The 109,619-nt window shown below is 65.0% G+C and carries 123 protein-coding genes and 1 pseudogene (2 of these 124 only partly in view); 59 read left to right on the forward strand and 65 right to left on the reverse strand.

Features of this window, described 5'->3' with window-relative positions; all coding sequences use genetic code 11:
- The 3 genes from SKP52_RS02615 to SKP52_RS25910 all read left to right on the forward strand — a co-directional run.
- Positions 1-93: the 3' end of a hypothetical protein gene (locus SKP52_RS02615; RefSeq protein ID WP_039571428.1), read on the forward strand. The gene continues 633 nt to the left of window position 1, outside the view; 93 of the gene's 726 nt are visible here — the last part of the coding sequence; its start codon lies beyond the left edge, outside the window; the stop codon is at positions 91-93.
- A 69-nt stretch (positions 94-162) separates the two neighbouring features.
- Entirely contained in the window at positions 163-576 is a 414-nt protein-coding gene (locus SKP52_RS02620; RefSeq protein WP_039571431.1) for a hypothetical protein, read from the forward strand.
- Entirely contained in the window at positions 513-953 is a 441-nt protein-coding gene (locus SKP52_RS25910) for a phage tail assembly chaperone (protein WP_148309002.1), read from the forward strand. Before SKP52_RS02620 ends, SKP52_RS25910 begins: the two co-directional genes overlap by 64 nt.
- A gap of 24 nt (positions 954-977) precedes the next feature.
- Here the strand turns inward: SKP52_RS25910 and SKP52_RS25915 are convergent, their stop codons facing one another.
- Positions 978-1,214, reverse strand: a complete 237-nt coding sequence (locus tag SKP52_RS25915; protein ID WP_148309003.1) for a hypothetical protein — start codon at positions 1,212-1,214, stop codon at positions 978-980.
- Here SKP52_RS25915 and SKP52_RS02630 point away from each other — a divergent pair, their 5' ends adjacent.
- The 12 genes from SKP52_RS02630 to SKP52_RS02685 all read left to right on the forward strand — a co-directional run bounded on the left by SKP52_RS02630 (position 1,215) and on the right by SKP52_RS02685 (position 11,166).
- The gene (locus tag SKP52_RS02630) at positions 1,215-3,437 is read left to right on the forward strand and encodes a phage tail tape measure protein (RefSeq protein ID WP_148309004.1); all 2,223 of its coding nucleotides are present in this window, start codon (positions 1,215-1,217) and stop codon (positions 3,435-3,437) included.
- Positions 3,434-4,093, forward strand: a complete 660-nt coding sequence (locus tag SKP52_RS02635) for a hypothetical protein (protein ID WP_039571438.1) — start codon at positions 3,434-3,436, stop codon at positions 4,091-4,093. The genes SKP52_RS02630 and SKP52_RS02635 overlap by 4 nt, the downstream gene beginning before the upstream one ends.
- Complete coding sequence (locus SKP52_RS02640) at positions 4,090-4,749, forward strand: hypothetical protein (protein ID WP_039571441.1); 660 nt, start codon at positions 4,090-4,092, stop codon at positions 4,747-4,749. The genes SKP52_RS02635 and SKP52_RS02640 overlap by 4 nt, the downstream gene beginning before the upstream one ends.
- Positions 4,749-5,138, forward strand: coding sequence for a DUF6950 family protein (locus SKP52_RS02645; protein ID WP_039571443.1), 390 nt, complete (start codon positions 4,749-4,751; stop codon positions 5,136-5,138). The genes SKP52_RS02640 and SKP52_RS02645 overlap by 1 nt, the downstream gene beginning before the upstream one ends.
- A complete protein-coding gene (locus tag SKP52_RS02650; RefSeq protein WP_228383799.1) occupies positions 5,138-7,228 on the forward strand; it encodes a phage tail protein in 2,091 nt (696 codons plus the stop codon). Before SKP52_RS02645 ends, SKP52_RS02650 begins: the two co-directional genes overlap by 1 nt.
- 181 nt (positions 7,229-7,409) lie before the next feature.
- Positions 7,410-8,954 (forward strand): SGNH/GDSL hydrolase family protein, encoded by a 1,545-nt coding sequence (locus SKP52_RS24460; protein ID WP_052207747.1) that lies wholly within the window; start codon positions 7,410-7,412, stop codon positions 8,952-8,954.
- A 97-nt stretch (positions 8,955-9,051) separates the two neighbouring features.
- A complete protein-coding gene (locus tag SKP52_RS02660) occupies positions 9,052-9,252 on the forward strand; it encodes a hypothetical protein (RefSeq protein WP_039571445.1) in 201 nt (66 codons plus the stop codon).
- Positions 9,249-9,446 carry a hypothetical protein gene (locus tag SKP52_RS02665; protein WP_039571448.1) on the forward strand — a complete coding sequence of 66 codons (198 nt, stop codon included), beginning with the start codon at positions 9,249-9,251 and terminating at the stop codon, positions 9,444-9,446. The genes SKP52_RS02660 and SKP52_RS02665 overlap by 4 nt, the downstream gene beginning before the upstream one ends.
- Entirely contained in the window at positions 9,443-10,234 is a 792-nt protein-coding gene (locus SKP52_RS02670) for a glycoside hydrolase family 19 protein (RefSeq protein ID WP_052207748.1), read from the forward strand. Before SKP52_RS02665 ends, SKP52_RS02670 begins: the two co-directional genes overlap by 4 nt.
- On the forward strand, positions 10,231-10,572 hold the full coding sequence (locus SKP52_RS02675) for a hypothetical protein (RefSeq protein WP_039571452.1): 342 nt from the start codon (positions 10,231-10,233) through the stop codon (positions 10,570-10,572). The genes SKP52_RS02670 and SKP52_RS02675 overlap by 4 nt, the downstream gene beginning before the upstream one ends.
- Positions 10,569-10,925: a hypothetical protein gene (locus tag SKP52_RS02680; protein ID WP_039571456.1), complete on the forward strand. Its 357-nt coding sequence runs from the start codon at positions 10,569-10,571 to the stop codon at positions 10,923-10,925. Before SKP52_RS02675 ends, SKP52_RS02680 begins: the two co-directional genes overlap by 4 nt.
- A 1-nt stretch (position 10,926) precedes the next feature.
- The gene (locus tag SKP52_RS02685; protein ID WP_039571459.1) at positions 10,927-11,166 is read left to right on the forward strand and encodes a hypothetical protein; all 240 of its coding nucleotides are present in this window, start codon (positions 10,927-10,929) and stop codon (positions 11,164-11,166) included.
- A 393-nt stretch (positions 11,167-11,559) separates the two neighbouring features.
- Here SKP52_RS02685 and SKP52_RS02695 read toward each other — a convergent pair whose 3' ends face one another.
- From SKP52_RS02695 to SKP52_RS24480, 12 genes and pseudogenes are all read right to left on the reverse strand, one after another.
- Positions 11,560-12,267: a hypothetical protein gene (locus SKP52_RS02695; RefSeq protein WP_148309006.1), complete on the reverse strand. Its 708-nt coding sequence runs from the start codon at positions 12,265-12,267 to the stop codon at positions 11,560-11,562.
- Positions 12,254-12,562, reverse strand: coding sequence for a hypothetical protein (locus SKP52_RS02700; RefSeq protein WP_148309007.1), 309 nt, complete (start codon positions 12,560-12,562; stop codon positions 12,254-12,256). Before SKP52_RS02700 ends, SKP52_RS02695 begins: the two co-directional genes overlap by 14 nt.
- 51 nt (positions 12,563-12,613) lie before the next feature.
- Entirely contained in the window at positions 12,614-13,678 is a 1,065-nt protein-coding gene (locus SKP52_RS02705; RefSeq protein ID WP_039571470.1) for an RNA-guided endonuclease InsQ/TnpB family protein, read from the reverse strand.
- Positions 13,671-14,087, reverse strand: a complete 417-nt coding sequence (locus SKP52_RS02710) for a hypothetical protein (RefSeq protein WP_148309008.1) — start codon at positions 14,085-14,087, stop codon at positions 13,671-13,673. Before SKP52_RS02710 ends, SKP52_RS02705 begins: the two co-directional genes overlap by 8 nt.
- Positions 14,084-14,272, reverse strand: coding sequence for a hypothetical protein (locus tag SKP52_RS25920; protein WP_148309009.1), 189 nt, complete (start codon positions 14,270-14,272; stop codon positions 14,084-14,086). Before SKP52_RS25920 ends, SKP52_RS02710 begins: the two co-directional genes overlap by 4 nt.
- The gene (locus SKP52_RS25925) at positions 14,262-14,450 is read right to left on the reverse strand and encodes a hypothetical protein (protein WP_148309010.1); all 189 of its coding nucleotides are present in this window, start codon (positions 14,448-14,450) and stop codon (positions 14,262-14,264) included. The genes SKP52_RS25920 and SKP52_RS25925 overlap by 11 nt, the downstream gene beginning before the upstream one ends.
- Positions 14,447-14,683 carry a hypothetical protein gene (locus SKP52_RS26860; RefSeq protein ID WP_148309011.1) on the reverse strand — a complete coding sequence of 79 codons (237 nt, stop codon included), beginning with the start codon at positions 14,681-14,683 and terminating at the stop codon, positions 14,447-14,449. The genes SKP52_RS25925 and SKP52_RS26860 overlap by 4 nt, the downstream gene beginning before the upstream one ends.
- A 183-nt stretch (positions 14,684-14,866) precedes the next feature.
- A complete protein-coding gene (locus tag SKP52_RS02715; protein ID WP_228383800.1) occupies positions 14,867-15,193 on the reverse strand; it encodes a hypothetical protein in 327 nt (108 codons plus the stop codon).
- Positions 15,194-15,299: 106 nt separating this feature from the next.
- Positions 15,300-16,103, reverse strand: a complete 804-nt coding sequence (locus tag SKP52_RS26865) for a DNA cytosine methyltransferase (RefSeq protein WP_052207749.1) — start codon at positions 16,101-16,103, stop codon at positions 15,300-15,302.
- Positions 16,100-16,573 (reverse strand): hypothetical protein, encoded by a 474-nt coding sequence (locus SKP52_RS26870; protein WP_228383801.1) that lies wholly within the window; start codon positions 16,571-16,573, stop codon positions 16,100-16,102. The genes SKP52_RS26865 and SKP52_RS26870 overlap by 4 nt, the downstream gene beginning before the upstream one ends.
- A 4-nt stretch (positions 16,574-16,577) precedes the next feature.
- A pseudogene (locus SKP52_RS27425) lies at positions 16,578-16,949 on the reverse strand (DNA cytosine methyltransferase); the annotation flags it as partial.
- A gap of 189 nt (positions 16,950-17,138) precedes the next feature.
- Positions 17,139-17,801 carry a hypothetical protein gene (locus SKP52_RS24480; protein ID WP_052207751.1) on the reverse strand — a complete coding sequence of 221 codons (663 nt, stop codon included), beginning with the start codon at positions 17,799-17,801 and terminating at the stop codon, positions 17,139-17,141.
- 377 nt (positions 17,802-18,178) lie between these two features.
- On the opposite strand from SKP52_RS24480, the gene SKP52_RS02730 reads away from it, so the two are divergent.
- Positions 18,179-19,636, forward strand: a complete 1,458-nt coding sequence (locus tag SKP52_RS02730; protein WP_039571477.1) for an amidohydrolase family protein — start codon at positions 18,179-18,181, stop codon at positions 19,634-19,636.
- Here SKP52_RS02730 and SKP52_RS02735 read toward each other — a convergent pair.
- The 3 genes from SKP52_RS02735 to acnA all read right to left on the reverse strand — a co-directional run bounded on the left by SKP52_RS02735 (position 19,633) and on the right by acnA (position 22,945).
- Positions 19,633-19,908 carry a CBU_0592 family membrane protein gene (locus SKP52_RS02735; protein WP_039571479.1) on the reverse strand — a complete coding sequence of 92 codons (276 nt, stop codon included), beginning with the start codon at positions 19,906-19,908 and terminating at the stop codon, positions 19,633-19,635. The two genes, SKP52_RS02730 and SKP52_RS02735, sit on opposite strands and share 4 nt — an antisense overlap.
- A gap of 46 nt (positions 19,909-19,954) precedes the next feature.
- Positions 19,955-20,143 (reverse strand): ribosomal protein L7/L12, encoded by a 189-nt coding sequence (locus tag SKP52_RS25140; RefSeq protein WP_081997510.1) that lies wholly within the window; start codon positions 20,141-20,143, stop codon positions 19,955-19,957.
- Positions 20,144-20,272: 129 nt separating this feature from the next.
- A complete protein-coding gene (acnA, locus tag SKP52_RS02745; RefSeq protein WP_039571483.1) occupies positions 20,273-22,945 on the reverse strand; it encodes an aconitate hydratase AcnA in 2,673 nt (890 codons plus the stop codon).
- Positions 22,946-23,492: 547 nt separating this feature from the next.
- Between acnA and SKP52_RS26720 the strand changes: the two genes are divergently transcribed.
- The 3 genes from SKP52_RS26720 to SKP52_RS02760 all read left to right on the forward strand — a co-directional run bounded on the left by SKP52_RS26720 (position 23,493) and on the right by SKP52_RS02760 (position 25,882).
- Entirely contained in the window at positions 23,493-24,974 is a 1,482-nt protein-coding gene (locus SKP52_RS26720) for a hypothetical protein (RefSeq protein ID WP_052207752.1), read from the forward strand.
- 142 nt (positions 24,975-25,116) lie between these two features.
- Complete coding sequence (locus tag SKP52_RS02755) at positions 25,117-25,677, forward strand: 2OG-Fe(II) oxygenase (protein ID WP_039571484.1); 561 nt, start codon at positions 25,117-25,119, stop codon at positions 25,675-25,677.
- Positions 25,678-25,693: 16 nt separating this feature from the next.
- Positions 25,694-25,882 (forward strand): RidA family protein, encoded by a 189-nt coding sequence (locus SKP52_RS02760; protein ID WP_148309012.1) that lies wholly within the window; start codon positions 25,694-25,696, stop codon positions 25,880-25,882.
- Positions 25,883-25,977: 95 nt separating this feature from the next.
- Here the strand turns inward: SKP52_RS02760 and SKP52_RS02765 are convergent, their stop codons facing one another.
- The 7 genes from SKP52_RS02765 to SKP52_RS02795 all read right to left on the reverse strand — a co-directional run bounded on the left by SKP52_RS02765 (position 25,978) and on the right by SKP52_RS02795 (position 36,485).
- Positions 25,978-27,156, reverse strand: coding sequence for a GGDEF domain-containing protein (locus SKP52_RS02765; RefSeq protein ID WP_148309013.1), 1,179 nt, complete (start codon positions 27,154-27,156; stop codon positions 25,978-25,980).
- An 89-nt stretch (positions 27,157-27,245) separates the two neighbouring features.
- Positions 27,246-28,250, reverse strand: coding sequence for a LacI family DNA-binding transcriptional regulator (locus SKP52_RS02770; RefSeq protein WP_039571487.1), 1,005 nt, complete (start codon positions 28,248-28,250; stop codon positions 27,246-27,248).
- 61 nt (positions 28,251-28,311) lie between these two features.
- Positions 28,312-29,307, reverse strand: a complete 996-nt coding sequence (locus SKP52_RS02775; protein WP_039579519.1) for a DUF2891 domain-containing protein — start codon at positions 29,305-29,307, stop codon at positions 28,312-28,314.
- Between the two features lie 108 nt (positions 29,308-29,415).
- Positions 29,416-30,354, reverse strand: a complete 939-nt coding sequence (locus SKP52_RS02780; RefSeq protein ID WP_039571489.1) for a DUF979 domain-containing protein — start codon at positions 30,352-30,354, stop codon at positions 29,416-29,418.
- On the reverse strand, positions 30,351-31,022 hold the full coding sequence (locus tag SKP52_RS02785) for a DUF969 domain-containing protein (RefSeq protein ID WP_039571492.1): 672 nt from the start codon (positions 31,020-31,022) through the stop codon (positions 30,351-30,353). The genes SKP52_RS02780 and SKP52_RS02785 overlap by 4 nt, the downstream gene beginning before the upstream one ends.
- 200 nt (positions 31,023-31,222) lie before the next feature.
- Positions 31,223-34,882 (reverse strand): hydantoinase B/oxoprolinase family protein, encoded by a 3,660-nt coding sequence (locus SKP52_RS02790; protein WP_039571495.1) that lies wholly within the window; start codon positions 34,880-34,882, stop codon positions 31,223-31,225.
- Positions 34,866-36,485, reverse strand: a complete 1,620-nt coding sequence (locus SKP52_RS02795) for a CHASE domain-containing protein (RefSeq protein ID WP_039571498.1) — start codon at positions 36,483-36,485, stop codon at positions 34,866-34,868. The genes SKP52_RS02790 and SKP52_RS02795 overlap by 17 nt, the downstream gene beginning before the upstream one ends.
- A gap of 167 nt (positions 36,486-36,652) precedes the next feature.
- Between SKP52_RS02795 and SKP52_RS02800 the strand changes: the two genes are divergently transcribed.
- Positions 36,653-37,303, forward strand: coding sequence for a glutathione S-transferase family protein (locus tag SKP52_RS02800; protein ID WP_039571502.1), 651 nt, complete (start codon positions 36,653-36,655; stop codon positions 37,301-37,303).
- On the opposite strand, the gene SKP52_RS02805 is transcribed toward SKP52_RS02800, so the two are convergent.
- Together SKP52_RS02805 and SKP52_RS02810 are read right to left on the reverse strand one after the other, a co-directional pair.
- On the reverse strand, positions 37,300-37,725 hold the full coding sequence (locus SKP52_RS02805) for a PilZ domain-containing protein (protein WP_267128035.1): 426 nt from the start codon (positions 37,723-37,725) through the stop codon (positions 37,300-37,302). The genes SKP52_RS02800 and SKP52_RS02805 overlap by 4 nt on opposite strands.
- A gap of 379 nt (positions 37,726-38,104) precedes the next feature.
- On the reverse strand, positions 38,105-39,697 hold the full coding sequence (locus SKP52_RS02810; RefSeq protein ID WP_039571505.1) for an ABC-F family ATP-binding cassette domain-containing protein: 1,593 nt from the start codon (positions 39,695-39,697) through the stop codon (positions 38,105-38,107).
- A gap of 281 nt (positions 39,698-39,978) precedes the next feature.
- On the opposite strand from SKP52_RS02810, the gene SKP52_RS24490 reads away from it, so the two are divergent.
- Both SKP52_RS24490 and SKP52_RS02820 read left to right on the forward strand, forming a co-directional pair.
- Positions 39,979-40,512, forward strand: coding sequence for a hypothetical protein (locus tag SKP52_RS24490; protein WP_148309015.1), 534 nt, complete (start codon positions 39,979-39,981; stop codon positions 40,510-40,512).
- Complete coding sequence (locus SKP52_RS02820) at positions 40,509-41,852, forward strand: DNA-packaging protein (protein WP_228383802.1); 1,344 nt, start codon at positions 40,509-40,511, stop codon at positions 41,850-41,852. The genes SKP52_RS24490 and SKP52_RS02820 overlap by 4 nt, the downstream gene beginning before the upstream one ends.
- On the opposite strand, the gene SKP52_RS27430 is transcribed toward SKP52_RS02820, so the two are convergent.
- Complete coding sequence (locus tag SKP52_RS27430; protein WP_148309016.1) at positions 41,853-42,380, reverse strand: DUF3592 domain-containing protein; 528 nt, start codon at positions 42,378-42,380, stop codon at positions 41,853-41,855. It lies immediately after the preceding gene.
- A 166-nt stretch (positions 42,381-42,546) separates the two neighbouring features.
- On the opposite strand from SKP52_RS27430, the gene SKP52_RS02830 reads away from it, so the two are divergent.
- The 9 genes from SKP52_RS02830 to gp17 all read left to right on the forward strand — a co-directional run bounded on the left by SKP52_RS02830 (position 42,547) and on the right by gp17 (position 48,422).
- Complete coding sequence (locus SKP52_RS02830) at positions 42,547-43,653, forward strand: phage portal protein (RefSeq protein WP_039571514.1); 1,107 nt, start codon at positions 42,547-42,549, stop codon at positions 43,651-43,653.
- Between the two features lie 114 nt (positions 43,654-43,767).
- On the forward strand, positions 43,768-44,076 hold the full coding sequence (locus tag SKP52_RS02835) for a DUF6127 family protein (RefSeq protein ID WP_039571517.1): 309 nt from the start codon (positions 43,768-43,770) through the stop codon (positions 44,074-44,076).
- Positions 44,073-44,462: an HK97 family phage prohead protease gene (locus SKP52_RS02840; protein WP_039571520.1), complete on the forward strand. Its 390-nt coding sequence runs from the start codon at positions 44,073-44,075 to the stop codon at positions 44,460-44,462. Before SKP52_RS02835 ends, SKP52_RS02840 begins: the two co-directional genes overlap by 4 nt.
- A gap of 5 nt (positions 44,463-44,467) precedes the next feature.
- On the forward strand, positions 44,468-45,607 hold the full coding sequence (locus SKP52_RS02845) for a phage major capsid protein (RefSeq protein ID WP_081997180.1): 1,140 nt from the start codon (positions 44,468-44,470) through the stop codon (positions 45,605-45,607).
- A gap of 97 nt (positions 45,608-45,704) precedes the next feature.
- Positions 45,705-47,042: a tail fiber domain-containing protein gene (locus SKP52_RS02850; protein WP_148309017.1), complete on the forward strand. Its 1,338-nt coding sequence runs from the start codon at positions 45,705-45,707 to the stop codon at positions 47,040-47,042.
- Positions 47,039-47,194, forward strand: coding sequence for a hypothetical protein (locus tag SKP52_RS26455; RefSeq protein WP_160292356.1), 156 nt, complete (start codon positions 47,039-47,041; stop codon positions 47,192-47,194). The genes SKP52_RS02850 and SKP52_RS26455 overlap by 4 nt, the downstream gene beginning before the upstream one ends.
- A 15-nt stretch (positions 47,195-47,209) precedes the next feature.
- Positions 47,210-47,491 carry a phage fiber-tail adaptor protein gene (locus SKP52_RS02855; protein ID WP_039571526.1) on the forward strand — a complete coding sequence of 94 codons (282 nt, stop codon included), beginning with the start codon at positions 47,210-47,212 and terminating at the stop codon, positions 47,489-47,491.
- Complete coding sequence (locus SKP52_RS02860; RefSeq protein WP_081997181.1) at positions 47,488-48,033, forward strand: head-tail connector protein; 546 nt, start codon at positions 47,488-47,490, stop codon at positions 48,031-48,033. Before SKP52_RS02855 ends, SKP52_RS02860 begins: the two co-directional genes overlap by 4 nt.
- On the forward strand, positions 48,030-48,422 hold the full coding sequence (gp17, locus tag SKP52_RS02865; protein ID WP_039571529.1) for a tail completion protein gp17: 393 nt from the start codon (positions 48,030-48,032) through the stop codon (positions 48,420-48,422). The genes SKP52_RS02860 and gp17 overlap by 4 nt, the downstream gene beginning before the upstream one ends.
- Positions 48,423-48,504: 82 nt before the next feature.
- Here the strand turns inward: gp17 and SKP52_RS02870 are convergent, their stop codons facing one another.
- Complete coding sequence (locus tag SKP52_RS02870) at positions 48,505-48,840, reverse strand: hypothetical protein (protein WP_039571532.1); 336 nt, start codon at positions 48,838-48,840, stop codon at positions 48,505-48,507.
- A 47-nt stretch (positions 48,841-48,887) separates the two neighbouring features.
- Between SKP52_RS02870 and SKP52_RS02875 the strand changes: the two genes are divergently transcribed.
- From SKP52_RS02875 to SKP52_RS02925, 11 genes are all read left to right on the forward strand, one after another.
- Complete coding sequence (locus tag SKP52_RS02875; RefSeq protein ID WP_039571535.1) at positions 48,888-49,295, forward strand: phage major tail protein, TP901-1 family; 408 nt, start codon at positions 48,888-48,890, stop codon at positions 49,293-49,295.
- The gene (locus SKP52_RS02880; protein ID WP_039571538.1) at positions 49,292-49,603 is read left to right on the forward strand and encodes a gene transfer agent family protein; all 312 of its coding nucleotides are present in this window, start codon (positions 49,292-49,294) and stop codon (positions 49,601-49,603) included. The genes SKP52_RS02875 and SKP52_RS02880 overlap by 4 nt, the downstream gene beginning before the upstream one ends.
- Position 49,604: 1 nt before the next feature.
- The gene (locus SKP52_RS02885) at positions 49,605-49,808 is read left to right on the forward strand and encodes a phage tail assembly chaperone (RefSeq protein WP_052207757.1); all 204 of its coding nucleotides are present in this window, start codon (positions 49,605-49,607) and stop codon (positions 49,806-49,808) included.
- Positions 49,801-50,388 carry a tail tape measure protein gene (locus tag SKP52_RS02890; protein ID WP_039571541.1) on the forward strand — a complete coding sequence of 196 codons (588 nt, stop codon included), beginning with the start codon at positions 49,801-49,803 and terminating at the stop codon, positions 50,386-50,388. The genes SKP52_RS02885 and SKP52_RS02890 overlap by 8 nt, the downstream gene beginning before the upstream one ends.
- Positions 50,388-52,712, forward strand: coding sequence for a DUF2460 domain-containing protein (locus SKP52_RS02895; protein ID WP_039571544.1), 2,325 nt, complete (start codon positions 50,388-50,390; stop codon positions 52,710-52,712). Before SKP52_RS02890 ends, SKP52_RS02895 begins: the two co-directional genes overlap by 1 nt.
- A gap of 2 nt (positions 52,713-52,714) precedes the next feature.
- Positions 52,715-53,530, forward strand: coding sequence for a DUF2163 domain-containing protein (locus SKP52_RS02900; protein ID WP_039579539.1), 816 nt, complete (start codon positions 52,715-52,717; stop codon positions 53,528-53,530).
- Positions 53,523-53,945 (forward strand): NlpC/P60 family protein, encoded by a 423-nt coding sequence (locus tag SKP52_RS02905; protein ID WP_039571545.1) that lies wholly within the window; start codon positions 53,523-53,525, stop codon positions 53,943-53,945. The genes SKP52_RS02900 and SKP52_RS02905 overlap by 8 nt, the downstream gene beginning before the upstream one ends.
- Positions 53,946-54,016: 71 nt before the next feature.
- Positions 54,017-56,194, forward strand: coding sequence for a phage tail protein (locus SKP52_RS02910; protein WP_039571548.1), 2,178 nt, complete (start codon positions 54,017-54,019; stop codon positions 56,192-56,194).
- A gap of 11 nt (positions 56,195-56,205) precedes the next feature.
- Positions 56,206-56,658, forward strand: a complete 453-nt coding sequence (locus SKP52_RS02915) for a DUF2793 domain-containing protein (RefSeq protein WP_039571551.1) — start codon at positions 56,206-56,208, stop codon at positions 56,656-56,658.
- A gap of 128 nt (positions 56,659-56,786) precedes the next feature.
- A complete protein-coding gene (locus SKP52_RS02920) occupies positions 56,787-57,905 on the forward strand; it encodes an OmpA family protein (protein ID WP_039571554.1) in 1,119 nt (372 codons plus the stop codon).
- A 236-nt stretch (positions 57,906-58,141) separates the two neighbouring features.
- A complete protein-coding gene (locus SKP52_RS02925) occupies positions 58,142-58,579 on the forward strand; it encodes an ExbD/TolR family protein (protein WP_081997182.1) in 438 nt (145 codons plus the stop codon).
- 30 nt (positions 58,580-58,609) lie between these two features.
- Here the strand turns inward: SKP52_RS02925 and SKP52_RS02930 are convergent, their stop codons facing one another.
- The 3 genes from SKP52_RS02930 to SKP52_RS02940 form a co-directional block, all read right to left on the reverse strand.
- A complete protein-coding gene (locus SKP52_RS02930; RefSeq protein ID WP_039571562.1) occupies positions 58,610-59,146 on the reverse strand; it encodes a DUF1993 domain-containing protein in 537 nt (178 codons plus the stop codon).
- 29 nt (positions 59,147-59,175) lie between these two features.
- Positions 59,176-60,960, reverse strand: a complete 1,785-nt coding sequence (locus tag SKP52_RS02935) for an ABC transporter transmembrane domain-containing protein (RefSeq protein ID WP_039571564.1) — start codon at positions 60,958-60,960, stop codon at positions 59,176-59,178.
- Between the two features lie 137 nt (positions 60,961-61,097).
- Positions 61,098-61,328 carry a YjhX family toxin gene (locus SKP52_RS02940; protein WP_267128036.1) on the reverse strand — a complete coding sequence of 77 codons (231 nt, stop codon included), beginning with the start codon at positions 61,326-61,328 and terminating at the stop codon, positions 61,098-61,100.
- Between the two features lie 302 nt (positions 61,329-61,630).
- Here SKP52_RS02940 and SKP52_RS02945 point away from each other — a divergent pair, with 302 nt between their 5' ends.
- On the forward strand, positions 61,631-62,851 hold the full coding sequence (locus tag SKP52_RS02945; RefSeq protein WP_039571570.1) for a polyhydroxyalkanoate depolymerase: 1,221 nt from the start codon (positions 61,631-61,633) through the stop codon (positions 62,849-62,851).
- A gap of 163 nt (positions 62,852-63,014) precedes the next feature.
- On the opposite strand, the gene SKP52_RS02950 is transcribed toward SKP52_RS02945, so the two are convergent.
- Together SKP52_RS02950 and SKP52_RS02955 are read right to left on the reverse strand one after the other, a co-directional pair.
- The gene (locus SKP52_RS02950) at positions 63,015-64,829 is read right to left on the reverse strand and encodes a DUF885 domain-containing protein (RefSeq protein ID WP_039571572.1); all 1,815 of its coding nucleotides are present in this window, start codon (positions 64,827-64,829) and stop codon (positions 63,015-63,017) included.
- Positions 64,830-65,407: 578 nt separating this feature from the next.
- Positions 65,408-67,066: a M28 family metallopeptidase gene (locus tag SKP52_RS02955; RefSeq protein ID WP_039571576.1), complete on the reverse strand. Its 1,659-nt coding sequence runs from the start codon at positions 67,064-67,066 to the stop codon at positions 65,408-65,410.
- A 192-nt stretch (positions 67,067-67,258) separates the two neighbouring features.
- Between SKP52_RS02955 and SKP52_RS02960 the strand changes: the two genes are divergently transcribed.
- The gene (locus SKP52_RS02960; protein ID WP_167702725.1) at positions 67,259-67,897 is read left to right on the forward strand and encodes a 2OG-Fe(II) oxygenase; all 639 of its coding nucleotides are present in this window, start codon (positions 67,259-67,261) and stop codon (positions 67,895-67,897) included.
- 6 nt (positions 67,898-67,903) lie between these two features.
- On the opposite strand, the gene SKP52_RS02965 is transcribed toward SKP52_RS02960, so the two are convergent.
- From SKP52_RS02965 to SKP52_RS02975, 3 genes are all read right to left on the reverse strand, one after another.
- Positions 67,904-68,350: a MarR family winged helix-turn-helix transcriptional regulator gene (locus tag SKP52_RS02965; RefSeq protein WP_039571580.1), complete on the reverse strand. Its 447-nt coding sequence runs from the start codon at positions 68,348-68,350 to the stop codon at positions 67,904-67,906.
- A 113-nt stretch (positions 68,351-68,463) separates the two neighbouring features.
- On the reverse strand, positions 68,464-68,859 hold the full coding sequence (locus SKP52_RS02970; protein WP_039571585.1) for an Ohr family peroxiredoxin: 396 nt from the start codon (positions 68,857-68,859) through the stop codon (positions 68,464-68,466).
- Positions 68,860-69,208: 349 nt separating this feature from the next.
- Positions 69,209-71,365 carry a S9 family peptidase gene (locus SKP52_RS02975; protein ID WP_039571589.1) on the reverse strand — a complete coding sequence of 719 codons (2,157 nt, stop codon included), beginning with the start codon at positions 71,363-71,365 and terminating at the stop codon, positions 69,209-69,211.
- 229 nt (positions 71,366-71,594) lie between these two features.
- On the opposite strand from SKP52_RS02975, the gene pip reads away from it, so the two are divergent.
- Positions 71,595-72,689: a prolyl aminopeptidase gene (pip, locus tag SKP52_RS02980; protein ID WP_039571592.1), complete on the forward strand. Its 1,095-nt coding sequence runs from the start codon at positions 71,595-71,597 to the stop codon at positions 72,687-72,689.
- 54 nt (positions 72,690-72,743) lie between these two features.
- Here the strand turns inward: pip and SKP52_RS02985 are convergent, their stop codons facing one another.
- Positions 72,744-75,581, reverse strand: a complete 2,838-nt coding sequence (locus tag SKP52_RS02985; protein ID WP_039571595.1) for a M16 family metallopeptidase — start codon at positions 75,579-75,581, stop codon at positions 72,744-72,746.
- A 106-nt stretch (positions 75,582-75,687) separates the two neighbouring features.
- Positions 75,688-76,083: a YkvA family protein gene (locus SKP52_RS02990; RefSeq protein WP_039571597.1), complete on the reverse strand. Its 396-nt coding sequence runs from the start codon at positions 76,081-76,083 to the stop codon at positions 75,688-75,690.
- A 289-nt stretch (positions 76,084-76,372) separates the two neighbouring features.
- On the opposite strand from SKP52_RS02990, the gene SKP52_RS02995 reads away from it, so the two are divergent.
- Positions 76,373-77,356 (forward strand): dipeptide epimerase, encoded by a 984-nt coding sequence (locus SKP52_RS02995; protein WP_039571600.1) that lies wholly within the window; start codon positions 76,373-76,375, stop codon positions 77,354-77,356.
- Here SKP52_RS02995 and SKP52_RS03000 read toward each other — a convergent pair.
- From SKP52_RS03000 to SKP52_RS03010, 3 genes are read right to left on the reverse strand one after another with little or no spacing between them, the layout of a single operon-like run.
- A complete protein-coding gene (locus tag SKP52_RS03000) occupies positions 77,353-77,745 on the reverse strand; it encodes a hypothetical protein (RefSeq protein WP_039571603.1) in 393 nt (130 codons plus the stop codon). The genes SKP52_RS02995 and SKP52_RS03000 overlap by 4 nt on opposite strands.
- A 39-nt stretch (positions 77,746-77,784) precedes the next feature.
- Positions 77,785-78,249 carry a pyridoxamine 5'-phosphate oxidase family protein gene (locus tag SKP52_RS03005; RefSeq protein ID WP_039571605.1) on the reverse strand — a complete coding sequence of 155 codons (465 nt, stop codon included), beginning with the start codon at positions 78,247-78,249 and terminating at the stop codon, positions 77,785-77,787.
- Between the two features lie 60 nt (positions 78,250-78,309).
- The gene (locus SKP52_RS03010; RefSeq protein ID WP_039571608.1) at positions 78,310-78,705 is read right to left on the reverse strand and encodes a VOC family protein; all 396 of its coding nucleotides are present in this window, start codon (positions 78,703-78,705) and stop codon (positions 78,310-78,312) included.
- A gap of 85 nt (positions 78,706-78,790) precedes the next feature.
- On the opposite strand from SKP52_RS03010, the gene soxR reads away from it, so the two are divergent.
- Complete coding sequence (soxR, locus tag SKP52_RS03015; RefSeq protein WP_039571611.1) at positions 78,791-79,261, forward strand: redox-sensitive transcriptional activator SoxR; 471 nt, start codon at positions 78,791-78,793, stop codon at positions 79,259-79,261.
- 201 nt (positions 79,262-79,462) lie between these two features.
- On the opposite strand, the gene SKP52_RS03020 is transcribed toward soxR, so the two are convergent.
- From SKP52_RS03020 to SKP52_RS26650, 9 genes are all read right to left on the reverse strand, one after another.
- Positions 79,463-79,753: a putative quinol monooxygenase gene (locus tag SKP52_RS03020; RefSeq protein WP_039571612.1), complete on the reverse strand. Its 291-nt coding sequence runs from the start codon at positions 79,751-79,753 to the stop codon at positions 79,463-79,465.
- Positions 79,754-79,770: 17 nt separating this feature from the next.
- On the reverse strand, positions 79,771-80,355 hold the full coding sequence (locus SKP52_RS03025) for a carboxymuconolactone decarboxylase family protein (RefSeq protein ID WP_039571615.1): 585 nt from the start codon (positions 80,353-80,355) through the stop codon (positions 79,771-79,773).
- A 1-nt stretch (position 80,356) separates the two neighbouring features.
- The gene (locus tag SKP52_RS03030) at positions 80,357-81,538 is read right to left on the reverse strand and encodes an acetyl-CoA C-acyltransferase (protein ID WP_039571617.1); all 1,182 of its coding nucleotides are present in this window, start codon (positions 81,536-81,538) and stop codon (positions 80,357-80,359) included.
- Positions 81,539-81,604: 66 nt separating this feature from the next.
- Complete coding sequence (locus tag SKP52_RS03035; protein WP_039571619.1) at positions 81,605-82,063, reverse strand: MaoC family dehydratase; 459 nt, start codon at positions 82,061-82,063, stop codon at positions 81,605-81,607.
- Between the two features lie 93 nt (positions 82,064-82,156).
- The gene (locus SKP52_RS03040; protein WP_039571621.1) at positions 82,157-83,353 is read right to left on the reverse strand and encodes a mechanosensitive ion channel family protein; all 1,197 of its coding nucleotides are present in this window, start codon (positions 83,351-83,353) and stop codon (positions 82,157-82,159) included.
- A 22-nt stretch (positions 83,354-83,375) separates the two neighbouring features.
- On the reverse strand, positions 83,376-84,386 hold the full coding sequence (locus tag SKP52_RS03045; protein WP_039571622.1) for a DNA topoisomerase IB: 1,011 nt from the start codon (positions 84,384-84,386) through the stop codon (positions 83,376-83,378).
- Between the two features lie 58 nt (positions 84,387-84,444).
- A complete protein-coding gene (locus SKP52_RS03050) occupies positions 84,445-85,575 on the reverse strand; it encodes an acyltransferase family protein (RefSeq protein ID WP_148309018.1) in 1,131 nt (376 codons plus the stop codon).
- On the reverse strand, positions 85,572-86,909 hold the full coding sequence (locus SKP52_RS03055) for a putative O-glycosylation ligase, exosortase A system-associated (RefSeq protein ID WP_039579544.1): 1,338 nt from the start codon (positions 86,907-86,909) through the stop codon (positions 85,572-85,574). Before SKP52_RS03055 ends, SKP52_RS03050 begins: the two co-directional genes overlap by 4 nt.
- The gene (locus SKP52_RS26650; RefSeq protein ID WP_167702726.1) at positions 86,902-87,057 is read right to left on the reverse strand and encodes a hypothetical protein; all 156 of its coding nucleotides are present in this window, start codon (positions 87,055-87,057) and stop codon (positions 86,902-86,904) included. Before SKP52_RS26650 ends, SKP52_RS03055 begins: the two co-directional genes overlap by 8 nt.
- A 67-nt stretch (positions 87,058-87,124) precedes the next feature.
- Here SKP52_RS26650 and SKP52_RS03060 point away from each other — a divergent pair, with 67 nt between their 5' ends.
- The gene (locus tag SKP52_RS03060; RefSeq protein ID WP_039571626.1) at positions 87,125-88,330 is read left to right on the forward strand and encodes a TIGR04063 family PEP-CTERM/XrtA system glycosyltransferase; all 1,206 of its coding nucleotides are present in this window, start codon (positions 87,125-87,127) and stop codon (positions 88,328-88,330) included.
- Between the two features lie 34 nt (positions 88,331-88,364).
- Positions 88,365-89,222 carry a hypothetical protein gene (locus SKP52_RS03065; RefSeq protein ID WP_228383803.1) on the forward strand — a complete coding sequence of 286 codons (858 nt, stop codon included), beginning with the start codon at positions 88,365-88,367 and terminating at the stop codon, positions 89,220-89,222.
- On the opposite strand, the gene SKP52_RS03070 is transcribed toward SKP52_RS03065, so the two are convergent.
- Both SKP52_RS03070 and SKP52_RS03075 read right to left on the reverse strand, forming a co-directional pair.
- Positions 89,219-89,545, reverse strand: coding sequence for a hypothetical protein (locus tag SKP52_RS03070; RefSeq protein ID WP_039571628.1), 327 nt, complete (start codon positions 89,543-89,545; stop codon positions 89,219-89,221). The genes SKP52_RS03065 and SKP52_RS03070 overlap by 4 nt on opposite strands.
- A complete protein-coding gene (locus SKP52_RS03075; protein ID WP_039571631.1) occupies positions 89,542-89,805 on the reverse strand; it encodes a hypothetical protein in 264 nt (87 codons plus the stop codon). Before SKP52_RS03075 ends, SKP52_RS03070 begins: the two co-directional genes overlap by 4 nt.
- Positions 89,806-89,941: 136 nt before the next feature.
- On the opposite strand from SKP52_RS03075, the gene SKP52_RS03080 reads away from it, so the two are divergent.
- Entirely contained in the window at positions 89,942-90,610 is a 669-nt protein-coding gene (locus SKP52_RS03080) for a S24 family peptidase (protein WP_039571633.1), read from the forward strand.
- A 112-nt stretch (positions 90,611-90,722) separates the two neighbouring features.
- Here the strand turns inward: SKP52_RS03080 and SKP52_RS03085 are convergent, their stop codons facing one another.
- Positions 90,723-91,028 (reverse strand): hypothetical protein, encoded by a 306-nt coding sequence (locus tag SKP52_RS03085; protein WP_039579548.1) that lies wholly within the window; start codon positions 91,026-91,028, stop codon positions 90,723-90,725.
- Between the two features lie 180 nt (positions 91,029-91,208).
- Between SKP52_RS03085 and SKP52_RS03090 the strand changes: the two genes are divergently transcribed.
- On the forward strand, positions 91,209-92,495 hold the full coding sequence (locus tag SKP52_RS03090) for a methyl-accepting chemotaxis protein (RefSeq protein ID WP_228383804.1): 1,287 nt from the start codon (positions 91,209-91,211) through the stop codon (positions 92,493-92,495).
- Positions 92,496-92,596: 101 nt separating this feature from the next.
- Complete coding sequence (gene aqpZ / locus SKP52_RS03095; protein WP_039571634.1) at positions 92,597-93,322, forward strand: aquaporin Z; 726 nt, start codon at positions 92,597-92,599, stop codon at positions 93,320-93,322.
- A gap of 35 nt (positions 93,323-93,357) precedes the next feature.
- On the opposite strand, the gene galU is transcribed toward aqpZ, so the two are convergent.
- From galU to SKP52_RS03125, 6 genes are all read right to left on the reverse strand, one after another.
- Positions 93,358-94,221 carry a UTP--glucose-1-phosphate uridylyltransferase GalU gene (gene galU, locus SKP52_RS03100; protein WP_039571636.1) on the reverse strand — a complete coding sequence of 288 codons (864 nt, stop codon included), beginning with the start codon at positions 94,219-94,221 and terminating at the stop codon, positions 93,358-93,360.
- A 62-nt stretch (positions 94,222-94,283) separates the two neighbouring features.
- Positions 94,284-94,784, reverse strand: coding sequence for an OmpA family protein (locus tag SKP52_RS03105; RefSeq protein WP_052207759.1), 501 nt, complete (start codon positions 94,782-94,784; stop codon positions 94,284-94,286).
- A gap of 19 nt (positions 94,785-94,803) precedes the next feature.
- A complete protein-coding gene (locus SKP52_RS03110) occupies positions 94,804-96,027 on the reverse strand; it encodes a diguanylate cyclase (RefSeq protein WP_052207760.1) in 1,224 nt (407 codons plus the stop codon).
- A complete protein-coding gene (locus SKP52_RS03115) occupies positions 96,024-96,563 on the reverse strand; it encodes a YfiR family protein (RefSeq protein ID WP_039571643.1) in 540 nt (179 codons plus the stop codon). The genes SKP52_RS03110 and SKP52_RS03115 overlap by 4 nt, the downstream gene beginning before the upstream one ends.
- Before the next feature lie 140 nt (positions 96,564-96,703).
- A complete protein-coding gene (gene msrA, locus SKP52_RS03120; RefSeq protein WP_039571646.1) occupies positions 96,704-97,240 on the reverse strand; it encodes a peptide-methionine (S)-S-oxide reductase MsrA in 537 nt (178 codons plus the stop codon).
- A gap of 57 nt (positions 97,241-97,297) precedes the next feature.
- Positions 97,298-98,278: a M48 family metallopeptidase gene (locus tag SKP52_RS03125; RefSeq protein WP_039579555.1), complete on the reverse strand. Its 981-nt coding sequence runs from the start codon at positions 98,276-98,278 to the stop codon at positions 97,298-97,300.
- A 103-nt stretch (positions 98,279-98,381) separates the two neighbouring features.
- Here SKP52_RS03125 and SKP52_RS03130 point away from each other — a divergent pair, with 103 nt between their 5' ends.
- From SKP52_RS03130 to rpsI, 4 genes are all read left to right on the forward strand, one after another.
- Positions 98,382-99,431 (forward strand): COX15/CtaA family protein, encoded by a 1,050-nt coding sequence (locus SKP52_RS03130; protein WP_039571649.1) that lies wholly within the window; start codon positions 98,382-98,384, stop codon positions 99,429-99,431.
- Entirely contained in the window at positions 99,428-100,243 is an 816-nt protein-coding gene (locus SKP52_RS03135; RefSeq protein WP_039571652.1) for a hypothetical protein, read from the forward strand. Before SKP52_RS03130 ends, SKP52_RS03135 begins: the two co-directional genes overlap by 4 nt.
- 176 nt (positions 100,244-100,419) lie before the next feature.
- Positions 100,420-100,899, forward strand: a complete 480-nt coding sequence (gene rplM, locus SKP52_RS03140) for a 50S ribosomal protein L13 (RefSeq protein ID WP_039579559.1) — start codon at positions 100,420-100,422, stop codon at positions 100,897-100,899.
- Positions 100,899-101,396: a 30S ribosomal protein S9 gene (rpsI, locus tag SKP52_RS03145; RefSeq protein WP_037517835.1), complete on the forward strand. Its 498-nt coding sequence runs from the start codon at positions 100,899-100,901 to the stop codon at positions 101,394-101,396. Before rplM ends, rpsI begins: the two co-directional genes overlap by 1 nt.
- 109 nt (positions 101,397-101,505) lie before the next feature.
- Here rpsI and SKP52_RS25935 read toward each other — a convergent pair whose 3' ends face one another.
- The 5 genes from SKP52_RS25935 to SKP52_RS03170 all read right to left on the reverse strand — a co-directional run bounded on the left by SKP52_RS25935 (position 101,506) and on the right by SKP52_RS03170 (position 106,256).
- Positions 101,506-102,147, reverse strand: coding sequence for a hypothetical protein (locus tag SKP52_RS25935; protein ID WP_148309019.1), 642 nt, complete (start codon positions 102,145-102,147; stop codon positions 101,506-101,508).
- Between the two features lie 258 nt (positions 102,148-102,405).
- Positions 102,406-103,446, reverse strand: a complete 1,041-nt coding sequence (locus SKP52_RS03155; RefSeq protein ID WP_039571663.1) for a phosphotransferase — start codon at positions 103,444-103,446, stop codon at positions 102,406-102,408.
- Positions 103,443-104,534, reverse strand: coding sequence for a hypothetical protein (locus SKP52_RS03160; RefSeq protein ID WP_039571665.1), 1,092 nt, complete (start codon positions 104,532-104,534; stop codon positions 103,443-103,445). Before SKP52_RS03160 ends, SKP52_RS03155 begins: the two co-directional genes overlap by 4 nt.
- 46 nt (positions 104,535-104,580) lie before the next feature.
- Positions 104,581-105,429: a metallophosphoesterase family protein gene (locus SKP52_RS03165; protein WP_039571667.1), complete on the reverse strand. Its 849-nt coding sequence runs from the start codon at positions 105,427-105,429 to the stop codon at positions 104,581-104,583.
- Positions 105,426-106,256 (reverse strand): diacylglycerol/lipid kinase family protein, encoded by an 831-nt coding sequence (locus SKP52_RS03170; RefSeq protein WP_039571670.1) that lies wholly within the window; start codon positions 106,254-106,256, stop codon positions 105,426-105,428. The genes SKP52_RS03165 and SKP52_RS03170 overlap by 4 nt, the downstream gene beginning before the upstream one ends.
- 122 nt (positions 106,257-106,378) lie before the next feature.
- On the opposite strand from SKP52_RS03170, the gene SKP52_RS03175 reads away from it, so the two are divergent.
- From SKP52_RS03175 to SKP52_RS03185, 3 genes are read left to right on the forward strand one after another with little or no spacing between them, the layout of a single operon-like run.
- Positions 106,379-107,302 (forward strand): alpha/beta hydrolase, encoded by a 924-nt coding sequence (locus SKP52_RS03175; protein ID WP_039571673.1) that lies wholly within the window; start codon positions 106,379-106,381, stop codon positions 107,300-107,302.
- Positions 107,299-108,093 (forward strand): nucleotidyltransferase family protein, encoded by a 795-nt coding sequence (locus SKP52_RS03180; RefSeq protein WP_039571677.1) that lies wholly within the window; start codon positions 107,299-107,301, stop codon positions 108,091-108,093. Before SKP52_RS03175 ends, SKP52_RS03180 begins: the two co-directional genes overlap by 4 nt.
- Positions 108,090-108,854, forward strand: coding sequence for a phosphocholine cytidylyltransferase family protein (locus tag SKP52_RS03185; RefSeq protein WP_039571680.1), 765 nt, complete (start codon positions 108,090-108,092; stop codon positions 108,852-108,854). Before SKP52_RS03180 ends, SKP52_RS03185 begins: the two co-directional genes overlap by 4 nt.
- Here SKP52_RS03185 and SKP52_RS03190 read toward each other — a convergent pair.
- Entirely contained in the window at positions 108,842-109,270 is a 429-nt protein-coding gene (locus SKP52_RS03190) for an HIT family protein (RefSeq protein WP_039571683.1), read from the reverse strand. The genes SKP52_RS03185 and SKP52_RS03190 overlap by 13 nt on opposite strands.
- Positions 109,267-109,619, reverse strand: the end of a protein-coding gene (locus tag SKP52_RS03195) for a CDP-alcohol phosphatidyltransferase family protein (RefSeq protein WP_039571685.1). The gene runs 706 nt beyond the window's last position; 353 of the gene's 1,059 nt are visible here — the last part of the coding sequence; the start codon falls outside the window, past its right edge; the stop codon is at positions 109,267-109,269. Before SKP52_RS03195 ends, SKP52_RS03190 begins: the two co-directional genes overlap by 4 nt.

Here is a 109,619-nt window from a genome sequence, read left to right on the forward strand (position 1 = left end):
GCTATGCCCGGTGCGAAACAGGGCGGCGCTGCAAACACGGCGCTGCTCCGCACGTGGGCCATCGCCGTCGACAGTAATATCGTCGAAATCTGATCATCTAAGGGCGGCGGGGTTCGGGTCCCTTGCCGTCCTTAGACCCGAACGACCCGAGAGAGACTAAACATGGACATTGGCAATCTCACCAAGAAAGTTGACCTGAACGAAGGCGAGTGGATCGACGACATTCCTGACATGGAGGGCGTCCGCTTCAAGGTCCGCTCGACCAACTTCAAGCCCTATAAGGTGGCCACCGCGGGCCTCGCGCGTCGCAGCGGCAAGAAGCTACGCACCGACGCGGGTATCGTCGACTTCTCGGTCATCTCGGGCAAGGCGCTCGCCGAGCATATCCTGCTCGATTGGGAAGGCCCGACCGAGAACGGCAAGCCGCTGAAATACGACGCCAAGCGCGCTCTCGCGATCCTGACAGCCGACGACAGCTTCGGCATCGGCGACGCGTTCCGGCGCGCGGTCGAATGGGCTGGCGACCAGGTTGCCGAGCGCATCCGGGAAACGGCCACGGAAGCGGCGGGAAACTAAAAGCCGCTCTCCTCTGGTGGCTGGATCACGGCGACGAGTGGAAGGCGGCGAAGGAAAAGGCAGACGCGGAAGGTTCTGACATTCCCGATCAGTTCGACCCGCCGGAGTTATTGGAAGGGTTCGGGGGCTGGTATGCGGATTTCTGGAAACTCTCGACCGAGCGCCAAGTTGGCTTCGGCGTCGGCCCCATCCCCCAAAGTGCAATCGATCGCCATGTCGCTGGCTGGGGATATGAGGACGCCGACACCTTCGAATTTTGCATTCGGGCATTGGACGGGGCCTATCTCATGAAGGCCAACGGGTCCGACGACGACGCGCCGCCCGTGTCGCCCATGGAGGCGTTTCGCGGCGCCACCTCGCATCGCAGGAAGGGGTAGGCCGTGGACGTAGCAGCCCTGTCTCTAAGCGTCGATTCCAAAGACGTCGTTTCCGCAACGGCGGACCTGGACAAATTCGCCGCGTCCGCCGATCGCGCTGCTGCGGCTGGCGGCAAGCTGTCGGGCGGGGGGAATGCCGCCAAGCTCGCCGGGGATTACTCCCGCGCCGCGCGCGCTGCCGATCAGGCGGGCGGGGCCGTGACGAAAGCCGCCGCGGCGGTGAACGCCGCCAACGCCCATGTCGTCACCTATCGCAACCATTTGCAGGGCATCGTCACGGCTTCGGGGCAGGCGGCCGCTGCCCAAACGACGATGGCCACGGCGGTCACCCGATCCGCCATGGCGACGCAGCAAGCGGACGCGCACGTCATAGCCCATAGGGCCAATCTTGAGCGGCTGGCGACCGCGAACGCTGCGGCGGCGGCAGCGAGCGGGACTGCGGCGCCGAGAATAGCAGCCGTCGGCGTCTCCGGTCGCGCGGCGGGTGCGATCCTGTCAGGTCTGGCGGGAATTCTTGGCGGATTGGCGGGCGTTATCATCGGGTCGGTTGTATCGGCATTGGTCGAAATGGCCGCGAAGCTGTTCGACACCACCGAGGATGCGAAAAAACTGGCAGAAGCATTCGATACCACGTCATTCTCCACCTACGCGCTTAGCGACGCGCAAGGAATTCTCTCGGGCGTTTTCGACCTGACGACCGGGAAAATCAAAACTCAAACGGGCGCGCTCCACGACTTGGCTCGCGCGCAGCTTCTCGTTGCGCAGGCGCAATCGATGGGCAAGCTAGCCGAGCACAACAGCTATTTGTCCAACGTCGGAAGTGAAACCGGGCGTACGGAAAAAAAGTGGTGGGAGGGCGGCGGTGTCCGAGATCCCAAAACTGGCGGCTACGGCCTCGGTTGGTATGCGCCCACATGGGAAGCCAAAGTAGCGCAGGGCGTTCAGGCCGGAACAATGAAGCCGGAAGACGCCATGCGTACGCTCTCGGGCATGCAAGCCTCGGGCAATATCAAGAACGAAACGTACACTAAGCTGCTGGGCGCGGTTACAGGCATCGGGCTGGAAAAGGAAAATCAGAAACTCCTCGAGAAGGCGCTGGATTCCCTTGAGAGTGGCAAACTGGATTCCGCCTTCCTGAAACCCGACGCGGCGAAGAAGCCACCAAAGGGCCGTAGCGGCGGCAAGACCGACGCCGAGAAGATCGCCGATCTCGTTCGCAATGCCGAAGCCGAAATCACCGTCGAGCAGAACCGGTCGAAGGCGGTGCAGATGTCGGCCGAAGCCGCGGCGGAATTGGAGCAGCGCACAAAGCTGTTGAACGCGGCATCCTCTGCCGGACTGAAGATCACGCCTGCGCTCACCGGGCAAATCGACAAGCTCGCCGCTGCCTATGCCGATGCGAAAGTCGCGGCGGACGTTGCGGAGGTGACCAAGGGCGTCACGGACGACATCGATAAACGCCGGGCTGCCCTCGCCGACGAGGCCAAGCTGATCGGTCTGCGGGGCGAGGCATACGACCGCGCGCGCCGCGAGATGGATGCGCAGCGAAAGCTGAGCGACGCGCTGCCGAACGGTGCGATTGCCGTAACCGGCAACCTGACCGGCAAAGAGTCCGACGAGATCGAGCAGAATAACCGACTGGAGCGGATCGCGCGAATCAAGCAGGCTGGCGAGGACGCGGCCTATGCCATGGATCTTGAGCGCCGCGCGATTGGCCTGACTGGCGCGGCCGCAATCGAGTATGCCTATATTTCCGAGCGCCTGATCGAAGCGAAGCGCGCTGGCATCGAATTGTCGCCGGCAGAGGTCGCGGCCATCAACGCCGCCGGCTCTGCATACGCCAATACGCGTTACGAGGTAGACAAGACCGCTAAGTCGCTCGCGGACTCTCGCGAGATCACGATGGGTTTCTTCTCGGACTGGAGTAGCGGCGTCCGAGAAAGCGGCAACATCTTCAAGTCGTTCGCTGACGCGGCGGTGAATAGCATAAACCGGATCATCGACAAGCTGATCGAGGCCGCGATCCAGCAAATGTTCTTCAATTCTGTTGCTGGCGCGAGCGGCGGAGGCGGCTTCCTTGCTTCGATTGGGGGCTTCCTCGGCTTCGCCAATGGTGGGGCGTTTGGCACGGCGCAGAAGTTCGCCAAGGGCGGCGCCTTCACAAACCAGATTGTGACGTCCCCGACCCTGTTCAAATTCGCCAACGGGGCGGCGATGGGAGAAATGGGCGAGGCCGGGCCGGAAGCGATCATGCCGCTCACCCGCGGGCCGGATGGCAAGCTCGGGGTCCAGTCGCACGGCGGCGGGCGACCTTCGGTTCGGATGGGCGATGTCTACCTCGAAATTCGGCTTGAGGGGGCAATGACGCCGGAAACCGTGATTGCCATTGCGCGCGAAGCTGGGGAGCAGGCGGTCACGACGATCCGCCGCGACTTTGCCAGCATCGCCGCAGAATATGAAACGAACGGGGCGGTGGTCGAATGAAAATCTACCAGTTCCCGACCTTTCGCGTCGAGACGCAGCTGTTTCATTCGCCCGGCGCAGGGTATGACGGCGGCCTCACCGCGGGCGGCGCGCAGTTCATCACGCCAGAGCCGGGCGGTTTCGGCGTCCTCGAAATTCAGCCGGCGATCATCGACACCGAATGGGACGCCCCGCTCGCGTCGTGGATCATGTCGAAGGTCAGCGGACAGATTTTCCGGGTCCGCCTCGCACCTTCTCCGCAGATTGCTTACAGCAAGAAGCGTGGGATGATGGCCGTGCCGTGGAACAATGGCCAGTCATGGTCGAACCAGGAAGAATGGGACGGCGACTTCACCGCGATCATGTCGGCGGGGCAGCTCAAGGGCTCGGTCGTCATGCAATTCGACTTGACCGGCGTCGGCCCGATCGTCTCGCCGGGCCATGTCGTCGGCCATGCCTATGAAAGCTATCTGATCGACGAAATCACCTATGAAGGGGACATCGGGACCGCGATCGTGAGCCCGCCCCTGCGCCGCGACGTCTATGTGGGCGACAACTGCTATCTCCGCCCATGGTTTACCGGGCGCATCAGCAACGGGGCCGATATTCGATCGGCGTACAACAATCTGGGCCATGTGAAGCCCGGCAACATCGTCCTGCAAGAAGCGATCGTATGAGCGCATTTTACGATCAGATCGACGAGATCCTCGGCGAAGCGGATGACCTGAGTGACATCGTCGCGATGGTCCGCAAGTGCTGGTTCTACGACTTCCTCGGTGATCCCGTGCGTCTCTGGGACGGGCAGGGAAATTTCGTCGACAGCGATGGCAACGAGTGGATGGGAACGGTCGACGCCAATGGCGGCAATCTGCACAAGACGCCTTCGCTGCAAGACGGCCGCGACGGCACCGCCGCATCCTATAATTTCTCTCTGAGCATCCCGTCGATTCCGGGGCAGGACACGCTGGAGCTCTACAATGCGCTGAAGTCGGAGCAGTCAAAGGTCTTTGGCCGCAAACTGGTCTGCTATCTTGTGCTGTTCGTCGATGGCGAGGGGCTGCGCCCTGGCACGCCAGTCAGCTTCTACAAAGAGATGACGATGTTCTCGCCGAAATTCTCGGAGACCATCGGGCGGTCGGCGTCGGGTGCGATCGTGAAGACTTATACCGCATCAATCACTGCGAAGGACAATAACCACGGGCGCAGCGAAATCCCCGGCAGGACGTATGCGGACACGATGCAGAAGCGCCGCGCGAACCAGCTTGGCGTTTCCGTCGATAAGGGCTCCGAGTATCTCGCCCTGCTCGCCAACCGAACCTATCAGGTGCCGTGATGGACCTGGTCGACGAGACGCTGCGCGAATGGCGCCGCGCGGCCTTTGTCTATGGCCAGTCCGATTGCATGCTGTCGATCGGCCGGTATCTCGCAAAGGCGGGCCACAAGGACGTGACGGGGCAGTTTCTTGGCCGATACACCACAGCGGAAGGCGCAGAGGCTCAAATGGCCGCGCACGGCGGCGTTGCGGGCCTGATTGCACTGGCTGGCGCGGCGCCTAAGCCCGGCGCCCCTGCGCGCGGCGATGTGCTTGAAATCGCTTATGATGGCGGCTCGATTGGAGGACTTTGCACCGGGGATTGCGCCGCAGTGCGACTTGATCGCGGCGTTGTCGAGCTCAAGCTCCGGTTCGTCACTGTTCTGGGCGTCTGGGCGGGGGGCGGCTAATGGCATCGGTCAAGAAAATCGTTTCGCTCGTGGCGCTCGCCGCTCTGGCGGTTTTCGTGCCGCAGGTAGCGCTGATCGTCGGGCCGAAGCTGCTGGGCGCGGCAATCGGCGCAGTATTCGGGCCAAAGAACCGGTCGAAGATGGAGGCCAGCAAGGTCAACGTCAAAATCCCCGAACCGCCGCGCTGGTTGAACTGCGGCCGCGCGCGCCAGGGCGGGGGTGTCCTGTTCGCCGAGTTCGATGGCGAGGGGCGGTGGTGGTATCTCGTGGTTCATAGCGACGAGATCCTGCACGACGGATTTTCCTACTTCCTCGACGACGAGCCAGTGACCCTCGACGGCTCTGGCTATGTCAACGAAAAGGAATTCCGCCTCAAGACGAACAAGGCGAAGGACCCCGCCGAAACCGATGGGGAGGGCAAAGGCTATATCCGAATCTGGACGACGACTTATTCGGAAACCGACCCGACGCCGCCACGCATCTCCGAACTCGACGCTGCATTCGCGTCCAAATGGACGAGCGATCACCGGCTAGTCGGAACCACCTTCAGCGTTGTGTGCATGGATGCGATAGAGATCGAGCACCGCTACAAAATATATCGCTGGCGCGGCCCGATCGGATTGGGAGAGCCCGCTATCAGCGTGGTTGGCGACTGGGCGAACGCATTCGATCCGCGCGACGAAGCTCAGACCCTTGGCGACCGCACAACGTATAAGCCGACGCGCAATCCGGTGCTGGTATGGGCATGGTTCCGCACGCACCCGTTCGGCCGCGGAAAGGCGGAAAGCTCGATCGATTGGGGCCGCATCGCCGAACAGGCCGACATCTGCGATCAAGACGTCGTCGGCATCGAGGGCACCCAGAAACGATACGAGGCGGGCGTCGCGATCGTCGACGAAACGCGCCGCGTGGATGCCGAGCAAGAGATACTTGCGGCGTGCGACGGATTCATCTTCTTCGGCGAAGACGGTAAGGCATGGGTCAACGTCGGACATTACACCGCTCCGACCATCTCGTTGTCGCGCAACCGGGACATCATGGCGATGTCATCGATAGAAGCGCAGGACGGCGAGAGCGAGACGCAGGGTGTCATCGTGCGCTATACGGACCCCGCCGCCAATTACACCGCGCAGCCTTCGGCGGCATGGATCAACCCGCTCTATTACGACCCCTTCACGACGCCGAAGTTCCTGACGATCGATGTTCTACCCTGCCAGAATCACAACCAGGCGATGCGTATTGCCAAGGCTGTCGGCCAGCGGGCGCAGCCCCGGCATAAAATTGCACCGATCGCCAATCTTCGCGGCCTTCAATGCAGGCACGAGCGCATCGTCGCGATCGATTACGACAACACGTTCGCGGGTGATTATGAGATCGCCACCCCCGTCGAACTGGACGGCGCCGGCATCTTCACCGGGTTCGGCGCTGTTCCGGTCAATTCGAGCCGCTGGACGCTGCTACCCGGCGAAGAGCAGCCGAAGCCCGTTGTCGACGGTTCTATCGGGACGGTGAGCTTCCCCGCGATCAGCGGCGAGAGCGTTGCCTATTCCGACGGCGCGATCAGGATCGACTTTCCTGCCTTGCCCCGCGACGACGCGACATATGTCGGCGAATATATCCTGACTTCGGAAATCACCGGGAGCGAAAACGATCCGTGGGTTTCGATGACGGTCAATGTCGATACGGCGGTAAGCGGGCCGGTGCAGGGCGGCGCCAGCTATACCGTTCGCTATCGCTATGTCGTCACGTCGGGGCGGGGATCGGCCTATGAATATGCGACGATCACGCCCGAAGACACGATGCCGCCAGCCACCAATCTGACGGTCGACGGCGGGGTCGGCGAGGCTGCGGTGACGTGGAAAAACCCGAACGACCTGCGGTTTTTCTCGTCTGATATCTACCGCGGGACGACGAACGTCTTTGGCTCGGCAACGCTCATCGCGCCGGGGTATGCGGGCGGGCTCGGGGAGCTTCAGACCATCACCGATACGCCGCTCGCGCCGGACACCTATTACTATTGGATCGTGGCCACTGATGGCGGTTCGATCGAAGCCACTCCCACTGGCCCGGTGAGCGGGACCGTGACCTAACCGGCTTTCGTATTGTTTCAACAAACTTGTATAAAATTACGCCTCTGGCTATGATGGCGTAATATTCTTACAAGGATGAAGCATGGGCGCGATTGAAACACTCCGGGACGCTCTTTTCGGAAACCCCCCTTCGTCAACTATGGAGCCGTCTCGAGAAGGTGTCCTGGCGGCGTTCACTGAGTTGAGCAACCAGGCCATCACCGGCATCAACGCCGCCCAAGCCGGCCTAACGATCGTCGCCGACCTGGCAGCGCGCGACGCCTTCTATGCGACGACAGCGAACCGCACGAAGCTAGTTTACGTCAACAACAACAACGGCTCACCGGACGACGCTGCGAATGGCGTTTACGAATATGTCGGCGGGGCCCGGCTGGCGGACGGCTATTACAACGGGCTCGCGTTGGCAGTGCAGCCGTTGGTCGATGATGCCGAGGCCGCGGCGGCGTCGGCACAGGCGGCCGCTGGGGTCGTGGATCCAATCAATGGCGCCCCGCGCGTCGGCGTCTTGGGCGACAGCATCATTCAGGCAAACCATAACCCCTATGCCGCAGCCACGAACATGTATGGCGAATTTTTCTGGCTGCAGTCGGAGTTCCCATACTTCAATTTCGACGTGTGGCGTGATGACGCGATCACCGATGGGCTTCGATACTTCGATGGCCTCAACCAAGGCTATTCTGGCGAAACCAGCGCCGACATGCTGCCGCGCGTCCAGAAGCTGCTCAGCATGTCGCCTGATGTCGTCTGCGTTGCGATCGGCACCAACGATCTCGGGGACGGCACTGCGCCTGCCGCCACGATGGCGAATATCGAGACGCTGTGCGAGGCCATCCTTGCCGCGGGCATCCCGGTCAAGCTCGCGAACATTCGCCCCGTGCTGTACGGCTATGGCTCGGTTCCCGAATGGAACAACGGCGGCACCTATCAGGTCAACCGCCTGACCCTGAACGGCCTCATTGCAGCTTATGCCGCTGCCACCCCCGGCGTCGAGTTGGTAGACCTTTCGGCGGCCTATGGTGGCAACCAGCCCGCTAACATCGCAGACCTATTGCGCGACGGTTTGCACCCATTTCCGCAGGGCGCGTTTCTCGGCGCCATCTACGGATGGTTGCCCGCGCTGCGCAAGAATATCAAATCCATCCCCGCCAACACCGTTCTCTACGTCGAAGACACCAACGCTGTCAGCAACGGCGCGATGGCGGGTTCGGGCGGCGAAAAGGAAGCTGGCCGAGTGACCGGCGATGTCGCGGACAACTGGTTCGCGCCGGGCGGCAGTGCGACGACGACGATTACGGCGTCCAAGGTCACCGCCGGCCAGAAGTTCGTCATCGATCCGGGGGCGGGATCGGGAACCGAATCTTTCCGAATTCAGCCTGGGGACAGCAACTACCCGGAATATCTACCCTTTGATGACGGGCAGTTCGCGCGCGCCTTCGCCGAAATCGAGATTTCCGACTGGGGCGGCTTTCAACAAATCCGCCTGGATGGATTTGGCGGCAGCGGCGCGGGATATGGCGTCGATGTCGATCCGCTCCGCAATCTGGATCTCGACGGCGCGCGCAAATTCACCCTCATCTCGCCGCCGCTCCTGATTCCCGCCACTCCGAACCTCCTTCCGACGCTGCGCGTCTTCTACAACGGCGCGGCTTCCGGCACCGGCGAGATTATCATCAAGCGCTTCTGGATCGGCCTTGTCCCCGATCCCCGCCCGCTGTTCGGTTTCTGACGGTGACGGACCTCCTCGAACCCCACCTCTGGGCCGCGCTCGTCCTCGCGGTGATTGCCATCGCATCGCTCGGCTACCTCTACTGGCGGTATTACCGGTGACCCCTGAACTGATAACCGCATTCGGCCAATTCGGATCGATGGGCCTCATGGTGCTCTATCTCGTCTGGCGCGAAAAGACCGGCGCCGAAAAGCGCGGTCAGGTCGAACTCGCGCGCGCGGCATCGGATATCGAGTTGGCGAAGGCCCTGACCGCTCTGACCGTCACGATCCAGCATCTCGATCAGAGAATGAAATGAACGGCAACGGCCAGATCGCCGCCATCCGTGCGGTGCAAGCGGCTTCGATCCGGTTGACGCTGGCGTGCGCGGAGATCGTCGGGCCGCTCGATATCGCGCTTGGCATGGCAGAGGCCGGTACGCTCGGTGAGAATGTCCCCGAAGCCATGAAGCTGCAAGTCGAAGCCATCAAACGCAGGGAGCGAAAACAATGAACCTCGCACAGATGCTCGACACGGCACGCCTGTTCGCGGCGAAGGCAATCGCCCCCGCTCCGGTGGCCCCCGTCGTCCCGCCGCCACGTCCTGCCCCGCACATCGACCGCGACCTGTCCTTCGCGCAGCGCCAGATCGACATCGACTTCCTCTGCCTCGCCTTCCCGCAGAACAAGCGGGCGAACCTCATCCAATGGGTGAAGCCCGCGCAAGACGCCTGCTATCGGTGGGGGATAGACACCTTCCGCGAGGTCGCCTCATTCTTCGCGAATATCAGCGTCGAATCCGCCGGCCTGACGCGGCTCGAAGAGAACATGAACTATTCGGCGCGTCGCATGGCCGAGGTGTGGCCGGGACGCTATGCGATCGGCGGCAAGGCAAGCAATGGCCCGAACGCGCTGGCCAAAAGCCTCGCCCACAATCCCGAGAAGCTGGCGAACAATGTCTATGCGAACCGCATGGGCAACGGGCCGCCCTCGTCTGGCGATGGCTGGCGTCACCGCGGGTTCGGACCGAAGCAAACGACCGGCAAGAAGAACCAGCAGGATTTCGCGGATGCGGTCGGCATCCCGCTCGCTGACGTGCCCGCCTATATCCGCACCCCCGAAGGCGGCATGATGTCGGCCGGCTATTACTGGAAAGCCAACAATCTCGACGCCAAGGCAGCGACGCCGGGATGGAAAGACGACCGGATTGCGATCAACGGCGGGACGATCGGCCTCGCGCCCGTCGAAGCCATGGCCGACGACCTGATCGAAGAATTGCTGCGCCGGGAGCAACTCCAGTGAGCCTCTCCAACCGCGAGCAACTCGTCGCCTTCATCGCGCTCATCGTCGCCATCCTGACGCTCGGCCTCGCGCCCGTCGTCACCGCGGGCATCATGGGCAAGACGCTGCCCGACAGCCTTATCGCCGTGTCCGACAAAACCGTGACGGGGCTGGTCGGTGTGCTCGGCACGATCGCAGCCATGATCTTCCGCACCAACCGCGCCGACGAAACCGCGACCGAGAACACCGGCAAGGCCTTTGAAGCCATCGCAGCCGCCGCAGCGTCGACACCTGCGCCTGAACCGGACGTCACCCTGAAACCGGGCGAGACTGCCCAAGCTGAAGGAACCCACGAATGAAACGCATCATCCTCGCCGCCGCCCTCGCACTATCCCTGCCGGGATGCGCGACCCTGGCCGACACGCCCACGGCACCCCTCGCACAGACGCATATCGACGAGCAGGCGCTGACTGCCGCCTATGCTGGCTTCGACGTGCTGCTGACCGCCGTGGACGGCCTTGTGGTGGCCGGGGTGCTGCAACCTGGCACCCCCAAGGCGCTCAAGGTCAAGGCCCTCATCCAGACGGCTCAGGACGGTCTCAACACCGCGCGCGCCGTCCGCGAAGGGCTCAGCCAAGAAAACCCCGTGCTGGCGCTGGAACGGGCGACCAATGCCTTCCGCCAGATCACCGCTCTGCTCAAAGGAAACTGAGATGGATTTCGAGAAACTCGCCGACGACCTGCTCGGCATCGTGAAAGCCGCCGCCCCGCTGGTCGGGATATCTGAGGAAGTCGCCGCGGTCGAAAGCATCGTGAAGTCGGCCAAGGGCGCCTATGAGACGATCAAGGTCGCGCTCGATCCGGCGAAGGCCGCGGAGGTTGAGGCTGGTTTCGATGCCTTTGCCGATGCTGTGAACGCGCACGCCGAGCGCACCAAGGCATCGTTGGGCTGAATTATCGAACATCGCTGGGGCGCAGGGAGCGCGGGGTGGCTTCGGCTGTCCCGCGCCTTTCGTCGTTTCACGCCCAGACGTAGCGCCCTGCCACCACCACGATCACCACCCCCAACCCAATGGCAAACATCTTCCCACGGTGGAGTAAGGGGTTCACAGGGCTAGGGCTTTAGGCATTGTGGTCCTTCAATAGCGCGCGGACTTCGAGCCCGAGCGGGCGGGGCTCCCAACGGCGCGGCTCCTTGGCGACATGAACAAGGCCCATTCGCCTCATTCGCTGTCTCACCTTGTCCTGCGAGCGATCAGCAAGGCCGAGGCGTTGGCTATCGCATACCCGAACCAGAAAGTCCCGCTGCGCCTCTCTGAGCCCCTTTGCTATGGTTTCAGCCTCGCTCACTTCCCATCCCCCACGGCAGTGGCAAGAGCGGCGCGGGCGTTCTCTCGATACTCTTCGCGCAGCCGGTCATCACATTTTGCCCAGTCCGATGCTGAGCCATTCATCGCGCGGAAGTCAGCGACAGCGTGCCTCTCCACCACCTCATCGCTGGCAAGGAAGGTGCGGACGGCGGCAGCCACGTCGTCAACGGTGCATTCGCATGCACTGAGCGTTTTGCGTATTTCGTGTTTCAGCTCATCCATTTGCCCCACCCTATTGGCGAGGAGGGCGCGGGAAACGATTACGTCGACGTCCTCCCACGATACCTCGGTTCCACCCGACGCATGGAAGAGTGCGAGCTTGTGATGGTCAGCCTCCAAGGTGGCAATGGTAGCGCGTAGGGTGGCAATGGTAGCGCGTAGGGCGGCAATGGTCGCAACCTCTCCCGCGAGCAGCTTTTGCAGATGCGCGATCCCGGCGCCGCTTTCGAAGTGCGCCACCCTCTCGCGTAGGGCGGTGATCTCGTCGAGAGGGTAGCCCACGCTCTCGGCCACCATAGCGCGGATTTCGTCCTTCGATTTGCCGGGTTTGTCAAAATCCTGCTGACCATAGACGAACGAAACGCGCTGTTCGAATTTTTCGGCTGGCGTCATAATATGGTGGCGGGCCTTTTCGATTGCCGCGTCAAGTTCGGGATTGGCTGGAGTTGGTTTAATCATCGCCATCACTGTTCTCCTGAATGTGGTCGCCGCGCTCGATAGAGTTGGCGGCGGAAGCCATGAACTTGTCGATCACGGGCGGGCAGTCCTCAGCCAAGTCCCGCAGCCAATCGACGATGCGCTTCTCGGCTTGTTCGCGGTGACGGGCGATGCGTTGCATCTCGGGGCTGTTGTCCGCCCAGCCCCATTCGAGAACCGCCTGATCTGTGCAGGTGTGAAAAATGCCCAGCGCGAGATAGAGTTCGCGATCAGCCTGCGTCACCTTGACCGCCTCTGGGGAGGTTATTGTTCCTTTGTCCATGGCTGCTCTCCTATCGGTGGGGTGAAGCGAAAGAGGCGGTGGCTGCTCCGGTCATGCGCCGGCTCCTTCTGCAAGCGCGTCCAGCCCGACGCGGAGAATGTTGCGCGCGGCATTTACGTCGCGGTCGTGGACCGTCCCGCAATCGCTGCACTCCCATCCTCTTATTCCAAGGCCTGCGATACCTTTCGGCCGCGAAGGTGGGATTGAGCCACACTCCGAACAGGTTTGGGTGCTCATACGCTCGTTTGCTACGATGTATCTACCGCCATGCCTCAGGGCCTTGTACGACAGCATATCTCGCAGCATCGACCATCCGGCGTCGTTTACCGACTTCGCCATCTTGGTCTGAGCAAGCCTCTTTGCGGACACATCGCCGACGACAATGGTTCCGTACTTCTTCGCGATCGCCGCGGACGCCTTGTGCAGATGATCCTTGCGGCGATTCGCGATCTTCGCGTGAATATTGCGGATGCGCTTTGGCGCCTTTCGTGCGCGCTGAGATGTGGCCAATGCGGCCTCGCTAGCGCGATACAGCCGGGGCGCCTCTATCTTCCCCCCGTCCGACAGGGTGGCGAGGTCTTTCAGGCCAAGGTCGATGCCAACGGCGGGGCGTGCTGTCGGCTCGTCGCACCCCACTTCAATTGGCGCGTTGAAATACCAGCGCCCTCTAGCGTCGCAATTGAAACTGCCTGCGCCGATCTTCACGCCCGGCTGCAACTCGTCCCGCCAGTGCATGGCCTCGAAAATGACGCCTTTGAATTTGATCTGTCCCGCGCTGATAACCTGGGCGTGGCCAGTGTTGAACGGCACCCATCCCAATGATTTGCGGCTGCGCCACCGCAGGCCTGCGCGCTTCGCCTTATCTCTGCTCTTTGCAAATTCATGAGATGTCCGCATGATCGTATGGCTGTGCAGCCCAAGTTCTGCACTGGATCCAGCGGTGAGCTTGGCGATGTCGAACTTGGACAGCCACCTCCGATCGCGCGACCAAGCCTTGCGCGAAATTTCGTTGCAATAGTTCCAAACCAGATTGACGGCCGCCGCCTGGCGGTTGAGCAGGGCGGAATGTTTGTCGCGCAAGCGGACTTTAATAGTTATTCTGCCCGCCTCAGCCATCAATCTTCCCCTTCATAGTGGAGATAGCGCGGAGACTGGCGGCGCATAGGGCTAGCGCGGGGGTGGCGGCTGTCCCTTCGCATAGGCCGACCGGATTGCCACCGCCGACAGTCGCATGGCAGGGGCTGTCATTGAACGGCCCACCAAGGTGGAATAACGTCCAGCCATCAGGTATCACCGTGATCGCGGCATCCGTGTAAGCCACCGCGTCGATCAAGTCGCCGAAGCGATGCCAGCAAGCGATGTAGGCCGCATATTCTGGCGTCCAGACTTCGCGCTGTTCGTTCTTCCATATCGTTGGCGGGTCGGGGTTGACGATGCGCTGCACGTCCCAGAACAATTCGGGGTCATCGCCAGTCGCCGCCTCGATCCGTTCGATCAGCCCCCGCATTTCATCAGATGGGGTCATTGAATTCCGCTCCTGTAAGCATCCACTGCAAGCTGTGCGTCCGCGTGAACAGTGTGCAGGGACTTGACGATGCCGACGCAGCCATTGCCGTTCGGGCGGTCGGGATAGATCGCGACAACCGCCCATGGCGGGCCGTCAGGGTCATCGAGTTCAGCTATCTCGTGATAGACGCGCTCAGTTGTCATGCAAAACTCCTGCGGCGTTGAGATGCTCGCCGCGCTCGATGTCCCGCTTAATCTGGACGATCCAGAAAACTGCGTTCGGATTGCCGAGTTCGGACGCTTCGACCTTCATGCGGTCGAGGTAAGCGATAATCGCCGCTCGCTCGCCATCCTCCCCCTGTGTGGTCCTATCGGGGGTCATGAGGGTTCTCCTGAGGGCTTGATCTCCCAAAGGCCTTCGCAGACAAGGGTGCGGCGATACCAAGGGCCTTCGTAAACTGGCGGGTTCCAGCGAACCGTTCGGACCACCATGTCGTCGCGCGAGACGCCGCAGTCAGGGCAGCAATCAACGTCCACGAAGAACGTCTTGCCGCGCCAAGCATGGAAAGCCCTGCCGCACCCGCAAAGCGCGCGCTTTTCCCAAAGGTAGCTCATGATGCACCCCTGGCTTCGGCAAGCATCCGCAAGGACTCTACGGCGGCATTATGGCGCTCTAGGGCTGCGTCGAACACCGCCCCATTGTGAGTCGGCGCGACCTCCAAGTTATCGCGCGCAGCGATAAACTCACGGATTGCATTAATCGCCTGCCAGCCTTGTTCGGAGGGAGTGGAGTTAAGGTCAGGCACTGGCTTGCTCCTCGGCTGGACCGGAAACCAGCATTTCGGCCGTTATGAATTGCGCCTTGGTGATCGTTATCGTCATCGGTGTGAGGCCGTCGAGCTTGGGGTCGATCAGTTTCATCGACTGCGGAAACTGGTCGCGGACGTTCACGAACGCGGCTAGAGATTCGCGCATATTCCCAAGCAAATCGCTCCACTCCGTAAGCTGATTGATGGACGGAACGCGCGGGACACCGTTGCGACGGAAGTGGATGAATGCTTCCATCTGCTCCATCGCTTCGGAAACACGGCCGCGCTTACTGGATGACAAATGGGGGTTGTCCACCCAATCGCACGGGAGGGCGCCGCATTTTGGGCATGACTCTAGCTCACTCATCCCACCTTCTCCTGTGCTTCGTGCCAAATGCGATAATCCTCACCGTCGCGGACCGTCATGCTGCGAGCCTTTCTGCGATGCGGGCGAGTATCCACGCGCCGTTCGGTTTCGCCCATGAATTGCCGAGCGCCTTATACTGCGGGCCATCGGCTGCGATCTTGCCGCGGTAGTCGATCGCGCAATGATCGTCGGGGAAGCCCTGTAGGCGGTGGCATTCGGTCGGGGTGAGGCGGCGGACCTGCCAAGCGGTAGCTACGGCATTGGCGTGCGTTGATTTTACGGTAGGCGAGACATCCTCGACGATGCCAAGGCCAGAACGCCCGCCAGCGGTGCCGCAAGCCGCTTCGCCGGAACGGTCGAGTACATCGGACGATATGCCCCAAGCCACCGCCTGCACCTCGGCGCGCGCCTCAAGCGTATATGCGCCGACTTCCTGCACACCGATGCCGTCGGGTCCGCTGTCAGGGTTCTCGCGCAGCGCACCGGCTTGGATGGCGTAGGCGATGGCGGGCGGGTGAGAGGTCGAAACCGTAGGCGATGGATCGCCGGCTTCGCCAATGCCAGTCCCCGGCGCACCGCCGCTTGACCCCTCAGCGCGGTTGTTCGTCATGGTGGCGCCCCGGCTGGCCTGCCGCATGTCGATCGGGATGATTGGCGTTCCCCGTCCCGTCCCATCCTCGCTGGCGTCGAAGCCTTCGCCGCGAAGACTGTGGGCGATCAGCATCGTATCAGCTGTGTCGGCGCTGGTTCCGGGCTGACGATCGCCGCCAGTGCCGTTCCCGCCCGCTGGCAGCGTCCCGGCGACGCCAGCGATGAACGTCTCGACCTCAAAGTCGATGCGCTGCCCCTTGGCGGTCAAGCAGGCGGCTTTATCGATCGGTCCCGAGCAATTGCCCCCCCCGAATCCGACTGGCTGCAATCCTCCGGCAAGGTCGAAGTCGGTTCCAAGGCCGCCACCGCCATCAGAGCGCGCGCTAATTGTTCCGGCAGTTCCTTGCCCCGCTTCTCGGCGCGGCGGAGAATTCCCTGACATGCCTTTGCGCTCAAAAAGAACCGCTGCGGGATCGGCCCCTTCTCCAAAATCTGCGACAACGAACACACGGCGGCGTCGTTGGGCCACTCCGAAATATTGAGCGTCGAAAACCCGCCATGCAGCCCGTGCCCTTGGCCCGGCAACCATACCCGCACTGGGCCACTTTCCGTCGAGTGGCGAACGCAGGGCATCATCTGCTCCGACAAGCGCTCCCAGGAAACAGCCGAAGGCGTTGTCGGGCAGGTTGAGCCAGCCGGGGACGTTTTCGACAAGAAGGTTTCGAGGTCTAATTGCATGAGCGATTTCCATGAAACGGAGGGAGAGATTGCCGCGGTCGCCCGCCACGCCGGCGCGAAGGCCTGCGACGCTGAAATCCTGACAGGGCGGGCCGCCGACGAGCAGGTCGAGCCGCCCGAATGCAGAGGCGCGTTGCAGGAAGTCGTCGGCCGTCACGTCGCCAAGGTTCGTGCTGTCGGGAAAGCGAGCGGACATGACGGCGGCGGGGAATTTCTCGATCTCCGCGTGCCACAGCCATTCGAACTGCGGCCCACCAAGTTCGGGGGCGCCGATGCCGGAAAAGCATGACGCGGCCCTGAGCGGAGCGCCGTCGCGGATCCATCGCTTGCCGCGCTCTGTCCATGGATCGGGGTGGGGGGAGGCGGTCATGGACATGGGCTAAAACTCCGATGCTTGCCGCACTCAGTGCAAATCTCAGCGGCTATCCACGGTGCCTCGTCGTCAACGTCAGCAGTCCAAGCGTGAAGCCCGATCCTGCATAGCCAACGTGGGCGTAGCGGAAGAGGATAGCGCAACTTAGGATGGTGCCAGTCTCGGGTGGCGGTGATGAATAGCCGCATGCCCTTAGAGTAATCCGAGTTGGACAGGAGTTCGGTGATCAACAGGTCCAGTTCTCGATGCGCTTTGTGGCCGCAATGCTGCTGTACGATTTGTGCGCACCTCTGATTGAACTCGTCCGCCGAAAAGGCCAAGTTCAAGCCGGTCTGCGTAGCGGTTTCGCCCGCTCCACTTTCCGGAAATGGTGAAGGCGTCGTGCTGCCCGTCCTGATAGTCATAGCGATGACCGTTCTGCGCTAGAGATGTGCTGTCGGCCGACGCGAATGGGTATTGCCGAGCGACCAGCGTGCCCCGCAGCATGTGCAGCGGATGCCAGGTGTTGCCCATCAACGCTGCCACTTCGTCCATCTTGCGATGATAGGCGTCGCATCCCACCGGCTCCCGTTTCGGGTCGCCGATCCAGCCAAGGCAGACGCGCGAGTATCGGTCGCACAGTCGGGCCAAGCGCTCTATCGAGCCGTCCATATGCCAGACCGGCGCTCCCCGATCCCCGAAGGGCCAATCGTTCAGAAGCCCATCGTTGAGCTGGGACGGCGCCGCTGGGCTGTCGGGCATGATCGCCCATCGCCCCGGTGTGAACAGGATACGTTCCAACCAGTCGTAATATGCTCGCCACCAGACTTGCCGGTCGGCCTCGTCCCATTCCTTCCCGGCGCGCATCGCAGCCATCCAGAAGCTGAACGCTCCGTGATCGAAACATTATCTGCGGGCAGATAGCCAGCAGAGCCTCCAAGTCGTCGGGGCGGTAGAATGAGACGCAGGCGGCGCGACCCGGCAGCACGGCATTGAGCGCCGCGCGCGGGGTTAGCGGCGTGCCGTGGTAGATGACGGGGGTGGACAGCAAATGGCCAGCATGTCCCGTATTGTTCGCCATATCTTCACGCTCCGTTCGATTGCCGGTTGACGGCGTTGAGCGCGTTTCGTGTGGTGGTTTATCGTTTACACCGAGAGGGTCGGCGGTTCGAGCCCGTCATCGCCCACCATCCTTTCCTTGTCGTATGCGCCGCGTGGGCGCTAAGGCTTTTCCGTGTCTGGAAAGGTCGCCTATGAAGCCGCTGTTCTCAACGCTCCTGTCATCGTTGCTCGTCCTCGCTTCCCCCGCGCTTGCGGCGCAGATGCAGGGCGATGTCATCATACGGCACGTCACAATCGTCGACGTCGAAGGAGCGAAGACGGTTGCAGCGCAGGCGGTCGTATTGAAGGGCGAAGATATTGTCGCGGTCGGCGCCGACGCCGCGATCGCGAAGGACTGGCGTGCGGCGCGAACCGTCGAGGGAAAGGGGCGCTATCTGATCCCCGGGCTGTGGGACATGCATGTCCATTTCGGCGGCGGCCCCGAACTGATCGAGGAAAATAAGGCGCTGTTGCCGCTCTATGTCGCGAACGGCATCACGACGATCCGCGATGCGTCGGGCGACCTGCCCGACCAGGTCCTTGCGTGGCGCGGCGAGATCGCAAACGGCAGCCTGTTCGGCCCGCGCCTCCTCAGCTCGGGCGCGAAGCTCGAGGGGATTGCCCCGCTCTGGAAAGGGACGATCGAAGTCGGCAGCGAAGCGGAGGTCGATGCCGCGCTCGCGCGCCTGAAAGACCGTGACAAGGTCGATTTTGTAAAGATCACCGATAGCACGCTGAAACCCGAACTGTTCCTCTATGCGCTGCGGCGCGCGAAGGCGCTTGGGCTGCGGACGTCGGGCCATATCCCGATGGCGCTCACGACCGGGCAGGCTGTCGGCGCGGGAATCAGTTCGATCGAACATCTCGACTATGCCTATAATGCCGGCGCGAGGGACGAGGCCGCGATCGCCGCCGATTTCGCCGCGGGCCGCATCGACCGCGCCGAAGCGAATCGCCGACTTGACGCGGGATTCGATCGCGACACCGCGATGACGGCTTATCGAAGCTTCGCGGCGAAGGGCGTGTTCGTGACGCCGACGCTGAACGGTAGCCGCATCATAGCATGGCTCGACCGCGACGATCATTCGAACGATGCTGGCCTCGCCTATATCGGGCCGAAGCTGCGCAAGACCTATGACTGGCGTGTCGAGCGCGCCGCCAAAGCCGACGCTGCGGCGATCGCGGCGCGGCACAAACATATCGACGATATGGCTTCGATCCTGCCGATGCTCGCAGAGGCCGGGGTGCCGATCATCGCGGGGACGGACGCGGGCTTTCTCAACAGCTTCAACTATCCGGGCTTTGGGCTGCACGACGAGATCGCGCTGTTCGCCGCAAAGGGGCTGACCCCGGCGCAGGCACTCGCCTCGGCAACGCGCGCCGGGCCGGCGTGGTTCGGCTGGCTCGATCGTTATGGCGCGATCAAGCCCGGCATGGAGGCTGACCTGGTCCTGCTCAACCGTAATCCGCTTGAGGATATTACTGCGACGCGCGCGATCGACACGGTGGTCATGCGCGGCACGGTGCATGATCGCGCGGCGCTCGACAAGATGCTCGCCGATACGAAAACCCGGGTTGCGGCATGGAATGCCGAGGCGGCGGCGCCCTAAGGGACCGCAGCCTGAGCCACATGACGCGCGCGCCAGATGCTCCATAAGGTGAAGAGGCCCATCGCTGCCCACACGACATTCAACCCCGCGGAGGGCAGCGCGCCATTATAGCCGGAATTCAGCACAAATCCGCTCGCGCCGATCACATTCATCCATTGATAGAGATATCCGCGCGGTGCGATCCTGCCGAGCGAAAGCAGGATATAGCTGGCGAGGATAATCGCGGCGGCGACCCAGCCGATGACCTCGATGGAAATCTGGAGGGCCCCCATATCCTTGTCCTTATTCCGAGGCGGCGCGTCGCGAGTGCCGGGCCGTTCAGCGCATTTTATGCTCGACCGCTTCGACTGCATCCTTTGCTTCGGCAAGGCCCAGGCCGGTGCGGTCGCGAACGCGCTTGATTGCCTCGATCTTGCGGTCCTGACGGAGGAGCTCGCGGATTTCCTCTTCGTCGATCCGCTCGTCGCCGATCCTTACTATAGGTGGCGGCGCCGACGCGCGTGGCATAGGCCGAGACGGCGGGGGCGCGGTCAAATCGCCGCGCCCTCGCCCGCGTATATATTTGGCAAGGAAAAGCCCCAGCAGGAGGCCCAGGGCGAGGAAAAGCAGCTTGCCCATAGCTCGCCCCGGCCTCGCTTACGCTGCCAGCTTGCGCAGCACGTAATGCAGGATGCCGCCGTTCATATAATATTCGACCTCGTTCGCGGTGTCGATGCGGCAGAGCGTGTCGAAGCTGAAGGTCGAACCATCGGCGCGGGTGACATTCACCGTCACCGTCTGGCGCGGTTTGAGGTCCGCGACGCCGGTGATGGTGAACTGGTCGTCGCCGGTCAGGCCGAGCGTTTCGCGCGTCTGGCCATCGACGAACTGGAGCGGCAGCACGCCCATGCCGACGAGATTCGAGCGGTGGATGCGCTCGAAGCTTTCGACGATCACCGCGCGGACGCCGAGCAGGTTCGTGCCCTTCGCCGCCCAGTCGCGCGACGAGCCGGTGCCATATTCCTTGCCCGCGATGACGACCAGCGGGGTGCCGTCGGCCTTGTGGCGCATTGCGGCGTCATAGATCGGCATGACCTCTTCGCCATAGCGCGACATGCCGCCTTCGATGCCGGGGACCATTTCGTTTTTGATGCGGATGTTGGCGAAGGTGCCGCGCATCATGACGTCGTGGTGGCCGCGGCGGGCGCCGTAGCTGTTGAAGTCGGCCTTGCTAACCTGATGTTCCATAAGCCATTTTCCAGCCGGCGAGTCCGCCTTGATCGAGCCCGCTGGGCTGATGTGGTCGGTCGTGATGCTGTCGCCGAGGATCGCGAGCGGCTTGGCGTCGATGATGTCGGCCACGGGCGCCGGGGTCATCGTCATGCCCTCGAAGTACGGCGGGTTGGCGACATAGGTCGATCCGGCGCGCCACTGATAGGTGTCCGAACCTTCGACCTCGATCTTCTGCCAATGCTCGTCGCCCTTGTAGACATGCGCGTAGCGCGCGACGAACATGTCGCGGTCGACCGCACCCGCAACCGCCTCGGCCACTTCGAGATTGGTCGGCCAGATGTCGGCGAGGAACACGTCCTTGCCCTGCTGGTCCTGGCCGATCGGGGTGGTGGTGAAATCCTCGATCACCGTGCCCTTGAGCGCATAGGCGACGACGAGCGGCGGCGAAGCGAGGAAGTTCGCGCGCACGTCGGGCGACACGCGGCCTTCGAAGTTGCGGTTGCCCGAGATCACGGCCGCGGCGACGAGGCCGTTCTCGTTGATCGCCTTCGAAATCGGCTCGGCCAGCGGCCCCGAATTGCCGATGCAGGTGGTGCAGCCATAGCCGACGAGGTTGAAGCCGATATTGTCGAGATGCTGCTGCAAGCCCGCCTTGATCAGATAGTCGGTGACGACCTGCGACCCCGGGGCGAGCGAGGTCTTGACCCACGGCTTGGGCTTCAGCCCCAGCGCATCGGCTTTCTTCGCGACGAGGCCTGCGGCGACGAGCACCCCGGGGTTCGACGTGTTGGTGCAGCTGGTGATCGCGGCGATGGTGACGTCGCCGTCGCCGATGTCGAAATCCTTGCCCTCTACGGCCACGCGCTGCTGCTTCTTGTTATAGACATTGACCATGTCGGCGTTGAACACATCGTCGACGTCGGGGAGCGAGACGCGGTCCTGCGGACGCTTCGGCCCCGCGAGCGACGGCACGACGCTGCCAAGGTCGAGTTCGAGCGTGTCGGTGAAAATCGGGTCCGCGGCCCCCTCGACGATCCAGAGGCCCTGCGCCTTGGCATAGGCCTCGACCAGCGCGATATTCTCGTCGCTGCGCCCGGTCAGACGCATATAGTCGAGCGTCTTGTCATCGACGCCGAAGAAACCGCAGGTTGCGCCATATTCGGGCGCCATATTGGCGAGCGTCGCACGATCCGCGAGGCTCAGCGACGCAAGGCCGGGGCCGAAATATTCGACGAAGCGGCCGACGACGCCCTTGGCGCGCAGCATCTGCGTCGCGGTGAGCACGAGGTCGGTCGCGGTGACGCCTTCCTTCAGCTTGCCGGTGAATTTGAACCCGACGACTTCCGGGATGAGCATCGACACGGGCTGGCCGAGCATCGCGGCCTCGGCCTCGATCCCGCCGACGCCCCAGCCGAGCACGCCCAGCCCGTTGATCATCGTCGTGTGGCTGTCGGTGCCGACGCAGGTGTCGGGATAGGCGACCGTCGTGCCGTCGGCATCCTCGCTCGACCACACCGCCTGCGCGATATGTTCAAGGTTCACCTGGTGGCAGATGCCGGTGCCCGGGGGCACCGCCTTGAAATTCGACAGCGACTTCGACCCCCATTTCAGGAAGTCGTAGCGTTCGCCGTTGCGATAATATTCGATTTCGACATTCTGTTCGAACGCCTTCGGATGGCCGAATTCGTCGACCATGACGCTGTGGTCGATGACGAGGTGGACGGGGACGAGCGGGTTGATCTTCGACGTGTCGCCGCCCAGCTTGGCGATCGCATCGCGCATGGCCGCCAAGTCGACGACGCACGGAACGCCGGTGAAATCCTGTAGCAGCACGCGCGCGGGGCGATACTGGATCTCGCGGTTCGAATGCGGGTCCTTCTGCCAGTCGACCAGCGCCTGAATATCGGCGGTCGACACGGTGAAGCCGTCATCTTCGAATCGCAGCAGGTTTTCGAGCAGCACCTTCATGCTGAACGGCAGGCGCGAGACGTCGCCCAGCTTGGCCGCGGCCTTGTCGAGCGAATAATATGCGTAATTCTTGCCGCCGACGCTCAGCGTCGAGCGGGTAGCAAGCGTGTCGTTGCCCGTGGTCGTCATAGGATATCAGTCCCCATGTTGGCGCGGCGGGGAATGACTGTCCGAAAGCCAAGCGGGAGAGCGGGGCCAACGGGAGTCGCACGCGCGGGTTTATGTTGGCGCCGCCTTACGCCGGGGGGTGGGAAATGCAAGGGGGTGGGGGGAAGTTGGTCGTGGCGCGGTGGCGGTGCGCAAGTTGGCGGATGCGTTGCCGGATCCGGAAAGCAGCGCAAGCGCATCGACAACCGTCGTCGACCGACATCACTTCATCAAAACTGTTCCAAAAAGAAACCACTTTTATTGTGACAGTATAATGTTGCCATTGTGGCACCATTATACTGGATAGTACTAAAATAATGATCTTGACCCATATGTTATATATGAGGTTATTGAGTATGTTACATAGGTTATAGGCTATTATCTTGGAGTAGGTATGGCAGAATTTGCCGTTTATAACAAGGGTCGTAGATCTCTAAAAAGTGCTACGTCGATATTTGCTATATCAATATCTATTTCACTTTCGCATTCCGTATTCGCTCAAACACCAAATAATGAGCAATTGTTCCAGATGCTCAAAGACCTTGAGCGACGGCAGGAAATATTGAGTTCCGAACTGCGACTGGCGAAAGAAGAGGCGACGAAGGCCAAGGCCGAACTTGCTGATTTGCAGTCGAGGTCGGGCGCGACGTCGCCACGCGAGACCTCCCACCCCGACGCCCCCACCGTGGCGAGTTGGGCAAAGGTCGAAGCGGCGCCGGTCGTTGCGGCGGTTTCCGCTCCCAATTTTCGTCTGGGCGTTGGCGGCGGGCACAATGATGGCACGAGCACCGGATTGGGTTTCGCCGATGCCTCGATCGCCTTGCCGCTCGGCGACGATCTGGGGGCGCAGGTCGACCTGATCGGGGGTATCGCCGGCAGCAGTAGCTTTGTCGGCGCCGCAACGCACTTGTTCCACCGCGACCCTGATCGCGGCGCCGTCGGCGTATATGCCAGTTTCCTGCACGGCACCGGAAACTATCTCGGAAAGAATGGAGTGGTTGCGGGGGCGCAAGCCGTCAAGGCCGGCGTCGAGGGGCAGCTCTATCTTGACCAATTCACCTTGCAGGGCATCGTCGGCGGGCAGTGGGATAGTCTTGAGCGGAACACCGGTCTGTTCTTCGACGGTCGCGTCGCCTGGTATGCCGATGATAATTTGAAGCTGAACATCGGCTATGCCCATGACGACGGCTTTACGAAACGGCGCGAATTGGTCGGGGGCATCGATTATAATATTCCGTTCGGGAACGGCACCGCGGCACAGATGTTCGGCGAAGCGGGTTATGACATCGAGCGCGACCAGGGTGTGAGCTTCCTGCTCGGCTTGCGGTTCGCCTTTGGCAGCGGAAACAAGCCGCTGGTGCGGCGCGACCGCGAAGACAATCTGCCGACCTATTTGCGTTGGGATGCCGCGAATATGCCCGATGCGACGCGCAAGCTGCCGTCCGGACCTCCGGGCGCTCCGGGGAGCGACGGCCCGACGGGGCCAGACGGCCCTGCCGGACCACCAGGCACGCCGGGGACCGATGGGCCGAGCGGGCCTCCGGGTACGCCGGGCGCGCCGGGGACCGATGGGCCAAGCGGACCTCCGGGTACGCCGGGCGCGCCGGGGACCGATGGGCCAAGCGGACCTCCGGGTACGCCGGGCGCGCCGGGGACCGATGGGCCGAGCGGGCCTCCGGGTACGCCGGGAGCGCCGGGGACCGATGGGCCGAGCGGGCCTCCGGGTACGCCGGGCGCGCCGGGGACCGATGGGCCAAGCGGACCTCCGGGTACACCGGGCGCGCCGGGGACCGATGGGCCAAGCGGACCTCCGGGTACACCGGGCGCGCCGGGGTCCGATGGACCGAGCGGGCCTCCGGGAGCGCCGGGCACGCCGGGGAATGACGGACCGAGCGGGCCTCCGGGCGTGCCGGGGAACGATGGCCCAAGCGGGCCGCCGGGACCTCCGGGGAACGACGGACCCCCGGGTTTCCCGGGGGCTCCGGGACCTCCAGGCCCTCCGGGAGCATAGCGTATTCTGAGATTTTATGGTGGTCCGGCGGGTCGGTTCTCGCTGCCTCATCGGAACATTCAGGTCGGTCGTCATGGGAATGCCCATGGCGGCCGATTGCCATCGTTAAGCAATGCAAATCATGACGGGGGAAAAGCGATCAATGAAGAATATATGGGAAGTCTGGACCTCTGCTCTCAGTCTTGAAGAATGTGACGACATCATCGCAAAAGCTGAAGCCTATCCCGTCAAGACGGCTACGGTTGGCTTCGAACAGAGCAACCGCGTGGACGAGAAATTACGCGAATCGTCGGTCCGATGGTTGCCCCCGCATCGCGAACCCGCGCTGGTTCAGCGCATCATGGGTTTCGTCAGATCGTCGAACAGGACAAATTTCGGGTTCGACATCGTCGAGCCGTTCGACATTCAATTTACCGAATATCATGGCAGCCGGAACGGAAAATACGACTGGCATCATGATGTCCGCCTGACGAGCAGCGCGCCCTATGATCGCAAGCTGTCGGTGGTGATTCAGCTGTCACACCGCGACGATTATGAAGGCGGTGAATTCGAATTTTCCACGGTGGCGCACCCGGGCACGGTGTTCGAGCCGCGCGGCAGCATGCTGATCTTTCCTTCCTTTCTACAGCACCGTGTGTTGCCCGTTACCAAAGGCACGCGACACAGTCTGGTGACCTGGATCGAGGGCCCGCAATGGCGCTGACCCCGGCGCCGTGCTGATGCCCGACAACCCCGAAGCGCGCGCTTTTCAGGAAGCGGTTGGCTATGCCGATGCAGTCATCGCGGGCGACACCGTCTATCTGTCGGGCGTAGTCGCGGGGCCGGCGGGCGAGGGCGCGGCGGGGCTCGACGCGGGCTATGAGCGCGCCTTCAAACATATCGCCGCGACGCTGTCGCGCGGGGGCTAGCTGAGACGATGTCGTCGATATCACGCGGTTTCACACCGATCTGGCCGCGCATATCCACGGTTTTGCGGCGGCCCGGCAAATAGGGCGCGTCGGGATTAGGCTCCGGCGGCGAGGCGAACGGGTTTGGGGGTGAAGGTGCGGACGCGGTTGCGCCCCGTACGCTTGGCTTCGTAGAGCGCCTGGTCGGCCTCTTGCATCAATGCCGAGAGCGTCGCGCCGGGGGCGCCGATGGCAAGGCCGATGCTGGTCGTCGGGCAGAGATTGGCGGGGATGCGGTCGGCGCACGCGGCTTGCAGGCCGGTGCGGACCGCCTCGGCGATCTGGCGTGCGGCCTCGATGCTCGCGCCGGGGACGAGCAGCGCGAATTCCTCGCCGCCGATGCGCCCCGCGATCATATGGGCGGGACCGATGCGGCGGACATGCGCGCCGAACGCGGCGATGATCGCGTCGCCGACCGCATGGCCGTGAGTGTCGTTGATCGACTTGAACCGGTCGAGGTCGGCGACGAGCAGCGCGACGGGGCGCGCTTCACTCTGGGCGCGGCGGAGCGCGGCGTCCGCCTGCGCCTCGAACCCTCGGCGGTTGAGCAGGCCCGAGAGATCGTCGCCGTCGGCTTCGCGGCGGAGCTCGGCAATCTGGTCGAGCGCGACCGCGACCATCAGGCTGATCGCCGCGACGATCGACACCATCGCCTGCGTGAACTGGACGGTGGTCCAGTAGACCGACTGCTGGAAGCCGATATAATCGTCGAAGCCGCCGCCAAGCGATAGCAGCACGACGGGGCGGACGATGAGGTTGAGCGCCGAGAATAGCGCGACCCAGAACAGCACACGGTCGATAAGATGGCGTTTTTCGATCGGCCAGAGCGCGACGACGACCATCGCGGCGATGATTCCCGCGCCGATGCTGATGGTGAGGATGCGTGCGGCGATGCTGGGGTGGCCGAGCAGGAACCAGAGGAAGGCGGCGATCGAGATCGCCGCGGTGACGCTCATCGCGCGCCACGGGACGGGACGATCATAGCGTTTGATGATCGCCGCCGCGAACAACATGCCGGTGGCGAGGAAGCCCATATTGGCGGGCAGGCGCTGCAGTTCCATCGGCAGCACCGGGCCGACGTCGAGGATCAGGAAAGCGATGGCCGACGCGGTATAGGCGGCGGCGGCGTAGGCGACATAACGCTCGCGGCGGTTCAGCCAGAGCAGTAGAAAGGCCGTGGCGAACAAAAGGCCGATGCCCGGATTGAGCAATTGGATGAAAAATTGTCCGTTCAAACTACCGCTTTCTGCCTCCGCCCCTTGGTAGCAGCCGATGGATAACGAGTTGTTACTTTTCCAGTAGTTAAGTCACGGTAGCGCGGCTTCTAGGTGGAGCCACGAACGACAAGGTGGACGGGAATGCGCGTGCCGCTGCGCGTGCGTTCGTCATCCTCCAGCGCCATCGCGACGAGCGCCTCGCCTGCGGCGTCGAGGTCGGGTTCGAGCGTGGTGAGCGCGGGGTCGGCGAGGGTGCCCGCGCGGATACCGTCGAAGCCGATCAGCGCGATATCCTCGGGCACGCGGCGCCCGGCGTCCTTGAGCCCCTGCAAGACGCCGAGCGCGAGCATGTCGCTGGCGGCGAAGATCGCGTCGGTGTCGGGATGCGCCTCGAGCAGCGCCTGCACCGCGGCGACGCCCTGCGCGTGGCGGTCGGCGGCGGCGGGTGGTTCGGCGACGATTGCGGTGAGGCCGTGCGCGGCGAGCGCGGCGGAGAAGCCGTCGCGGCGCTCGTCGAACTGGCGCTGCGGCGACTGCTGCGGTCCGACAAAGGCGATGCGGCGGCGGCCGTCACGCACGAAATGTTCGGCGGCGAGCTGGCCGCCGATGTCATTCTCGCTGCGCATCCAGTGGAAGGGGCTGCCCGGGCTGCCCCAGCAGACGAAGTCGAGGCCGGAGGCCTGCGCCTGCGCGAAATAGTCCCATGCCGGGCGGTTGCTGGTGGTGCCGATGACGATCATCGCGTCGGCGAGCCCCGAGGCGACGAAATCGGCGCGGAAATTGTCGGGATTTTCCTGAAAGCTGACGAGCAGGTTGAACCCGCGCGCCGAGGTTGCGGCGGCGATGCTGCCGAGCAGCGCGAAATAGAAAGGGTTGATCGCGCTGCGGTCCTCGCCGGGACGGCAGATGGTGACGAGCGCGATCGTCTCGCTGCTTTTCAGGCGCAGCGACGAGGCGTGGCGGTCGACGACATAGCCCAGCTCGCGCGCCGCGGCAGAGACGCGCGCGCGCGTTTCGGCGTTGACGCCGGGGCTGTTGCGGAGCGCACGCGAGACGGTCGATTGCGACACGCCGGCGCGCTCGGCAACATCGAACGATGTGGGACGCAGCATCTTTCCGTTCACCTTCGGCTTCTCCCCCTCGCGCCGTCTCTCGCCGCGAGGGCGGGGGTTGTCAATCGGCGAGGCCGTCCAGGGCGAGGAGCGCGAAGCTCGCGAGCCAATGTTCGCCCATATAGTCGCCGGTGACATGCGGGAGCGCGGCGGCGAGGTGACGCTGCGCGGCGGCTTCGGCGACGGGCGTGACAGCGTGCGCGGGGCCGAGCGCCGACGCGATGGCGCGCCAGCTCCACGCGCGGCTGAGATTGAGCCCGTCGAGATGCGCGATCTTGCCGTCGCTGCGGTCGGAGACGTTGGCGGGGGTGAAGAGGGTGGCGGGCTGCTGATGTGCGACGCGGGGCAGGAAGGCGTCGAACCAGCCGGGGAAGTCGTCGGCAAGGACGGTCGCCATCAGATGCGCTTCGGTGAGTGCGGAGGAGAGGAATTCGTCGCCGCCGGGTTCCCATGCCTGGCAGTCGCGATCCTGAGCGAACCAATCGCGGGCATTGGTGTCGATCAATGTCACCAACGCCGGGTCGCGGGTTTCGGCCCAGTGGCGGGCGAGGACGAGCGCGAAGGCGATGTTGAAATGGGTGCCGACGCGCAGCGGATAGGTGAGTTTGGGCAGGAAGGCGCGGAAGCGCGCGGCAAAGGCCGCGGCGAGCGGTTCGAGCGCGGCGGCCCAGGGGGCGTCGTGCGCTTCGGTCTCGGCATGGAGCGCGAGGAGCCACGCCCAGCCATAGGGGCGCTCGAAGGCGGCCGAATAGGGGCGATCGAGGAAGGCGCGTTCGCCCATGACCTTTTCGGGGACGAGCATCGCGTCGGCGCGCGCGCGGATTTCGGCGGCGATGGGGAGGTCGGGGAAGCGGCGGGCGAGCCGGAGGAGCTGCCACCAGCCATGGACGCAGCTGTGCCAGTCGAAGCTGCCGTGAAAGATCGGGTGATGCTCGCGCGGCGGTTTCGCATCTTCGGGGCCGGTGAGGACGAGGTCCATCTTGTACGGATATTCGCGGCCGAGGTGCGCGAGGGTCGCGGTCGCGAAGCGGACGGCGTGGTCGGGGGTCAATTCCATGCAACCTCCATATCCGTTCGCATCGAGCGAAGTCGAGATGCCCCGATGGAGCGCGCAATCGATGGGTGTCTCGACTTCGCTCCACACGAACGGGATTAAAGGACGGTGTTAGAAGGCGAACAGCCAGATGAAGAGGATGTTCACCGCGAGCAACGGCAGCGCGGTGCCGACCTGCGCCTTGATCACGCCATAGGGGTTTTTGAGTTCGAGCAAGGCGGCGGGGACGAGGTTGAAGTTCGCTGCCATCGGGGTCATCAGCGTGCCGCAGAAGCCCGCGAGCATGCCGATCGCCGCGACCACTGCGGGATCGCCGCCATATTGTTTGATGAGCAGCGGCATGCCGATCGCGGCGAGCATCACGGGGAAGGCCGCGAAGGCGTTGCCCATCACGATCGTGAACAGCGCCATGCCGAGCCCGAAGGCGAGCACGGCGCCGAACAGGCTGCCCTGCGGGATCGCGGTGCCGATAAGATCGCCGACGACTTCGCCCACGTCGGCGAGCGCGAAGACGGCGCCGAGGCTGGCGAGCATCTGCGGCAGGATCGCCGCCCAGCCGACGGCGTCGAGCAGGCGGCGGCCCTGCTGGAGTGGGAGCAAAGGCGGGGGTTTGAGGCGCGCCATGCCGACACCAAGCGCGATCAGCACGCCGAGCGCGAGCGAGATGAGCGTCGCCTGCTTGGGATCGGCGAGGCCGGGAATCCATTTGAACAGGAAGGTGCCCGCGAGCGCGACCGCAGGGATGATCAGCGCGACGAGGAGCAGGAAGGGGCCGTGTTTTGCGGCGCGTTCAGCTTGCACGTCGGGCGCGACGTCGCCTCCGGGGGCGCGGCCGATCTGGCCGGTGCCCGCGATGGCGACGAGCGCGAGGACGAGGCAGCCGTTGCCGAAGTCGCCGAGATAATCCCCGGCGAGCATCGAGAGTGCGAGCAGGCCCCAGAAGGCGGCGTTGCCGAAGCGTTTGGGGTTGCCGCGGTCGGCGAGGCCGAGGACGGCGAACAACGCGAAGGTGAGCCCCGTGAGGACATAGACGAAGCCGAGCGTGATCATGCGCCGACCGCCTTCTTCGTCATGCGCTGTTCGAGGCGGCGGAGGCGGAAGCCGTGGATCAGGAAGGCGGCGATCGCGGTCGGGATCGCCCAGAGCGAGAAGTGCAAGGGCTCGATCTGGTAGCCATAGCCGTCGAGCACGCCCTTCATCAGCAGGATCGAACCGATGGCGAGAAAGATATCCTCGCCGAAGAAGAGACCGACATTGTCTGTCGCGGCGGCGAAGGCTTTGACCTCTTCGCGCTGGTCGTCGGTGAGCGCGTCATTCTTTGCCTCGGCCGCGGCTTCGGCCATCGGGGCGACGAGCGGGCGGACGGTCTGGGGATGCCCCGCGACCGAGGTCAGCCCGACCGCCGCCATCGCCTGGCGGAGCAGCAGGTAGGAGGTGAGCAGGCGCCCGAGCGTCGCGCCCTTCATGCGGCCGATCAAGGTGCGGGCATGCTGTTGCAAGCCGTAAGCTTCAAGCAGGCCGATGACGGGGAGGACGATCCAGACGATGCTGACATAGCGCGTGTCGTTGAACGCCTTGCCGAAGGCGGCGACGATCGCGGTGAGGTCGAGCCCCGCAGCGAGCCCGGTCGCGAGCGCCGAGGCCATGATCACGAGCAAAGGATTGAAGCGGAGCAGGAAGCCCGCGATGATGATGAGGATACCGATCAGGACGAGCATCTATTTCCCTCCCCCTTGATGGGGGAGGCAGCGAGACTTGGCTGCTTGCTGCCTGGTCGCAGCGGTGGGGGTGTGGTTTTGGCCCGGGATGGTGGTGCGGGGACGCGCCTTCACCCTCATCCAACTTCGCCTAATCGCTGCGCGATAAGGCTGCGTATCCTTCTCCCATCGAGGGAGAAGGAGGGTTTGCGCCGCTGCCATCAAGTCTCATCCCCCTCGGCTTTCCCATAGCCCCCGCCGCCGGGCGTTTCGATCACGAAGGCGTCGCCCGCCGCGAGCTCGGCGCTGCCGGTGGCGCCCAGCATTTCGACCCGTCCGTCCGCGCGCTCGACCCAGTTGCGGCCGGGGGCGGCATCCTCGCCGCCCGCGAGGCCCGCAGGAGGTATCTTGCGGCGGTTGGCGAGGATGTTCGCGGTCATGGGTTCGCGGAAGCGGATGCGGCGGGTGGCGCCGTCGCCGCCCGACCAGCGGCCCGTGCCGCCCGAGCCTTTGCGTATCGAGAACTCCTCGACGATCACGGGGAAGCGCGTTTCCATGACTTCGGGGTCGGTCATGCGGCTGTTGGTCATATGCGTCTGGATCACGCTGGTGCCGTCGAAGCCGGGGCCGGCGCCCGAGCCACCGGCGATCGTTTCATAATATTGGTGCGCGTCGTTCCCGAAGGTGAAATTGTTCATCGTCCCCTGCGCGGGGGCCATCGCGCCGAAGGCGGCGAACAGCGCGTCGGTGATGACCTGGCTGGTCTCGACATTGCCCGCGACGACGGCGGCGGGATAGGTCGGGGACAGCATCGAATCGGGCGGGACGATCAGGGTGACGGGGGCGAGGCAGCCCTCGTTCATCGGGATCGGGTCGTCGAGCATCGTGCGCAGGACATAGAGGACGGCGGCGCGGACGACGGGGAGTGGGGCGTTGAAATTGTCGGGGAGGGTGGCGCTGGAGCCGGTGAAGTCGATGGTGACGTGGCGCGCCGCGCAGTCGACTTTCACGGCGACGACGACCTCGGCGCCATTGTCCATTGCATAGCGGAACTGGCCGTCGTCGAGGCGCGCGATGAGCTGGCGCACCGCGGCTTCGGCCTGGCGCTGGCCGTGCGCCATATAGGCGGCGACGGTGGCGGCGCCGTGCGCGGCGCTGAGGTCGGCGAGCGCGCTGGCGCCGCGCTGGCACGCCGCGACCTGCGCCTTCAGGTCGGCGATGTTGAGCGCGGGATTGCGCGCGGGCCACGCGCCGTCGTTCAGGTGCGCGCGGACCGGGTCGTCGCGGAAATGGCCGTCGCCCACGAGCAGGAAATTGTCGAAGAGGATGCCCTCTTCGTCGATGCTGCGACTGTCTGGCGGCATCGAACCCGGCGCGATGCCGCCAAGGTCGGCATGGTGGCCGCGCGCGGCGACGAAGAAGCTGGGGCTTTCTCCTTCCACAAAGACCGGCATGATGACGGTGATGTCGGGCAGGTGGGTGCCGCCGTCATAGGGCGCGTTGAGCGCATAGGCGTCGCCGCGCCGGATCCCGCGGCCGTCGCCGGTCCTCTGGCGCAGGATTGTGCGCACGCATTCGCCCATCGAGCCCAAGTGCACCGGCATGTGCGGCGCATTGGCGACGAGGCGGCCCGCGCCGTCGAAGATCGCGCAGGAGAAATCGAGCCGCTCGCGGATATTGATCGACGAGGCGCTGTGCTGGAGCGCGCCGCCCATTTCCTCGGCGATCGCCATGAACAGGCCGTTGAAGATTTCGAGGCGGATCGGGTCGGGGGAAACTTCTTCACCCCTCCCCTTCAGGGGAGGGGCCGGGGGTGGGGTCTCGCTGCCATGCGCAAGGCCAATGGACCGCACCCCTTCCCCCTCCCTTGAAGGGGAGGGGTTTTTTGTGAGCCGCAGCGTCCCTTCCTGCTCGACGGTCGCGGTCCAGCCCGGCTCGACCACCGTTGTCGAGAGCGCGTCGATGATGATCGCGGGCCCCGCGATGCTGCGGCCGGGGGCGAGGGTGCTGCGCTGGTGGAGCGCGACGTCGTGCGGCGCGCCGGCGAGCCAGGCGGTGACGGTTTCGGGTTCGGTTTCGGTGGTCGGTGCGGGCGGGGGCAGGGCCGCGGGGGCGTCGCCGGCTTCGGTCAGTTCGACGCGGATGCGATCGATGACGAGATTGGCGTGCGGGGCGTAGCCGAAGCGTTGGCGGAAGGCTGCGGCGAAGGCCTGCCGGACCTCTGTGGGCGGCGCGAGCGGCAGTTCGATCGCATTGTCGCTGTCGGCGAGACGGACGAAGAGCAATGTTTCGCGGGTTGTTTCGGCACCGCGAGACAGGTCGGCGCGGGCGTGTGCGGTGAGTTCGGTTTCGACCTTGTCGAGCGGTGCAGCGCACTCGTCGTCGAGTTTCAGCGCCAGCGTGCGCTCGCGGATCGCCGACGGGCGCGCGAGGCCCATGCCATAGGCCGAGAGCACCCCCGCGAGCGGATGGAGCAATATTTCGTCGATCCCGAGCGCGTCGGCGACGAGGCAGACATGCTGGCCCGCCGCGCCGCCGAAACCGACGAGGCTGTAGCCCTGTGTCACGTCATGGCCGCGCGCGATGGTGATGCGCTTGATCGCGTTTGCCATCTGCTGGACCGCGATGGTGAGCAGGCCCTCGGCGAGCGCTTCGGGGGTGATGTTTCCGACCTCGGCCGCCATTACGGCGAATTTTTGCACGACGATATCGCGGTCGAGCGGTTGGTCGCCGTTCGGGCCGAACAGCTTGGGAAAATGATTGGGCTGGATCTTGCCGAGCAGCACGTTGCAGTCGGTGACCGTGAGCGGCCCGCCGCGGCCATAGGCGGCGGGGCCGGGGTTGGCGCCCGCGCTTTCGGGGCCGACGAGCAGGCGCGCGCCGTCCCAGCGGCAGATCGAGCCGCCCCCTGCCGCCACCGTGTGGATGCGGAGCATCGGCGCGCGGATGCGCGTGCCCGCGACGATGGTTTCGTTATCGCGTTCGAGGCGGCCCGCATAATGGCTGACGTCGGTCGAGGTGCCGCCCATGTCGAAGCCGATCAGGCGCGTCTTGCCCAAGGGCGCGGCGCTGCCGACCATGCCGACGATGCCGCCAGCGGGGCCGGAGAGGATCGCGTCGCGGCCGTGGAAGGCCGATGCGGCGGCGAGGCCGCCCGAGCTTTTCATGAACTGCGGCTGGGCGTCTTCGCCGAGCTCTGCGACAAATTGCCGCACATAATGGTGAACGACGGGCGAGAGGTAGGCGTCGGCGAGCGTCGTGTCGCCGCGGCCGATAAGCTTGATCAGCGCACTGACGTCGTGGCTGGTCGAGATTTGGGTGAAGCCGACCTCGAGCGCGATTTCGGCGAGTCGCGCTTCGTGCGCGGGGTAGCGATAGCCGTGCATCAGCACGATCGCGATGCTGGTGAGGCCGCGGTCCCGGGCGGATTGCAGCGATGCGCGCGCCGCCGCTTCATCAAGCGCGATCAGGACGTCGCCGTCCGGACCGACGCGTTCGGCGATCTCCGCCACGTCGGCATGCGGCGGCGGGATGCGGTCGAGTTTGCGCGCGAAGAGGTCGGGCCGATCCTGATAGCCGATCGTCAGCGCGTCGCCGAAGCCGTGCGTGATCGCGAGCAGCGTCGGCTCGCCCTTGCGTTCGAGGAGTGCGTTGGTGGCGACGGTTGAGCCCATGCGGATCGTGAGCGCGGGCAACGGGCCGTTGCCCGCGCCGGTAAGGTCGCGGATCGCATTGACCGACGCGTCCCCGGCGCGCGCGGGGTCTTCGCTGAGATATTTCGTGGTGACGACGGCGCCGCCAGGGCTGCGCGCGACGACATCGGTGAAGGTGCCGCCGCGGTCGATCCAGATCTGCCAGCGGTCGTCAGTTTGTCGGGACATTGTCCGGCCAGCGAATGACGATGGTGAGGCAGTTGTCAACCGCAGCGCGCTGCCAACTGCCCTTCAGTTGCCGCTCGATCAGGGTGCGGATGAACTGGGTGCCGAAGCTTTCGGTGTCGATGTGCGGGGTTTCGGGCAGGCCGCTTTCGATCCAGCTGAGTTCGATATCCTCGCCGACGCGGCGCCAGTCGACCGTGAGGTCGCCCTTGTCGGCGAGCGCGCCATATTTGATGCTGTTGGTCACGAATTCGTGCACTGCGAGCGACAGCGCCTGCGCTCCCTCGTCGTCAAGGTGGACTTCGGGCCCCGCGATGCCGGCGAGTTGGTCGGCTGATACCCCCGCGAGTTCGAGCTCGCGGTGGACGATGCGGCGGAGTTCGACGCTATCCACGGCGCCGGTGACGAGCATCTGCTTGGCGTCGGACAGCGCGCGCATGCGGCCGTCGAACTTGGTTTCAAATTCTTCGAGGCTTGTCGATTCACGCAGCGTGATGCGCGCGAGCGCGCCGATGCGGGCGAAGGCGTTCTTCATGCGGTGCGCCATCTCGCCGATCATCAGCTCGCGGTCTTCGGCATGGCGCGCCTTTTGTGCCGCGAGCGCCTGGAAGGCGGTGAGCCGCCGCCGCTGGACGCGGTGAAGCTGGGTCGCGAGCAGCGCGAGCGCGACGCCGAATAGGAAGATGGCGAGGGGGCGGCCTAAGCGTTCGAAGAAGCGGCCGTAGGAAAGGCGCATCGTCCAGACCCGGTCGGCGACGCGCAATTTCTGTTCCTGCGCGTCCCAGCCCATCTTGCCCCTGGAAAAGACCAGCGGCGCCGACGGCCCTTCGCCGGCATAGACTTCGATCCCGTCGATGCCTTTGAGCTGTGATCCGAGCACCGCGGTCATCATGTCCTGCGTCCGAAATGGCGCATAGACGAAGGCTTCGATGGGGCGCGCACCGGGCGCGCTCGCAAGCGTTTCGGGGTTGGTCCCGGCGCTTGCGCGCGCGTACACGGGAAGATAGATCAAAAATCCTAGCTGCTTGGCCGCCTCGCCCCTCTCCTGCACCAGCTGGACGATGCCGCTCGCCGCCGGTTGCCCGGTTTGCCAGGCGCGGCGCATCGCCTCCCGCCGCACTGGCTCGCTGTACATATCGAACCCCAGCGCGGCGTCACGGCGGGGCGTATAGGGTTCGACAAACACGATCGCGAAGCCGATCGGCTGGTCGGTCGCGGGCCAGATTTTGATATCCTTGCCGTAATTTTCGCGGAGCTTGGCCTCGAGCGCGGCGGGGGTGGCGGCGCGCATCGCCGCGGCGATGCCGACGCCCTCCATGCCGGGCGCGCGGATCTGCGGCTGGAGCGCACCGAGATAGGCGCGGATGCCGGGGCCGCTCGCGTCGCTGTCGGACTGATAGAGCGCGCGAACCGCTTCGAGCACGGCGATATGGTCGCGCAGCCGGATATTGACCTGCGCCGCGACCTGCTCGGCCTGATCGGCCTCTTCGGACTGATTGTAGAGGAAGCTGCCGGCGGTGGCGGCTATCGTTGCGAGCAGAATGACCAGCCCGACGAACCGGACCAGCAGCGCCAGCAGCCGATCTGCCCAAGTTGAAGGGCGCATTGATACATCCTGCCTGATGGCTGCCGTGGCAGCGCCCCCCTCTGCCGCCCGATGTTTCATGGCGGGCAGCCGATAGCAAGCATATTTCGTGCCGATACGGCCACGCCCAGCGGGTTGCGATCCGCAACCTTTCGCCTATGCTGGTGCGAAATCAAGGGAGAATCAGGATGATTGTCTATGGCTCGCTGGTGTCGCCGTTCGTCCGGAAATTGCTGGGCTTTCTGGGCGAAAAAGGGATCGAGTTCGAGCTGAAGGGCGTCGGGATCGGCGATCCCGATCCGGGTTTCCGCGCCGCTTCGCCACTGGGCAAGATGCCCGCGATGGACGACGACGGCTTTCTGCTCGCCGATTCGAGCGCCATCATCCAATATGTCGAGGCGAAGCATCCCGAGCCGGCGCTGATCCCCGCCGACCCGCAGGAACGCGGCCGGGTGATCTGGTGGGAGGAATTCGGCGATACGGTGTTTGCGGCGTGCAGCGGCAAGATGTTCTTCAACCGCATCGTCGCGCCGAAATTCCTGGGGCGCGAGGGTGACCTTGCCGCCGCGGTGCAGGCCGAGGGTGAGGAATTGCCCAAGCTGCTCGCCTATCTGGAAAGCGCGATCCCGGCGTCGGGGTTTCTCGTCGGCGACCGGTTGACGCTTGCTGACCTGGCGGTCGCGTCGCCGTTGATGAACCTCCGTCATTGCGGGGCATGCATCGATCCCGCTGTGCATCCGAAAATTTCGGCGTGGAGCGAGGCCATCCTGTCGCGCCCGAGCATGGCGCCGTGGATTGCGAAGGAAGAGCGGCTGATCGCGCGGGTGCTGGCTAGCTAGAATTCGACGACGATCCGGACCCGGTCGGCGCCGATGCCGAGGTCGCGCGCGATCTGTTCGCGGCGGTAGTCGATCAGCGCCTGTATCTCCTGCACCCCATGCATTCCCTCCGGCGCGGCTTCGTCGATCACCGGTTCCACCGGATCGCCGTCGACGGTGGGCGCCGGGTCAATGGCGGGCGCCGCATCGATGGCGCTCTTGAGTTCGACGGCGCTCAGCGTGGCCGGCGATACAGGGCCTTCGAACTGGCAGCCGAAAAGCCGCCCGCTGGCCCAGATGACGACCGCGGTGATGTCGCCGGCGTGCGGAAGCTCGATTTCGATGCGGTCACCGGCGGCCAGCTTGACGTCGCTTTCAAGCAGCAGCCCGGTTCCCGAGATATTGTGGATCTGCACCTCGAGGCCGGTGCCGTCGTGCCGCAAACCCGAGGCGAGAAGGCTCAATTTCCGGCGCGCGTCGAAACGTTTTTCGCCGCCGGGCGCCGATGGCAGAAAATGTCCGTAAATAGGCATAAGCGGTTGTTGGTGTCTGCTGGTTAAAAGAAGGTTAGCGGACGCGCCAAAAGACGGCGCGTTGGCGCAAAAAAAACAAGGGTGTCCGCGGCGCAATTTGGTGGGGCGAGGTTAATCTATGTTGCAGGTGAGGCCACGGACCTTCGCTAATCATCGGCGCACTGACGCCAGACTCGCGACCCGGGATGGCGGAGGGGGTTCCTCTTGCGTAGCCATATTCAAGAGGACGGAAGGGTTCCGCCGCGAGGGGGAGCCCTTCTTGCCGTCGGTCGCCGGCGTGTCTGCTCGACTATGGGCGTTCGGCCATCCCCAGTTCGATCGTTCGGGTGATCCCGATCGCTTGCAGAAATGCCGCGTCGTGGCTGACGACGAGCAGCGCACCGTCATAGGCGGCGAGCCCGGTTTCGACGGCCGTGAGCGAATCGATATCGAGATGGTTGCCGGGCTCGTCGAGGATCAGCAGCTGGGGCGGCTCTGGCGCGCCGAGGACGCAGGCGAGACCGGCGCGGAGTATCTGGCCGCCGCTCAAGGTGCCGACGATCTGGTCGGCGGCATCGGCGCGGAAACGAAAGCGCGCGAGCGCGGCGCGGCACTGGTTGTTCGTCGTCCCGGGGTTTAGCGCGAGGAAATTGTCGGCGATCGAGCGCGCGGGATCGAGCAGGCCGAGGCGCTGGTCGAACAGCGCGAAGGCGACGCCGACACGGACGTCGCCTGCCCACGGCGCGAGCGTGCCCGCGATCAGCGCGAGCAGCGTCGATTTGCCCGAGCCATTGGGGCCCATGATCGCGACGCGTTCGGGCCCGGTGATGGTGAGCGACAGATTTTCGATCACAGGCCGGCCTTCGGCATAACCCGCGGTGAGATGATCGAGGGCCAGCACGGTCCGTGACGTCGGAAGACCGGCCGAAGGTAGGCCGACCGACAGGGGGGCGATGACCTCGATCTTCGCACGCGCGGCGGCGAGGCGCTCTTCGGCGTCGTCGCGCTGGCGTTCGGCGAGGCGGCTTCCGGCGGCGCGCGTTTCCTCGGCGCGACGTTTGAGGCCGCCGATGACGATCTTGGGCATGTCGCCGCGTGCTGCCTTGGCGCGCCCGCGCGAGTCGCGCCGGTCCTGCTTTTCGGTCGCCACCTGCGCCTGTCGCTGCGCCGCATCGGCGCGCTTTTCTGCGCCCGCAAGCTCGGCCTCGACCGCCGCCTGCTCGATTTGCTTGCGCGCACGATACGCGCCCCAGCCGCCGCCATAACGCGCTGCGCCGAGGCTGGTGAGTTCGACGATCGCGTCCATTTCCTCGAGCAGTTCGCGGTCATGGCTGACGACGATCGCGCCGCCGCGCCAGCGGGCGAGCAGATCGCGCACGGCTTCGCGGCCTTCGCGGTCGAGGTTGTTGGTGGGCTCGTCGAGCAAGAGGAAATCGGGCGCGGCGAACATCGCCCCGGCAAGCGCGGCGCGCGTGCGCTGGCCGCCCGAGAGCTGCGCGAGCGGCGTGTCGGCGGGAAGCGGCAGGCCGACCCCCGCGAGCGCCTCGTCGATCCGCGCTTCGAGCGTCCAGTCGGCATCGCCGATCTCTTGGGCGCTGGCTTCGCCAGCCTCCGCCTTGTGGAGCAGGGCGAGCGCGCCCCGCGCGCCGAACAGGTCGGCGATCGTCTGCTGCGGTGCGACCTGTACCGTCTGGCGCAGCATCGCAATGCTACCGTCGATTGCGATACTGCCCGATGCGGGCGCCAGCTCGCCGGTCAGCAGCCGCAGCAGCGTCGATTTGCCGACGCCGTTGCGCCCGACGATGCCGGCGCGTTCGGACTGGATATGGAGGTCGAGGTCCGAAAGGACCGGGCGGCCGTCAGGCGTCGACCAGTTGAGATTGGAGATTGTGATGGCGGGCATGGACATGGACTTTCCTGGCGGCAAGGCGGTGGGGCGTTGCGGGCAGGTATTGATCCATGGCGAAAGTCTCCGTTTGCCGGGCTGATGTAGAGGCTGCGGCCGCGGCACGCAAGCCAGACGCGATGCGACGGTTTGCCATTTGGAACCAAATAGGTTATTTTATATTGACATCGTAACGCTGATATGGCACAAGTGTCACATCATGAAGAATTGCGAGTCGGGCCGGTGCCTCTTCCGATGCGGAAGCGGTGATCCGGCCCGATTGCGTGTGGAGGTGATGCGTGGCGAGAGAACCGGACGATGAGATCGCGGCGAACCAGATGGGACCGGCGCAGCTGCGCAAGGCAAAGCCGCACGGTTGGACCAAGGCGCGGCGTGCGGCGTTCCTGACCGAACTTGCGCATAGCTGCAATGTTGGCCGCGCGCACAAGGCGGCCGGGATGGGGGAGCGCGGCGCATATGCCTTGCGCCGACGCGACGCCGAATTTGCGCGGCAATGGCAGGCGGCGCTGGAAATCGGATATGATCGGCTGGAGATGGCATTGTTGCGCCGCGCGCTCGAAGTGCTGGGCGAACTCGACCTCGATGAACGCACCGAACCCGTCGATAAGATGAGCGTCGCGCAGGCGATTGACATAATGAACCTGCACCGGCGGAGCGTTCAGCAGGGCCGCGCGCACCAGCGGCGGCTGTGCCATGTCGCGACGCAGGAAGAAACCGATGCGGTGCTGCTCAAGCGGATCGCGATGGTCGAGCGCCAACGCGCCCCGCGTGAAGCGCAACTCGACGACGAGGGGGGGAGCAACGCGGGATGATGGCGGACCCGAGCTTATTGCGTGCGCAGTCCGATGACATATTGACGCGCATCCTGAAAATGGACGAACGCGACCGGCGACGCGTGCTGCACGGGCTCAGCAAGTCTCAGACGGCCGAATTTACCAAAAGATGGTTCGGATTCGAGAATGACGGGCAGCGCGACCCGCCGGGCGACTGGCGGATATGGTTGATCCAGGCGGGCCGCGGCTTTGGTAAGACGCGAGCCGGCGCCGAATGGGTGAGCGATGTGGCGCGGCGGAACTCCGAGGCGCGGATCGCGCTCGTTGCGGCGACCATAGCCGATGGTCAGCGCGTGATGATCGAGGGTCCGAGCGGACTGATCGCGGTGGCTCGCGCCCATGAACCAGTGCGCTGGACCGCCTCCCGGCGCGAGCTGGCCTTTGCGAGCGGCGCGTCGGCAACCCTCTATTCGGCGGAAGCTGGCGAGGGATTGCGGGGACCCGAACATCATTTTGCGTGGTGCGACGAACTTGCCAAATGGCGGCGGGGTGACGCGGCCTGGGATAATTTGATGATGGGGATGCGGCTCGGCGATGCGCCGCGCGTGGTTGTGACAACGACCCCGCGCGTCAATGCGGCGATGTGCCGGGTGCTGGCGATCCCGGGGCTGGCGCGGACGCTGGGCCGGACCCGCGACAATCCGCATCTGCCGGGGGCGTTCGTTGCCGCGATGCTCGAAAGCTATGGCGGGACCCGGCTGGGACGGCAGGAGCTTGGCGGCGAAATGCTGGAAGATATCGAAGGCGCGCTGTGGACGCGCGCGCTGGTCGAGCGGTGCCGGATTGGCGCCGAAGAAATTGGGAAACGGGTGCGCGTCGTGATCGGCGTCGATCCGCCGGCGACGAGCACGGGCGATGCGTGCGGAATCGTCGTCGCTGCGCTGCTGCGCGACGGGCGGCTGGCGGTGGTCGAGGATGCGAGCGTCGAAAATCCGCCGCCCGCAGTGTGGGCGCAGGCGGTCGCCGCGGCCGCCGCGCGCTGGGGCGCCGACCGAATCGTCGCCGAGAGCAATATGGGGGGCGAAATGGTCGAGAATACGCTGCGCCAGGCCGACTGCACGCTGCCGGTGGTGCCGGTGCATGCGAGCGTCGGCAAGGCGCGGCGGGCGGAGCCGGTCGCGCTGGCATACGAGCGCGGGCGCGTGGTTCATGCGGGGGCGTTCGCCGCGCTGGAGGACGAGCTTTGCGGGTTGCAGGTCGGCGGCGGCTATGCGGGGCCGGGGCGGTCGCCCGACCGGGCCGATGCGTGCGTTTGGGCGCTGGCGGCTTTGCTGGAGGGGCAGAAGAGGGGGAAGGCGCCGGGGGTGCGGCGGGTTTGATCAGCGCCGAGATCGACTTTTGCGAAAGCTATTCCTCACAACGGCATAAATCGACACACCGGCCAACAGGAGAATCGGGAGGCCGATAAGGGGCGGGACAACAACCCAGCCGGGCCACAAGTCCGCGCCTATCGCGACCGAATTGCCAGGGTCTTGGGGATCGAAGCGAACCTGCAATGAGCTGCCAATGGGATGGGAGGTCACGAGCGGACAACCGCCTTCACCGCCCTCGTGCTGAATCCCGCCGGCTGAAAAGCGATACCGGAAACGGCAGGATCGGCCGAGGAACGATTGCGAGGATTCGGTGACTATGGCGCGCGCCATGACACCTCCATTCGACACTGTGACACGGCGGTCATGTTCGGCTGCTGCCAGATACCAGATGAGGCCAAGCGGGATTGCAGCCAGGAGCGTAAGAAAGGCCACTGCACCGATTCCGCGGAAGAGTTTGCGATAGGATCGGCGCCACATGGGCATGGACATATCAACTGCTCGCACGCCCTTCAATCGGGGTGGAGCGGGCGGCATGTAGTTCTATCGTCAACCCGGCTTGATCCGGGGGCCATGATTTCGGCGCTGCGGTGGATCCCGGATCAAGTCCGGGATGACGAAAGAGTGGAATAGGCAGGCCCCGGAGTCCGGGGTGACGAGCTTGGGTACAAGGCCTCGTTCGGGCACGACATAGGAGATCATCATGAACTGGTTTGGCCGTAAGGCCGCGCAGCATTCTGCGCGGCCCGCTTTGTCGCGTGTGTATGGCAGCTGGAGCGCGCCCGCGCCTTTGAGCTGGGAGGCGCAGGTGCGCGAGGGGTATCTGGGCAATGCGATCGTGCAGCGGGCGGTGCGGCTGGTGGCCGAAGCGGCGGGGAGCGCGCCTTTGGTGGCGAGCGATCCGGCGCTTGGCGCGCTGGTGTCGGCAACGTCGGGTGGGCAGGGTCTCGTTGAGACGCTCGCGTCGCAGTTGCTGCTGCACGGCAATGGTTATGTGCAGATTTTGACCGATGGCGCGGGGGCGCCGGCGGAGCTGTTTGCGCTGCGGCCCGAGCGGGTGACGGTCGAGGCCGACGCGCGCGGATGGCCGGTGGCTTATCGGTACAAGGCCGGCGGTAGCGCGGCGGTGCTGCCCGCCGAGGATGGCGCGGGGCGTGTTGCGGTGGTGCATGTGAAGGCGCTGCATCCGCTCGACGACCATTATGGGGCGGGGTGTTTGGGCGCAGCATCTGGCGCGATCGCGGCGCATAATGCTGCGGCGAAGTGGAACGCCGCGCTGCTGGAGAATGCGGCGCGGCCTTCGGGCGCGCTGGTGCATGACCCGGGCGACAAGGGCATGCCGCTGTCGGCCGAGCAGGTCGACCGGCTGCGTGACGAATTGGCGGAGAGTTTTGCGGGCGGGGCGAATGCGGGGCGGCCTTTGCTGCTCGAGGGCGGTCTGAAATGGCAGGCGTTGTCGCTGTCGCCCGCCGAGATGGATTTCCTGGCATTGAAGGATTCGAGCGCGCGCGAGATTGGACAAGCGTTCGGGGTGCCGCCGATGCTGCTCGGGCTGCCGGGCGACGCGACCTATGCCAATTATCGCGAGGCCAATCGCGCGCTGTGGCGGCTGACGGTGTTGCCGCTGTGCGCGAAGATTTTGGGGGCGGTGGCGCAGGGTTTGTCTGGGTGGTTCGACGGTGCGGAGCTGCGCGTCGACCTGGATAAGGTGCCGGCGCTGGCCGAGGACCGGATGGCATTGTGGCGCGAGGTTTCGGGGGCGGACTGGCTGAGCGCGGATGAGAAGAAGGCGCTGTTGGGGCTTAGCTAGCCTGCGTCGTCACCCCGGACTCGATCCGGGGTCCATGACTTCGGCGTCGATGTGAATCCCGGACTCCGGATCACGTCCGGGGTGACGAGTCCGGGATGACGAAAGGAAATGGGCATGGACGAAGATGAAGCGCTGGCGCGGCTGATCGCGCTGGCGGGGACGAGTGCGCCTGATGCGGCTTTGCTGCGCGCGGTGGTCGAGGAGGCGAGCGAGCTGGGGGCGCGGCGGGCGCTGGCGCGGCTGGGCCTCGCCGACGAGGCGGCGCGCGACGATATGAGCGATTTGCGGCAACTGCTCGGCGCGTGGCGCGATGCGAAGAAGAGCGTGTGGGCGGCGGTCATCGACTGGGCGGTACGCGGGATGCTGGCGCTGCTGGTCGTCGGGCTGACGATGAAGCTCGGGTTTGCGGGACTGCTCAAATGAGCGTGCGGTTCGCGGGCTATGCATCGGTGTTCGACCGGGTGGATCGCGGGGGCGATGTCGTCCGCAGCGGGGCCTTTGCGGCGAGTTTGCAGGCGGGGCAGGCGGTGCCCCTGCTTTGGCAGCATCGGCCGGGGGCGGCGATCGGGGTGATCGAGACATTGGCGGAAGATGCGCGGGGGCTGCGCGTGGTGGCGCGGGTGACGCATCCGGCGGCGGCCGCGCTTGTTGCGAGGGGCGCACTGACGGGGCTGAGCTTTGGATATCGGGTGCGGGCGGCGCGCGGGGAGAACCCGCGCGAGCTGACGGCGCTCGACCTCGCCGAGGTGAGTTTGGTGGCGGCGCCGATGCAACCGGCGGCGCGGGTAATTCAGGTGGTGAAGGAGTGACAAGCATGGACGATATGGAAGTGAAAGCCGATGCGCTCGATGGGGCGTTCGATGCGGTGCTGGCGGCGGAGGCGGTCGATGAGTTGAAGGCGTCGGTCGCGGCGCTGAGGGCACAGGTCGAGCGCCAAGCGGTGGCGGCGTCGCGATTGCCGCTCGACGGGGCGAAGGCGGCCGACCCGGCGCGCGACGCCTTTGTCGAACGCTATCTGCGGCGCGGGATCGATGCGGGCGTCGAGATGAAGAGCCTGTCGGGGGCATCGGGCGGCGAGGGCGGCTTTGCGGTGCCGCGCGAAATCGACGGGAGCATTGCCGCGACGCTGAAGACGCTGTCGCCGATCCGCGGCATCGCGACGGTCGTGCAGACGGGGACGAGCGGCTATCGCAAGCTGGTCGCGACGGGATCGATGGGGACGGGCTGGGTCGGCGAGACCGCAGCACGGCCCGAGACCGCGACGCGCAGCTTTGCCGAGATCGTGCCGCCGACGGGCGAGCTTTACGCCAATCCGGCGGCGAGCCAGGCGATGCTCGACGATGCGATGTTCAACGTCGAGGACTGGCTGGCCGAACAGCTCGGCCGCGAGTTCGCGGTCGCCGAGGGCAGCGCGTTCGTGAACGGCAATGGTACGAACCGGCCGAAGGGCTTTCTGACCTATACCGCGACGAACGAGATCGACAGCGTGCGCGCGTTCGGGTCGCTGCAATATCTGGCGACGGGGACCGCGGGCGCCTTTCCGGCGTCCAACCCGCAGGATAAGCTGATCGAGCTCGTCCATTCGCTGAAGGCACCCTATCGGCAGGGCGCGAGCTGGGTGATGAATTCGGATACGCTGAGCCGCATCCGCAAGTTCAAGACCAGCGACGGCGCGTTCATCTGGCAGCCGGGAATGGTCGAGGGGCAGGCGGCGACCTTGCTCGGCTATCCGGTGGTCGAGGCAGAGGATATGCCCGATGTGGCTGCGAACAGCCTGTCGATCGCGTTCGGCAATTTCCGCGCCGGTTACCTGATCGCCGACCGCGGCGAGACGCGCATCCTGCGCGATCCGTTCAGCAACAAGCCCTTTGTGCATTTCTATGCAACCAAAAGGGTCGGCGGTGCGATCATCGATTCGCAGGCCATCAAGCTGATGAAATTCGCCGCCAGCTAAGCGACTGGTGCGCGATGGGCGCTCGGCCACGCTCTCCCTTTCGGGCGGGCCGGGCGCCAATTTTCTTGTCATCGATATTGGAAAGGATGGCCTTGCCATGCCGACTCCCTTTTTCGCCGATCTGGTGCGCGAGCTGTGCCAGGAGGGCGGGACTGGCCCGCTGACGCCCACGGGCGCGGTGCCCGGTCATCGCCGTTTTGCGGGCACCGTGCCGCCGGACACGCCCTTTCACTATGCCGTCGCGGGGATCGCGCATACGGCGCAATGGGAAGTCGGGCTGGGCCGGATCGACGCGTCCGGCCGACTGGTGCGCGACAGCGTCGCGGCCTCGTCGAACGGCGGCGCGCCGGTCGATTTCGCAGCGGGGCTGAAGACGATCGCGCTGACCGTCGCGGCGGACTGGTTCGCGGCGCGCGACGCTGACATCGCGGCGCTTGCCGCCGAGATCGAGGCGAAACAGCCGCTTTCGACGACCCATGGCGACGCAGGGACGGGCGCCAACGGCGACAGGGTGACGGTTCGTCGCGGCGCCGGCTGGGTCAATATCCCGCTGTCGACGCTCGGCTTTCGCAACAGCGATGGTTTTCATGCGCTTGACGGGCCATTGGGGGCGCCGGGCGGAAGCGCCGCGGCCCCGGCGATCAGCTTTGCAGCGGATCGCGACACGGGCCTTTTTAGCGCGGCGAACGACGGCATCGGCTTCGCAACCGGCGGCGCGGAGCGGCTCCGCCTGACATCGACCGGCGTCGCCATTGGAGTCGCGACGCCCGACGAAAAATTGCACGTGGCAGGGTCGGCCAAATTCAATGGTCCGGAGTTTCCGCGCATCATCTTTCTGCGCGACGGAATCGCCGCGTGGACGATCGGCGGATCGGGCACGCCGGGCGACAATAGTTTCAACCTCCGCCTCAATGGCTTGCCTCCATTTCTGGCGATCGGGACGGACGGGGCGCTACGGCCGGGGAGCGACAACAGCTTTGCCATTGGCGATGCCAGCCATCGCTGGTCCGTCGTTTTCTCCGCGACCGGCGCGATCAACACGTCGGATGCCCGCGAAAAGAGCTGGCGCGGTGACCCCACTGCGGCCGAAATGGCGGCGGCGAGGCGGATCGTGGGCGAACTCGGTTTCTTTCAGTGGAACGACGCGGTGGTTGCCAAGGGCAGCGAAGGCGCGCGTCTGCACTTTGGCGTTCGCGCGCAGGCGGTGTGGGCAATCATGGCAGAAGAGGGCCTGATCGCGCCCGCCACGGCCGGTCAGTCGCCCGACTGCCGCTATGCCTTTTTATGCCACGACGCCTGGCCCGAAGAACGTGACGGCGACGATCAGGTGGTGCGCCCGGCGGGCTATCGGTTCGGTATCCGGCCCGACCAGCTGACGCTGTTCCTGCTCGCGGCGCAGGAGGCGCGGCTGGCGGAGCTGGAGGCGGCGGCATGATCGACGGATCGGCGCTCGCGGCGCGGGCGATCGGGGATGCCGCGCGGCGCGACATTGCGAGCGAATGGGCGGGCCCCGAGCCTGCCGCCGCGCAGACGCCGTTGCCCGTGCCGCGCGAAACCCGTCGCCATATGACTGTACGCAACCCCTGAAGAAAAGGAACAGCGATGACGATGATGGTGAAGGATCCCGGCACACGCATCGATTTCGAGATCGACTGGGCGGCCGCTTATCCGGACGGGCAGGCGATCGTCGCGAGCGCGTGGGCGGTGGTCCCGGACGAGGAAGGCGGTCTGTCGATTGCGGGGTCGGCACATGATTTGACGCAGGCGACGGTGACGCTGGCGACTGGGGTTGCGGGTCATGTCTATCGCGTGACCAATCGCGTGACGATGAGCGATGGGCAGATCGACGAACGGTCGGTCGCCGTGCGGGTGGAGGAAAGATGATGGCGACGAGCGCGGTGCCGGGCGAGATGCCGGTTAACCTGAATGAGGCGCGGAGTTGGCTGCGGATGGGCGCGACCACCGACGATGCTGTCGTTGCGCAGCTCGTGCGCGCCGCGACGAACATCTGCGAAGCCTTTATCGGGCAGTGGCTGATCGTGCGCGCGGGGGAAGAGGTGGTGCCGCTGGCGGGCAAGGTGGTCGTGCTGCGCGTGCGTCCGGTCGTCGGAGTGGACGGCGTGGCTTTGCTGTCGCCGCAGGGCGAGACGGTGTTGCCGGACGATCGATACGGTGCGGTCATCGGGCGCGACGGCACGGCGCGGATCACGATCCACGAACCGGGCGATGCGGCGCGCGTGCGCATCGCCTATCGCGCGGGAATAGCCGAGGATGCGAACGGCGTTCCCGAAGCGATCCGGCAGGGCATCATACGCATGACGCAGCATCTGCACGGCGCCCGCGATGGTGAAGGCGCCCCGCCGCCGGCCGTGATTGCGGCGTTGTGGCAGCCGTGGCGGCGGGTGACGTTGGGGAGCGGACGATGAGCGGCGCCGAGGGCGCGCTGCGCGCGCGGGCGCTCGAACTGCTCGCGCGCGACGATGCGCTGGCCGGGATCGTGCATGGGATATTCGATGGCACGCCGCCGCGCGCCAGCGCCCCTTATGTTTCGGTCGGCGCGGCGGAGGGTGTTGATTGGGGAACCAAGGACCGGCCGGGGCGCGAGGTTCGCCTGACGCTGACCCTGGTCGGTGTTGGAAGCGTGGCCGACGATCGGGCTGCGGCGCGCGTCGAAGCTGTCGTGGCGGCGCTGCGCGGGCCGGCGGGCGCCTGGTCGGTGGTCGGAGCGCGGACGATGCGGACGCGGTTCACCTTCGTGCGCGACGGTGGTTGGCGGCATGAAGTGGTGGTGCGGTGCCGGTGTCTGGCGGTTTGACAAGCCTCGACGTCGCCGCCCCTCCGTCACCTCTGCGGGCTGCCACCTCCCCATCGCTGCGCGACAGGGAGGATAGGATTTCTCACTCGCCCGGCATCGAATTGTTCGATTTATAATCTTTGAACTTGTCGGTGAAATTGGCGTGGTAATCCTCGACCTGCATGTCGGCGTCTTCGGACGCGACCTTTTCGGAATCGCCGCCCGAACGGCCGAGGGCGATTACCGCAGCGCGAAAGGCCGCGCGTTCGGTCGAACAGTTCGCCTTGAGCGCCATTTCATATTCGGCCTCTTCCACCTTGGCCTCGAGCGCCTTTTTCATGTCGTCGCGCAGACATTTGGTGAAGGCCGCGCGCGTCGTGTCGACCGCCGCCGAAGGCGATTGCGCCATGGCGACCAAAAGCAATGTGGTGATCAGCATCCTGCGACTCCCCGTTAGCAGTGTTTTTTCCCCGAGGAGATTAGACGATGGCAATTGAAAATGGGAGCGATTTTCTGCTCAAGATCGGCGACGGCGAAGCCCCGCCCACCTATCGCACGGTGGCGGGTCTGCGCACGACGCAGATGTCGATGAACGGCGAGGCGGTGAACGTCACGACCAAGGATTCGGGCGGGTGGCGCGAGCTTTTGTCGGGGGCCGGGGTGCGGTCGGTTTCGGTGAGCGCGGCGGGTATCTTTACCGGATCGGACGCCGAAATTCGGCTGCGCAGTCACGCGCTGGCGGGAACCATCGACGATTATGAATTGAGCTTTGAAAGTGGCGAGCGGATGCGCGGACGCTTCCTGGTCACGCGGCTCGACTATGCCGGCGATTATAATGGCGAGCGCAATTACACGCTGAACCTGGAATCGAGCGGCGTGGTGGTGAGCCTGTGAGCGGCGCCAACCTTTTGCGCGGCGAGGCTGAACTGTGCATTGGCGAGCGGGTGTTCGTGCTGCGGCCAAGCTTTGCGGCGCTGGTCGCGGCCGAGGCCGAGCTGGGGCCGCTGCTCGCGCTGGTCGAGCGCGCGGCCGATGCACAGCTGGCGCTGGGCGAGCTGGTCTCGCTGTTCTGGCATTGCGTGAAGGAGCGGCCTGATGCGCTGACGCGTGAGGCGGTCGGCGAGGCGGTTGTCGAGCAGGGGTTGGCGGCGGTGACGCCCGCGCTGCGCGTGCTGCTGGGACAGATATTGCAAGGGCGGTGAGGTGGCGGACGGTCGGCTGGGGTCTGCGGCGGTCACGCTCGCGGGGGTGATGGCGCGCGTCGCCGGATGGCGGCCCGAGGAGTTTTGGGCCGCAACGCCGGCCGACGTCCGCGCGGTTCTGGCGGGCTGGACCGAGCCGGAGGCTGAGGCGCCGTTCGACGGTGCGGCACTGGCGGCGATGATGGAGAGGTTTCCCGATGGGTGACGAGGTCGATGAAATGATGGTTACGGTGCGCGCCGACACCGGGGCGTTCCGGCGCGATATCGCCGCGCTGCGTGCCGAACTTGGCGGGCCGCTGGTCGCCGAGGCCGATCAGGCGGGGCGCGCGATCGAGCGGGCGCTGTCGCGCGCGATCGTCAGCGGCAAGCTGGGGTTCGAGGATCTGAAGCGGCTCGCGCTGTCGGTGATGGCGGATATTGCGCGCGCGGCGATTTCGAACGGGATCGGGGCGGCGATGGGCGGCGGCGGTTCGGGCGGCGGTAGCGGGAGCGGCAACTTGCTGTCGCTTGGCACCTCGATTGCGATGGCGCTGTTCGGGGCGCCGGGGCGGGCAACCGGCGGGCCGGTGAGCGCGGGGCGCGCCTATCGCGTCGGCGAGCGCGGGCCCGAGCTGTTCGTGCCGACCGCGAGCGGACGGGTCGAGGCGGCGGGCGGCGGCGTGCGTAATATCGCGATCACGGTGAATGTGCGCGGCGAGGTGGGGAATGAGCCGCAGCGGCTGGCGCAAACGGGGCGGCAGCTGGCGCGCGCGGTGCGGCGTGCGGTTGCGGCGGGAGACGAGTGATGGGTTGGGCGTTGGTGGCCGAGGCCGAGCCGCATCATCGCCGGGGCTGGCTCAAGCGGTTCGATCCGCGCTTCTGGACGGTCGATTTCGCCCGGCCGATGATGGCGAGCGTGACGAGCGATACGCCGGGGGCGCTGCGTGTCGAGACGGTCTTTTACCGCAAGCAGGATCTGGCGGGGCTGATCTGGGAGGCCGCGGATCGGTGGGACCATCCTTTGCTCGCCTATGAGACAAAGCGCGATTTCCGGCATACGCAGCTGAAATTTCGGTGGCGGTCTGGCGGGGTGAAGCCGCTCGACGCGCTGCACGGGCCGACCTTGACGATCGAGGGGCGCGATGCGGCGGGGGCTCCGCGCGCCTGGTATGTGCGATTGTGGAACTATGCCGAAGGGACAAGTGAAAATGCCGTCGTCAGCCTCGATTTCGATGCGTTGACCGGTGGCTTCCTGTTGCCGGCCGAGGCTGATCCCGTGTGGGCGGGGGACATTGACCGGATGTTCATTTCGCTGGTGCCGCCGACCTACGATGGCGGCGACGGGGTGCTGGGAGCGCCGGCCGCGGGCTGGGCCGAAATGAGCGACATCGCGGCTTCGGGGTCGGGTTCCGTGCTGGCGATCGGCGATGTGGTTATGCCCGAACATGCACTGGGTATCGCGAGCGGCTATGACGACAGCTATCACCTGACTCCGGCACGGCTGGTGCGGCAGATGGTGCAGCTCGGCTATCGCGGCGATGTCGTCCATTATGTGGGGATGAGCCATTATATGCGCCTCGAGGCGGCGGGCGGCGGCTTTTACGCGAGCCTGACGGGCGGGGTGCTCAATGCGCCGTGCGCGTCGTGGCATGCGGGGTTTGCGGCGGCGTGCCGCGACGCGGGGCTGGGGGTGATCTGGTCGCTCTCCTATGAGCTGTTCGATGCCTATTGCTGGGACGACTGGAAGCAGCGGGCGAGCGATGGTTCGCCCGCGCTGACCGGATGGGAGCCGCCGTCGACCCTGCTGTCGCCGGCGAATGCGGTTGCGATGGGATATTTGCAACTGGTGGCGCGGGCGTTTGTCGCGATCGGGGCGATGGCAGGACTGCCGCTGAAATTCCAGGTCGGCGAGCCCTGGTGGTGGATCGCGAGCGGCGGGCGGATCTGCGCTTATGATGCGGCGACAACCGCCGCGCTGGGATCGGCGAGCGTGGCGATTGCCGATGTGCGTGGGCCGCTGGCGCCGCCACAATTGGCGATGCTCGATGCGTTGGGGGTCTTGCTGGCGACATCGACAGCAGCTCTGGTTGCTGCGGCGCGCGACGAGGCGGGCGCGGCGGGCCTGATGAGCCATTTGCTCGTCTATCTGCCGACGGTGCTCGACCCGGCGGCACCGGCGGCGCGGCGCGCCAATGTGCCGCTCGGGTGGGCGGCGCCGGCGTTCGATGTGCTGCAACTCGAAGATTATGACTGGGTGACCGGCGGGCGCGGGGCGGAGACGGCTGGCGCGCGGGCGGCGATGATACTGCGGCTCGGCTATCCGATCGACGAGCAGCATTATTTTTCGGGGTTCGTGCTGTTGCCCGAGCAGCGTGCCGCATGGGCGGAGATTGCCGATGCCGCCGATGATGCGCGGCGCGCAGGGGTGGCGCGGGCCTTCGTCTGGGCGATGCCTCAGGTGGCGCGCGACGGCTTTGTGACATTCGATGGGGAGGATGAGGTGCAGGCTTTCGATGCGGTGGATTTTCCGCTGGCGATCGGACGCGAGGCGATGGTCGCGACCGAATTTTCGACGCAGATCGTGAGCGCGCCGTCGGGGCACGAGCAGCGCGCGAGTGAGTGGGCGGAAGCGCGTATGCGCTTTGATGCAGGGCCGGGGGTCCGGTCGGAAGCCGATGTGCGGGCGCTGACCGATTTCTTTCGCGCACGGCGAGGGGCGGCGCGTGCATTCCGTTTTCGCGACCCGTTCGATGGCAGTTCGGCGGCCGATAACGCGCTGCCAACGGCAACCGACCAAATGCTCGGCACCGGCGACGGGGTGCGGCGGCAGTTTGCATTGGTCAAACGTTATGGAAACGGCGACGCGGAGCAGATGCGCAGCATTCGCCTGCCGGTCGCGACCAGCGTGCGCGTGTCGGTCGACGGGATCGAGACGGCGGCGTTCCTTGTGACGGGCGAGGGCGAGATATTGCTCGACGTCGCGCCCGCTCCAGGGGCGGCGGTGCGCGCGGGCTTTCTGTTCGACGTGCCGGTGCGCTTTGCCGACGATCGGCTGGAGGTGAGCCGCGCGACCTTCCTGGCGGGCGAGATGGCGAGCGTGCCGCTGGTCGAGGTGAGGGCGCCGTGGTGACGATGACGGCGGCGCCGGGCTGGCTGCGCGAAGAGCTGGTGACGCTGGCGTGGTGCTGGCGGCTGGCGCGGCGTGACGGGGTGGTCGTCGGGCTGACCTCGCACGACCGTGACCTGATGGTCGGCGGGATATTGTACCGCGCGGCGCCGGGGATGAAGCCGTCGGCGCTGGAGACGAGCGATAGCCTGGATATCGCGACGATGGACCTGGAGGGCGCGGTTACCAGCGATGCGATCGCGGCGCGCGACCTTGACGCGGGGCGCTGGGATGGGGCGGAGCTGGAGCTGTTCGTCACCGACTGGAGCGCGCCCGGCGTTGCGCCGGTCACGGTGGCGCGCGGATCGCTGGGAGCGATCGAGCGGCGCGGGCCGGCCTTTGCGGTGGAGTTGCAGGGCGTGACGCGGCTGCTCGACCGGCCCGTATGTCCCGCAACCTCGCCGTCGTGCCGCGCGGTGCTGGGCGACCGGGCGTGCCGGGTCGATCTGGCACCGCTGTCGCATGTGCGGCGGGTCGTCGCGGTCGAGGGACGCACAGTGACGCTCGATGCCGCCGCGCCGGGGATGGCGTTCGGCGAACTCATGTGGATCGAGAGTGGCAATTGCGGACTGGCCAGCCCGGTTATCGCGGTCGAAGCGGCGGTGCTGCATCTGGCCGAAGCGCCGGCGTTCGCAGTCGCGGGACCGGTGCGCGTGCGGCTGATCGAAGGGTGCGACAAGCAGCTTGCGACGTGCCGCGGCCGCTTTGCGAATGCCGTCAATTTTCGCGGCGAGGCGCATTTGCCCGGCAATGACCTGCTGACGCGCTATCCCGGTGGGTGAGATTGGAGCGCGCGCCTTTGCGGCGGCGCGGGCGATGGTCGGGGTGGCGTTCCGGCCGCAGGGGCGTGACCCGGTGACCGGGCTCGATTGCGTCGGGCTGGTGTGGGCGGCTTATGCGGCGGCGGGTTGCCGGCTGGTGCGGCCGGTCGGTTACCCGCTGCGTGGCTGGTCGCGCGAGCGGATTGAAGCGGCGCTGACGGCAGCGGGGTTCGTGGCGGCCGTTGGTAGCGCGCACGCGGGCGATGTCGCACTGATCGCCTATCCGGCGGGGCAGTTTCACCTGGTGATCTTGGGGAGCGCTAGCTTTGTTCATGCGCATGCTGGGTTACGGCGCGTGGTCGAGACGCCGCTCGATCGTCCCATCTGCGGCTTGGCGTGGTGGCGGCTGGAGCAATGCCCACCCCGCTGTAACTAGGCAGCAAGCTGCCAAGTCTCGCTGCCCCTCCTGCAAGCGGGAGGAGGAAATTCTCGTGTTAGGAGCGCATCATGGCGACTTTGGTGCTGACGGTGGTCGGCGGGATTGTCGGGGGCCCGATCGGTGCCGCGTTCGGGGCCGCAGTCGGCCAGCAGATCGACGCGGAGATATTCAAACCGAAGGGGCGCGAGGGACCGCGGCTGGCCGATCTGAAGATTCAGGCTTCGACCTATGGCCAGCAAATGCCGCAGCTGTTCGGGACAATGCGCGTCGCAGGCAGTGTGATCTGGGCGACCGACCTGATCGAACGGCGCAATAAACGCGGCGGGGGCAAGGGGCGGCCGTCGACGACCGAATATAGCTATGCCGTGTCGCTGGCGATCGCACTGTCCTCGCGGCCTATCAGTGGAATCGGGCGGATATGGGCCGACGGCAATCTGCTGCGCGGGTCGAGCGGGACGTTCCAGGAACGCTGCATCTTTCGCTGGCATGACGGCAGCGAGGATCAGGCGGTCGATCCGCTGATCGCGTCGGCGCTGGGCATCGCGTCGGCCAGCGCGTTTCGCGGATGCGCCTATGCGGTGTTCGAAGAGCTGGAACTCGGCGCATTCGGCAACCGGATTCCGTCGCTGACCTTTGAAGTCGAGGCCGATCCAGCGGCAATCGATATCGGAATAGTCGGCAATAGTTTGTTGGAGGAAACCGCCCGCTGCGACGGCGAATGGCCCATTGCGGGTTATGCGGCGTCGGGCGATCGGATGCGCGATGCACTCGCGCCGCTGTTCGAGGCGGACGGCATGCGGCTGCATAGCGGGCCGGTCGGATGGCGGATGGCGCCGGCGAGCCTGACTGGGGCGCCGCTGGCGCTGGCCGATTTTCGCGAGGCGGGGCGGGGCGGGGCGCCGGGCGACCGGATCGAGCAACGCCGCGCGCCGTTGTCGTCGCTGCCGGGATCGATCCGGCTGCGGCATTATGAGCCCGAACGCGACTATCAGCTGGGCCAGCAGGCGAGCCAGGTCGCGGGGGGCGGCGTGCGCGAAGAGCGGATCGACTTGCCCGCGGTGTTGCCGGCGACCTCCGCGCGCGCGCTGGCACAGCGGCTTGCCGCCGCCGCGGCCGATGGACGCGAAACCCTGGTCTGGCGTGCCGATCTTGCGGCGCTGGCACTGACGGTCGGGCATGTCGTGGCATTGGATGATGGAAGCCGCTGGCGGCTGGCGGCGCGGACGGTTCGTGGGAGCGACATCTTGCTGGAGTTGAGGCGCCACGAGCCGCTGCCCGCCGCCGAGCTTTCGGCCGAACCGGGCGTTCCGGTCGGCGCCCCCGATTGGCCCGACGCCGTCGGGACGGTTCGCCTGTTCGACCTTCCCAACATCGGAAGTCCGGCGGCATCGGCGCCGCGGTTAGTGATTGCCGGTGCCGGCAGCAACGGCGGCTGGCGCGGCGCAGATTGCTGGTTCGTCGCGTCACCCGGTGCCGAGCCGATCCCGGTCGGCACTGTGCGTCCGGCTGCGGCACTGGGCGCGCTAACCGAGCCGCTCGGGGCCGGGAGCGATTGCCTGTTCGATCTTGCGAACATTATCGTGGTCCAGCTGGTCAATCCGGCGATGACATTGGAATCGGTCGGCGATGCCGCGCTGCTGGGCGGCGCCAACCAGGCGATGGTGGGCGGCGAGCTTCTACAGTTCGGCGTCGCCGATATCGTCGGACCCGGGCGCTGGCGCCTGACGCGATTGCTGCGCGGGCGGGCCGGGACCGAGAGCGAAATGACCCATTTGGCCGGGGCGCCGTTCGTTCTGCTCGATGATCCGGCACTGTTGATGCTGCCCGAGACCCCAAGCGCATTGGCGGAGGGCGGCGCGGCGACCCTCGGATGGGCACCGCGGGGCGGAACGACGCTGACCGAGATTGAGGTGCCGGCGGCCGGCCGGGCGCTGCGCCCACTCGCTCCGGTGCACGGGAAAGTCCGCGCTGATGGAGCCGGCGGCGTGACGATCGACTGGGTCCGACGCAGCCGCGTCGACACGGGGTGGCGCGACCATGTCGATCAGCCGCTTGGTGAAGCAAACGAGGGGTGGCGCATCGCATTGGTGCCACCCGTTCCGGGGATCGGGCCGTGGGCAAGCGTGTCTCCGACTTTGAATATCGGTGCCGCTGACCTCGCGATGCTGCCGCCCGGTTGCACGATCGAGATTCGGCAGGTGGGGGATTTTGCCCTGTCGCCGCCCCTGTCCTTACGATTGATATAAAAGGAAGAGCCATGACTGACATGCCGACCACGCCACGCTTCGCGTTACCGTTACTTGGCGTAGCGCAGGCGCAGAAAGAGGTGACGCATAACGAAGCTTTGACGCTGATCGACGCATTGGTCCATGCGGCCGTCGAAGCCGGGCCGCTTGCCGCCCCGCCCCCGGGGCCCGTCGACGGGCAATGCTGGATCGTGGGCGCGGCCCCGACGGGAGCCTGGGCGGGACAGGAAAATGCGATCGCGATCCGGACCGGGGGCGGCTGGCGATTTGCGCCGCCGCGTGAGGGGATGCGGGCGACGCGCCTGACCGACGGTGTGCGGCTTCGCTTCGACGGCGGCGCGTGGGCCATGCCGGGGGCGATCACGGAGCCTTCTGGCGGGTCGACAATCGATTCCGAAGCGCGTAGTGTTCTATCGACACTGATCCTTCACCTCGCCGCGCAGGGTCTTCTGATATCAGCCTGAATTTCCGGTCATTGGTCTGGCAAGTGCGACTTTTTGGCAACAGATTGACGATTTGTTCGCTTGCACGGAACCAAAGCGGCGAGTAGGACGTCCTCGAGACGTATATCTCAATTGAAAGGGGAATTATTATGAGGAAGCTTGCCGTCGCTCTGGCGTTGGCCTCCACCACCCTTGCGTCGCCTGTTCTGGCGCGTGACAACTCTTGGTATGTTGGTGTGGGTGCAGGCGCAATGCTCGTCGAGGACTTGGATCTCGACATCGGCACGTTCAATAATGCCGGTACGCTTGATCATCGCGCTGGCTACGACGCTGAAGGTACCGTCGGGTATGACTTCGGCGGTTTCCGTGCGGAAGTCGAAGTCGGTTATCGTGAAGCCGACATCAAGTCGGGCCGTTTCACGACTCCGGGTATCCCGCAGTCGGCTGCCGGCACTGGCGCGCCCTTCACGGGCTCTGCTGATCTGGCCGGCGATACGAATGCGCTGAGCTTCATGGTCAACGGCATGCTCGATTTCGGTGACGACGACGGCCTTCAGGGCTTTGTCGGCGGTGGTGCCGGTATCGCTCGCGTTTCGGTCGAACCCGTCTTCGCCGGTAACTTCCTGGACGATTCGGACACGGGCTTTGCCTGGCAGGCTATTGCGGGCGTTCGCGCTCCGCTGAGCGACAACATCGATGTTGGCCTGAAGTATCGCTTCTTCAACGCCGACAATATCGACCTGGTCGACCAAGTCGGTCGCGACGTTTCGACGCGCTTCCGTTCGCACTCGATCCTGGGTACGCTGACGTTCAACTTCGGTGGTGCTCCGGCGCCGGAACCGGTGGCTCCGCCGCCGCCCCCGCCCCCGCCGCCGCCTCCCCCGCCGCCTCCGCCGCCGCCGCCGGTCGTGGAATGCGCACCCGGACCGTATATCGTGTACTTCGACTGGGATCAGTCGAACATCACGCCGGAAGCGGCTTCGACGCTCGACAACGCGATCAGCGCCTATAACCGTGGTTGCACGGGTACGCAGGTCATGCTCGCCGGTCACGCTGACCGTTCGGGTTCGGCCAAGTACAACGTCGGCCTGTCGGAACGTCGTAACACTGCGGTTCGCAGCTATCTTACCGCTCGCGGTATCTCGGATGGCTCGATCAGCGCGCAGGGCTTTGGCGAAAGCCGCCCGGCCGTTGCAACCGCCGATGGCGTCCGCAACGACCAGAACCGTCGCGTGGAAATCACTTACGGCCCGAACTCGGGCATGTAAGACCGGTTTCCGCTCCCGACAGGGACTGGAAGATAAAGAGGGGCGGCACCGCAAGGTGCCGCCCTTTCTTTATGTCCGCTTTGCGCCGCGATCTTTGTTCTATGGCGAATCCAAGATATTTCTTGCTCGTGTAGTATTATGATATACCATCACGTCGAGGGCGCAGGATTGTCTTGGCCCTAGATTGGGGTATGTGCCCATCAATCGCGGGCGTACTCCCGAGCGGGAGAGAGACGATGCGCAGACGCCGCAGCATGTTCCATCGCAGCATTTTTCGTGCCGATCCCAATGGCGATCCCGACATCAACACGACGCCGCTGATCGACGTGATGCTGGTGATGCTGGTGATGTTTATCATCACGATCCCGCCGCCGACGCACAGTGTCGACGTCACGCTGCCTGGCACGCCTCCGGACGCGACGGTGCTCGACGAAAATCGCGTGACGATCGATACCTTCGACGTGATTCGCTGGAACAACAAGGCGGTTGACCTGACCCAGCTGGGCATGCTCGTCAAACAGGCGGCCGAGCGGCCCGACCCTGCGGCGATCCTGCTCGAACCCGACGCGCGGGCGCGATATTTGCGTGTCGATGAAGTGATCGGCGCGATCCGGCGCAACGGGGGGTCGAGCCTCGGCTTTCCCGGAATCCAGACCTATGCGGGACTGATCTGATCGTTAACGGCTCCCATCGCCCGTCGCCCGTCACGCGGTGGGCGCGGTTCCGGGCCGGAGATGGCGCATCATATAGCTGACATAATCGGCCTTGCCGAGCGGGACGCCCATATGGCGCAGCACGGCGTAGGCAGCGACCCGGTGGAAATAGAATTGCGGCTGCGCCCAGTCGCGCAGATAGTCGAGCGCCGTCATATCGAAGGTCATGCCGTTGGGCAGTGTGAAGCTGACCGGCCGGCCCCAATCGCCGCCGAGCGCGGCGGGATCGACGGTGTCGAGAAACACCAGCGCGTCGGCAATCTGGTCCTGCATACCGGCAAAATCGACCGCGTCTTCGGCGAACTCCGGGACATCGCCGACGCCGAGCCGGGCCAGCGGCTGAAGTGCTTGCGTGCAGGTGAAGCGGATCTGCGAGGCGAGGGGAAACATATCGGGCGCGAGGCGGGCGACCGCAAACTGCAATTCCCCGACGCCATTGTCCGCACCCCATGCAAGCGCGCGCGACAGTTCGCCCGACAAGGCCCTCAGGCCATTCTGATAGGCCGGCACGGTCAGGTCATAGAGCATTGTCAAATCCTTCGGTTCGCCAGATGGCGTCAGGCGGCGGCGAGATTGTCCTGGAACTGGAGTCGCGCGAGGCGCGCATAAAGACCGTCGGCGGCGACGAGGGCGTCGTGCTTGCCCTCTTCGACGATACGGCCGTCGTCCATCACGATGATGCGGTCGGCGGCGCGCACGGTCGCAAGGCGGTGCGCGATGACGATCGTGGTGCGGTCGTGCATCAGCGTTTCGAGCGCGTCCTGGACGAGCTTTTCAGACTCGGCATCGAGCGCCGAGGTCGCTTCGTCGAGCAGCAGGAGCGGGGCGCGGCGGAGCAGCGCGCGCGCGATCGCGACGCGCTGACGCTGGCCGCCCGAAAGGCGCGCCCCGCCTTCGCCCATGAAGGTGTCGAGACCGTCCGGCAGCTTGCGGAGGAACTCCTCGGCATTGGCTGCACGCGCGGCGTCCCACAGATCCTCGTCGCTCGCCGCCCAATTACCGTAGCGGAGGTTGTCGCGCGCCGAGGCGGCGAAAATCACCGTTTCCTGCGGCACCATCGCGATACGCGCGCGGATGTCGGCGGGGTCGGCTTCGGTGAGCGGGACGCCGTCGAGCAATATCCGGCCGCCCTGTGGGTCGTAGAAACGCTCGGCGAGCTGGAAGAGCGTCGATTTGCCCGCGCCCGAGGGGCCGACGATCGCGACCGTTTCGCGCGGGTTGATCGCAAGCGAGAAATTATGGAGTGCCGGGGCGTCGGGGCGGGTAGGATAATGGAATTCGACGTTCGCGAATTCGAGCGTGCCGACGGGCGGTTCGGGGAAGGGGCGCGGCTTTGCGGGCGGCGCGATGCTCGCTTCGGCGTTGAGCAACTCGCTGAGGCGCTCAGCGGCGCCCGCGGCGCGGAGGAGGTCGCCATAGACTTCGGTGAGCGCGCCGAACGCGCCCGCGACGAGCCCGCCGGTGAGCACGAAGGCGGCGATCGTGCCACCGGTGATCGTGCCCGCGGCAACGCCCGCCGCGCCATACCAGAGCAAAGTCGTGATCGCGCCGAAAAGCAGGCCGATGACGATTGCCGTCATCATCGCACGCAGGCGGATGCGGCGCTTGGCGGTCGCGAAATTGGCCTCGACGGCGGTCGTGAAACGGTCGGCCTCACGCGCTTCCTGTCCGAAGGCCTGAACGATCTTCATCGCGCCGAGTTGTTCGGCGGTGGTGGCGCCGATGTCGGCGACGCGATCCTGGCTCGACCGCGAGACATTCTGGAGCTTTCGGCCGAGCAGGACGATCGGCATGATGATCACCGGGATACCGAGCAGGATCCCGCCGGTGAGTTTGGGCGACAAAGTGAAGAGATAGGCGATGCCGCCGATCCCCATCACGGTGTTGCGGAGCGCGACCGAGACGGTGGTGCCGACGGTCTGTTCGATGATCGAGGTGTCCGACGTCATGCGCGACGCGATTTCCGATGGGCGATTTTCCTCGAAAAAGCCGGGTGCGAGGCGCAGCAGGTTGCGCTGGACCGCCTGGCGGATGTCGGCGACGGTGCGCTCGCCGAGCCAGCTCACGAAATAAAAGCGCAGCGCGGTGGCGATCGCGAGCAGCAGTACGATGACATAGAAGAAGCGGAAATGCGGAGCGACGTCGCCGCCGCCGGCGACGAAGCCGCTGTCGATCATTTCCTTGAATTGATAGGGGATGGCGAGCGTCGCAAGCGCGGCGATGCCGAGCGCGACCGCGGCGATCAGCAATTGCAGCGGATAGCGACTGGCATAGTGCCAGATCATGCGCAGGCTGCCGAGCTTGCGGCGGGGCGTATCGGATTTGTCGGATGTGGTCGCCATGGACGATGGCCCTAGCAGCCCCGCCCATGCCGCTCAACGCCGCAGAATGACCCACGGCTTCAAGCACTTTGAAGCACGGCGACAGGATCGCGCCGAAAAGGGAGCGCGGTGGCTGACACCGCACTCCCGATCTCACCTCACCGATTATCGAGTTGCGCACGCACCGCGCGAAGGCCTGCCTGCGTGATGCGGTACGGCGCGCCGTTCTGCGAGCCGATGAAACCGCGCCGTCGCAGCCGGTTGAACAGGGAGAGGCCTGTGTTCGCGAGGACGAAGCCATCGCGGGTGAAGCACAATGCTTCGACGATATGGCCGTTTTGGCCGCGCCGATGGCGGATCATGCCGCCTTGCGCCAGCACATGGAGCATGCGCTGCTCCGCTTTCGAAATATTCATGGGATATGTCCGGGATTTAAAGCAACAAAGGCGCGCCGACCCGCTTGTCGCCACGCTGCGCACATCCCGATTACGCCGGGATGTTAGCGGTTGCCCGCAATCTCAGACATATTCGCTCCATCGGCGCACCCTGCGCCGTGGATGCAGAATATGGACAAAATTTGCACGCCGCAATGATTTTGATGCATTGCACAATGAGACTGAGCCCCTAGACTGCTAACCAATGCGCAGGCGCCGAAGAGCGCCGCCGGGGTCACGCAAGGAACGATTTATATATGCTTTATCATGCCTTTGACATGCAGAAGAACTGGCTCGCGGGCGCGAGTGCGCTCGCGACGGCGGGCGCACAGGTGATGCAGCATCCGGCGAATCCGCTCGGCTATTTCAGCGGCAGTCCGATGTTCGCCTCCGCGCTCGAAGTTTTCGCGCATGCCTCGGCACCGCGCGGCAAGCCGGGGTTCGAGCTGTACGAGACCGAAGTCGACGGCGAGACGGTGCGCGTGACCGAAGCGATCGAGGCACGCAAGCCGTTCGGTCAGCTCAAGCATTTCAAGCATAAGGGCACGAAAGACGCGCCCAAGCTGCTGATCGTCGCGCCGATGTCGGGCCATTATGCGACCTTGCTGCGCGGCACGGTCGAGCGGATGCTGCCCGGCCATGATGTGTGGATCACCGACTGGCGCGACGCGCGCAACGTGCCGCTGGAAGCCGGCAAGTTCGACCTTGATGATTATGTCGATTATCTGATTTCGTGGCTCGAACATATCGGCCCGGGCGCGCATGTGCTGGCGGTGTGCCAGCCCTCGGTGCCTAGCCTCGCCGCCGCGGCGATCATGGCGGCGAACAAGAATAAGTGCCGGCCGAAGACGCTGACGATGATGGGCGGCCCGATCGATACGCGCAAGGCGCCGACGGCGGTGAACGAGCATGCGATGACGCGGCCGCACGCCTGGTTCCAGGAAAATGTCATCGCGACCGTCCCCGCCTATTATCCGGGCGCCGGGCGCCGCGTCTATCCGGGCTTCCTCCAGCTTGCCGGCTTCATGTCGATGAACCTTGGCAATCACATGATGAGCCATTGGGAGATGTTCAAACATCTGGTCGACGGCGACGGCGAGGGGGCCGACAAGACCAAGGAATTCTACGACGAATATCGCGCCGTGTGCGACATGACGTCCGAATTCTACCTGCAGACCGTTGACGTCGTGTTCCAGCGCCACCTGTTGCCAAAGGGCGAGATGACGCATCGCGGCCAGCCGGTCGACGTCGGCGTGATCGAGGATATCGCGATCCTCGCGATCGAGGGCGAGCGCGACGATATTTCGGGGATCGGTCAGACCAAGGCCGCGCTGACAATCGCCAAGTCGCTGCCCGCCGAGAAGAAGAAATATCTGATGGCCAAGGGCGTCGGCCACTACGGCATTTTCAACGGCCGCAAATGGCGCGACGAGATCGCGCCGGTGGTGGAGAAGTGGATCCGCGCGCACGGCGGCTGACGACCGGGAGCTGAGGTCCCGCTTCCAATATCTCGTCATTCCCGCGAAAGCGGGAACCCAGGGCTAGGCCAGCCGACGATCGCTCTGGGTCCCCGCTTTCGCGGGGATGACGAAAATGGGAATGACAGTTCACCGCCCCAAAGCGGACGTCGGCGTCGCCGCATCACTTCTTCTTCGCCGCGATATAGCGCGTCACCTGCTCCTCGAGGATGTCGAGCGGCAGTGCACCTTCGCTCAGCACCGCTTCGTGGAAATCGCGAATGTCGAAGCGGGGGCCGAGTTCGCTTTCGGCCCGTTTGCGCAGCTCGGCGATCTTGAGCTGGCCGACCATGTAGCTGGTCGCCTGCCCCGGCCAATTGAAATAGCGGTCGACCTCGCGCGCGATGTCGGTGTCCGACACCGAGCTGTTCGCCTTGAAATAGGCGATTGCCTGTTCGCGCGTCCAGCGCTTCGAATGGATGCCGGTGTCGAGCACGAGGCGGATCGCGCGCCACACCTGGAGCGAGAGCATGCCGAAACGGTCATAGGGGGTCTTGTAGACGCCCATTTCGTTCGCCAGCCGTTCCGAATAAAGGCCCCAGCCCTCCATATAGGCGCCATAGCCGCCGAATTTGCGGAACTTGGGAATGCCCGTCAGTTCCTGCTGGCGCGCGATCTGGAAATGGTGGCCCGGCGCGCCTTCGTGCGCGGCGATGCCCGCGACTTGCACCTTCTGCGTCTGGTTCATGTCGACGAGGTTGACGTAATAGATGCCGGGGCGCGTGCCGTCGGCCGAGGGCGGATTGTAGAAAGCGGTCGATGCCGTCCCTTCGCGCCATTTTTCGACCGCGCGCACTTCGAGCGGCGCCTTGGGCAGTACCCGGAAATAGCGCGGCGCGGCAGTCATCACCGATGCGATCACCGCGCGCGCGTCGGCGAGATAGGTTTCGCGGCCCGCCTCGGTGTTTGGATATTTGAACTGCGGGTCCGTGCGGATGTGGTCAAAGAATTGTTCGAGCGTTCCGGTGAACCCGACCTCGCGCTTGATCGCCTCCATCTCCTCGCGGATTGCCGCGACCTGCGCGAGGCCGAGGGCGTGGATCTGGTCCGCGGTGAGGCTGGTGGTGGTCGAGCTTTTCAGCCGGTCGGCGTAATAGGCGGCGCCGTCGGGCAGGTTCCACGCGCCGAAATTGCCCTTCGACTGGGGCTCGATTTCGTCGATCGCCGCGATCAGCGTGGTGTAGCCATGCTTGAACGGCCCGGTCAGCGCGGAACTCGCGTCGGCGATCAGCTTTGCCTTCGTCGCGGCCGGGGCATCGAGCGCCTCAACCTTCTTGCGGAAGTCGGCCAGCAGCGTCGAATCGGCGCCGCCGTCGAAGGGCGCACCCGTAATGACTTTCAGCGCGTCGGCGCGCGCGGGAGCGAAATTGACCTTGTTGGGGATGATCCCCGCCGCGGCCTGTTCGCGCATCGTCGCCGCGACTTCGCGCATCACGCGGTCGGTATCGCGCAGGCGGGCGATATAGGCCTCTGCATCGGCGACGTTGTCGACCTTGTGGTTGTTGATGAGCAGCACCGGGATCGCGCCGGCGGGGCTGCCGTTGGTCGAGACGGGGAAGCGGAGGTTGCGGAAGCGGAGCGATTCGCGGCCGCGTTCGACTTCATATTCGAACAGACGGTAGCTGACGCGCGCGCTCTCGCCGAGCTGGTCGGGCTTGAAGCGCGCATGCATGTCCTTGAGCTGGCGTTCGGCGAGTTCCTGATCGCGGACCGTCGCAGCGTCGGTGTAATCGTCGAGCTTGGCGTAGTTGGTCTTGAGGCCGAGCTGCGTTTGCGATTCGGGGCTGAGGGCGAGCCTCTCGTCAAACGCCTGATCGAGGAACTGGAGCAGAGCCTGATCCTGCGCCCCGGCTTGCGGCGCCGCCTGTGCGAAGGCGGGGGCAGTCATCGGCGCGAAGGGCAGGACGGGGAGCAGCATAAGGGCAACGGCAAGGCGCATCACATTCTCCTATTCGAATGAGGGGCTTGTTGCGCAGCGACGGGTCGGGCGCAATATTATTCCAGCGCCTGCTTGTCGTTGTGTGACGCGGATGGCGGCTTTGGGGTGGGAAGCGGACGTTCCCTCTTCTTCGTCATCCCGGACTTGATCCGGGATCCATGACTTCAGCGCCGCAGCGGATCCCGGATCAAGTCCGGGATGACGATGATGCAAATATCCTCCCTGTGGCGAAGCCATGGGGAGGTGGCAGCGCGGAGCGCTGACGGAGGGGCAATGGCGCTGCCGTTGCCGCCCCTCCACCAACGCCTGCGGCGTCGGTCCCCCTCCCCATGGCTTCGCCACAGGGAGGATCTTATGTCCGCTAACGGTCGTTTCCGGTCATTTCGTCCGCATCGGAGCCGAATGACGGCATGGGGGTGGTGAGCGGACGTCCCCAACATTCGTCATTCCCGCGAAGGCGGGAACCCAGGGAGGGGTCAGCCGACGCACGCTCTGGGTTCCCGCCTTCGCGGGAATGACGAAGTTTTAATGACGCGGAATGGCAGCTATTAGGTCGAGAGTGGCCAATTACCGCCCGCTCATTTCCGCGCCGCGGCGCTCTTGTCGCGGATCGCCTTGAATTCGCTGCCATCCTTCCAGCCCGGCCATTTGGCCGAGCGGGCGAGTTCATCGCCGATAGTGTAGAAAATCGAGATATCCTGCACCGCGCCGTCCAGGTTCCAGCTTTCATCCCAGGCGTCGCACGCCTGATGATAGCATTTGCCTGTATAGGCATCGACCCACGCCTGCCCGGCGGGCTTGCCGCCCTCGACGAGATCGGAGGCGCCCGCGATGCCCATCATCAACAGGACGGGGACGCCGCGCTTCGCAAGGCTGAAATGGTCGGCGCGGTAGAAGAGGCCGCGTTCGGGGAGGCTTTCGACGCTGACGGTGCGGCCTTGTGTCGCGGCGACGCGCGCGAGATCGTCTTCGAGACTGCCCTGTCCCTTACCGACGAGCACGACATCCTTTGCGTGGCCCGCGGTCTGCAGGATGTCGAGGCCGAAATTGGCGACGGTTTTCTCCACCGGGAAGATCGGGTTTTCGGCATAGGCCTCAGAACCGAGGAGCCCGCGTTCTTCGGCGGTCCAGAAGGCGAAGGCGATCGTGCGGTCGGGGGCGGGCGCCGCCTTGAACAGCCGCGCAATCTCGAACAGCCCCGCGACGCCGAGCGCGTCGTCGTTGGCGCCGGCGCGATAGATGCGGCCCTGTTCGTCGGGCGCGCCTTCGCCATAGGCGTCCCAGTGTGCACCGTACATGACGACCTCGTCGGGGCGTTTCGTGCCGGGGATTTTCGCAAGGACATTCTGGCTTTGCACGACTTCCTGCGTCACCGGGATCGCGGCGTTGAAGCTGGTGCCGAGGTCGACAGGTTTGAAATCCTTGCGGCGCGCGGCGGTGCGCAGCTTGGCGAGATCCTGTCCGGCGCTGGCGAACAGGCCGGCCGCGGTTTCGCCCGAGATCCAGCCTTGGAGCGCGAGGCTCGTCACCTTTTCGGGCGGCATGACGAGGCCGTAATTTTCACCTCCCGGCGCTTTGACGACGTTCCAGCCATAGCCGACGCCATCGGTGTCGTGGACGATCAGCGCGCCGATCGCGCCGCGGCGCGATGCTTCCTCGAACTTGTAGGTCCAGCGGCCATAATAGGTCATCGTCCGGCCACCGAACTTGCCGAAGCTGTCCTCGCCCTCGGTCGCGACGAAATCGGGATCGTTGATCAGGAAGACCGCGACCTTGCCCTTGAGATCGACGTCCTTGAAATCGTCCCAGCCGCGTTCGGGCGCGCTGACGCCATAGCCGACGAAGACGAGCGGGGCGTTCTGGACCACCGCCTGATCCTTCGGCTGAAGCGTCGAGACATAAATATCGGTGCCGAAGCTCAGCGGGGTCGCGGTGCCTTTGCGATCGAAGCCGAGCGTCGTCGGGGTGCCGAGGCGGGTGTGGAGCAAGGGCACGGGCTGGGTCCAGCCGCCGCCCGTCCCCGCGGGTTCAAGGCCGAGCCCCTGCAGCCGGCCGATCAGATAGCCGGTCGTGCGTTCCTCACCCACCGTGCCGGGGGCGCGGCCCTGAAACTGGTCGGAGGCGAGGGTGCGGACGGTCTGCGTCAGGTGGGCGGCGTCGATCGCGGGCGCGTTTTGCGCGATTGCGGGGGCTGCTACGGCGGTGAGGAGAAGGGCGGAGGCAAGGCGCAAGGACATGGAGCGGGGTTTCCTGTTTTGGTTTTGGTACGCCTTGCATGCGGTCGCGCCGCGTCGCCAATGATTTGACAGCAAGAAACGGAGCGTGCGGACGGGCGGGCGCTGGCAGGGTCGCGGCATGACACAGACTATCGAAACGAAGATCGCCGCGCTGGATTGGGATACCGTTGCGGCATCGCTCGACCGCGAGGGATGGGGGTGCTGCGGGGGTTGCTGGACGGCGCGGCGTGCGACGATGTTGCGGCGCTTTATGGCGAGGAGGCGGGGTTTCGTAGCCATGTCCATATGGCGCGGCACGGGTTCGGGCGCGGCGAGTATCGCTATTTCGCTTATCCGCTGCCGCCGCTGGTCGCGGATTTGCGTGGCATATTATATCCGCGCCTCACGTCGATCGCGAACCGCTGGCACGAGCGGATGGGGATGGCGGTGCGTTTTCCGGCCGAGCATGCGGAATTTCTGGCGCGATGCCATGATGCGGGGCAGCGGCGGCCGACGCCGTTGCTGCTGCAATATGGTGCCGGTGATTATAATTGCCTGCACCAGGATCTGTACGGCGAGCATGTCTTCCCGTTGCAGGCAGCCGTGCTGCTATCGGCGCCGGGCGAGGATTTTGCTGGCGGTGAGTTTGTGCTGACCGAGCAGCGGCCACGCATGCAGTCGCGCGCGGCGGTGGTGCCGCTGGCGAAGGGCGATGCGGTGGTGTTTGCAGTGAATGCGCGGCCGGTGCGTGGGTCGCTGGGCGACTATCGCGTCACGATGCGCCACGGGGTGAGCGAAATCCGGTCGGGGCGGAGGCACACGCTGGGCGTCATTTTCCACGACGCCGCCTGAGCGCGGTCAGTCGTCCAGCGAGCGCATCAGATTGTCGCGTAGCTTGGCGACCGATTTCTGGACGTCGAAAAAGCTGTCGCCGAGGCCGGTCGCATCGAACAATTCGTTGCCGATCTCTTGGTTCCGCAACTCGCTGCCCTTGGGGGTAAGCCGGAGGCGCACCTGGCGCTCGTCGGCGGGGTCGCGGCGGCGTTCGATGAAGCCGGATTGTTCGAGTTTCTTGAGGATCGGGGTGAGCGTGTTCGATTCGAGGAACATTTTGTCGCCGAGTTCGCCGACGGTCTGATCGTCCTTTTCCCAAAGCGCGACGAGCACGATATATTGGGTGTAGGTGAGGCCCAGCTTTTCAAGGATCGGCCGATAAGCGCGGCCGAAGGCGAGGTTCGCCGAATAGACCGCGAAGCAGAGGAATTCGCCGAGTTTGGGCCGGTCAGAGACGGGCGAGTTCGTCATTGGGGTTCCTTGATGGATATCCGAAATTCAAGCGCATACGATGAAATCGGAATCCGCGAGTGTCAACCGGGCGGTGCCTGTTAGGAGGGGAGGCGGCGCCGCCCGGAGAGACATCAGACGAGGTTGAGTTCGATGTCGATATTGCCTGCGACTGCCTTCGAATAGGGGCAGATGCTGTGGGCCACGTCGACCAGCTCTCGCGCGACGTCGCGCTCGATGCCGGGGACCTCAATGTCGAGACGGGCGCGGAGGACAAAACCGCCATCGCGGTTCAGGACTTCGATCCCGGTGTGGGCTTCGGGCGAGGCAGGCAGTTTGATCTTGCGCTGTCCGGCGGCGAGTTCGAGCGCGCCGATGAAGCAAGCCGACCAAGCGGCGGCGAAGAGATTTTCGGCGGCCGGGTGCGGCTGGGGCAGCGCGAGATCAAGAACGTCGTTCGTGCTGCGGGCGTAACCGTTGGGGCCGCCTTTGACGTGGGTGGTGCCGGTGAAGATGATTTTGTCAGCCATTTTGGGTCCTTTCGGGGTCTATTTAAATCGCATCCGCTTAGATCGGACGCGAGTTAATTAAGCGAGTCGCGGAGCGTAGTCAAGCGTAGTCGATTAAATCGGATACGATATAATTACAGGATATTGGAATCAGGTTGATATTATTTTGCGATTGCCGGCGATTTGGTACTTGGCAGCCGCCCGACGGCAGTTTTCGACCGGGAGCGGACCTCTCAATCATCGTCACCCCGGACTTGATCCGGGGTCCATGACTTCGGCGCCGACGTGGATCCCGGATCAAGTCCGGGATGACGAAGTGGGGTGAGCGAACGTCAGCTTCCCACCCCAAAGCGGACGCAAGACGAGCGGCCTATTTGGCCGCCGCATCCCCCGCCGGCCGCGTCCAGCCCTGCTTATACTTTTCGAACCAGGCGAGGATCGCCGAGGCCTTGGCGGCGGACTGCGACGGGCGCGCCGCGATGCTGCCATGGCTGGCGCCCGGCACCTTGATCAGCGCGCTGGGCACGCCGCGTAGGCGGAGCGCGGTGTAATATTGTTCAGACTCGCTGACCGGCGTGCGGTAATCTTCGGCGCCGACGATGACGAGCGTCGGGGTTTCGACATTGCCGACGAGCGACAGCGGCGAGCGCGCCCAGAATAGTTCGGGCTTTTCCCATGGCTCGGCGCCGAGCCAATAGGGGCCGAAAAAGCCGGGGCCGTCGGCGGTAAGCGCCTGCGTCGTCCAGTTGATCACAGGCTTTTGCGTGACCGCCGCCTTGAAGCGGTTCGTCTTGCCGACGATCCAGCTGGTGAGCACGCCGCCGCCCGAGCCGCCGGTAACGAACAGCGCGTTGGGGTCGGCGACGCCAAGCTCGACCGCGCGATCGACGATGCTGATAAGGTCGAAATAATCATTGCCCGGATAGGCCTTGTCGATCTCGTTCGCAAAGGCCGCGCCATAGCTGGTCGAGCCGCGCGGGTTGGCCGAAAGGACGGCATAGCCGCTCGCGGCGTAGAGCTGGTTATCAGTCGAAAAGTGGCCGCCATAAGCCGCGAAGGGCCCGCCATGGATTTCGAGGATCAGCGGCACGCGCTGGCCGTCGCGGTAGCCGGGCGGGAGGGTCAGCCAGCCTTCGATCGTCTTGCCATCGTGGCTGGAGGCCACTGTGATCTTGCGGACCTCACCGAGCGATTTCACTTCGCGCAAGGAGCGGTTGAGGTCGGTCAACATCCGGGCGCTGCCCCCGCGCGCGATCTGCAACTCGGCCGGGCGGGTCGCGGTGCCGCCGGTGAAGGCGATCGCCCCGCCGTCCGACACGGTGAAGCTGCCGCCCGTATAGGGCCGGTCGAGCCCGCCGCCCGACAGGCCCGTCGCGGCGGTGCGCACTGCGCCGTCGAGGCTGATGCGCGCCACCTTTGTTTCGCCATGGTCGTCATATTGCGCGTAGACGCTGCGCCCGTCGGCCGCCCACTGGATCGCGTCGACACCATAGTCCCAGTCTCCCGTCAGGCTACGCTTGCCCGATCCGTCGCGGTTCATGACGTAAAGCTGGGTATTCTCATAGGCGCGCAATTGGTCGTCGAAGCCGAGGTAGGCGATCTTGGCGCCGTCCGGCGAGACAAGCGGATTGGCGTCCGGGCCGTTGCGGTCGGTGAGCGCGGTGACCGCGCCGCTCGTTACGTCGAGCGCGTGGATTTCGCTCTCGACTGGGTCGGTTTCCCAATCGGGTTTGCGGTTTGCGCTGAAATAGAGGGTGCGGCCATCGCGCGACCAGCTGAGTGGACCACCGTCGTGGTAAGGGCCGAAGGTCAGCTGGCGCGGCGAGCCGCCGGTCGCGGGGACGAGGAAAATCTTTTCGAAGCCGGCCTCGAGATAGCCTTCGCCATCGGCGCGATAGGCGAGGAGGTCGTGAACCTCGAGCGGCTCGGCCCATTTTGCGCCCTCGGGCTTGTTCTTCGGCGCCGATCCGAAGCTGGGGCCATCGTCCTTGACGAGCATCGTGTAGGCGATCGAGCGGCCGTCGGGCGACCAGGCGAGGCTCGACGGGCTGGTGGGAAGGCCGGTAAGGCGGACAGCCTCGCCGCCGTTCATCCAGCGCACCCAGAGCTGCGCGCTGCCGCCCTCGGTCGAGGCGAAGGCGAGGCGCTTGCCGTCGGGTGACCAGCGCGGCGAAAAGGCACCGCCGTTGCGGCCCGCGACCGGGGTTTCCTCGCCCGTCGCGGTGTCGATCAGCCAGATCGAGCTGACCGCACGGTCGGACATGATATCGTTCGACCGGCGGACATAGGCGATGTGGCGGCCGTCAGGACTGATCTGCGGATCGGAAGCGATCGACAGGTCGAAGAGGTCGGCGCCGGTGAGACGGCGATCGGGGCCGAGCCTGGCGCTGCCGGCGGCGGAGGCGGACATGGCGGCGGGGCGCGCCGTTTCGGCGGCAGGCGCGGACGGCGCCGGTTCTTGCTGGGCGAAGCTCGTTTGCGCGGTGAGTGCGAGAAGGCTCGCGCCGAGAAATGCGAGTTTGTGCATGAAAAGCAGCCCCTTGTTGGATTGTCCCGGTCTGCTCCGTACCCACTATCGGCCAGCCGCGCGCAAGGGGTCGCAAACTATCGCGCCTTCTTCAACCCAAAATGCGGGAGCTACGCCGGTCTGTTCGTCCTGCTTCGCTCGCGCGAGTGGTGGACATGTCGGCACAGAAGGCTAGGGTTCCGGCGCCGCGGACCGGCGGGCGGCGGAATCATGTGGTGAGGCTGAGAATATGGATTTTTCGCGGTTGCAGGCGTCGAGCAAGATTGGCGAGGATTGGGTCTATCCGCAGCCGCCGTGTCTGAATTTCGGATGGCTCGAGGTCGACCGCGATCCGGCGCACCGCATTTACTGGGAGGAATATGGCAATCCGGCGGGCGAGCCGGTGATGTTCCTGCACGGCGGCCCCGGCGGCGCCTGCGCGCCGGTCATGGCGCGTTTCTTCGATCCAAAGCGGTATCGCGTTATCCTGTTCGACCAGCGCGGGTGCGGCAAAAGCGAGCCGACTGTCGCCTCGGCGGGCCCGGTGGTGGCGCTCGCCAAGAACACCACTGCCGACCTGATCGGCGATATCGAGAAATTGCGCGACAAGCTGGAGATCGGCGGGCCGATGCATGTGTTCGGCGGCAGTTGGGGCAGCACGCTGGCGATGGCCTATGCGATCCAGCATCCGGCGCATACCGCAAGCCTGATCCTGCGCGGCATATTTTTGGGGGCGCCCGAGGATCTGCTTTACCTGTATCAGGGCAATGCCGCGACGTGGGAGCAGGATCCGTACGGTCTGACCGAGCCCGGCGCCTATATGAAATATCCCGCCGAGTGGGCGGAGCTGCTATCGGTGCTGACCCCCGAGGAGCGCAAGGACGTGATGAAGTCGTACAAGGCGATCTTCGACATGGTGCCCACGACCGAGGCCGAGAAGGAACGCCAGTTGAAGGCGGCGCTGACCTGGTCATTATGGGAGGGGGTGATCTCGAACATGATTCCCGAGACGGCGGACACGGGCAAGTTCGGCGAGGCCGATTTCGCGCTGAGTTTTGCGCAGATCGAGGCTCATTATTTTGCGAACGAGCTGTTCATTCCGGCGGGGCATTTCTTCGACCATATCGACGTGCTCGCATCGATCCCGGTGCATATCGTCCACGGCCGCTTCGACGAGGTGTGCCCGCTGACGCAGGCGTCGCGGCTGGCCCAGGCGCTGCGCGACGCAGCCAGCGAGCCCGCGACCTATATCGTCACCAATGCCGGGCATAGTGCGATGGAGCGCGAGAATGCCCTCGCGCTCACTGCGATCATGGATGGACTACCGCGCCTCGGCGAATCCTGAAGCTCCCTCTCTCTCCTTCGCCGGGATGAGGATCCAAATGGGCATGGCGTTTCACTAGGGTGTCGCACCTAGCGTCGGCGACTCCAGATCAAGCTCGCTCGCCGGTATGACGACGAGATCGGGGCGCAGCGCGCGCAATGTGTCGATGAACTTCGCCGAATCGCCGACGACGATCAGCGACGCATTTTCGGGCGTGATATTTTTCGCCGCGACCGCATTCGCCGCCTCCGGTGTCACCGCAGCGAGCCGCGCGGCGTAATCGAGCGCATCGGCGGGCTGGAGCCCCTGCAGGATCAGCCCCGCGACGATCGCGCCATAGCCGCCGCCGGTCTCCTGCTGACGGCCATAGGCGCCCTCGAGGAAGGCGCGGCGTTTGGCGAGCGCGTCGGGGGTGATCGGCTCGGCACCGAGTCGCTCGAATTCGTTCAGGAATATTTCGGCGACTTCGGTCGCGCTTTCGTTCTTGGTCTGCGCGCTCGCGCTGAGCAGCGCGGTGTCGGCGCGCGCGGGCATGCTGCTGTACGCGCCATAGCTCAGCGCACGCTTGCTGCGCACCTCGCTAAAGAGGCGGCCGTTCGAGCCGACGCCGAGCACTGAATTGGCGAGGAGGAGCGAGGGATAGTCGGGGCTCGAGCGGCTGACCCCGCGCACCGCGGCGAGCACCGCGGCCTGCCCCGCGCCGGGCAGGTCGACGACGATCGTGCGCGGCGGCAGCGCGGCGCCGGCGCGCGATTTGGGCAGCGTCGGCGCGGGGCCTTCGGCTTTCCAGTCGCCGAACAGGCGTTTCGCGAGCGCACCGGATGATGTGGGGTCGATCCCGCCGGTCACGACGATCGAGATGTTCGCGGGGTGCCACCAGGCGCGGCGATGGGCGATAAGGTCGTCACGGCTGATCGCGGCGAGGCTTTTCACCGTGCCGCCGCTCTGCCCGCCATAGGGTGCGGCGCCATAGAGCAACGGCTGCGCGACCATCGCGGCGATCGCGCCGGGGTTGTTCAGCGCGACGCGGAGGCCGTCGGTCATGCGCTTGCGTTCGAGGTCGAACTCGGCCTGCGGATAGCTCGCGTTCCGGATCACGTCGGCGAGGATGGTGCCGACCGCGTCGAGGTTCGCCGCGGGCGCGGTGACCGAGAAGATGCTGCCGTCGGGGCTGGCGCCCGCATCGATCGACGCGCCGAGGCTTTCGAGCGCCGCCGCGATGTCTTCGGCCGAGCGTGTCGCGGTGCCCTTGGCGGCGAGGTCGGCGGCCATGGTGGCGACGCCCGCGCGGCCCTTGGGATCGGTCGACGCACCGCCGCCGATCACGACGCTCAAGGTCGCGAGCGGGACGCTGCCGGTCTTGACCGCGACGACGCGGATGCCGTTGGCGAGGTGGCTTTCGGCGATCTTGGGCGGGGTCACCGCGGGTGCGGCGGTTGGCGCGGGGGGCGCCTGCCGCGCGGCCTCGGCCGCCAGCGCGTTCGGGGTGCCCGTTGCGGCGGGGACGCTAGGGAAGACGGGCATCGGTTTGGGGTTCGCCCAGCTCTTCGGGTCGCCATCGCCTGCGGTGTAGCGGAGTTCGACGCGCGCCTTAGGGTCGAGCCAGGTTTTTGCGACGCGCGCGACGTCGGCCTTGGTCACACGCGCGATCGCGTCGAGGCGTTTGTTCGCGGCGGCGGGGTCGCCGGTGAGGACGAGCGCCTCGCCGAGTTCGAAGGCGCGGCCCGAGAAGGTTTCGCGTTCTTCGAGTGTCGCCGCGAGCAGCTCGGTTTTCGCTTCGGTGAGTTCGGCGTCGCTGACCTCTGCCGCTGCGATTCCCGCGAGCACCGCGTCCAGCGCGGCGGCGACCCTCTCGGGATCCTGCCCGTCGCTGAGGATCGCGAAGGGGGTGATGCCGCCGGCTTCCTCGGAATAGTCGAAGCTCGCGATCACTTCGCTTGCAAGACCGGTGCGGACGAGCGCCTTGTGCATCCGCGAATTTTCGCCGCTGCCGAGAATCGCGTTCATGACCTGGAGCGCCGCAATATCGGCATGGCTCGCGCCCGGCCCCTTGTAGATTGCGCCGACGACCGGCAACGGCACATTGGGAGCCGTCGCATTGACGCGGCGCGGCGTCATCGGCGGTTCGGCGCCCTTGATCGCCAGCGGAATCGCCTTGGCGCGCTTGGGGATCGCGCCGAAATAATTGTCGACGAGCGACTGAAGCCGCGCCTCGTCGAAATTGCCCGCGACGATCAGCGTCGCGGTGTCGGGGCCGTAAAAGGCCTCGTGGAACGCACGCGCATCGTCGAGCGTCGCGGCGTCGAGGTCGGCGATACTACCGATCACGGGCCGGCGGTGCGGCAGCACGTCGAAGATGTTCTCGCTGAGCGCGAAACTGAAAAGCCGACCATAGGGCGGCGCGAGCACGCGCTGGCGGAGCTCTTCCTTCACGACGTTGCGCTCGGTTTCGAACACTTCCTTGTCGACGACGGGGCGCGCCATGCGTTCTGCGTGGGTCCACAGCATCGTTTCGAGATATTGCGCCGGGACCGTCTCATAATAGTTGGTGCGGTCGGAACTGGTCGACGCGTTGCGCACCCCGCCGACATCTTCGGTCAGCCGGTTGATCATGTTGTACGGCATGTTCACCGTCTTGCGGCTCAATATATGTTCGAAAAGATGCGCGAAGCCCGAGCGCTTTTCGGGGTCATGCTTCGAGCCGACGTCGTACCACACCGACACCATGACATTGGGGGTCGAATTGTCCTGCAGCGAGAGTATGCGCAGGCCGTTTTTCAGGATGCGTTCTTTATAGGCGATCGGCGGGACTTGCGTCACGGTTGCGGCACGATCAGCGGCGGTGTGGGCGCTTGCGGTCGTCGCGCTGGCGAGCGCGAGCATGGCTGCGCCGAGAAAAGGAAATGCTTTCATAAAGATGCCCCTTTGAATTTGAGCCGGATGGACCGGTCGATGGGGGAATTTTGCACGGGTGGGGGCGATGTCAACAGCTGTTCTACGAAGTGCGGATATCCCTGCTTCAATGCCAGGGCGACGTGCGGACCGCCCAATAACCGAGATACAAAAGCATCGCCCACAGCAACAGGATGAACGCCAGGCCGGCGCGGCTCGAAGGGCGTTCGCTCGCGGTTTCGGCGGCGGCATGGAGCTCGGTCCAAAGCGGATCGGGGATCAGGCGGCGCACGACCCACAGGCCGAGCGGGACGATCAACAAATCGTCGAGCCAGCCGAGGACCGGAATGAAATCGGGGATCAGGTCGATCGGCGACAGCGCATAGGCGGCGACCGCGATCGCCAGCAGGCGTGCGGGCCAGGGCACGCGCGGATCACGCGCAGCGAGCCAGGCGGCGTGCGCCTCGATGGCGAGGCGGTGGCCGAGGTCGCCGATATGTTCGGAAAGGGATTTGCCGGTCATCGCGATCTACACTAGGGTCAGAACCCATGAATTGCACGCTCGAGGTTTGAAGCGATTTTGCTTGGGTTAGGAGGCAAGGCGCAGGAATATGTCGATATTTCAAGACTTGCCGACGACGCCCCGGGTAAAATCGGTCAAATCCCGAAGGGACGCCGAAATGGCTTCGATCTTGGGTCTGTGCGACCTTGCCGGTAGCGATGCTACCGGCGGCGGTCACCCAAACCCAATATCTTCGCCATTTCGACGCCTCGAGCGTGCAATTCATGGGTTCTGACCCTACCCTTCCTGCATGGCTATCCAACTGAAAAGCGCGCGCGTCGAACGCTGGCCCGTCGCGGGATCGTTCGTGATCAGCCGCGGCGCCAAGACGCATGTCGACGTGGTCGTCGCCGAAATAGAGGGTGAGGGCGAGATCGGGCGCGGCGAGGGGACGCCAATCTATTATCTGGGCGAGGATGCGGCGGGTTGCCGCGATCAGATTTTGCTCGCCGCGCCGCATATCGCCGACCTGGACGCCGCGAGTGCGCGTGCCGCGGTGCAGGAATTGATGGCGGCGGGTGCGGCGCGCAACGCGCTCGACTGCGCCTTATGGGACTTGGAAGCGCGGCAGCGGGGACTCCGGCTATGGCAGCTCGCGGGATGCGACGGCGCGCCGACGTCGCGCGTCACCGCCTTCACCATCTCGCTCGGTACCCCCGGCGCGATGGCGGAGCAGGCCGCGACCGCCGAGGCTGATGGCTATCGTCTATTGAAGATTAAACTCACCGGCCAGGACGATCGCCTGCGCGTCGCGGCGGTACGAATGGGCGCGCCCGAGGCGCGGCTGATCGTCGACGCCAACGAAAGCTGGCGGGACATCGATATTTTGAGCGAGGCCGAGGCACTCGCCGACCTGGGGGTCGAAATGATCGAGCAGCCGGTACCGGTGGGCGCCGACGCGCTGCTCGATCCGATTTATGCGCCCATTCCCTTCCTCGCCGACGAAAGCTGTCAGACGGCGGCCGATGTCGCGCGGATCGGGCCTTTTTACGATGGGGTGAATATCAAGCTCGACAAGGCGGGCGGATTGACCGAGGCGCTGCGGATCGCCGATGCCGCTGATACGGCGGGGCTGTCGATCATGGTCGGGTGCATGTTGTCGACCAGCCTCGCGATCGCGCCGGCGTTCGTGCTGGCGCAGCGCGCGCGCTGGGTCGACCTAGACGGCCCCGCGCTGTTGGAGCGGGACCGCGAGGGCGGCTTCGAGTTTCGCGAGGGGCGGATCGGAATCTAGGCGGCCGAATATGGGTCGTGGTCGGGCGCCAGTGCGCCAACAGCGGTGAGCAATAGCGCGGCGATGAAGGTGAAATTGACGCTATAATCACCCACCGGTAGGTTGATCCTAAAAAGGGCGAAGAGCAACCACGCCCGGGAAATATCTGCGGACCGCAGCCTTCGCGCCGTCAGGAAGAACCAACCGGCGTAATAAACGATAAACGCGAAAAATAGGGGTACGCCAACCCAGCCGAATTGCCCAAAGTCGATATGAAGGTCTGTACCAAACTCAAACTGCAACCACAGCACAAAAGCATCGACAGCAAGAATGAGCGGCAACCAACGACGATATTCGTCGCGGTTCGCCAATCCGATCCAATTATATTGCCGTTCGATCCATGTGCCCATGCCGCCTTTTAAACGGACATGGGCGCCTGTCCATATTGGCTAAAGCGCCACTTCGGCGTGCTGGCCGAGTTCGCCTTCCTTCATCGTCATGCCCGTTGCGAGCTTGAACAGGCCCTTGATGCTGGGGTCGGCGGTCCAGATTTCGGCATTGTCGAGGTCGAAGCGGAGCAATACCAGTTTGGGGTCGTCCTTGCCGCCCTCATACCAGGCCGCGATGCTGTTGTTCCACAATTTGTCGAGCACCGACCGGTCGCTTTCGTGCACCAGCGTGCCCGAAATGCAGGCAAACAGATCATGCCCCTTCGCCGAAAATTGCGCCATCGCCGGGCCGCCGCCCGACAGGCGGTTGTCGGTTGCAGTGAAAAACCAGAAGGCGCCGTGCGCATCCTTGTCGAGTTGCGCATTCATCGGAATGCTATGCTCGCGATCGCCAGCCGCGCCCAGCATGACATAGGGGCTGTCGGCCAAGGCTTTCCAAAACTGCTTCTTGATGTCGTCGCTCATGGGAAATTCCTTTCTTCTCGATAAGCGATCAACGCGCCAACGCGGTGCTTGTTGCCCGGTTCAGCGTCGCCGCGGCTCGGCATAGCTGACGACCTCATATTCGATGCCGTCGGGATCCAAGAAATAGAAGCGGTGGCCGGGTTCGTAATCGCCGTGGTTGAAGGGGGTGAGGCCGACCGCCTTCACGCGCATCTCGATCGTGTCGAGATCGTCGACCTGCACCCCGACATGGTTGAGCGGTTCGCCCTTCGGATAGCGCGTATCGGCGTGCTGCCCGTCGGGCCCGGTGTAGAGCGCGACATAGGCGGCGTCGCTGCCGAGGTGGATCGTGCGCCCGCCATCGCGCGCGGGACCGCGCCAGCGCTCGTGCCAGCCGAAGATCGCCGAGAGTATTCCCGCGGTGCGGTCGGGATCACTGACCGTCAGATTCACATGCTCGATGAAAGGATGCGTCACTTGATTTCTCCTGATTCGCGTTGACGCACGGCTTATGAAAGCTCAAGTTAGATTGAGATCAAGCGGAAAGCGAGGAGTGAAAGCGATGCACCGGACCGACCTGATCGCCATCGGCGAACTTGCGGCGCGTACCGGGGTCGCTGTGTCGGCGATCCGCTTTTACGAGGCGAAGGGGCTGGTCGAGGCGCTGCGCACCGGCGGCGGCCAGCGGCGCTTCCTGCGCGCCGATATTCGCCGCGTGTCGTTCATCCTGATCGCGCAGCAACTGGGGCTGAGTCTCGAAGAAATCGCCGCCGAGCTGGCGCGCCTCCCGGCGGGACGGACACCCAATGGCGCGGATTGGACGCGGATCAGTACCGGACTGCGCACGCGGATTGATGTGCGGATCGCGGCGCTCGAATGCACGCGCGAACTGCTGGACAATTGCATCGGTTGCGGTTGCCTCAGCCTCAAGAAATGCGGGCTCTATAACCGCGAGGACAAGGCAGCGCAGCGCGGGGCAGGGCCGCGATATTTGCTTGGCGACCGGGCGAAGGAGATCGCCGAGGTCGGCTGAGGGGCATCGGCTTTGGGGTGGGAAGCTGACGTTGAGGGGTTGCGCTGGATTCCCCTCCCGCAAGCGGGAGGGGCAGCGAGACTTACGAACTTTGTTCGTTAGTCGCAGCGGGGTGGGCCATCGCACCGTCGCTGCCCACCCCCGACCCCTCCCGCAAGCGGGAGGGGAGATCAACGGCAAACTTCAGTCGGAACCCGCGGCTCAGGCTGCGCTTAGCGTCTCGATCTCGGGGGCTCCGGCGAGGCAGGGGCCAAGACGCGCGCCGATGCTGCGAAAATGGTCGGAGGCGCGATGCGCGTCGAGCGCCGCCTGATCGTCATAGCATTCGAGGACTTTGTAGACGCCCGTCTCGCCCGTCTGGAACAGGCGGTAATAGCTGTTGCCTGCTTCGTTTGTGTTCACCGCGGCCGCGAGTTCGGCGAAGACGCCCTCGAATTCACCTTCCTTGCCGGGCTGGACGCGCAGCGTTGCGATCACTCCGATGGCACTCATGTCTCTCTCTCCTTGGTTCAGGCTCTAAGGTCGGGGTCGACGGTCCAGCCGTCCTCGACCTGGATGCCGAAGCTGTTCAACATCATCGAAACCTGCGTGTATTGGCCGACCGTCATCACCAGGTCCATACGGCCCTTGTCGCCGAGCGGTGCGAGTGCGGACCAGCTGGCGTCGGTCACAAAATGGTTGGTGGTAAGCTCGTCGGTCGCGCGGAGCATCGCGCGGTCGAGGTTGTTCCAGCCCTCTGCATCGGGACCGGCCTTGATGCGCGCGATCTCGTCGTCGGAAAGGCCGCAGTCGAGCCCGATGCGTTTGTGCTGCGTCCACTCATAACCCGAACAGCAGTTGTATCCGGTGCGCAGGATGACGAGTTCGCGGTCGCGTGGGCTGAGCGCGTTGCGCCGCGACAGGATATAATTGCCCCAGCCGAGGAAGGCGGTGAGCGCCTTGGGCGCGTGCGCAAGGGTGCGGAAGATGTTGAGGATCTTGCCGCCCCCGACCTTGCCGCCATTTGCGGCAAGGAAGGGTTCGAGCGCGGCGCGCTGATCGGCATCGAGCCGGTCCAGATCGACCGGCTCGATACGCGGAACACTCAGCCGCAAATCAGAAGACCTCGAACAGGCCCGCTGCACCCTGGCCGCCACCGATGCACATCGTCACGACGGCATATTTGACGCCGCGGCGCTTGCCTTCGATCAGCGCGTGGCCGACGCAGCGTGCGCCGGTCATGCCGAACGGGTGACCGATCGAGATCGAGCCGCCGTTGACGTTGAGCAGCTCGTTCGGGATGCCGAGCTGGTCGCGGCAATAGAGAACCTGCACGGCAAAGGCTTCGTTGAGTTCCCAAAGGCCGATGTCGTCCATCTTGAGTTCAAAGCGTTCGAGCAGCTTGGGGATCGCGAAGACGGGGCCGATGCCCATTTCGTCGGGTTCGGTGCCCGCGACCGCCATGCCGACATAACGACCGAGCGGCTGGAGGCCCTTTTTCTCGGCGACCTTGGCTTCCATCACGACGCACGCCGAAGCGCCGTCGGCGAGCTGGCTGGCGTTGCCCGCGGTGATCGTGTGGCCTTCGCCCATCACCGGCTTCAGGCTCGCGAGCCCTTCGAGCGTCGTGTCGGGACGGTTGCACTCGTCCTTGTCGGCGACGACGTCCTTGAAGCTGACTTCCTTCGTTTCCTTGTTCACCACCGCCATGGTGGCCGGGCAAGCGACGATCTCGTCGGCGAATTTGCCGGCCTGCTGCGCGGCGGCGGTGCGCTGCTGCGACTGGAGCGAATATTCGTCCTGCGCCTCGCGGCTGATATTGTAACGCTTGGCGACGACCTCGGCGGTGCCGATCATCGGCATATAGGTGTCTTTGTGCATCGCGATCAGCTCGGCGTCGGTTTCGATGAACACCTTGCCGCTGCCGCTGACCTTCGAGATCGACTCGATGCCGCCGGCAACCGCGATGTCCTGACGGTCGACGATGATCTGCTTTGCGGCGGTCGCAATCGTCATCAGGCCCGACGAGCATTGGCGGTCGATCGACATGCCGGGGACGGTGACGGGCAGCCCAGAGCGCAGCGCGATCAGGCGCGCGACGTTCATCGTCTGCGATCCCTGCTGCATTGCGGCGCCGAACAATACGTCGTCGACTTCGCCGCCTTCGATGCCGGCGCGCTCGACCGCGGCGCGGACGGCATGCGCGCCGAGCGTCGGGGCGAGGGTGTTGTTGAACGAACCGCGCGCCGCCTTGGTCAGCGGGGTACGGGCGGTGGAGACGATAACTGCGTCACGCATGATAGGGGTCCTTCTTTCTTAGTCCGGTTATCTTAACGGGGGAGGGCGGCCGGAAAAACCTGTGCTTTAGACGAAGAACTGGCTGATCCATTCGGCGATCAGCGCGGGCTTTTCCTCGCCCTCGATCTCGACGGTCACTTCATTGGTCTGCTGCCACTGGCCGGGGCGCTTTTCCTCCAGCTCGAGCAGCTTGATGTGGCTGCGCACGCGCTTGCCCGAGCGGACGGGCGACAGGAAGCGAACCTTGTTGCAGCCGTAATTGACGCCCATCTTGACGCCGCCGACCTTGGGGCCGTCGGTGCTCTGGCCGAGCATAGGCATGAGCGAGAGGGTCAAAAAGCCGTGAGCGATGGTGCCGCCGAACGGCGTCAGCTTGGCCTTTTCCTCGTCGATATGGATGAACTGATGATCGCCGGTGGCGTCGGCGAACTTGTTGATCATATCCTGATCGACGAGCACCCAATCCGACGTGCCGAGATGCTCGCCGACCTTGGCTTGCAGTTCCTGCGGCGTGATCGTGGCCATGTTCGTCCCCTCAATAGCTGGTTCGGGGCGCGTTCTAGGCCTCTCTTGCAACGTTGCACAAGGGCCAAGCCCCGCAGCCGCTTCGCCGTAGCGTCAGCTCTTGGCGGGTCTGGGCGTCTTCATTGTGACGCTTTCGGCATAGGGGAGAATCATCGTTCCGTCGGGCGCCGCTGTAAAGGTCGTCTGGGTCGGATAGGCGAAGTCATAGCCAAGCCTCGTCATCTCCTCGAACAGCCGGATGCCGATCTCGGTCCGCGCGGCGATCACTTCGTTATAATCATCGCTGTGGATGTCGGCCACCAGTTCGAAATCGAGGCTCGACGCGCCAAAGCCGATAAAGCTTGAGCGAATGAACTCATGCTTTTCGGCCTCGACCTGTGTTTTCAACAAGGCGGGCAAAGCGCGGAGCATGTCGGGCGTCGTCTGATAGACGACGCCGATCGCGAACTGGACGCGCCGACGATGGAGATTGGCGTAGTTGGTGATCTCCTTCGACAGCAAGTTGGTGTTCGAGATCACCAGCAGTTCGCCATTGATCGAGCGCAAGTGGGTGCTCTTCAGACCGATCCGTTCGACCGTCGCTATGCTGGTATCATATTTGATCGTCTCGCCGACGCGGAATGGCCGGTCGAAGATGATCGAGAGCGACGCGAAAAGATCGGAGAAAATGCCCTGCGCCGCAAGGCCGATCGCGATGCCGCCGATGCCGAGGCCCGCCACCAGCCCGGTGACATTGACCCCCATATTGTCGAGGATGACGATCGCGGCCACGGCGAACAGCGCGACGCTGATCAGCAGGCGAATGATCCCCATCGCGTTGGACAGCGTCTCGTTATGGCCTTCGGCGGCCCGCCGCTGGATCAGGCCGAGCACGATCTCGCGCGCCCAGATTGCGACCTGCATGACTACCGCGATCGTGAATACGAACTGGATCAGGTGGAGGATCAGCGCGGGCGGCTGGGCATAACCCGCAACGAGGCGGATCGAGATGATCGCGAGGACGAGCGACTTGGTCTTGTGGATCACCCGTCCGACGATGTCGGTCAAGGTAAACTGTCCGGGCGCTGACTGCGCGCGTTTGAGCGCGAAGGTGCGGATCATCGAAAGCAGGAAATATATGATCAGGCCGACACCGATCGCGATGCCGATCTGGAGCCAGTGGCTTTCGACCCATGCGACGCTGCTGTCCCACCAGTAGCGCAGATCGTCGAGCGGGTTGTTGGCATCGGCCGGGGCGGGGGCAGTCTTGGGGGTGGCTGTCTTGGCGGCGGCGAGGATAGAGAAAGTCACGTCGGGTCCTTTGTGGGTCGGATCAGGCGGATTGAAGCAGCACCGCGGCCGCGGGCGTCTGCTCCAGATAGGTCAAAAATCCGCGTTCGTAACGCGAAAGATAGCGGGTGGCGCGCGGCAGCTTGCCGATCGCGGCGGCAAAGTCGTCGCGCGCCTGCACTGCGGCGAGCATCGCGGGGTGAACATAGGCCTTGCGCGCGATCGCGGGGGTGTTGCCGAGGCGGTCGGCGACATGTTCGAGCATTGCCTTCAGCGTCGGTGGTTCGGTCGCGTCGTAGAGGAAGGCGAAGGCTTCGACGCTCGCCGACCAGGTGCGGAAATGCTTGGCGCTGAATTCTTCTCCCATCGCCTCCCGGATATAGGCGTTCACATCTTCGGAGGCGACGGCGCAGAGACCATCGTCATCCTCATATTGGAAAAGATTCTGCCCGGGCAGGTCCTGCAATCGGCGCACCAACGTCGTCAGGCTGCGGTCGCTGATCGCGACTTCGCGCTTGGCCCCACCCTTGGCGACATATTTGAGGCGCAGCGTCTTGCCCGACAGTTTCGCATGGCGCTGGCGCAGCGTCGTCGCGCCGAAGCTCTTGTTCGCCGTGACATATTGCTCATTCCCGACCCGCAGCGCAGCGAGGTCGAGCAGACGCACGACCGCCGCGACGACGCGCTCGGAGCAGAGCGTCCGGCGGTTCAGATCGTCCTCGAGCCGCGAGCGAAGCAAGGGGAGCGCATGGCCGAATGCGGCGCAGCGATCATATTTGTCGGCCTCGCGCGCCATACGGAAATCGGGGTGATAGCGATATTGCTTACGCCCGCGCGCGTCATAACCTGTCGCGAGGATGTGGCCGTTCGGGGCGGGGCAGAACCACGCGTCCTCATAGGCGGGCGGTAGCGCGATCGCGTTGAGGCGGTCGATCTCGTCGCGGTCGCGGATGACCTTTCCCTTGGCATCGCAATAGCGCCAGCCGACGCCCGAACGCGTGCGGCTGATGCCTGGCAGGCTGTCGTCGACATGGATCAGGCGCGGTGCGGACATGGATCCATAGCGCCTCGCCGCCGCCGATGGTTCCCGGCCGCGGCGTGACGCCGGCGGATCAGCTCTCGCTGTGGCCCGCCGCGACGATGGTGCGCGGCGCCGCGAGCAGGCGGTCGCCGACCCGCTGGGCGATGCGCCGCCCCGGCACTTCTAGCGCGATATGGAGAAAGTGCGCCGCGGCCAGCGTCATCAGCGTGAACGCCAGGATCATCGTCGGATCGACTCTCTCCGGATCGTCGACGAAGAACAGCTTGAAGAGGATCCACAGGAAGAAATGAGACAGATAGACGGCATAGCTGATGTCCCCCAGCCATATTGCGATCCGGCCGGACAAGAGCGGCCGCGGCGCCGTCGAGGCCTGCAGCGCGAGGATGACGACAGCGGTCATGATCAGCGGCACCGCCGCCGGCTGCGACCCCACGACCCCGAACAAGACCGCCGCGGCGCTAATCAGGCCGAGCGCGGTGGCATAGATGATCGCCGCGCCATGGGATCTCTCGCGCTGCGCCGTCCACCATATGCAAAGCAGGATGCCGATGCCGAATTCGACGATACAGCGCACGAGCCCGGTCGCGGGAATATCGTCGCCGATGCTCGCGCGCCCCGTCGCCGCGAACCACCATCCCAGACCGCCCGCCATCGCGATGATCAGCAAGGGAAAGCTCCAAGCGCCGCGCGGCAGGCGGGTCAGCCAGCCGCCCGCAATCGCCAGCAACAGATAGGCCGCCCATTCGGTCGAGATCGACCAGGCGGGATCGTTCCACGCCAGGCGGTCGCTGAACCCCCAGTTCTGGACGAGCAGATAATGGGCGGGAAGTTCGGCGAAGCTGTAATGTTCGCCCGGGTCGCGGCCGCTGACAATCAGCGCCGCCGCGAACAGCATCATCGCCGAGAGGACCGCGAGATGGAGGGGAAAGATGCGGGCAAACCGACGGACGATGAAATGCGGCGCCGCGCGCACGCCGCGATCGCGGAATTCCTTGCCATAGGTCCACCACAGAACGAACCCCGACAGGACGAAGAACAGATCGACCGCCAGATAACCCTGCGCCAACACCGAAATGACCCGATCGGGCAGAAAGCCGGTCATTCCGCCGCGAATGTGGTAGAAGAGCACCGCCAGCGCCGCGAACCCGCGTAGGCCGGTCAGCGTTGGCAGCATCTGTCCGGGTGCGAGGGCCGCGGTCATGCGGCGACCGTCCGGTGCGCGGTCAGCGGGCGCCAGCCCGCGTCCCTCTCGCGGCGGCGGCAATAAGTCGTCAGCCCGATCTCGAGCGCCAGCATCATATAGATGAAGGGCTGGAAAGCGATGGCAACGAACAGCGACCCGACGAGATAGACGATATGGCCGTGCTGAAGTGCGGTCGCCAGCGGCGCGATCCATTGCTCCTCGCCGCGCCGCGTCTTCAGATAGCGCCGCCGGATCCGTTCCATCTGGACCAGCCCCGCGACATGGAGGAGCAGCCACATGGCGGTGCCCGGATAACCCTGTTCGCCGAGCATTTCGAAATAGGCCGAGTGATAGGCGCGCGATTCTTCCTCATAGACGCTCGCCGCTTCTTCGGGGCTGCTCGCTTCCTTTTCGACGCGAACGCGGTTCTGCAGAAAGGCGTTGAAACCGCCGCCGAACGGATTGTCCTTGGCATATTCCCAAGTCCACGCCCAAACCGCGACGCGCGTCGAGGCCGACTGGTCGGCCTTGTAGCTGCGGATCGTCTCCATGCGCTCGGTGTAGCTTTGCGGCAGGAAGGGAATGGCGGCGGCCGCGAGCAGTCCGGCGCCGGCGATATAGAGAAGCCGGTGCTTGACTGCGCGCAACGATAGCAGGGCAAGCACGACGAGGCAGACGAGCCCGGTGCGCGCCTGTGTCCCGACGGGCAGCAGCGCGCAGGCAAAGACCAGCGCGAAACAGAAGAGCGAGACCATCCAGTCGGGCGGAAAGATCGTCCCATGGCGGCGATACCACAGGATCAGCGGGATGATCGATATGGCGACGCACGACATGGTGCTGCCCTCATACAGCCCGTAATTTTCGCTCATCAGCAGTTGCAGCGAGCCGTAGCCGCCCCCTCCCGCCGCAGTCTTGATCCCCCCCGCGATTGCGATCGCCGCCGCCGAAAGCAGCAAGATCAGCGCCAATGCCTCGATCCTGAGCTTGGTCCGCAAGGTGAGCGGCAGGAAGATAGCCCAGATCAATGCCTTCCACACCCAACTCCACTTGTCGGCCGCCTCGACCGGGAAATCGGCGTAGATGGTCGTCATCCAGCAATAGACGAGCAGCATCACCAGGAGCGTTTGGCGACCCGACCACCGCGTGTCCTTCTTGTCGTCGGCCACGAGCCATCCAGCGATCGCGAGCCCGAAGACGATCAGCGAGATCGGTATCGAGTTGATGAGGAAATAGCTGAGGCGCTGCGGCGCGACGATATCGATATAGCAAAAGCACAGCACGAACAGGAACGGCTTCCGAAAGCCGATCGCGATGAAGGCGAACAGGAAGGCGACGAACGCAATGTCACGCATCGGTGCGGGCATCCCGTTCGGCGTCGCGGCGTTGCTGCCATTGCAGGCGCGGGCTGACCTCGCGGTCGAGATCGTCGCGATGGAGCAGGCGCCACAGGGCAATCGCCATCAGCACGTGCGTCAAGGCAATGGAAAAATTGTCGACCATAGAAGGTGTTGCCTACGCTATTGGGGTTGACGCCGCGTTAAGCCTTGTCTGCCAAAGGCACTGTACGATGACCCGAATTCTGCACCTTCTCGATCATAGCTTGCCCGCGCACAGCGGCTACACCTTTCGCACGCGCGCGCTGATGAAGGCGCAGGTGGCGAAGGGATGGGAGGTCGCGGGGGTTACCGGCGTGCGGCATCCCGAGCCCGGGCCGGACCGCGAGACCGTCGATGGGCTGACCTTTTACCGCACCCCGCCGATCGCGCCCGCGCGCGCGCCGATCCGCGAGTGGCGTGAAATCGGCGCCCTGGCGAAGCGCGCCGAGGCGCTGGCGCGCGAATGGAAACCCGATGTGCTGCATGCCCATTCGCCAGTGCTCGACGGGCTCGCGGCGCTGCGCGTCGGCAAGAAACTGGGTATTCCCGTCATCTATGAAATCCGCGCCTTCTGGGAGGATGCGTCGGTCGGCAACGGCACCGGACGGGAGGGAAGCTTGCGCTACTGGCTGACCAAGCAGCTCGAAACGCATGCGGTGAAATCGGCCGATGCGGTCGCGGTGATCTGCGAAGGATTGCGTGGCGATTTGATCGCGCGCGGCATCGATCCCGCCAAGATCACGGTGTCGCCAAATGGCGTCGACCTCGAACTGTTCGGCGATCCGACCCCGCGCGACGATAGGCTTGCCGACACGTTGGGTCTTGCGATCGACGATGCGGTGATCGGCTATATCGGCAGCTTTTACGATTATGAGGGGATCGACGATCTGATCGCCGCGATGCCCGCGCTGGTTGCCGCACGGCCGAAGGCGCGGCTCCTGCTCGTCGGCGGCGGGCCGATGGAGGCGGCGTTGAAGGCGCAGGCGGCGGCATCACCCGCCGCGGCGCATATCCATTTCGTCGGCCGAGTGCCGCACAGCCAAGTCGAGCGTTATTATTCGCTGATCGATATCCTCGCCTATCCGCGCAAGAAGATGCGGCTGACCGATCTCGTCACCCCGCTGAAGCCGCTCGAGGCGATGGCGCAGGGCAAGCTGGTCGCGGCGTCGAATGTCGGCGGCCACCGCGAGCTGATCGAGGATGGCGCGACGGGCACCCTTTTCGCGCCCGACAACCCCGCCGCGATTGCCGATGCGCTGGCCGCGCTGCTCGAAAATCGGGACATGTGGCCGGAACGACGACGGACGGCACGTATTTTTGTCGAAAACCATCGTAACTGGTCATCAAACATTTTACGTTACGAACCCGTTTACCAGCGATTGTTGGGTGGCGCCTGAAGGCGGCCGCGCAGATAGATGACAGGATGGCCCGATGGGCTACACGGAATTGGACGATATGGACGAGACGAGCGTAAATCGGACCAAGGCGATAGCGACCGCGCTGCTGCGCGCGCTTCAGCCGGCGATCCCGGCGGTGATCGGCGCCGCGGCGCTGACCTTCCTGTTCGCCGCCGTGATGCCCTTTTCGTGGGTCGCGGGGATCAGCTGGAACCTCTATCTCGATCGCCTGTCCGACTTGTTCGTTCAGCCGATCGGCAATGGCGGCCGACTTGCGCTGGCGTTCGGCATGGCGGCGATCGCCGCGGTGATCGCGGGCTTTGTCGCGGTGCTGATCGCCAAACCCGAAGCAGCGGGCTTGTCGTCGCTGCGCGAGCGTTTCCGCCCTACGTCTCGGGACGTGGAAAGCGACGATAGCGAAGAGATTCCGACGCGCCGCCGCCGCGTCGACCTGCATCCCGATGACCCGCCGCGTCCGCCGATCCGCGCCGGGCGCGATCTCCCCGCGGGCGGACTCGACGGAAGCGCAATTGCCGAACCGGTTGGGCCCGGCCTGCGGTTGGGTGAAGCCGAAGCCGAAGCCAACGAGGCCGGCGAACTGGTGCTCGCCGATCTGGCGCCCGAAGAGGAATTCGGCGGCGACGCGCCCTGGCTACAACCCGCCGAGATGACCGCGCCGCCGCCGATGCCCGATCCCGCCGACAAATCGCTCGACGCGATGGTCGCGCGCTTCGAAGCCGGGCTGGCGCGCCGCCGACAGGCCGCCCCTATTTCGACGGCCGCGATCGCGATGTCCGATACGGTAGAGCCCGAAAGCGAACCCGAGGTCGACTTCGCGCTCGAAGCCGCGCTCAGCACGCTGCAACGGATGACGCGCCAGTCGGTCGGCTAATCCTCGACCGTCAAGATTTCGATCCGTAGCATCTGCGGATCGGCACCGCATTCCACCGCGACATCGGCGACGATATGCCCGGGCAGCGCCCATTCGGTCGCGCTCAGCCGGTCCTGTAGGACGCGGCATAGCGCAGCGCCGTCGCCGGCCGCGAGCGTACAGGGAAAGATGTGGCGCGCGCCGACAAAACTCGCGCTCGCCCATGGGCGGAACGTCGAGGCTCCGACCGACAGGCCGTGCGGAAGCTCGCGCATCAGCAGGACGCGGAGCCGACGGTGCGGGCAGCCGGGGCGCGGCGGCTGGGCGGGGGACCAGCGCATCATGCCCGCGCGCCCTTGCGCAAGTGACGCATAGCGCGTGTTCGCCGGTCGCCGCCGGGAATGACGGTGCCCGCACGACGATCGGCACGCCATTTGTTCATGAAATGTTCCGAGCGACGTATCACATCGCGTCCGGGCTCGCGGCCGCCGCGCAGATCGCTGACAAGGCGGGGGTCGCGCACGGCGTCGCGGCCGAACACGCTTGGGGGCATCGCCGTTTCCTTCAGAAAGGCTTCGATCCGTTGCAGCAGGCTGCGTTCCATAATTTCCTCCCTGATCGAACCCATATCGGGCGACTCACCCAATAGGATATTTCCTATTTGATGTTCATTTTCCTACTTGTCTAGGAAAAATCCGTTTGCTAGAGACGAAATAGGAAGGACCAGCCCCCAGCGACCTATGGCCGATTTCGATCAGGATCCGCGCGCCGCGCTCGACCGCCTCTTGACGGAAAGAGGGATTGACTATGCGCGCATCTCGCAGGTGATCGGGCGCAACCCCGCCTATATCCAGCAGTATATCAAGCGCGGTTCGCCGCGGCGGCTGGGCGAACAGGATCGCGCGCGCATCGCCGCCTATCTTGGCGTGTCCGAGGCGATGCTGGGTGGCCCGGTACAGCGCATCGCGACCCCGGCGCGCGTGCGCGGGCCCGGAATGATTTTGGTGCCCAAACTCGCGATCGGCGCCTCGGCGGGCGCGGGCGCCAGCGTCGATGGCGAGGCGGTCGAGGGCGAAGTCGCGTTCGACCCCAAATGGCTGCGCGACTTGGGCGCCGACCCGCGCGCGCTCAGCATCATTCGCGTCGAGGGCGATTCGATGGCGCCGACGCTCGACGATGGCGACGATATATTGGTCGACGGCGGCGATGCGGCGGCGCGGCTGCGCGACGGCATCTATGTGCTGCGCATGGACGATGTGCTGATGGTGAAGCGCGTCGCGCGCGCGCCGGGACAGGGGCGGATTTCGGTGATCAGCGACAATCCGCACTATCGCAGCTGGGATGACCTGCCGATGGCGTCGGTGCAACTGGTCGGCCGCGTCGTGTGGACGGGCCGGCGGGTGCGTTGATTATCTTCGCCTGACGGCGGAGGCGGCACCAGCCCGCTCCCCGACCGGGCCTCCCACAGAGTATCCTGAAATGGGAGGCCGGGTGGGGGAGCGGGCTGGTGCCGCAATCGATTTAACGCGGCGCCGCCATCACTGCTTCGATCTCATGCTCGAGCACTTCGGCGCGCTGGCATTGGTCTTCGTTGCCGTCGCGGCATTTCTCGGCCGCCTTCTCGCGCTGGCGCGACAGCTTGCCCAGCTGTTCCTCGCGTTTGCGCATTTCGCGGCCGCGGTTACGATCCGATTCGTCCTGGCTCGTGGTCGACCAGTCGGCGACCTGGCCGACCGCCTTGAACGGAGCGGTCACCACCGTCTTCGCCGCACTGATGCAGCCGGCGAGCAGGGGGGCGGCAATAACCGCCAGGATTAAAACGCGCATATTCTTCTCCTCGCCAATGGCGCCCCATCGCATAACCGCCGCGATCTGAACAGGATGTTGCGACGGATCGGCCCGGCATACGGCCAATGTGTCACATCACTGAAATAAATGGTTAAAGTGGTGTTTACCAAGCAGCTTTAGGTCGAGGCACGAACAAGGTCGCAGATTGAAGAGAGAGTGATGAACGCCATGGGATATGCCTTTACGCCGTCGACGGGCCACGCGTCCGCGATCGGCGCCGACGCGCATATGTCCGAAGTCATCGACCTGTTTCGCGGCAATCCGCAGCTCCGCGCGCTCGCGGTCGTCGATGGCGAGAACCGGCCGGTGGGGATCATCCGCGAACAGCGGGTGCGCGAATTGCTCTTCTGTCCCTTCTGGTTTTCGCTGATGCAGAATCCGACGATCGGCGGCTCGATCGCGTCGATGATCGAACCTTGTCCGATCGCCGACGTCGCGCGCTCGACCACCGATTTGCTCCATATCGCGGCGCAGTCGCCGGGGCAGCAGGAGCTGATCCTCGTCCGCGCGGGGCGCTTCGTGGAAACGCTCGACAGCGGCCAACTCGCCAAGCTGGCGATGCTGCGCGAGGTCGAGCTGGCGCAGGAACGCGCGGCGCGGACGACGCACATCGACGATGCCGGACGGCGGTTCCAGCAGGAGATCACGACGCTCACGGCCACGCTGTCCGACATGGCGCGCAAGGTCGAGATGGTCGCGGGCACTTTGTCCGAACGCGCGCGGCAGACCGGCCGCGACGCGGTGACGGTCGCGGGCGCCACGGCGCAAACGCTCGCTGGGCTGCACGAGTTGGGCGACCGCGGCCATGCTCTCGCCGCGACGATGGCGAAGATCGTCGACGATGGTTCGCGCGCCCGCGTCGTGCGCGGCGACGCGCATCGAAAGGTGAAACAGGCGAGCGAACGCTCGATTGCGTTGAAGGCCGCGAGCCAGTCGATCGAACAGATGCTCGCGCTGATCATCGACATGGCGAGCCGCACCAACATGCTTGCGCTCAATGCGGGGATCGAGGCTGCACGCGCCGGCGATGCCGGCCGTGGCTTTGCCGTCGTCGCGTCGGAGGTCAAGACGCTCGCCAGCCAGACGCGCTCGGCGGCGGGCGACATCACCCAATATGTAGACCGGATCCGCGACATCGTCGAACAGGTCGCGGCGGGCTTTGTCGAGGTCGAAAAGGCGATCGATGCGAACAACGGCTTCTCCGACGCGATCGATCGCGCGGTCGATGGGCAGAGCGCGACGACGCTGATGATCGCGAGCTATGTCGAGCAGGCGGTGTCCGCGGGCCGCGAAATCGACGTGCGCGTACGCGAGATCGGGCATGGCGCTACCGCCGTCGGCGATGGAGCGCAGGCGTTAGGTCAATTGTCCGCTGGCCTGACCGAGGCGGCGCTGTCGCTGCATCAGCGCGCGCGCCATTTCGTCGAAACGGTTGCCGTCGCATGATTTTGCCCCGCTGGCGCAAGGGGTTGCCCGATGGCGCAGCACTGATAGGATGACGTTCGCGCCGGGGGCGTCAGAGGCCGCCGGCGGGGAGGAGGGTCATCATGACGAATATCCAAAAGGGTCTTGCCGAATTTATCGGCACGTTCTGGCTTGTGTTTGGCGGTTGCGGCAGCGCGGTGCTTGCCGCGGCGTTCCCCGAGGTCGGCATCGGATTGCTCGGCGTTTCGCTCGCGTTCGGTTTGACGGTCGTCACCATGGCCTATGCGATCGGCCATATTTCGGGCTGTCACCTCAATCCCGCGGTCACCGTCGGGCTATGGGCAGGCGGACGTTTCGATGCGCGCGAAATTCCGCTTTATGTTGTCGCGCAGGTGCTCGGCGCGATCGTCGCGGCGTTCCTGCTCTTCTACGTCGCGAGTGGCAATCCCGCTTATGATCTTGCGACCAACGGGCTCGCGGCCAATGGTTTCGATGCGGGTTCGCCCGGGCATTATGACATCTGGTCGGCCTTCATCATCGAGATATTGCTGACCGCCTTCTTCCTCTGGATCATCATGGGGTCGACCGACGGGCGCGCGCCCGCGGGCTTCGCGCCGATCGCGATCGGCCTCGCGCTGACACTCATCCACCTCATCTCGATCCCGGTGACCAACACCTCGGTCAATCCGGCACGCAGCACCGGCCCCGCGCTCGTTGTCGGCGGCATCGCGCTGCAGCAATTGTGGCTGTTCTGGGTTGCGCCGTTGATCGGCGGAGCAATCGGCGGCCTGCTATACAAGACGCTCGGGGCCGACAGCTTTCCGAAACCGAATATCGAAGGCGAATAATTGCCGGGCGGCGGGGGACAAAGCCTCCGCCGTTCCTATTTCAGCAGATCGATCGCAAAGGCGCGAACCTCGTCCGCGATGTCGGGCCGTTCGAGCGCCACCGCGATGTTCGCCTGGATATACCCGGCCTTCGATCCGCAGTCGTAACGCGCGCCGTCGAAGGTGACCGCGTGGAACGGCTGGTTGCCGATCATCGCCGCCATCGCGTCGGTCAGCTGGATTTCACCGCCCGCGCCCTTTTCCTGTCCTTCGAGTACGCGCATCACTTCGGGTTGCAGGATATAACGGCCCGAAATGATCAGGTTCGATGGCGCGTCGGTGACTGGCGGCTTTTCGACAAGCCCGGTCACTTCGGTCAGCGCGCCATCGCGCGCGCCGGGTGCGATCACGCCATAGCTCGACACTTGCTCGTGCGGCACTTCGAGCACCGAGATCAAATTGCCGCCGACCTTGTGATAGGCATCGACCATCTGCTTCATGCAGCCCGGCGATCCATGCATGAATTCGTCGGGAAGGAAGATCGCGAAAGGCTCGTCGCCGACGATGTCGCGCGCGCACCAGATCGCATGGCCGAGGCCGAGCGGCTCCTGCTGGCGGACATAGGCGCAGGCGCCGGGGCCGAGCCGCGTTGGACCCAAAACCGACAAATCCTTGCCGCGTTCGGACATCGTCTTTTCGAGTTCGAAGGCGACGTCGAAATGATCCTCGATCGCGCTCTTGCCGCGGCCGGTGACAAAGATCATCTGCTCGATCCCCGCCTCGCGCGCCTCGTCGACCGCATATTGGATCAGCGGTCGGTCGACGACAGGCAGCATCTCCTTGGGGATCGCCTTGGTGGCGGGCAGGAAACGGGTGCCGAGACCGGCGACGGGGAACACGGCTTTACGGATCGGTTTCATGGGCCAGGGCTTAGCCGCGAACGTCGTTTAAGAAAAGCGCGAGGTAGCCGTCTTCGACCGAGTTACTGCGGGGTGACGATCACGACCACCCGCCGATTGTCCTGGCGGCCTTCGACGGAGTCGTTGCTCGACATCGGCACCGCTTCGCCGCGGCCGACAATCTGGTCCGGCGAAAGGCGCATCCCACCGGCCTGGAGCGGAATGGCGACGGCCTGCGCGCGCGCTTGCGAGAGCGCGAGATTATAAGCCGATGCGCCGGTGGAATCGCTGTGCCCCTCGACGCGCGCGGTGGTGATGCCCACCGACGTGAGGTTGCGCGCGAGCCCCGCGATGCGCACGCGCAGATCGGGATCGACCGTCGCGTCGTTCGAGGCAAAGAGCAGCCGCTCGTTGAAGGTCAGCTCCCAGCCGGCACCTGTCTCGACAAACCCCTCGGTCTTCAGCGCCGCAATCTGGGCGGGCGTGAAGCCGGTCGTCGGCGGCACGCTTTGACAGGCAGCGAGCAGCGCGGCGAAGGCGATCATAAACAGGGTCTGGAGCGATCGGGGGAAATTAAGCGTCACGGCGTCTCTCCGCTGGTCATCATCTGGAACGGTTGGTCAATTTGTCGGCGTACATGGCGGCATCGGCGGCGGTCAGCAGCGCGGTCGCGTCGCTGCCATTGTCGGGGAAGGTCGCGACGCCGACGCTGACCGCGGCGCGATAGGTTTCGCCGCCGGGCAGCAGGATAGGTTCGGCGACGCTGGTGCGGATCCGGCTCGCTAGTCCTTCAGGATGCACCTCTTCGTCGAGCTCGACGATCACGATGAATTCATCGCCGCCGATGCGTGCGGCAAAATCGCCTTTGCGCAGCGCGTCCTGGATCCGCGCTGACAGCGCGACGAGCACGGCGTCCCCTGCGGCGTGGCCGAAATTGTCGTTGGCCGCCTTGAAATTGTCGGCGTCGATGAACAGCAGCGCAAAGCGGTTTCCGCGTGCCGAGGCCGCCTCGATGCGCAGCGCGAGCTGTTCGTCAAAGGCGTCGCGGTTGGGCAGTGCGGTCAGCGTGTCGTGCGATGCGCGGTGCGCGAGCAAGGCGCGTTCGCTCTCCATATGGCCCTGCCAGCCCTGCAGCTCGTCGAGCAGCGCGTTGATATCGCCGCCCAGCCGGTCGAGTTCGGCGATGCCGAGCGGCTGGACGCGCTTGTCGAACCGGCGGTGCAGACGCACGTCGTGGGCGACTGTCGCAATTTCGTTCAATGGCTTGACCAGTTCATATTCGAACCGCCGCGCGAGGAAGATGGTGCCGAAAGCCGTGATGAGCAGGCAGGCAAGACCGGCGAGCAAGCCCAACCGGACATAATCGATCAACGTCGAGCTATCGCCCCACACCTCGATCGTACCGATCGCCGACCCGTTGCGCTGCACCGTGACCGCGAAGGGGCGGGGAAAGAAGATGCGGGTCAGGGTCGGTGCCGGATCGGCGGCGGGCGAGGTCCATTCGGTGACCGGGCGGCCGACATCGTTGAGCACGCGCAACCGCGCAATGCCGGGGATGCGGGTCAGCGGCTCGAGCCCTTCGCGCACCGCCTGCGGATCGTTGAACACTAGCGCGGGTTCGACGCCATAAGCGCCGAGTTGCGCCGCCAGTTCCATATTGCGGTCGGCATAACCCCGCAGCGCGGTGACTCCGGCAAGCAGGATGGTCAAGCCCGAAAGCGCAACCGCGAACAGCGTAATGCCGAAGTGAAAGCGCGACAGCAGCTTTTGCAGCGTCGTGCGCGCGCCGATCCGTTCGACCGGCGGGGTGGGGGACTGGCCGGTCATGACGCCCCCCCTTCGCCGCCGCCGATGCGCAGGACCCGCGGATCGATACGCAACGGACCGCGCCCGATCGCGTCGATGTTGACCGAAAAGCTGATGCTCGCCGCTTTGTTGCTGAGGCAGAACATCGCGCCATAGATGCAGGCGGCATCATCGTCGGTGATCGTCAGGATCGGACGCCCGCGTACCCACGCGATGAGCTGGCGCCGATCGGCGACCGGCATTCGGCCAAGGAAGAGGATGTCGCATTCGGGGGTAACGGTGGCTGTGGTCACCCGGCGGACCGTTACCGAGCCGGGGCCCGGAACGTCGGGCGCCATGCGATCGGTCAACCGCGGTGCGCCGACGACGCACATCGTCCGGGCGGTCGCGGCCGATCCGGTGGGCCAGCGCGCATAGCTGACGATGCCGCCCACCATCCGGTTGACCGCGCGCGCCATCCCGCCCGAACCATCCTCGACGGCGGTCTGGTTTGCGGCTTGAACCGACATCTGGGGCGTCGTGACCAACGCGCCGATGAGAAACAATGATGCCAGCACCTAAGCAGCGCCCCCAACTGCGTTTCAGGGGCATGTTGCCCCAGCGAAGGCGCGTCCGCTAGTCAAAACAATTGGAAAGTCAATGAAAAGTGACGTCATGCGTCCATATTGCAACAGCGGCCGCATGACCCATCGCGATTCTATGCGCTACGCAAACGGTCACTGAATCCTTTGTGCAGTTTAGCCAGTTTAGGCGGGATCACCGCCATGCAATAGGGATTGCGCTGGCCTTCGCCCTCCCAATAGGCCTGATGATAATCTTCGGCGGGATACCAGTCCGAGGCGCTCTCGATAGTCGTGACGATCGGCGCGGGCCAATCGGCCGCGGCGCGGGCGATCCCCGCGCGCGCGGCATCGGCCTGCGCGGCGTCGAGCGGGAAGAGCGCGCTGCGATATTGGGTGCCGATGTCGTTGCCCTGGCGGTTGAGCGTCGTCGGATCGTGCGTCGCGAAATGGACGTCGAGCAGGTCGTCATAGCTGATCACCGCGGGGTCGAAGGTGATGCGGATCGCCTCGGCATGGCCGGTGTCGCCGCCGCAGACCTGCTTATAGGTCGGGTTGGCGACCGCGCCGCCAATATAACCGCTTTCGACGCCCTCGACGCCCTCGAGCGACTGAAACACGGCTTCGGTGCACCAGAAGCAGCCTCCGGCAAAAATGGCGGTCTCTTGGGTCATCGGTATCGATCCTTGTTGGGGAGAATGGATTGTCCCCAAAATAGGACGCGCGCCAGCCTATTCCAAGGGCGGCGGCGCGTCGATCAGCGGCGGATGCAGCGGCTGGCCAGCCGCACGCGCCGCTGCAATGGTCGCCGCTTCGGCTTGCAGTGATGCCACACGGTCGCGCCAGTTCGGATGCGTGCTCGCCTGGAGCAGGGGGCGTCCCTTGCGCCGACCGAAGCGCTCCCAAAAACGCGCGGCGGCAGCGGGATCATAGCCCGCGCCGGCGAGCAGCCACACCGACAGCCGGTCGGCCTCGACCTCGGTCTGTTTGAACAGGCGGGCGTTGCGGCCAAATTGTTTGCCGAGCCCGCGATCGATCCCCGCGGCGTCGAGCCGGGCGCGGTGGCGCAGAATATTATGCGCCAGTTCGTGCGCGATCGCCGCAGCCAGTTCCTCGTCGTCCGCCGCGAATTCGGCAAGGCCCTGGTTGACGAGCACCATCCGGCCGTCGGCGACCGCGCCCGCCCTTTCATTGGCCTCGACGCGAAAATCGCTGGCGCAGCCGGTCATGGGGGTCAGTGGAACGGCGCGCCCGTCGGTGAGGCCAAACCAAATCGCTGTGTTGGTCGGCCGAGCGGCCAGCATTTGTTCGAGCGCGGTGATGCGTGCGAAGGGGTGGTCGCCGATACCATTCGCGACCGGAGCCATGTCGACCCAAGCGACACCGTCGCCCACATGTAAACCTGCCCGATCAGCGGGAGAGCCCGCCGCGACCGCCGCGACAAAGGCTGCGTCCCGTTCGACCGCTCGATAAGCCGCAAGCGCCGCAGGCCGCTGCGCCTTGTCATAAAGCCGCGGGTCCCCCCAGATCCATCCGAACTGCGGCTGGCGCGCGGGACACCAAGCGGCGTTGGCGGTCGTCAGGCGAAAGCCGATCGTCGCGACGCGGGCCTCGGTTGCCGCCAGCGCGGCATAGGGAGATTGCTGGGCGAGCGCGGGGGCAGCCATCGACAGCGACAGGATGGCGACGATCGATCGGGCGTTGCGAAGCATCGCCATCCCCTATCAAGCCGCGCCTGTCGCGGCCATGAATTTCCCCCGGCGCGCGGTTTCGGACCTCTTGCCTATCGCCCGGCAAGCGCCGATAGGGCGGGCAATGACGCACGCCTCTGTCTTGCCGGCGCCTGCCGCCCGCCAACCCCGCCCCGCGGCGCTTGCGCGCTGGCTGTGGGCGGTCGCACTATTGGTCATCATCGTGGTCGGCGTCGGCGGGATCACCCGCCTGACCGAATCTGGACTTTCGATCACCGAATGGCGCCCGGTTTCGGGCGTGCTGCCGCCGCTGAGCGAGGCCGGGTGGATCGCGGAGTTCGAGAAGTACAAGCAGATCCCGGAATATCGGGAAATCAACCTCGGCATGACGCTCGCGGGGTTCAAGGCGATCTTTTTCTGGGAGTGGCTGCACCGCATTCTCGGCCGACTCGTCGGCATGGCGCTGCTCGTGCCGCTTGCCTGGTACGCCTGGCGCCGCGCGATCCCGGCGGGCTATGGTCCGCGTCTGCTTGCGCTTGCCGCGCTCGTCGGGCTGCAGGGCGCGATCGGCTGGTGGATGGTCGCCTCGGGCCTCGAATATCGCACCGACGTCAGCCATTTTCGCTTGGCCACCCATTTGCTGACCGCGCTGTTCCTGCTCGCGGGGCTGGTGTGGACGGCGCGGGACCTCGATACGCTGGCGCGCGATCCCTCGTCGCGGCCAGCGCGACTGACCGGGCCGGCCGCGGGCGTCATCGCGATCCTTTTTGTCCAGCTGTTGCTCGGCGCATGGGTCGCGGGGCTCAATGCCGGCTATGTCGCGAGCACTTGGCCGCTCATGAACGATCATTTCGTGCCCGAGGGCATCGATTGGGCGGGCGGTGCGTGGCTCGCGCTGACCAACGATCCCTTCCTGATCCATTTCCTCCATCGCTGGTGGTCGTGGGTTGCGGCGCTCGCGCTGCTTCTGCTCGCGCGTGGCTTGTCGCGACAGGGCGCGCGCGGCGAGGCGCGGCTGCTCGTAGCTGTCGTTGCAGCGCAGATGCTGCTCGGCATCTGGACCGTCGTGTCGGGCGTTTCGATGTGGATTGCGGTGTGGCATCAGGTTACCGGTGCGATCCTCGTTGCGGTCGCCGCGGCGGCGCTTCACCAATTGGGCCGCCGCTCGGCATGATCCCGGCCGGCAGCCTCGGCGGCGCGCTTTTGCTGCTGGCGGCCCAGCCCCTGCCGTCCTCCGTCCCGGGCGAAGGTCTCGCTGCGGCGGCGGCGCATTTCCAATTCGCTCCCCCCGTCGGCCAGCCCATGACCTATCGCGTGACGACGCGCCGCATCGGCCGCGAGGGCGCGCTGATCAACTTCTCGCTGACCTATGCGCTGCAATGGCAGCGCGTCGGACGCGGCTATCGGCTCGAGGCGGTGATGCAGCGGATCGATTCCGATGCCCGCCCCGAAGTGACCCGTGCGCTGTCGTTGATGCTCGAGCCGCTGGTCGGCGAACCGACGGCCTATCTTGTCGCGCCCGACGGTAGCCGTGTCGACTTGGTTGATCCGGACCGCCTGTGGGCGCGGGTGACGGCGCGGATCGAGGCGGTAAGCGCCGAATCGGGACGGCCCGAGGCGAGGCAATTGGCGCAGCTGGTTGCCGCGCTGCCCGCGGGCGAGCGCGACCGGCTGGCGAGCGCCGATATCCGGGCGCTGGTTGCGCCCGCCAATGGCGCCATTCCCGTTTCGACGCTGGCCGACGGCGCCAGCGTATCGATGATGCACGACGGCGCGTTGCAGACGATCGCCAAGGTCGAACGCGATTCCGCGCCTGTCGCCGGCACCGCCAAGCCACTGGAAATCGACAATCTATGGACCGTGGACACCTCTACCGGGCTGGTCATGCGCGAGCAGCGGCAGAGCTGGATCATCGACGCGGAAGGCGATGGACGAACGCTCGTCGAAGAGCGGGTTCGCGCGCTGGAGTTCACTCCCGAAGGTTGACGGTATCATAATACCTGTCGGCAAAGCCGCGATCTGCTTGACTTTCGGCGCGCTAAGCGCCATTGGCCCGCTCCGAAGCGCCGCTGCGTCCCTTCCAGGATCAGGCGGCGCGGTTTGTTTCCGGGCGGCGGCATGGCTGCTCGTCCTAGTCCCTATCTGTCAAGGAGGTCGCCATGATGAAGGCGCTGACCAAGACGACCGTTTCGGCGAACGCCAGCACGGTCGAAAAGAAATGGGTGCTGATCGACGCCGAGGGCCTTGTTGTGGGCCGCGTTGCATCGATCATCGCCAACATCCTGCGCGGCAAGCACAAGCCGTCGTTCACTCCGCACGTCGATTGCGGTGACAATGTCATCGTTATCAATGCGGAGAAGGTGGCGTTCACCGGCAAGAAGCTGGCCGACAAGCGTTACTACAAGCACACCGGTTATGCCGGCGGCATCAAGGAAACCAGCCCCGCGAAGATCCTCGAAGGCCGTTTCCCCGAGCGCGTGCTCGAAAAGGCCGTCGAACGCATGATCCCGCGCGGCCCGCTCGGCCGCCAGCAGATGCGCAACCTGCGCATCTTCGCCGGCACCGAACATCCGCATGAAGGGCAGAGCCCCGAAGTGATCGACGTCGCGTCGATGAACCGCAAGAACAAGGTGGGTGCATAATGGCTGACGAACAGACCATGACCGATCTCAAGGATCTCGCCGGCGCCGTCGAAGGCACCGTCGCCGCTCCGGTCTCGACCACGCCGCTGCGTGAAAAGATCGTCGACAAGCAGGGCCGCGCCTATGCGACCGGCCGTCGCAAGGACGCCGTTGCTCGCGTGTGGGTCAAGCCCGGCACAGGCAAGATCACCGTCAACGGCCGCGACCAGGAAGTTTATTTCGCACGTCCGACGCTGCGTCTCGTCATCAACCAGCCCTTCGGTCTGACCGAACGCGTTGGCCAGTATGACGTGATCGCAACCGTCAAGGGCGGTGGCCTCTCGGGCCAGGCGGGCGCCGTGCTGCACGGCATCGCGCAGGCGCTGACCCGCTTCGAACCCGCGCTGCGCGGCGTTGTGAAGACCGCCGGCTTCCTGACCCGCGACAGCCGCGCGGTCGAGCGTAAGAAGTACGGCAAGGCCAAGGCCCGCCGCAGCTTCCAGTTCTCGAAGCGCTAATCGGTTTTCCGTCGACGGACGGACAAGGGAAGGGCGGTCCGGCAACGGGCCGCCCTTTTCCTTTGAAGGAACGTCTCGTGATGTCTGCTATGGGGTGGAGAGCAGACTCTCAATTTTCGTCGAAGCGATCGCTCCTCATCGCGGAGATTTCCGCCCGCAAAAGTTGATAGCGGCGCTCAACGTCAACCATGTGCGCCACCTCCGAGGGGCGCTCGCAATCAACCTCTTTGAGGATCGCAACCATAGTGGGAAAGTCGCCGTCGCGACGCGCTTGCGACCATTCCTCAATCCGATCTGAATCCAGAATGCGGCCCCAAACACCTTCGTCATCTGGAGCGTCGGAATCCCAATTCGCGTGGATGAGGGGACGCTCCCAATTGGCATCGCGGCGCCACGCGTTCGAGATTCGTCCATCTTTCGTCCAAAACTCAAGCACGCGAATTTCGAGTGATGTCATGCAATAGCCCCCGCTACAGCGCGCGCCCATTTCGGCGCAGGCAAATGGCGGGTCACCGATATTTAGGCGGTTTTCAAAAGAGATTACATCCCGAAGGCTGGCGAAGGATGGGGGTTGTGGGCCAATCGCAACGTCATAACGAGTTCGACATTCCCGGCATTCGGTATGGACCAACGCAATTTCGAACGATCCGACGATAGCTGGATCGAACGCACCGTAGCGAGGCACGCCGTTGAACCACCAGGTGGGTCGTTCTGAAATCTGGGCGATGATTTCATCGTATCGAAAGTGCATTCATAGCTGATGCTCTTTCGGGGTTAGTATCCAGTGAATGCTAAACGTCCGCAATCGGTCGTTTCCGGTCATTTCGTCCGCATCGGAGCCGAATGACGGCATGGGGGTGGTGAGCGGACGTCCCCAACATTCGTCATTCCCGCGAAGGCGGGAACCCAGGGAGGGGTCAGCCGACGCACGCTCTGGGTTCCCGCCTTCGCGGGAATGACGAAGTTTTAATGACGCGGAATGGCAGCTATTGATCGTTAGCGGTCGTTGCTAAAGCAACTCCAGGCTGCCCAGCGCGAGCGCTTGTTGCGCCGGGCGTTCGGCCATCACCGCGAACATCTCGTCGCCGCGCGCGGTGCGTTCGACGCTCATCGACGCGAAGACGGCCATGAAATAGCCGCTGAGTGCGCCGACGCGATAGTCGGTCCATAGCGACTCGGCGTCGGCCGCGATGCCCGCCGCGCTCAATGCCTCGATCCAGTGATCGAACGCCGGCCGGTCGGCGGCGGCGCGTTCGAATGGGTCGGCGATGCTGGTGCCGACCAGATAGGCGAGGTCGGCGGCGCCACTGCCGCGCCCCAGCGTCTGCCAGTCGACGAGCCAGCAGGCCTCGCCGTCGGGGGCAAAGAGGATGTTGTCGATGCGCAGGTCGCCATGAACGATCGTGCGTGCCGCGGGCTCGCGCGCCAGATAGGCATCGAGCCGGTCCACGAGCCCGGCGCCCAGGTCGAGCACATCGGGCGCCAGCCGCGCTGCATAGCGTTCGCGAAAGCCGGCATAGAGCTGCGGGAACAGCGCGCGGACCAGATCGCCATTGTCGCGCGACAGCCAGGCCAGGTCGGTAAGTCGCGCGTCGTTCCACAGATGCGCGTGGAGCTGCGCCGCTGCCTTGATGCACGGAACAAGCGCCGCGAGGCTCAGCCCGGCGAGTTGGTCGCCCTGTCGCGCGGGCGCGAGGTCGGACAGGATCAGGATGAAATCGACGTCGTCCGCCGCAATGTCGGCGAAGTGGCACACCGGGGCCGCAACGCCGCTGTCCGCCGCCAGTTCGCGATACCAGCTGACTTCCTTGACATAGGTGCCGGTCAGCTTGGCGATGTTACGGCTGGCCTCGTCGTGGCTCGGGCATTTGGCGATCACGCTCGGCGGTGCGTCGGCGCCGTCCGCCCAGTCGAGCGTGAGCCGATAACTGTCGCACATCTGGCCGGTGCCAACCTTCGCCGATGCGAAACCCTTGAGCTGTCCGGGCCGTCCCAGCACGGCGCCTAGCCATTCGGGCGCCATCGACCCGGGGGAGGTCGGAAAGGTCATGCCGCGGGGTCCATCAGTCCCAAAAGTCCCGTGGGCCCGTGCGGCCCGACGAACAATTGTTCGAGGACGCCGACACCAATGTCGTGACGGTCGCCGTCGACGAGTTCGGCACGGACGACCGCCTGGACGTGCATCGCGAGCGGGTTGCCCCATTGCCGATCGGCTTCGGACAGGCGGTCGTGCGCAACTTCGAGTTCGCCATGGTCGAATCCGTGGCCCCAGACGGGGTGGGTATAGCCCAGCCCGCTCATCGCAAACACCGGCCCGCTGGGTGTCAGCGCCAGGCGCGTGCTCTGGTCGAAGTCCGCAGCCAGTTTCGACAGGCGGCGTGTTCCCGGCTGCCATGCAGCGACGAAAGCGGGGTCGGCGAAATGCCGTTCGCTCCCATCCCCGCCGACCAGCACGGCGCGGCGATTCCACGCATGGCCTTCGCCATCGTCATTGCTGTGAAAGAAAAGCGAGCGATCCTCGAAATTGCATGGCGTCCACAGCCAGAAGAATTGGTGGAAATTGCCCTGCGGCGGCGGTTGCGGCTCGGCAGCGCCGACGGGGCGAATGCCCCAGCTGCGGTCGCGCGTGCCCGCCCAACCGGCGCCGACATCGATGCGCTGCCCATCGACCGAAAGCCAGCCCGACCAATGGCCGTTCTGGGTCATGCGCGTATAGTCCATAAACAGGCGGGTGCCGTTGCGGCGCGTGAAGCGCGGCTCCTCGATGGGAAAATGGCGCGCGGTGAAATGAAGCTCGCCGGCGAGCGGGCCGTCGTTAGCGGCGATGCGCAGCGTCAACCGTTCGAGAGGTACGTCGACGGTGATCGCGATCGGGCCCACCGACAGGTCGAGCCGTTCGCCCGCCGAGCGGCGGCTCGCGCGAAGGTTATGCTGCACGCCATCGAAGAGCACGCAAAAGGCCGCATCGACAATACCGAGCTGCGGATAGAAACCCATCGCCGCGGCAAAAAAGACCGATCCATCGGGCGAATAGCCGTTGAAGAAATAGCGGTCATAAAAATTGCGGTCGGTGCCCGCGAACGCAATCGGCTCGGCGCTCTGGTGCAGCGGGAAATCGTCGCCCTTTGTCAGCATCATTTCTCATCCCGTTTTTTCTTGCAACGTAACGGGATGCGGCGCGGCGTCAATGCACTGGCGGGTCGACCGGCGGCACGGCGTCGATTGGCGCAACGGGTTCGCCGGGCTTGCGCGGCGGCAGCGCGTCGGGCGGCACGTCGGCAATCTGCATGTCGGGGGTCGGGACCGCCTCGACGTTGCGAACGCGCACCGCGATGTCGCCATCCTTGATCCATAGTTCATTGAAACTCGGCGGAGTCGAGCGGATACGCTGCGACAGCGTTCCCGCGCCGATCATGCGGATCGAACCGGCTGGGGTTTTCTTGACCAGATCGAAGGCGTCGTGGACATGGCCGGTCAGCACCGCCGCGACGCTGCGCGCTGCGAGTTCGCCGAGCGCACGTTCACCGCCGCGGGTCAGCGCGCGACCGCGCGTTCCGGCCTCGACCAGCGGATGATGCGCGGTTACGAGCGTGACGGTTCCAGCCGGAAGCGCGTCGATCGCGGCGAGCGTCTTTGCGAGCGCCTTTTCGGTGACCCAGCCTTTCGACCAGTCGAGCCGCCATTGGGCGCGCGTGGTGGTCTTGAGCGGGACGACCGCGACCCCTGCAATTTCGAGTTCGCGCTCGACAAGCCGTTCGATCCCACGGATCCGGCGATAGGGATAGAAGAAGCGCTCGAGTGGGTTGAAATAGGGCAGGTCGTGGTTGCCGACTTCGACCGTCACCGGCACGTCGAGCGCGCGGATCCAGTCGCACGCCGCGGCAAACTCGCGTCTTCGCGCACGCATGGTCAGGTCGCCGGTCACCAGCACGGCGTCGGGCTGCTCGCGTCGCACGCAGCCCTCGAGCCAGCAAAGCGCGGCGCGGTCCTCAAGCCCGAAGTGCAAATCGCTGATATGGAAAAGGTGGGTCATGCGGTGGCGAGGAATGCGAGCGGGCTGCGTTCGAGGCGGTAGGTAGCGCCCGACGGCAATTCGGCGGGTTCGCCGTCGAGGAGCAGGCCTATCGACGCTTTGCTTTCGATGACGACCGCCCGGCGTTCGGACAGGTCGACGCTCGGCCCTTCGCGAAAATCGCCGCCGAGCCACGCAATCCCATGGCTCAGGATCGACCCCGCGCTGTCGGTGATCAATCCCTCGGCAAGGATACGATCGGGCTTCGGCGTCAGGTTGATTGCCTGGAACGACTGGTCCGAACCACGAATGCGCACGCCGTCGCCATACAGCGTCGCGTCGATCGCGCCGGGGATCGTTTCGGCAAGGCCGCTGAGGCTGAGCGAGCGAAATTGCTCCCGAACCTCGGCCCATGCCGTCGTCGGCCCGGCGATGACGCCGATATACGCACGTCCTGCGTCGGAGAGGATCGTTGGCGGATTGACTGCGCGAGCCCTGCCTGCGAGCGCGTCGTGCAAAATATCCTCCGGGTTGGCATCGCCGTGCAGTGTCTTGTGAAACAGGTTGAGCGTCCCGCCCGGAAGCGGGAGCATCGCACCGTTCCATGTTTCAAGCTTGGCCGCCGCGGCGTTGAGTGTGCCGTCGCCGCTGAGGACCAGCAGCAAGTCGACGCCTTCGCCCGCCAGTATATCCGCCGACGGCAGCTCGCCGTCGGGAAGGAGGATCGTGCGGACGAGCGGCGCGCCTGCCGCATCGCATATTTCGCTCAGACGGCCGACGAGCGCCTCGTCGGAACTGCCGCTGCGCAGGTTGCAGATGAGGGCGGGGCGGGAGAAGCTGCTGGCCATTGCCCTATCCTACGCGCGAACGGGGAAAAGGTGGCGGCCAATATCGCGCCGCCGTCTTGTTCGTCGCACCGCCGCCCTGTAGGGCGCGAAACATGGCGGGGCCGGTTTCCAGAGGACGACGGTTGATCAAATTGCTTTTCGTGGTGCTGCTGCTCGTGCTGCTGTTCGGTGGCGGCGCCAAGATGATCGTCGCGGGCGGCGCGAAATCGCTGAACATGGCCGATAAACTGCTCGGGCAGGGCGACGGCGCGCGATTGCTGCTGGCCGATCAGCCCTATGGCAACGGTCCGCGCCAGTCGCTCGATATATGGGTGCCAAGCAATGCCAAGGACGGCGACCAGCTGCCCGTGATCGTGTTTTTCTATGGCGGCGGCTGGGACAGCGGCGAGCGGGGCAGCTACGGCTTTGCGGGACGCGCACTGGCGCGGCAAGGCTTCGCCGTCGTAATTCCCGACTATCGGCTGGTTCCCAAGGCGCATTGGCCCGACTTTATCGAGGATAGCGCGGCGGCCGTCGCGTGGACGCACGAGCATATCGCCAAGCTGGGCGGCGATCCTGACCGGATCGCGCTGATGGGCCATTCGGCGGGCGCCTATAATGCCGCGATGCTCGCGCTCAACCCGCAATGGCTGCGCGCGGCAAAGAGCGATCCGGCCATCATCCGCGGCGTCGCGGGGCTCGCCGGCCCCTATGACTTCCTCCCGCTCGAAAAGGGTGGGCGCGGGGACAAGGCGATGGGCAAGGTGCGGCCGATCGAGAAGACGCAGCCGATCCACTTCGCGCGCGGCGATGCGGCGCCGCTGTGGCTTGCGACCGGCGACGGGGATGATACGGTGCGCCCGCGCAACAGCCAGAACCTCGCCGCGGCGATCGAGAAGGCCGGCGGGACCGCGACGCTCCGCATCTACCCCGGCATGGGGCATACGGGCATTGTGATGGCGCTCGCCGCGCCGTTTCGCAGCCGAGGGCCGGTGCTCGACGAAGCGACCGATTTCCTGCGCGGCGTCACCGCGCGCCGCGTCGCGCCCGTCGAGGCGGCGCAGTGAGTAGCTCCATTCCCGCTATCGTCCTTGCGGGCAGCCGGCCCGGCCCCGATCCGCTGCTGACTGGGACCAGTGTTTCAACTAAGGCGTTGCTGCCGATCGGCGGGCACGCGATGCTCGTCCATGTGGTGCGTGCCCTTCGCGGTTCACCGCTGATTGGTCCGATCACGATCCTCGCGCAGAACAGCGCCGAGTTGGCGGCCGAGCCGGGGCTTGCGGGCCTGGCCGGTCTGCATTTCGTGGATTCGGGGCAGGGAATCAGCAGCTCGCTCGCCGCGGCGTTGCCGCCGGGCGACGACCCGCTGCTCGTCACCACCGCGGACAATGTGCTGCTCATGCCGACGATGGTCGCGGAATTTCTGGCCGGTGCCGAGGATAGCGATGTCGCGGTCGCGATGGTCGAGCGCGACGTGCTGCTTGCGCGCTATCCCGAGTCCAAACGCACGTGGCTGAAATTCCGTGGCGGCTGGTGGTCGGGAGCGAACATGTTCCGGCTCCGCGGGCGCCGCGTGCTGCCGTTGCTAGATTTCTGGGGGCGCATCGAACGCGACCGCAAAAAGGGGCTCAAGATCGTCGCGGCTTTCGGCCCGTGGCTGCTGATCGGCGCGTTGCTCCGCCTCTTCACGATCCGGCAGGGCGTCGCGCGCGCCGGCCTGCGGTTTGGCCTGAAGGCGAAGGTCGTTCCGATGTCCGAACCCGAGGCGTGCATCGATGCCGACAAACCTGCCGATATCGAGCTGATCGAAGCGATATTTGCCGCGCGGCGTGAAGCGGCTATAGGGCAGCCGCTATGACCATCGACAAAGCCATCATCCTGTCGGCCGGGCAGGGCTCGCGCCTGCTGCCGCTGACCCGCGACATTCCCAAATGCCTGATCGAATTCAATGGCCGCAGCCTCATCAGCTGGCAGGTTGCGGCGCTGGTCGCGAACGGGATCAAGGACATCGTCGTCGTCACCGGATTTCGCACCGAACGTGTCGAGGATCATGCGCTGCAACTTTATCGCGACACCGGCGCGCGAATCCGCACGCTGTTCAATCCCTTCTTCCAGGTCGCCGACAATCTCGGCACCTGCTGGATCGCGCGCGAAGAGATGGACCGCGACTTTATCATTCTCAATGGCGACACGATCATCTCGGATGAAATCGTTGCGAAGCTGATCGCCGGCGCGAACGAGCCGATCAACGTGACCGTCGACGTCAAGCCCGACTATGACGATGACGATATGAAAGTGAACCGCGACGCCGAGGGCCGCCTGCATCACATTGGCAAGCGGCTGCTGCCCCCCGACACCAATGCCGAATCGATCGGCATGCTCGCCTTCGTCGGCGATGGCCCGTCGATCTTTCGCAACCAGGTCGACCAGATGATGCGCACCCCCGACGGGGTCGAACGCTGGTATCTGCGCGCAATCGACATCATCGCCAAGGGTAACCGGGTCGGCACCGTGTCGATCGAGGGGCTCGAATGGCAGGAAGTCGACTTCCCGCAGGATGTCGAAGCCGCCGACGCGCTCACCGCGAAATGGGCCGAAGAAGGCCGCTACGCGAAATAGGGTTTGAGCCAGCCGGTGAGCGCGGCGATCTGTGCGTCGTCCGGCTTGATGGCTTGCGCGAGATCGGGCTGGCCCGGCCAGCCTGCATCGGGAATTGCAATACCCGCGCCCGACCGTTCGCCGTCATAACGCGGCAGGACGTGGAAATGGACGTGCGGGTCGACCATCATCAGCATCAGATAGTTGATCTTGGCATAGCCGACGGCCTGCGTCAGCGCGGCCTCGGCCGCAGCGGTCGCGACCTTGAGTTCGGCATGCGCTTCGGCGGGCAGGTCGCCGAATGCCGTCGCTTGGGATTTCGCCGCCAGCACCAGCGCGCCAAGCGTCGGCTGCGCGGGGCGGAGCAGCACGACCCAATGTTCATATTCGGCGATCAATGTCGCCGGATAGCCGAATTTTACGATCGTCTCGTTCATGCTTCTTCCATCCAACTGACTATTGGGCGGCCCGACCTCTTCACCGCATAGGCCTGCACCAGCCGCACCGCGTGGACGACGAGCGAGATGACCGTCCACCAAGCGAGCGCGATCAACCCGATGTCGGGGCGCCCAGCGAGCGTAGCAAAAAAGAGGATCGCGATGTTCGGATTGCGGCGTGCCGTAACGAGGCGGAAATCGCTGTCGAACTTTTGCCACACATGGATGTCCATGCCGAAGTCCTTGATGAACAATCCTTCGATCACGCGCTGGACCACATAGCCCGCGACGACCGCGATCATTACCAGCAGGAAGGTCTGGTTCGACAGCGCGAGACCCCAGCTGCCGA

Source organism: Sphingopyxis fribergensis (assembly GCF_000803645.1).
Classification (GTDB): Bacteria; Pseudomonadota; Alphaproteobacteria; order Sphingomonadales; family Sphingomonadaceae; genus Sphingopyxis; species Sphingopyxis fribergensis.

Bases quoted from the DNA above. Each gene is read 5' to 3' on its own strand.
- rpsI (WP_037517835.1), top strand. From the start codon at position 100,899: ATGGCTGACGAACAGACCATGACCGATCTCAAGGATCTCGCCGGCGCC.
- SKP52_RS02985 (WP_039571595.1), bottom strand. From the start codon at position 75,581: ATGAAAGCATTTCCTTTTCTCGGCGCAGCCATGCTCGCGCTCGCCAGC.
- soxR (WP_039571611.1), top strand. From the start codon at position 78,791: ATGCACCGGACCGACCTGATCGCCATCGGCGAACTTGCGGCGCGTACC.
- SKP52_RS02970 (WP_039571585.1), bottom strand. From the start codon at position 68,859: ATGGCTGACAAAATCATCTTCACCGGCACCACCCACGTCAAAGGCGGC.
- SKP52_RS03050 (WP_148309018.1), bottom strand. From the start codon at position 85,575: ATGACCGCGGCCCTCGCACCCGGACAGATGCTGCCAACGCTGACCGGC.
- SKP52_RS02900 (WP_039579539.1), top strand. From the start codon at position 52,715: ATGACGGCGGCGCCGGGCTGGCTGCGCGAAGAGCTGGTGACGCTGGCG.
- SKP52_RS02645 (WP_039571443.1), top strand. From the start codon at position 4,749: ATGGACCTGGTCGACGAGACGCTGCGCGAATGGCGCCGCGCGGCCTTT.
- SKP52_RS02665 (WP_039571448.1), top strand. From the start codon at position 9,249: ATGAACGGCAACGGCCAGATCGCCGCCATCCGTGCGGTGCAAGCGGCT.
- SKP52_RS26870 (WP_228383801.1), bottom strand. From the start codon at position 16,573: ATGCAATTAGACCTCGAAACCTTCTTGTCGAAAACGTCCCCGGCTGGC.
- SKP52_RS02800 (WP_039571502.1), top strand. From the start codon at position 36,653: ATGATTGTCTATGGCTCGCTGGTGTCGCCGTTCGTCCGGAAATTGCTG.
- SKP52_RS02975 (WP_039571589.1), bottom strand. From the start codon at position 71,365: ATGCACAAACTCGCATTTCTCGGCGCGAGCCTTCTCGCACTCACCGCG.
- SKP52_RS02685 (WP_039571459.1), top strand. From the start codon at position 10,927: ATGGATTTCGAGAAACTCGCCGACGACCTGCTCGGCATCGTGAAAGCC.
- SKP52_RS03055 (WP_039579544.1), bottom strand. From the start codon at position 86,909: ATGCGTGACATTGCGTTCGTCGCCTTCCTGTTCGCCTTCATCGCGATC.
- SKP52_RS24480 (WP_052207751.1), bottom strand. From the start codon at position 17,801: ATGGCTGCGATGCGCGCCGGGAAGGAATGGGACGAGGCCGACCGGCAA.
- SKP52_RS02670 (WP_052207748.1), top strand. From the start codon at position 9,443: ATGAACCTCGCACAGATGCTCGACACGGCACGCCTGTTCGCGGCGAAG.
- SKP52_RS02770 (WP_039571487.1), bottom strand. From the start codon at position 28,250: ATGCTGCGTCCCACATCGTTCGATGTTGCCGAGCGCGCCGGCGTGTCG.
- SKP52_RS25920 (WP_148309009.1), bottom strand. From the start codon at position 14,272: ATGACAACTGAGCGCGTCTATCACGAGATAGCTGAACTCGATGACCCT.
- SKP52_RS02860 (WP_081997181.1), top strand. From the start codon at position 47,488: ATGATGGCGACGAGCGCGGTGCCGGGCGAGATGCCGGTTAACCTGAAT.
- SKP52_RS26650 (WP_167702726.1), bottom strand. From the start codon at position 87,057: ATGGTCGACAATTTTTCCATTGCCTTGACGCACGTGCTGATGGCGATT.
- SKP52_RS02680 (WP_039571456.1), top strand. From the start codon at position 10,569: ATGAAACGCATCATCCTCGCCGCCGCCCTCGCACTATCCCTGCCGGGA.
- galU (WP_039571636.1), bottom strand. From the start codon at position 94,221: ATGAAACCGATCCGTAAAGCCGTGTTCCCCGTCGCCGGTCTCGGCACC.
- SKP52_RS26860 (WP_148309011.1), bottom strand. From the start codon at position 14,683: ATGAGCTACCTTTGGGAAAAGCGCGCGCTTTGCGGGTGCGGCAGGGCT.
- SKP52_RS03160 (WP_039571665.1), bottom strand. From the start codon at position 104,534: ATGATGCTGACAAAGGGCGACGATTTCCCGCTGCACCAGAGCGCCGAG.
- pip (WP_039571592.1), top strand. From the start codon at position 71,595: ATGGATTTTTCGCGGTTGCAGGCGTCGAGCAAGATTGGCGAGGATTGG.
- SKP52_RS02875 (WP_039571535.1), top strand. From the start codon at position 48,888: ATGGCAATTGAAAATGGGAGCGATTTTCTGCTCAAGATCGGCGACGGC.
- SKP52_RS03155 (WP_039571663.1), bottom strand. From the start codon at position 103,446: ATGACCTTTCCGACCTCCCCCGGGTCGATGGCGCCCGAATGGCTAGGC.
- SKP52_RS02960 (WP_167702725.1), top strand. From the start codon at position 67,259: ATGGGGGTGCTGCGGGGGTTGCTGGACGGCGCGGCGTGCGACGATGTT.
- SKP52_RS03080 (WP_039571633.1), top strand. From the start codon at position 89,942: ATGGCCGATTTCGATCAGGATCCGCGCGCCGCGCTCGACCGCCTCTTG.
- SKP52_RS02775 (WP_039579519.1), bottom strand. From the start codon at position 29,307: ATGGAATTGACCCCCGACCACGCCGTCCGCTTCGCGACCGCGACCCTC.
- SKP52_RS27430 (WP_148309016.1), bottom strand. From the start codon at position 42,380: ATGCCGCCCGCTCCACCCCGATTGAAGGGCGTGCGAGCAGTTGATATG.
- SKP52_RS03065 (WP_228383803.1), top strand. From the start codon at position 88,365: ATGGGCTACACGGAATTGGACGATATGGACGAGACGAGCGTAAATCGG.
- SKP52_RS02990 (WP_039571597.1), bottom strand. From the start codon at position 76,083: ATGACCGGCAAATCCCTTTCCGAACATATCGGCGACCTCGGCCACCGC.
- SKP52_RS02730 (WP_039571477.1), top strand. From the start codon at position 18,179: ATGAAGCCGCTGTTCTCAACGCTCCTGTCATCGTTGCTCGTCCTCGCT.
- SKP52_RS03075 (WP_039571631.1), bottom strand. From the start codon at position 89,805: ATGGAACGCAGCCTGCTGCAACGGATCGAAGCCTTTCTGAAGGAAACG.
- SKP52_RS02915 (WP_039571551.1), top strand. From the start codon at position 56,206: ATGACTGACATGCCGACCACGCCACGCTTCGCGTTACCGTTACTTGGC.
- SKP52_RS03135 (WP_039571652.1), top strand. From the start codon at position 99,428: ATGATCCCGGCCGGCAGCCTCGGCGGCGCGCTTTTGCTGCTGGCGGCC.
- SKP52_RS03060 (WP_039571626.1), top strand. From the start codon at position 87,125: ATGACCCGAATTCTGCACCTTCTCGATCATAGCTTGCCCGCGCACAGC.
- SKP52_RS02850 (WP_148309017.1), top strand. From the start codon at position 45,705: ATGCCGACTCCCTTTTTCGCCGATCTGGTGCGCGAGCTGTGCCAGGAG.
- SKP52_RS03090 (WP_228383804.1), top strand. From the start codon at position 91,209: ATGAACGCCATGGGATATGCCTTTACGCCGTCGACGGGCCACGCGTCC.
- SKP52_RS03190 (WP_039571683.1), bottom strand. From the start codon at position 109,270: ATGAACGAGACGATCGTAAAATTCGGCTATCCGGCGACATTGATCGCC.
- SKP52_RS02910 (WP_039571548.1), top strand. From the start codon at position 54,017: ATGGCGACTTTGGTGCTGACGGTGGTCGGCGGGATTGTCGGGGGCCCG.
- SKP52_RS02795 (WP_039571498.1), bottom strand. From the start codon at position 36,485: ATGCGCCCTTCAACTTGGGCAGATCGGCTGCTGGCGCTGCTGGTCCGG.
- SKP52_RS02950 (WP_039571572.1), bottom strand. From the start codon at position 64,829: ATGCGCCTTGCCGTTGCCCTTATGCTGCTCCCCGTCCTGCCCTTCGCG.
- SKP52_RS02935 (WP_039571564.1), bottom strand. From the start codon at position 60,960: ATGGCGACCACATCCGACAAATCCGATACGCCCCGCCGCAAGCTCGGC.
- SKP52_RS03030 (WP_039571617.1), bottom strand. From the start codon at position 81,538: ATGCGTGACGCAGTTATCGTCTCCACCGCCCGTACCCCGCTGACCAAG.
- SKP52_RS03165 (WP_039571667.1), bottom strand. From the start codon at position 105,429: ATGACCCACCTTTTCCATATCAGCGATTTGCACTTCGGGCTTGAGGAC.
- SKP52_RS02955 (WP_039571576.1), bottom strand. From the start codon at position 67,066: ATGTCCTTGCGCCTTGCCTCCGCCCTTCTCCTCACCGCCGTAGCAGCC.
- SKP52_RS03085 (WP_039579548.1), bottom strand. From the start codon at position 91,028: ATGCGCGTTTTAATCCTGGCGGTTATTGCCGCCCCCCTGCTCGCCGGC.
- SKP52_RS02700 (WP_148309007.1), bottom strand. From the start codon at position 12,562: ATGGACAAAGGAACAATAACCTCCCCAGAGGCGGTCAAGGTGACGCAG.
- acnA (WP_039571483.1), bottom strand. From the start codon at position 22,945: ATGACGACCACGGGCAACGACACGCTTGCTACCCGCTCGACGCTGAGC.
- SKP52_RS25925 (WP_148309010.1), bottom strand. From the start codon at position 14,450: ATGACCCCCGATAGGACCACACAGGGGGAGGATGGCGAGCGAGCGGCG.
- SKP52_RS02945 (WP_039571570.1), top strand. From the start codon at position 61,631: ATGCTTTATCATGCCTTTGACATGCAGAAGAACTGGCTCGCGGGCGCG.
- SKP52_RS03005 (WP_039571605.1), bottom strand. From the start codon at position 78,249: ATGAGCGACGACATCAAGAAGCAGTTTTGGAAAGCCTTGGCCGACAGC.
- SKP52_RS02710 (WP_148309008.1), bottom strand. From the start codon at position 14,087: ATGACCCCATCTGATGAAATGCGGGGGCTGATCGAACGGATCGAGGCG.
- SKP52_RS02925 (WP_081997182.1), top strand. From the start codon at position 58,142: ATGCGCAGACGCCGCAGCATGTTCCATCGCAGCATTTTTCGTGCCGAT.
- SKP52_RS02835 (WP_039571517.1), top strand. From the start codon at position 43,768: ATGGACGAAGATGAAGCGCTGGCGCGGCTGATCGCGCTGGCGGGGACG.
- SKP52_RS02780 (WP_039571489.1), bottom strand. From the start codon at position 30,354: ATGATCACGCTCGGCTTCGTCTATGTCCTCACGGGGCTCACCTTCGCG.
- SKP52_RS26455 (WP_160292356.1), top strand. From the start codon at position 47,039: ATGATCGACGGATCGGCGCTCGCGGCGCGGGCGATCGGGGATGCCGCG.
- SKP52_RS02995 (WP_039571600.1), top strand. From the start codon at position 76,373: ATGGCTATCCAACTGAAAAGCGCGCGCGTCGAACGCTGGCCCGTCGCG.
- SKP52_RS02640 (WP_039571441.1), top strand. From the start codon at position 4,090: ATGAGCGCATTTTACGATCAGATCGACGAGATCCTCGGCGAAGCGGAT.
- aqpZ (WP_039571634.1), top strand. From the start codon at position 92,597: ATGACGAATATCCAAAAGGGTCTTGCCGAATTTATCGGCACGTTCTGG.
- SKP52_RS03045 (WP_039571622.1), bottom strand. From the start codon at position 84,386: ATGTCCGCACCGCGCCTGATCCATGTCGACGACAGCCTGCCAGGCATC.
- SKP52_RS02965 (WP_039571580.1), bottom strand. From the start codon at position 68,350: ATGACGAACTCGCCCGTCTCTGACCGGCCCAAACTCGGCGAATTCCTC.
- SKP52_RS03000 (WP_039571603.1), bottom strand. From the start codon at position 77,745: ATGGGCACATGGATCGAACGGCAATATAATTGGATCGGATTGGCGAAC.
- SKP52_RS02920 (WP_039571554.1), top strand. From the start codon at position 56,787: ATGAGGAAGCTTGCCGTCGCTCTGGCGTTGGCCTCCACCACCCTTGCG.
- SKP52_RS02890 (WP_039571541.1), top strand. From the start codon at position 49,801: ATGGGTGACGAGGTCGATGAAATGATGGTTACGGTGCGCGCCGACACC.
- SKP52_RS02755 (WP_039571484.1), top strand. From the start codon at position 25,117: ATGAAGAATATATGGGAAGTCTGGACCTCTGCTCTCAGTCTTGAAGAA.
- msrA (WP_039571646.1), bottom strand. From the start codon at position 97,240: ATGACCCAAGAGACCGCCATTTTTGCCGGAGGCTGCTTCTGGTGCACC.
- SKP52_RS02870 (WP_039571532.1), bottom strand. From the start codon at position 48,840: ATGCTGATCACCACATTGCTTTTGGTCGCCATGGCGCAATCGCCTTCG.
- SKP52_RS02760 (WP_148309012.1), top strand. From the start codon at position 25,694: ATGCCCGACAACCCCGAAGCGCGCGCTTTTCAGGAAGCGGTTGGCTAT.
- rplM (WP_039579559.1), top strand. From the start codon at position 100,420: ATGAAGGCGCTGACCAAGACGACCGTTTCGGCGAACGCCAGCACGGTC.
- SKP52_RS02705 (WP_039571470.1), bottom strand. From the start codon at position 13,678: ATGGCTGAGGCGGGCAGAATAACTATTAAAGTCCGCTTGCGCGACAAA.
- SKP52_RS03035 (WP_039571619.1), bottom strand. From the start codon at position 82,063: ATGGCCACGATCACGCCGCAGGAACTGCAAGCCAAGGTCGGCGAGCAT.
- SKP52_RS25935 (WP_148309019.1), bottom strand. From the start codon at position 102,147: ATGCACTTTCGATACGATGAAATCATCGCCCAGATTTCAGAACGACCC.
- SKP52_RS25915 (WP_148309003.1), bottom strand. From the start codon at position 1,214: ATGGTTGCGATAGGTGACGACATGGGCGTTGGCGGCGTTCACCGCCGC.
- SKP52_RS02840 (WP_039571520.1), top strand. From the start codon at position 44,073: ATGAGCGTGCGGTTCGCGGGCTATGCATCGGTGTTCGACCGGGTGGAT.
- SKP52_RS02855 (WP_039571526.1), top strand. From the start codon at position 47,210: ATGACGATGATGGTGAAGGATCCCGGCACACGCATCGATTTCGAGATC.
- SKP52_RS03125 (WP_039579555.1), bottom strand. From the start codon at position 98,278: ATGCTTCGCAACGCCCGATCGATCGTCGCCATCCTGTCGCTGTCGATG.
- SKP52_RS02695 (WP_148309006.1), bottom strand. From the start codon at position 12,267: ATGGCGATGATTAAACCAACTCCAGCCAATCCCGAACTTGACGCGGCA.
- SKP52_RS03170 (WP_039571670.1), bottom strand. From the start codon at position 106,256: ATGGCCAGCAGCTTCTCCCGCCCCGCCCTCATCTGCAACCTGCGCAGC.
- SKP52_RS03020 (WP_039571612.1), bottom strand. From the start codon at position 79,753: ATGAGTGCCATCGGAGTGATCGCAACGCTGCGCGTCCAGCCCGGCAAG.
- SKP52_RS03130 (WP_039571649.1), top strand. From the start codon at position 98,382: ATGACGCACGCCTCTGTCTTGCCGGCGCCTGCCGCCCGCCAACCCCGC.
- SKP52_RS02650 (WP_228383799.1), top strand. From the start codon at position 5,138: ATGGCATCGGTCAAGAAAATCGTTTCGCTCGTGGCGCTCGCCGCTCTG.
- SKP52_RS02820 (WP_228383802.1), top strand. From the start codon at position 40,509: ATGATGGCGGACCCGAGCTTATTGCGTGCGCAGTCCGATGACATATTG.
- SKP52_RS25910 (WP_148309002.1), top strand. From the start codon at position 513: ATGGGCTGGCGACCAGGTTGCCGAGCGCATCCGGGAAACGGCCACGGA.
- SKP52_RS26720 (WP_052207752.1), top strand. From the start codon at position 23,493: ATGCTCAAAGACCTTGAGCGACGGCAGGAAATATTGAGTTCCGAACTG.
- SKP52_RS03185 (WP_039571680.1), top strand. From the start codon at position 108,090: ATGACCATCGACAAAGCCATCATCCTGTCGGCCGGGCAGGGCTCGCGC.
- SKP52_RS03110 (WP_052207760.1), bottom strand. From the start codon at position 96,027: ATGACCGGCCAGTCCCCCACCCCGCCGGTCGAACGGATCGGCGCGCGC.
- SKP52_RS02895 (WP_039571544.1), top strand. From the start codon at position 50,388: ATGGGTTGGGCGTTGGTGGCCGAGGCCGAGCCGCATCATCGCCGGGGC.
- SKP52_RS02790 (WP_039571495.1), bottom strand. From the start codon at position 34,882: ATGTCCCGACAAACTGACGACCGCTGGCAGATCTGGATCGACCGCGGC.
- SKP52_RS02830 (WP_039571514.1), top strand. From the start codon at position 42,547: ATGAACTGGTTTGGCCGTAAGGCCGCGCAGCATTCTGCGCGGCCCGCT.
- SKP52_RS02620 (WP_039571431.1), top strand. From the start codon at position 163: ATGGACATTGGCAATCTCACCAAGAAAGTTGACCTGAACGAAGGCGAG.
- SKP52_RS03070 (WP_039571628.1), bottom strand. From the start codon at position 89,545: ATGATGCGCTGGTCCCCCGCCCAGCCGCCGCGCCCCGGCTGCCCGCAC.
- SKP52_RS02930 (WP_039571562.1), bottom strand. From the start codon at position 59,146: ATGCTCTATGACCTGACCGTGCCGGCCTATCAGAATGGCCTGAGGGCC.
- SKP52_RS25140 (WP_081997510.1), bottom strand. From the start codon at position 20,143: ATGCCACGCGCGTCGGCGCCGCCACCTATAGTAAGGATCGGCGACGAG.
- SKP52_RS02845 (WP_081997180.1), top strand. From the start codon at position 44,468: ATGGACGATATGGAAGTGAAAGCCGATGCGCTCGATGGGGCGTTCGAT.
- SKP52_RS02785 (WP_039571492.1), bottom strand. From the start codon at position 31,022: ATGCTCGTCCTGATCGGTATCCTCATCATCATCGCGGGCTTCCTGCTC.
- SKP52_RS02940 (WP_267128036.1), bottom strand. From the start codon at position 61,328: ATGCTCCATGTGCTGGCGCAAGGCGGCATGATCCGCCATCGGCGCGGC.
- gp17 (WP_039571529.1), top strand. From the start codon at position 48,030: ATGAGCGGCGCCGAGGGCGCGCTGCGCGCGCGGGCGCTCGAACTGCTC.
- SKP52_RS02810 (WP_039571505.1), bottom strand. From the start codon at position 39,697: ATGCCCGCCATCACAATCTCCAATCTCAACTGGTCGACGCCTGACGGC.
- SKP52_RS02735 (WP_039571479.1), bottom strand. From the start codon at position 19,908: ATGGGGGCCCTCCAGATTTCCATCGAGGTCATCGGCTGGGTCGCCGCC.
- SKP52_RS02635 (WP_039571438.1), top strand. From the start codon at position 3,434: ATGAAAATCTACCAGTTCCCGACCTTTCGCGTCGAGACGCAGCTGTTT.